Below are 86,229 nucleotides of genomic sequence, written 5' to 3'. Positions count from 1 at the left end.
CTCTCAAGAAACCCAACCAGGTTTCTTAGCCGCGCCTGCCCGCCTGCGGGCTAATACTGCTCACGAGGAGGGGTGCCCGCGCAGCGGGCGGGGTGGTGTGGTTGGGCGGGGTAGTGTGGTTCTCAGTGCCAAGCGCCAGGGTAGTGTGGTGCTCGCCTCGGCGGTCAAAGCCGAGCGAAGACAAGCGGAATCAGCATCTCGTCCTCGGTGATGCCGCCGTGGTTGCCGATCAGCGTATGGCGCTTCTCGCCCGGCAAATGATCCTTGATGATGGCATGGCGCTTCATCACCAGCGCCACGTCGCCGACGCGCTCGGCGAGACATCGATGCGCCACACCCGGTCCGAACCATCCTTCTTCGACCAGCCGGCTGCTCGGCAGCACGTCCATGTACTCGTTCAGCATGTCGCGCGCTTTCGCCATAAAGGACCCAGCGAGGCCCGGGCGCACATGGCAGAACGCCACGCGCGGTTCGCCGCTCAGCGGCCGCACGAGCATCCCGGCGAGCTCGGGGTAGCGCTCGAGCTCGAGCGCCTCGTGCGCCGGCGTATCGATGAAGCCGTGATCGGCGCTCACGACGAGCGCAGTATCGGTGCCCGACAGCCGCCGCAACAACTCCGCAAACGCCGCATCGATTGCCTGCAACCGCATCGCGGCCTGGGCGCTTCCCACGCCGTGCTTGTGCGCGACCGAATCGAATTCGGGATAGTAGGCGTAGATGTATTTGCGCTCGGGACCGGAGCGCACCGCCGCCACCACCGCGCCCACCAGCTCGGTGAGATGGTCGTAGCCGCGCCGTTCGGAACCACCGCCGAAGTGGCGACTGTAGTCCGAATCGACGATCCGCCGCTGCGAGACGACGATGCGGCGGCAATCCATCGCGTCGAGGATGCTCGGCGTATCGTCGAACAGTTGCGCCGGTCGGATGCCCAGGTCGGTGAGCCGCTTGTCGTCCCCGCGACGCCGGAACGGCAGTGGCGCCGCGATCGTGTCCACCGCGGAGAACCAGGTGAACCAACCGGTCAGGCCGTGCTCGTGCGGGCTGCGTCCGGTGAACGAGGTGGTGATGGCGCTCGCCGTCGTCGACGGAAAGACGGAAGTCAGCTTGCCGGCCAGGTGCTCGCACAGCGCACCGCCGCGCCCGACATCGGTGAGATAGTTGTAGCCGAGGCCGTCGACGAGCAGGAAGACGAGGTTGCGCGCGGATACGAGCCGGTCCGGCGGCAGCGCCGACAGCGTCGGATGGCGAGCGCGGGCGCCACGTGCAGCGGCAAGCGATGCGATCAGATTGAGCAGGCTGCCGCCGTTGTAATCGGGTAAGCGCATTGGTTACTACGATGCTATCGCGGATTCAGCGTGGCGAGAAAACTCCCTCACCCCCTGCCCCTCTCCCGGAGGGAGAGGGGAGCTCCCCGGCCTCTCTCCCGAAGGCAGAGGGGAGGCAACGACGAGCTCGAACACCGCGTGCTCAAGCGAGAAAACCGAGCGCGGGTGCAAGCGCATGGCGCCGAATCAGCGCATTGCGTGCTGCATTCTGCTCGGATGCATCGAGCTCGGGCGCGAACGCGATCGTGCCGCCCGCGGACCACGCGATCGGCACCCCGTCGCGATACAGAATGCGATTGCCGGTGAGCGCCGCGATCTTCGGCCCCGGGGTGAGGATGCCGCAGAGATTCAGCGGGTCCGCCGCCGATACGGCAACGAACTCGCCCTTGCGCGGCGCGCGCCGTGCTTCGCGCAGGTTCGTTACCGCTTCGGGCAGCGCGAACTGCTCGCCGGAGAAGCCGGCGACGAAGCGGCCACCCCGGATATCGCCGCGCGCCTCGAGGCGCCGATACGCGCGCAGCAGATCGCGCCACGGCGGCAGCCAGGTCGATTCGCGCTCGATGAGCTTCCAGAACACGACGCCGTAGCGCTTGAGCAGCAGGCGTGCGACCTGCTCCACCGGATCGGCGCTGTCGCCCGAAGCGGCCGTGCGGGTCGAGCGTCGTGTCAGCGTCCAGCGCCCGGCGTCTTCGACGCCGAAGAGCGCCGAGCGCCGGCGCCGGCGCCCGCCCGCGATGGGTTTGCGCCGGTCGAGCGGCAGCAGCAATGCACGCAATCCGATGAAGCTGTCGGAGGTGACGAGCCCAGCCGAGACCAGCTCGGCGATCGATTCTTCCGCCTGCGTGCGCAGCAAACCCGATCCGCCCACGATTTCGTCGAAGAACGAAGCGCCATGCGAATCCAGATAGTCATAGACCGCGCGCGCGCCCGAGCGAAGCGGCGGCAATTCCGTCTGCTGAATGAGGCTCGCGAGCGTCGGCAAATTGCGCCGCGTCAGCAGCGCGATCGGCGTGACCCGAACCGGCCAGCCGCCCGCGGGGCCGCTATCGGGCTCGGGACGCGGTCGCGACATCCGCATCCACGCCGCACGCCCCTTGAGGCACAGCTCGTCCAGCCATTCCGGCTCGTAGTCGCCGACTCGCGCCGGCAGCAGCTCGGTCTCCCACGCCGCCGCGGGTGCCTCAAAGCCTTCCAGCAAGCCCACCATGACGGCCACGGCGTCGGGCCCGCTCATGCGCGACTCGACCGACAAGTGCTGCCAGTGCAGCAGGAAGCGCATGCAGTCGGCCGAGCTCACCGGCTCGATCTCGGCGCGCAGGCGCTTCACCGTGTAGCGGTGAATGCGCGCGAGCAGCCGTCGCTCGCACCATTCGGTGTCTGCGTCCGTGCCGGTGAACGAGCCGCGCATGGCGAACCCTTCGACTTCCAGGCGCAGCAGCGCGGCATCGATCGCGGTGATCTCGATACCGAGCGAATCGGCGAGCTCAGCCGCGGTGACGGGTCCGAGCCCTTGCAACCGCCCGCGCACGATCTCGACCAGCGCCGTTTCGCGTTCCCAGGCGACGCGGGCGAATTCGTCGGGCACGTCGATGAAAGGATCGGCGGTAACACCGGGGAGCGCGGCCTGCCAGACGGGCAGGCGTTCGGCTGCGATCCAGAGGCGGAAATCCCTCACCCCCAACCCCTCTCCCGGAGGGAGAGGGGGGTCCGCCCGCCTTCCCTCTCCCTCAGAGGGGAACGCCCGCCTTCCCTCTCCCTCAGAGGGGAACGCCTGCCTTCCCTCTCCCTCCGGGAGAGGGATCGAGGGTGAGGGAAGGATCGACCAGTCCCTCACCCCCAGCCCCTCTCCCGAAGGGAGAGGGGCGTCTGTCGACGCGCGCACCAGGAGGCGTGTCACCCGCCGTTGCGCCCGCAACGCATCCAGCAGCGCATCCCACCCCGGCGTCGCATCGATCTCGGCCTGCGTCAACGCGTGCATCCAGAGCAGCGCGTCGTGCAGCTCGTCGGCGCTCTCGGCGCCGGGCCAGGCTTCTTCGCGCACGCGCGCAATCGCGTCCGCATCGAGCTTGCCCAGGTCCGACGCGCGTTCCGGATCGAGCCAGCGCCGGCCGATCACGGCTTGCGTGCGCCGCTCCTCCAGCGGTGCGTCGTCGAGATACGCATACGGGCGCGCGGTGAGAATCTCGCCGGCGAGCGGCGACGGTTCGGTCACGTCCTTCGCGATCACGCGAATGTTTCCCGCCTCGCGCGCGGCGAGCAGGCGCTCCAGTCCGTCGACATCCATCGCGACCGTGAGGCAGTCATCCATCGTCTGCTTCACCAGCGGATCGTCCGGAATCTCGCGCTCGCCGACGATGTTCTCGGCGCAGGCGAGCTGATCGGGGAAGACCGCGGCGAGCAGATCCTCGGCGATCATGCGTTGCAGCTGGGCCGGCACTTTCTTGCCGCCACGTGCACGCGGCAGCGCGAGCGCGATGGTCGCGTTCCAGCGCCAGCGCGTGGTGAACATGGGCGCGGCCAGCAGCGCCTGCACCAGCACGGGCCGCACCGACGCCGAATGCAGGTAGCTCGCAACATCCTCCAGCGGAAAGCTGTGGCTGGTGCCGAGCGAGAGCACGATCGCATCCTCGGTGGCCGCGGCCTGCAGCTCGAAGTTGAACTGGCGGCAGAAACGCTTGCGCAGCGCCAGGCCCCATGCGCGGTTGATGCGGCTGCCCCAGAGGGAATGGATGACGAGCTGCATGCCGCCCGACTCATCGAAGAAGCGCTCCATGATGATGGTATCGAGCGTGGGCAGCACGCCCAACGCCGTGCGTGCGGCGGTGAGATAGTCGACCGCCTGCTCGGCCGCCGAAGCCCCGATCCCCACGTCGGCCGTCAGCCAGTGTAAGGCCGCCTCGCGCCCGCCGCGCTCGATCAGGCCGCCGATCGTTTCGATCAGGCGCGATACCGATTGCGACAGCTCGTCGGAACGCGCCGGCGCCTCACCCAGCCAGAACGGAATGGTAGGCGGCTGCCCGGCCGCGTCCTCCACCCGCACGCGGCCCGCCTCGATGCGCAGCAACCGGTACGAGGTATTGCCGAGCTGGAAGATGTCGCCCGGCAGGCTCTCGACGGCGAAGTCCTCGTTCACCGTGCCGACGCGATGCTCTTCGGGCTCCAGGATGACGTCGTAGTCGGCCGTGTCGGGTATGGTGCCCGCACTCGTGATCGCGGTGAGCCGCGCCCCGCGCCGCGCCGTGAGCCGCCGGTTGACGGCGTCGCGGTGGATGTAAGCGCTGCTCCGCCCGCGCCGAGTGGTGTAGCCCTGCGCGAGCATCTGCACGACCTCGTTGAACGACTCGCGTGCGAGAGTGCGAAACGGATGCGCCCTGCGCACCAGCGCATAGAGCTCGTCCTCGCCGATCTCGCCGCACGCCACTTCGGCCACGATCTGCTGCGCCAGCACGTCGAGCGGGTTCTCGGGGATCGACAGGCGGTCGAGCTCGCCGCGGCGCACCGAATCGATGAGCGCAATCGAGGCCAGCAAATCGTCGCGCGAGCTGGGGAACAATCTTCCCTTCGGTGTGCCCGACACGGAGTGCCCGGCGCGGCCGACACGCTGCAGGAAGGCCGAGATCGTGCGCGTCGATCCGAGCTGGCACACGAGATCCACGTCGCCGATATCGATGCCGAGCTCCAGCGATGCGGTGGCAACCAACGCCTTCAACTCGCCGCGCTTCAAGCGCTGCTCGGCGTCGAGCCGCTTTTCGCGCGCCATGCTGCCGTGATGCGCGGTGACGTTCTCGGAACCCAGGCGTTCGGACAAATGCCGCGCGGCGCGTTCGGCCAGCCGCCGCGTGTTGACGAACACGAGCGTGGTGCGATGCGCCTCGATCAGCGCCGCCAGCCGGTCGTAGACTTGCGACCAGGCGTCGGTCGACATCACCGCTTCCAGCGGCGTGGGCGGCAGCTCGATGGCGAGATCGCGCCCGCGCACGTGGCCGGCATCGACGATCGTCGCGGGCTCGGTGGCGGTTGCGCCAACCAGGAATTCGGCCATGAGCTCGATCGGCTTCTGCGTGGCCGAAAGCCCGATGCGATTCAATCGCCGTCCGGCCAGGCGCTCCAGCCGGGCGAGCGTGAGCGCGAGATGCGAACCGCGCTTGTCCGGCGCCAGCGCATGAATCTCGTCCACGATCACGCTGCGGGTGCTGGCGAGCATCTTGCGCCCGGACTCGGCGCCCAACAGGATGTAGAGTGATTCGGGCGTGGTCACCACGATGTGCGGCGGCTGGCGGCGCATGCGATCGCGATCGGCCTGCGGCGTGTCGCCGGTGCGCACCATCGCCCGGATCGGAACCCGCGGCAGCCCCAGGCGGCCGAGCTCGGCCTCGATCCCGGCCAGCGGCCATTCGAGGTTGCGCTGAATGTCGTTCGACAGCGCCTTGAGCGGCGAGACGTACACGATGCGCGTCTCGTCCGGCAGGTTGCCTTCGAGCCCATCGCGCACCAGCTCGTCGATCGCGGCCAAAAATGCGGCGAGCGTCTTGCCCGAGCCGGTCGGGGCGGCAATCAGGACGTGGCGGCCGGAACGGATCGCGGGCCAGGCTTCGATCTGCGGGGCGGTCGGAGCCGGAAACGTGGTGCGGAACCAGGCGGCGACCGCGGGATGGAACGCGGCCAGCGGATCGAACGGGAGGTCGGGTGAATTCACGAGCGGCTGAAGTAGCGCCGACCAGTATCCGGCGCGAGCAAAATAGTGAGTCTACCGGATCGGACCCGATGCGCCGCGCCCTCGGACCATTCGAGAACGTCGGCCGGGATTCGCGCCTGCAGGCAGAACATCCAACGCGTCGCTCGCCTGACAACGGGGCCGCAGGATCAAAACCCCTGGATTCCCGTTTTCACGGGAATGACGAAAACACGGTGGCGGCAATTTGAACGAAAACACGGTGGCGGCAATCTTGGACTACGTCGCCCCCGTGAAAACGGGGGCCCAGGATCTAAACGGGGGCCCAGGATCAAAAAGGACCGGGTTCCCGCTATCACGCGAATGGCTACCGCCTGGCTTACACATGAATCAATCACAGCAGCGGGCTGCGAGTGGGCGCCCAGGTTACGTCCTCCTCGGCGCGATCGGCGGCTTCGAGCAGCCCGATCAGCGGATACGCGCGCTGGCGCAGGCTCACCGGCGGCGGCGCTTCCTCGTCGTGCCTTTCTTCCGCCGCTCCGGGAGCGGCCGGTCCGGGCTGCGAGCCCGACTCGGCAACCGCGGTTTTCAATCGGGCAAGCGCAGGGAGGATATCGGCGGCCAGGATCGCTCCGGGCACCGCGCCGCTTTGCCCCATCAAGCGCAGCAGCGCTTCGGCCACGTGGTCGAACATGGTGATGTCCGCGTGCGACTTGGTACTGAACGTGACCAGCATGACGACGCCTCCTGTCGCAGCGAAATCGGATCCGGATCGTGCCGATGATAGCAGGCACTCCTCGTTCGACGCCGCTCGAGCACGCGTTGTTCCCGCGCCGTTCCCGTACTACGCTGCGAGCGCCGGCGCCAGCACCCGGCGCAGCGCCGCCCGCGTGCGGCAGCGCATGACCCAGAGCGACCCGGGCGACATGCCGAAGCGTTCGCACACCTCGTCGCTGTCCGCTAGAGTGAACTCGGATGCCATGAAAGCCTCCGCCGTTCGCTCTGGCATGCGGCCGAGCTCGCGCTGGAAGGCCTCGCAGAAGCGCTTGTGCTCCAGCTGCTTGTGCGGATCGCCGCCGAAGTCGAAGTGCTCGCCGTTGGCCGCGATTCCGAGCTCGATCGGTTCATCATCGGCCGCGCGCAACGCCTCCAGGCTCAACGGCAAACGCACGCGCGCCCGGAACACGTCGGCGATCTTGTGCTTGAGTATCCCCGTAAGCCAGGTGCGCAGGCTGCTGCGGCCTTCGAAATCCACCTCAGCCGACAGGGCGGCGAGGAAGGTGTCCTGCACCAGGTCTTCGGCAAGGCTCCGGTCGGAAACCCGACGCAGCGCATAGGCGGTCAGGTAGCGGGTGTGGTCCTTCAACAGTTCGGAGTCCAGGGCTCGCATCGTCGTCTCCTTCGCTTGCGGATGTCATGTCGCGATGGAACGCATGGTGCCGGTCATGCGGCGATGGGAACATTCGCAGCGCTACGAAAAGCGCCTGTGGCGAATACGTATCCCCGGCTCGGCGCTAGGTACTTCTACGTAGTGCCGGTCGCAGCGATTGCTGCTAACGTGGTGTCATGCTCGGGATATCCTGGATAGCGACCCTCGTCATTGCAGCCGCCTACGTGGCCGCAGCGGAAGGCGCGATGCTGCTGTTGCGGGTGGCCGCCGACGCGCCCATGGTGTCGGCTGCCTCGGCCGTGGGGCTCGCGGCCTGCCTGCACAGCGGCATCCGAGCCGCGGCCGGCGTATGGCTCGGTGCGCTTGGCTACGAGCTGCTGGGCGGCCGCGAGCTCGTTCCGGCGTTCGGGTCCTCGATCGTCACCACGGCGCAGATCGCGCTGGCATGGTGGCTGCTGCAACGCGTGCTGCGGGTGAGCCCGAAGCTCGAACGCCTGCGCGACGTGCTGATGCTGATCCTGATCGGCGCGACGGTCATTCCGCTCGCCAATGTGGCGCGAGCGGCGCTCACCGGCGAGTGGTCGCCCGAAATCGATCCGGCCGTGCGCGTGGCACTGCTGCAGGTGAGCGCGCTCGGCGAGGCGATCGGCATCGTGCTGCTCGTGCCGGCGGTGCTCACCTGGATGGCCGCGCAGTCGCGCCCGCAAGCCGGCTCGATCGCCGAGCGCGCGATCGTCTACGCCGGCACCCTGGTCGTTTCGGTGCTCGTCTTCAGCGGCCGGCTCGCGCCGGCGATGAGCGCGGAGACGCTGCCCTACGCGCTTTTTCCATTCACGTTCTGGGCGGCGCTGCGCTTAGGGCTGCGCGATACGAGTACGGTGCTGCTCATCTGCGGCGGCATCGCGATCTGGTTCCATGCGATGGGGATGGGCCCATTCATCATGCCGAGCATCGCGCCCGAGCAGACGTTCGCCCAGTTCGGCAGCCTTTATCTGTTTCTCGGCGTGCTGTGCGTCACCTCGTTGCTCGCCGCGGCGGCGCAAGGCGAGCGCGAAGGCGCGCAGACGCAGGTGCGCGAGAGCGAGCAGCGCTATCGCATGCTGATCGAGGGCATGAACGAAGGGGTCAACATCACCGATGCCGCTGCGCGCATGGCGTTCGTCTCGGATCGCTTCTGCGAAATGACCGGGTATGCGCGCGCGGAGCTCATCGGACGCACCGGCGAGGTGTTGGCCGTGCCCGAGATGCAGGAGTCCTGGCGCGAATCGCATCGTTCGCGCGAGTCCGGCCGGGCCGAGCCGCATGCGCTCGTGCTCAAGCGCAGGGACGGCCAACTGCTGCACGTGTGGATCTCGCCCAAGCCGCAGTTCGATCATGCCGGCCACTACATCGGCAGCCTCAACGTCGTGCTCGACGTAACCGACCGGCGCCGCGCTGAGGACAAGGCGCGCAGCCATCTCGAGCAGCTGGCGCACGTCGCACGCGTGGCGTCGATGGGCGAGATGGCGAGCGCGATCGCACACGAGATCAACCAGCCGCTCACCGCGATCGCGAACTATGCGAACGCAAGCCTGCGGCTGCTCAGGGCCGGCAATCTTTCGGCTGAGGAAACCGCGGATACGATGCAGCGCCTGGCCACCGAAGCCGAGCGCGCCGGTGCCGTTGTGCGCAAGATGCGCGGGTTCGTACGCTCGGAAGAAGGCCACCTGCAGGCGATCGGCGTCGACGAGCTGTTCGCCGACGTGCTGCGACTCACGCGCGGAGAGGCCGCGCAATACGAGGCCGACGTGTCCGCAGCCGGTGCGGGCGAGCTGCCCAAAGTGCTCGCCGATGCCATCCAGATCGAACAGGTGCTGCTCAATCTCGTGCGCAATGCGCTCGAGGCAATCGATGCCGCGGGCGCGAACGAGCGCCGTGTGGTGCTATCGGCAGGCCGCGCGTCCGACGACATGATCGAGATTCAGGTAAGCGACACCGGCCCGGGCCTTTCGGCCGCTGCCGCCGAGAAGGTCTTCGAGCCGTTCTACACCACCAAGAACGAAGGCATCGGCATCGGGCTCGCCTTGAGCCGCTCGATCGTCGATGCGCACGGCGGGCGCCTGTGGGCCGACGCGAGCCAGCCCGGTGCCGTGTTCCGATTGACCTTGCCGATTGCGTGAGCGTCCCATGACGAATTCCGAGCCCCTCGTCTACGTGGTCGACGACGAAGCCTCCATCCGCGACTCGCTCGCCATGCTGCTGCGATCGGTGGGACTCGCCTCGCGCACGTTCGGCGATGCGAAGGGCTTTCTCGCCGCGTACGAACCCCGCCCCGACACCTGCCTCATCGCCGACGTGCGCATGCCCGGCATGAGCGGGATCGAACTGCAGGAAGCACTGCGCAGCCGTGGCGCGGAGCTCCCGATCGTCATCATCACCGGCCACGGCGATATCGCGATGGCGGTGCGGGCGATGAAGGCGGGCGCCGCCGACTTCATCGAGAAGCCCTTCCACGATCAGACGCTGCTCGACGCCGTGCACCGCGCGCTCGCGCGCTCGGCCGATCCGCGCGTGGAGGCCGCGGCGCTGGATGGCGACGAGCTGATCAAACGCCTCGCAACCTTGACACCGCGCGAGCGCGAAGTGATGGCGCTGGTGGTCGAGGGGCGACCGAACAAGGCCATCGCGACTCGGCTGGGGCTATCCACGCGCACGGTGGAAGTACATCGCGCCAAGGCGATGGAGAAGATGCAGGCTCAGTCGCTCGCCGATCTCGTGCGGATGGCTATTGCTTGCGGGATGACCAAGGCTTATTGACGGCCGGAAAGTGGCTGACGAGCCGCTTTCCATGATGCGCGTCCCTCTCTTTCGGGGAGGGGCCCATGACGCATGCTTGCCCGGACCTTGCCGTCTCACTACACTTTGACGCATGCGCATCGTCGGCAGCCAGAACCGCACCGAAATCGAGCTCGACCCGGTCAAGGCCTACTGGTGGCGGTTCGAGTCCGATGCTCTCGCGCATTCGAAACGGACCGCCTTACCCGATTCCGGGTCCGAACGCACGCGGTAGGCGAGGAGGCAACAAGAAGCTCTCGGTCCGCGAAAGGATGGGATTCGCGCCGATCGCTGGCACGTTGGGTGAGTGAACAATCGGAGGAGGCGAGGATGACGGTCAAGCGGGGCAGTGCAAGAGCAGGCGCCGGTCCGATGCGATCCGGCGCCGTCAAGACCTGTGCCGTCGCGGCAACGCTCGCCACGGCGGGATGGTCGATGCCGGCGGCCGCGCAGGCCGAACGCTACCCCGTGAGACCGGTACGCATGATCGTGCCGCTCGCCCCCGGAGGTTCGACGGACATCGTCGCGCGCCTCGTGGCGCAAAAGCTCACCGGTGGCCTGGGACAAACGGTCCTGGTCGACAATCGGCCGGGCGGCGGCACCACCTTGGGCACCAACCTGGTGGCGAAAGCCCAGCCCGATGGCTATACCTTGTTGTTCACCAGTGCGTCGCTCGCCACCAACGCGGTGCTCTATCCCAAGCTGCCGTTCGATACGGTCAAGGATTTCGCGCCGATCGCCACCGTCGGGCAGTCGTTCTACGTGCTGATCGTGCAGCCGTCGTTGGGCGCCAACTCCGTGCCGGAGCTCATCGCCATGGCCAAGGCGAAGCCCAAGCACATTCAGTACGCTTCGGCTGGACAAGGCACCATCACCCACCTGACCGCAGAGCTGTTCCTGATGAACGCGGGCATCCGGATGCAGGATGTGCCGTTCAAGGGCGGCGCGCCGGCGCTGGTCGCCTTCCTGGGCGGGCAGATGCCCGTGATCTTCAGTCCCATCGCCGAATGCCTGCCGCACCTTCGCGGCGGCGCCAAGATACGTCCGCTGGCAGTGACCGCCGCGAAGCGGGTACCCGAGCTGCCCGACTTGCCCACGCTGGCCGAGGCGGGCGTGCCGAGCTCCGACGTTCAACCGCGCTCCGGCCTCTATGCGCCGGCACGCACGCCCCGACCCGTCGTCGCGCGGATCAACGCCGAGGTCAATCGCATGCTGCAGCAGGCCGATATGCGCGAGCGCCTGGCAGGCCACGGTCTCGTGCCCGTGGGTGGCACGCCGGAGGACCTCGGCAATTACGTCAAGTCGGAAATCGCGCGTTGGACCAAGGTGGTCAAGACCGCGGGCATCTCGCTCAATTGATCGCCTGAGCGGGTGCGGCGATTCTCAACTGCCCTCATCTTGCAGCACGCGTCTCCAAGTGCACTGAACATTGGGTCAGGTGTTGCTCCTTGCATCTGCAAAATGCAAAACCTGACCCCTTACGCCTGTGTGGGAAGGGTTACGACTACTTCAGCGCCTCGGCAAAGCCGGGCAGCTTCACATACCCCTCCCACTTCGCCACCTCGGCTTCGAAGACCTTGCGAAATGCCGCGGGCGAGGCGGAGCCGGTCGCATCGGCGCCATCCTTGTCGAACATGGCCTGCACGTCGGGGGAGCGCAGGATCGTCACGATCTCGCGATTCAATGCGGCGACGACCGCAGGCGGCGCTTTCGCCGGCGCGAACATCCCGTACCAGTTGACGAGCTCGAAGCCCGGGAGTCCCGCTTCGGCCAGCGTCGGGGTGTCTGGAAAGGCCTTCGACCGAGCCGGGCTCGTCACGGCAAGTCCGCGTAGCCGCCCGGCTCGCACGTGCGGCATGCCGGAGATCGTGGCGGTGAAGCCGAGCTGAATCTGGCCGCTGATCATGTCGAGCAGCGCCGGTCCGCCGCCCTTGTACGGCACGTGCACCATCCTCACGCCCGCATTGGCGGCGAACAGCTCGCCCGCGAGATGACCGATGCCGCCCACGCCGGACGAACCGAAGTGCAGCGCGTTCGGCTTGGCCTTGGCGTAAGCGATCAATTCCTTGACGCTCTTCACCGGCAATGCCGGGTTCACCATCAGCACGTAGGACAACGTCGTGAGCTGGGTAATGGGCGCCACTGCCGTGCGGGGATCGAACGGCAGCTTCTTCCGCACGGTCGCACTGCAGATGAGGCTGCCTGAAGTGACCAGCAGGGTATATAGCCGTCCGGGTTCGCGTTCGCGGTCAGATCGATGGCGATGAGACCCGTGCCGCCGGGCCGGTTGTCTACCACGAACGATCGGCCCCAGCGCTCGGTCAGCTTCTGCGCGATGGCGCGTGCGGTCAGATCGATGCCGCCGCCGGGCGCGTTGCCGACCAGCAAGCGTACCGGCTTGGCCGGGTATGCGCCGGGCGATTCGGGCTTCTGCTGCGCGGATGCGACAAGCGCCGTCGTGGCGAGCAGCAAGGCCGCCATGGAGATCGTTCCTTTCGTCATGCCCCCGCCCTCCTCCATGGCGCGCCGGTTGGCGTGCGCCTTCTTCGAATCGCCCGGACCCGCGCGTGCGCGGGAGCAACGAACCCGCTGCTGAAGCAGCGCGCTCACAGCCCCGCTGCCACCGTGAGTCGCCTGCGCCATGGCCTGCCGCGTGCCGACCACGAGTCCTGGAGCGAGACCCAATCCGCCCCCCAGGCCCGCGCCCTGGTCGGTGAAGATGTCGCCGAAGAGGTTGGTCGTCACGACCACGTCGTACTGCTGCGGCTTCATCACGAGCTTCATGGCGAAGCTGTCGATCAGCACTTCCTCGAACACGACCTGCGGATACTCGGTCGCCACCTTGCCGCATTCCTCGGAAAACAGCCCGCAGCAGAGCTTGAAGCTCGGCGCCTTGTGCACCGCGGTGACCTTGCGCCGCGGACGCGTGCGCGCGATCTCGAATGCTTCGCGCGCGACCCGGTTGGCGCCCTGGCGCGTGATGACGCGCATGCCGATGGCGGTGTCGTCGTTGGGTTTGAGCTCGCCCGAGCCCGCGACCAGCGTGCCGGAGCGCATCAGGTCCTCGGTAGTCTCGCGCAGGAAGACGATGTCGACATCCTTGTGCAGCGACGGCAGCGTCGGGTACGAGCGCACCGGCGGCAACGAATGCCATTCGATGTCCGCGCAAGCCCTGGCCGCAGCGGCCTGCATCACTTTCACTGCCTCGGGCACGACCTCGGGTCCGATGTCGTCGCCCAGGAGGATGCCGATCTCGAGCGTCATGCGCAGTGCGTTGACACGTCGGGACGACGATAGCCGGCGAGCGCTTCGGCAACACGAAACCTGGCCGTGGTGTTGCTCGATCCCGATTGCAGGAAGATGCGCGCGTCGTGCAGGTACTTGTGCAGCGGCATGTCGCGCATGACACCCATGGCGCCGAAGCATTCGGCGGCAAGCTCGACGGCTTCGTGCACCGCTTGCGCGGTGTAGACTCTGGCGATCGTTTCCAGCGGCATGTCGGGCAGGCTGCGTTCGGTATAGGCATCGGCATGGTCGGCAGCCCAGGCCGCTTGCCAGACGATGCTGCGCGCAACATGCAGACGGACCGCGACATCGGCGAGGATGCTTCCGATCGCCTGGTGCTCGATGATCGGCCGTCCGCCCTGGACCCGCAGCTTGGCGTAAGCCACTGCCGCTTCGCACGCCGCGCGGCCGACGCCGAGGTTGATTGCCTGCGTGAGCGGCGCGCCGCGACCGTCGCTATGCGCGTCGTGCAACCGTGCGGCGGGTTGCGATTCGAGCACTTGATCGGCGGGAATGCGGCAATGGGTGAATTCGAGATGACCGCGCACGCCGTGATACCAGGCGAGCTTCGGCGTCCCCTGCGCTTCGCCGCGCGCCTGAGCATCCCGGATCACGAGCCCGGCGCACTCCCGGGGCACCAGCAGCCCGATCGTTCGATCCGCCTCATCCTTTACCGCCGCCGCCACGACGAAGAGCTTCGCCAGCGGCGCATTGACCACGAACCGAGCCGTACCCTCGAGCAGCCAGTCGCCGTTCGACTGTCGCGTCGCGGTGAGCGTCACGCCCGCAGCGACGGATGCCGGCCGGTGGTAGCCCCAACCCACGTCGGCCTCGGGATCGCGCCCGGCGCAGGCGAGGTGAAAATCGTCGTCGTCGAGAAAGCGCGGCAGGTAGCGATCACGCTGGCGCGGTGTCATCGCGCCTTCGAAGAGCCCGCCCCCAAGGCGCGCCGTTTCACCCAGGGTGGCTGCGATGTGCGCGTCGCCGGCCGCCAACTCTTCGAGGACGATGCAGCAGGTGAGTGCGTCGGCATTGGCGCCTCCTGCCTCTTCGGATAGCCGCAGGGCACGCAGTCCGAGGGCGGACGCTTTGCGTACGAGCTCGAGCGGCAGCGGGTGCTCCAGCGCCTGCAGGCGATCTGCGTTGAGTATCACGGGTTTCACTTCGTGCTCGACGAAATCGCGCACGGTGTCGCGGATCTCGAGCTGCTCGGGCGTCAGTCGCAGGTCGTACATCGTGCCGATTCCTTCAGCGTTCTATCGGGAGCAACCACACCACCCCGGCGCTTTGCGCCACCCCTCCTCGTGAGAGGAGGGGAGAATCTACGTTCCCCTCCTTTTCAAGGAGGGGCGGGATGCGACTCGCGGACGGGGTGGTTTCCACTTCAATTCCACTTCAGCCGCCGCACGGATTTCATACGCTGCACCGAATCGCCCGCGAGATGGGTCCAGATGACCGCATCACGGGCGAGCTTGTCGGCGGCCGCATCCATCTCCATCGCGCCCGCGCCGCCGTGGATGTCGAGATTGAGCGCGGTCACACGCTGCACCGCTTCGGTGGCGAAGTTCTGCAGCAGCAGGTGGTTGATCGAGCCGTGATGCGCGCTCTTGTCGTCCGCCTCCATCGCCACCCGCAGCACGAACGAGCGCAACGCCTCGGCCAGCATGTGCATCTCCGAGAGCTTCAACTGGATCGCCTGGTTGTTCTTGAAGTACGCCGATCCGGGCCAGCGCGTGCGCGCCTCTCGCGTTGCCTGCTCGATGGCGCAGTCGCAGATGCCGAGCGCATTGGCTCCGAGCTCCAGGTCGCCGAAGGGCGCCGAGGTTCCCGTGCGCAGATCGAAGCCGCCGTTCACCTTACCGACGATATTCGCGTGCGGCACGCGTGCGTCTTCGAAGATCAGCTCGCCGTTCTGGTAGAAGCGCCAGCCGCTCTTGTTGAAGATCGTGCCGATGCGAAGGCCCGGCGTATCGATGGGAACGAGGAATTCCGTGCTGCCTTCGCGCTGGCTCACGTGCGGGTTGGTGCGCGTGCTGACGAAGTAGAGCTTCGCCACGCCGCCATTGGCGATGAAACACTTCTCGCCATTCAGGATCCATTCGTCGCCGTGCGGCTCGGCCTTCAACTTCCAGCCCCAGCGCGGATCGTCGTCGGGCGGAAGACGGTGATCGGAGCCGGCATTGGGCTCGGTGCCCGCATGGCCCAGCAGGTAGGTGTCGTCCTCGACGAATGCCGCCAGAAAGCGTTGCTGCTGATCCGGCGTGCATACCGCAGCCATCATGTGGCTCCACTTCCAGCATTGGCTGAAAGTCTTGGCGATAGCGCTGTCGCCCTTGGCGAGCTCGGTGATGACCAGCGCCTGGGTGACGAAGTCGATGCCGTGGCCGCCCCATGCCTTCGCGACCACGGCCGTGCGCAAGCCGAGCTTCGAGCCCTGGCGGATGATGTCCCAGTCGAACGGTTCGTGCCCGCCAGGAACGCGATCACGGGCGAGCGATATGGGCGCGATGACCTCGCGCGCGAATTCGCGCGCTTTCGCTTGCCAGGCGCGTTGCTCCTCGGTCAGCGTCAGATTCATCGGTTCTCCTCCGGTCGCGTGCGCCCCTGTGCAGCACGCGCATCGCGGACTTTGCACCGCAATCCCGGCGCGGGCCGCATGCATGAACCATATACCGTGGTCGCAGCGCTGCGCAATTGCTTTTTGCGTCGAACGATCAAACTCGCGCCATGGCGATCAACCGACGTCTGCTGCTCGCATCGCGCCCCGCCGGTATTCCGGGGCCGCACGACTTTCAAGCCGACACCGTGCCGGCGCGCGCGCCGAGGGCCGGGGAAGCGTTGCTGGAGACAGTCTATCTCTCGATCGATCCGGCGATGCGCTCGTGGATGAGCGAGGGCACGGGCTACCAGCGGGGCATACCGCTCGGCGAGGTGATGCGCGGCGGCGGCATCGCACGCGTGCTCGAGAGCCGCGCCGATGGGCTCGCTGCCGGCGATTTCGTGCAGGCGCGGCTCGGCTGGCAGACGCACCCGACCATCGCCGCGCGCTACCTGCAGAAGCTCGATCTTGCGCTCGGTACGGTGGAAGACTGGATCGGCCCGCTGGGATTGAGCGCCGTGACCGCCTATTTCGGCCTGCGCGATGTCGGCGGGCTGCGGCCCAACGACCGGGTGCTCGTCTCCGCGGCGGCCGGCGGCGTCGGTCAGATCGCCGTGCAGATCGCGCGTATCGAAGGCTGCCGCGTGGCCGGCATCGCCGGCGGTGCAGCCAAGTGCGCGTTCGTCGCGAACGATCTTCGAGCCCATGTCGTGATCGACTACAAAGCGGAAGCGGACCTGTCCGCGGCGATCGGCCGCGCGTGTCCGGAAGGCATCGATCTGTACTTCGACAATGTCGGCGGGCCTACGCTGGATGCGGCGCTGGAGCATTTGCGCCCGGGTGCCCGCATCGTGCTATGCGGGCGCATCTCGCAGGCCACGGCTTCGCAGCCCTACGGCATTCGCAACCTCGGCAAGCTCGCCGCCGCGCACGGTCGAATGCAGGGCTTCCTCGTGTTCAACTACCACGCGCGCTACGAGGAGGCGCGAACCTGGCTGGCCGCCCGGCTGCGCGAAGGCAGCCTCACGCAGCGCCTGCACGTCCTCGACGGCCTGGAGCAGGCGCCGGTCGGGCTCGGGATGCTGTTTCGAGGCGAGAACGCGGGGAAGCTGGTCGTTCGCGTCGGGGATACGTCCGCCTGAACGACGTCACTTCCGCGGAGGCGTAAGTCCAGGACGATCTTGCTTGCCTTCATGGATTGCCGTTTACACGGCGATGACGCCGCCTTACACGATTACACTATCGACGATCCAGAATACCGAATTCAGGGATGTCATCATGCGAACCAGAGTCACCGAGCTGCTCGGCATCGAGTACCCGATCATCCAGGGCGGCATGCAATGGGTCGGCACGGCCGAGCTTGCTTCCGCTGTATCCAATGCCGGCGGGCTGGGCATCCTGACCGCGCTCACCCAGCCCACCCCGGACGACCTGCGCAAGGAGATCGCCCGCTGCCGCACGCTGACCGACAAGCCGTTCGGCGTGAACCTCACCATCCTGCCGACCATCACACCGCCGCCCTATGACGAGTACATGCGCGCCATCGTCGAAAGCGGCATCAGGATCGTCGAAACCGCCGGCAACAATCCCAAGGACTTCGCGCCCAAGCTGAAAGCGCACGGCATCACCATCGTGCACAAGTGCACCTCGGTGCGGCACGCGCTATCCGCCGAGCGCCACGGCGTCGACATCGTCAGCATCGACGGCTTCGAGTGCGCCGGCCATCCGGGCGAAGACGACGTGCCGAACCTGGTCCTCGTCCCTGCCGCGGCCGATGCGCTGAAGATCCCGATCGTCGCCTCCGGCGGCATCGGCGACGGCCGCGCCATGGCTGCGGTCATGACGCTCGGCGCGCAGGGCATCAACATGGGCACGCGCTTCATGTGTACGGTCGAAGCACCGATTCACGACAAGGTGAAGCAGGCGCTACTGAACGCCAGCGAGCGCGACACGAATCTCATCTTCCGTACCATGCGCAACACCTCGCGGGTGCTTAAGAACGCGGTCTCCGATCAGGTGGTCGCGATGGAAAAATCGGGCGCGAAGTTCGAGGAAGTGCGCCATCTGGTCGCCGGCGCACGCGGGCGGGTTGCGGTGCGAACCGGAGACATCGATGCCGGCATCGTTAGTGCCGGCATGGTCGTCGGGCTCATCCGCGACATTCCGACCTGCACCGAGCTGCTGCAGCGGATCGTGCGCGAGTGCCGGGAGTGTCTGCGGGCCGCGAGCGCGATGGCGAGTTGAAGGCCTCAGTGTTTCCCGCCGCGCGAGAGGCTCGACTCCATGAGGTCGATCTCGTGCACGAGGTGCCTGAACACGGTGTCGTCGATGGTATTCGAGCGGCGCAGGTCGTACAGTTCGTCGCGCTCGGCCTTGAGCGCCTCCCGGCGCAGGCGACGCTCGGCGTCGAGCAACCGTTGCATGTCGGTCGCGTCTTCACCGCTGAGATCACCGTATTGCAGGCGCCGGCGGTAGACGTCGAGCAGATGCGCGGCCGCCTCGGCGCGCACGCTAGTCTCGTCCTTCGATCCGGTGGGCTGTTCCGAGAGCGCCTCGATGCGGCGAATGGCGGCCTCGGCGGACGCAATGCGCGCATGGATCTCGCCACCGGTGCGCGCCTTGCGCGGCAGATCCGCGGTGAGGCCGCGGGTCAGCAACGGCATGCCGACGCTCGCGATCAGCAGCGAGAACAGGATCACACCCATCGCAATCGAGATGGCCGCATCGCGCGCGGGAAACGGCGAGCCGTCCGGCATGAGCAGCGGCAGGGTGAGAACGCCGGCCAGCGTGATCGCACCGCGCACGCCCGCAGCCGCCGTCACGGCCAGAAGGCGCGTGGCAGGCGCGGTCCGGGTTTCGCCGCGCCAGGCCGCGCGGAATACCGTCGCCATGATCGCTATCCACACCCAGAAGAAGCGCAGCGCGCCAAGCCCGAGCGTGATCAACGCCATGTAGCCCAGAAGATGCCAGCCGCTGCCGGCTCCGACCTCGGCGGCGACACGCGGCAGGCTCGCCAGCATCGCCGGAAGCTGCTCGCCCAGCAACACGAAGATGACACCGTTGAGCGCGACCTGCACCGTGTCCCAGACGGCGGTTCGCTGCATGCGCGTGATGGCGAGCGCAGGCCCGGACAGCTCGTTGTAGTGCATCGCGATGCCCGCAACCGCGGCGGCGAGGATGCCGGAGACGTGCAAGTGCTCGGCCGCCATGTAGGCGGCAAACGGAATCAGCAGGCTGATGAGCACCTGTGATGCCGGCTCCTCGCCGGCATAGCGCACCAGCCCGCGATTGAGCATGCCGATGATCCAGATGACGGCGATGCCGACCAGCACGCCGCCGCCGGCGACCGCCAGGAAGCTCACGGACGCGCTGCCCACCGAGAATTCCCCGGTCAGCGCGGCGGCGACCGCGAAGCTGAAGCACACCAGCCCGGTCGCGTCGTTCAGCAGCGATTCGCCTTCCAGGATGTGCATCAGGCGCGAGGGCAGCGGCGTGGCGGCGGTCATCGCGCTCACCGCAACCGGATCGGTGGGCGAGAGGATCGCGGCGAGCGCGAAGGCAACCGCGAGCGGCACCGCCGGGACCAGCCAATGGATGAAATAGCCCATGCCGATCACGGTAAACACCACCAGTCCGATGGCCAGCGCGAGGATCGGCTTCCAGTCGCGGAAGAAGGCGCCTTTTGGAATGCGCCAGCCGTCCAGGAAGAGCAGCGGCGGAATGAAGACCAGCAGGAACAGATGCGGTTCGAGCCGCACCCCGAGTCCAAGCCATGCAAGGCAGGCGCCCAACGCGATCTGCAGCAAAGGCAGCGGGAGCTTGATCGGCAACAGCCGCACGAGGAACGTGCTCGCGACCACCGCGAGAAGAAAAATCAGGACGTTCCCGACGGCTTCCATGCGCTTCTCCCTTGTTCTTCGATCAGCTGGATTATCGGTGCAACGACGCGAGGCCCTGGCCTGCATTCAGCCCGCGCCGCCGCTCGACGCGCCGCGCCACGGATAGCTATCCCGGGTCAAGCACGACTAGCGACCAGCGAGCCGCTACTGCGGACAACGGTCACACAACGCGTCGAAGGTGGCTGCCAACCCCGGGTGCGCATCCCGCGCGCCAGCCACAACCTGCGCGGCCCAATGGAAGTACGCTCGCTTGCGCTCGAGCGACCAGTTCGCGGGCGGCGCATGCAGCAGGTCGCGCAAGTTGCAGATCTTGTCGGCAAGCTTCACCAGCTTGGCCTGGTGCGAGGCGTGCGGCGCATGCTCGACCTGCAAGCGCTTGCGCTCGGGCCCGGAGAGCGACTTGTCGTCCGTCACCTCCAGCACGATGTCCGTGATGACCTCGCCGAATTTCGCGCGCAACTCCTCGGCTGTCGTCTCGGTATCCTCGATCGTGTCGTGCAGGAGTGCCGCGCAGAGCACATCGGCGTCGGAGATGCCGCCTTCATTGGCCAGCAGCTTGGCCAATGCGATCGGATGATTGATGTAGGGGGAAGCGTGAGCATCCTTGCGCCGCTGGTGACGGTGCTTTTCGGCCGCGAACTCGGCGGCTTTCAATACGAGAGCAATGGTCATGACATTCCTTGCCTGCAGCGGTCAACGCAGTTCCGGAGCAATCAACCGTACCTTGGAAAAATACGAGCTCGCACGGCAGTTCACCGCCGCGAAACAAAAACCTCCATCTTGCCGTTGGAGCCGATCATGCTGGTTGCGACCCACGAAACGAGACTGACGATCAGCGCCGCACCGACCGCGGTCCAGAAGCCGGAGAGCTGGAACCCCGGCACGATGAGCGCTACGAGCCCCAGCATGGCGGCGTTCAATATCAGCAGGAACAATCCCAGCGTCACCAACGTGATCGGCAACGTCAGGATGAAGGCCAACGGTCGCACGAGCCCGTTCACGATGCCGAGAAGGATGGCCGCGACGATCAGCTGCGAGGCCGAATCGAAGCGCATGCCCGCGAAGATCTCGTCGGCGACCCACAACGCCAGAGCGCTGATCGCAGTGCGTAAGAGGAATCCCAGCATCGTTCGTCTCCCAGGTTGCCGGCGCCGCCCGCCTTGTGATCGCAACTCGCTATCCTATCGAGCGTTCCTATTTCATGTCACGCCCGACCCTCACTTGCAGTGCGCGCATCGGCATGCAGGCCGATGCCGTTCGGCCGGCGCGAACCATGGTTCGCGAATTCCCGGCCTCACCCCCCAACCCCTCTCCCGGGGGGAGAGGGGAGCGTCCTGTCCGTATTGGACCCGTCGTCCAATACGGAACGATCAATAATAGGCTGCGGCACGTTCGGATAGCAGCCGGATTCGGTAAAGCTTCCGGAGCGGATTGAATCCCGTCCGCACGGCGCGTGCGGCAGCGTGGTCGCGAAAGGTGCGTTTACACGCTGGCCACTTGGTCGGAGAATCGAACGCACTCTCGCACGAACGCCCCGGTCCGCAGCCGGATGCAATACCTCAACCATCGCAAGAGGCATCGAAGTGACCACGACAGCGCATCTGTATAGTGCCGTAGACGAAGAGATCACGCATTACGAAGTCGATGTCGAGGCGGCGACGCTCACGCAACGCGGTTCGATCCGGGTGCCGTCCCTCGTTCAGTATGCCTGGCCGCATCCGTCCCGGCGTTATCTCTACGTCACGACCAGCAATCGCGGAGCGGGGTTGAAGGCCGACTGCAACCATGTGAGCGCCTGCCGCATCGATCCGGCCACCGGCGCGCTCACAGCGCATGGCGAGCCGGCACCGCTGCGTCAGCGCGCGGTTCACATGTGCCTCGACCATGCCGGAAACTACGCCGTCAACATTCACAACATCCCCGTACCGGGCATCACGATCCATCGCATCGATGCCGATGGCACGATCGGCGCCGAAGTAAAACAGCCCGACGGGCTCGATTTCGGCATCTATCCCCACCAGGTGCGCGTGATGTCTTCGGGCTGCACGGTGGTGGACGTCGATCGTGGCAACAGCGCGGCGCACGGCAAGGCCGAAGATCCCGGTGCACTGCGCTCGTTCGCATTCGACAACGGCGTCCTGTCGAGCCCGCACGTCGTAGCGCCCAACGGCGGCTACGGCTTCGGACCGCGCCACATCGATTTTCATCCGGAAAGGCCCTGGCTGTATGTTTCCGACGAACGGCGCAGCCAGCTTTACATGTTCCGCTATCCGGACGACCGCATCGAACCGGCGGCAGCGTTTACCTGCGATATGCTGGCCGATCGCGCTAACGCAAGACCGCGCCAGCTCGCCGGCGCCATCCACGTGCATCCCAACGGCCGCTTCGTCTACGTCGCCAACCGCGCCGACTACACCGTGGAGCACGAGGGGCAGAAGGTATTCGGCGGCGGCGAGAACAGCATTGCGGTGTTCGCGATCGATCCCGCGAGCGGCGAGCCCAAGCTCATCCAGCACGCCGACACGCGCTCCTACCACGTGCGCACGTTCGCGTTCGATCCGAGCGGACGACTCATGGTTGCAGCAAGCATCAAGCCCACCAAGGTTCGCGAGGGCTCGGCGGTGAAAACCGTGCCGGCCTCGCTCAGCGTGTTTCGCGTCCGCGCGGATGGCAAGCTCGATCACGCACGTACCTACGACGTGGAGTCGAACACGAGGACGCAATACTGGATGGGCATCGTCGGCCGCCCGTAGATGTCGCCACGCGCTGGTTTGGGCCGCACTCCGCGGATGACGATGAACGAAGGCGCACACTCATCTGCCGCGACCAAGCGGGCGGACTCCGTGAGCGGCAAGGGCAGGGCTTTCGTGCTCCTCGTGCACGGCGGCGCGGGCGTCATCGAGCGCTCGGACATGACGCCGGCAACGGAGCGTGCCTACCGCGACGGCATGACGACCGCGCTGGCGGCGGGCCGCGAGATCCTGGCTCGCGGCGGGAGCAGCCTCGACGCCGTGGCCGCGGCCGTGTGCGTGCTCGAGGACGATCCGCTCTTCAACGCCGGGCGCGGAGCGGTCTTCACGGCCGAGGGCAGCAACGAGCTGGAGGCCGCGGTCATGGACGGCGCAATGCTGCGCGCAGGCGCCGCGACGCTCGTCACGACGGTCAAGAATCCGGTGCTGCTGGCGCGGCTCGTCATGGAGCAAACCCGGCATGTCATGCTGGCCGGGCACGGCGCAGAGGCGCTCGCGCGCGCACATGGCCTCGCGATCGTCGAGCCCGATTACTTTTACACCGAGCGCCGCTTCGATGCGCTGCAACGCGTGCGGCACGCGGCCGCCGCGCAGCAGCGCGATCCGGCCACCGAGTCCGACAAGCATGGAACGGTCGGCGCGGTGGCACTGGACGCAAACGGCAATCTCGCCGCGGCCACCTCGACCGGCGGGCGCAACGACAAGATGAGCGGACGCGTGGGCGACACGCCGACGATCGGCGCCGGAACTTATGCGAACAATGCGACGGTCGCCGTTTCCGGCACGGGCGAAGGTGAGTACTTCATGCGCACGCTGGCCGCTTTCTCTGTCTCGGCGCTCATCGAGCATCGGCGCTGGACGGTCGAGCGCGCCGCGAAGCACGTGGTGCACGAGCAGCTCGCATCGCTCGGCGGTACCGGGGGCGTGATCGCGCTCGATCGCAACGGCCGCTTTGCCATGCCGTTCAATACCGCGGGCATGTACCGAGGGCATGTCGGGCCGGATGGCGACCCGATCGTAAAGATCTACGCTGACGAGTAGCCATCGATTCCCGCCGACGCGACAACCCGGGCGCTCAGCGCGTGTGCGGCCGCAGAACCAGGCCATTCGAGGACAACGCATACCGCCACGGCCGTTCGGGCCACATGCCCACCGTCGCATCGAGCGGCCGGTCGTGCGCCAAGTGCTCCAGCGAGAACAGCGTGGCCGCGTGGCCGATGAGCATGAGGCTGTGGCCGCCGTGGCGCTCGGCGACGTCGGTTAGAAAGCTTCGCATCCGTTGCACGACCTGGTCGTAGCTCTCGCCGTTGGGATACGGCGCATGGATCGCGGCCATGCGGGCGGCCTCCATCTCCTGTCTCGGGCGGCCCTCGTAGATGCCGTAATCGCATTCGCGTAGCCGCGCGTCCTGGAGCAACGAAATCGGCCGATCCGCGAACATGAGGTAGGCCGTGTCGTACGCGCGCTGAGTGTTCGATGCATAAGCCGCATCGAAGTTCTGCTGCGCATAGCGCTGGCGCAAGAGCGTTTGCGCCTGCTCGCGCCCATAGGGCGTGAGCGCCACATCGTAGTGGCCGGACGCAATGCCCTGCGCGTTGTGATGCGTCTGGGCGTGCATTTCCAGCCAGAGGTCGATCATCGAAGTCTTGTTCGCGGATGTGCGTAGGTCGTCGGGAGCGTATCGCGGGAAGCGGCTTGTCAGCCGCATTTCCATCCGTCAATGCGTGGGCCGAGGCCGCGCACGGCGTCGGACCGGAGCCTTCTCGCGCTCGATCCGGGGCGTCGGCGTTCCCGACCAGGTGAGCCGCCAGGTGTCGCTCCGCCTCACGTTGCCGACCAGCGCCGGCCGGAAGCACGCGAGGTTGGTGCCCTTCGCTTGGCGGACGCTCGGGTACACGACGCCGAGCGAACCGGCCTCCAGCAAGCGCGTGGCGAGGCGCTGGGAGGCGACGTAGCGCTTCGGATCGAGGCACGAGGTAAAGCGCGAATCGCCGCGCAGTTCGTGAAACTCGCTGCTGAAATCCGCCAGCATCGCTTCGTACGTGACACTGTCGTCGAAGCGTCCGATCTCCTGGTATTCGACCGATTTGTGGAAGGCCACTTCGGCCAGCGCCGTCTCGGCTTCGATCGAGCAGTACCATGCGCCTCGGTCTGAGCCGCTGAAGCGCGCGCCCTCCGGGCGAGCGTAAGTGAATGCCGCGTTGACGATGCGGAAGTTGGGCACGCCGAACACGAGCTCCTCCACGCCGATGCCCGGCAGCAGCCCGCGTTCGCCGCGCAGGCGCTCGTTGGTTGCGTTGTCCAGATCGAACAGGTCGGCGAGGTGCGCCTCGCTCTCGGCGATGCCGGCAAGCACCGAATCCTCGCGCGGTGCGAATCGCGATGGAATGAGACGGCAGGTATCGAACCGGCGCAGCAGCGTCGTTTTCGGCAGCGGCGAGCTCACGCACCGCCTCGGCGCGCATCGAGGAGCTTGCGCACGGTCTGCATTGCCAGCAGGCCGCCGGCCATGGTGTAGTCGAGCGGCGTTCTGCCGCCGAAGATCGCGTTCCTGTTGGGAAGCTTCATCCACTCGTCGGCCAGTTTGTCGCCGTACAGAATGTGCAGCGCCTTGTAGATGCCGACGAGGTAAGAGATGCGGGTGATGCGGTCGACTTCCAGAACCCGCTGCGGGTTCTTCTTCCATTCGTAGTAGGCACTGCTGGAGAGGCCGCCGAGGAGCTCGCGCGCGTCCTCGTCGCGCAGCTTCCAGCGCTCGACCAGCTTGAAGAACCCTTGCAGCGCCGAGCGCGACAAGCGCTCCCGCTCGGCTTTCGAATTGAGGTCGACCAGCGGGGTTCGGTCGAAGCTGCTGGCGGGATAGGCAAGGGGCCTGGCGCTCATCATGGACTCCGGTTACGGCATTTATACGCTCCGGATTCGGAGAATGCAAGAATGCCGCCACGGAAGCCGGGGCAGACCGCCCGGCAGCCCGTTCGACCCGACTGTTCCCTCCACCGGGGCAAATTCATCCTGCGCCGAACATTCTGCGCGCGAGCAACGTCTGCAGGTCTCGCCGCCCATCTGCAATCAGGTACACGTAGACGCGCGAGCCGTCGACACGATAGACGATCCGATAGGGTTTGAAGTAGGTCTGACGAAACTCCCGGATACCGAGCGCCAGGAGTTCCTTGGGATGCGGGCCGCGTGCCGGAAACGCCGCGAGATCTGCCAACGCTGCTTCGATCCCGTCCAGGACGTGCTCCGCGCGCTCGGGACTGTCGCGCTCGGCAATGTACTCGTGAAGCTCCTCGAGATCGTTCTGCGCATCCTGGGTCAGCAGGACTTCATAGCGCACGGGCTACGCCTTCCGTTTACGGATGCGCTCGATGACCTTCGCCGCCGGCGCCAGGTTTCCTTGTTCGATCTGTCGATTTCCGAGCGCCAGGATCTTCAGCAATGCAAGCGTTTCCTGAATCGACTCATAACTCGCAACGTCCTGCATTACGGCCTTGGCCTCCCCGTTCTGGGTAATTACGAGCGGTGTGCGTTCCTCTGCCAGCCTATGCAGAACTTCGGCTGCATGGGCCTTCAGGTAGCTGATGGGTTTGATATGGGTCGAGTACTTCATCGTCGATTCCTCACAATGAGGACTGAATATAGTCCTTATATGGACCTGACACAATGGCCCCGTGCGCGCCTGCCGGCATGATGCTGCCTCCAATCGGAGATAATCGGACCGAGCCCCGAGAAGCGCATCAAGGCATTCCCGCAGGCCCCGACCATCGGCGCCATGCTACCGTTTTGAACCGAAGCAAGAGGACACACATCGATCATGACACCGAACGACGGTTATTACGAAGTGCTCTGGCCGCGCGCGCCGCGCCAGATGCAACAGCGCGCATTGGCGCCACGACTCGACCGCCTCGAAGGCAAGACCATCGCGGAGCTCTGGGACCAGCTCTTCAAGGGCGACGTGGTGTTCGATCTGCTGGAGAAGGGCATCCGGTCGCGCTTTCCGGAAGTGCGCTTCGTCAGCTGGCGCGAGTTCGGCAGCACGCACGGCGGGGATGAAAAGGCGGCGCTCGCGGCCTTGCCGCAGCGTTTCAAAGAGCTCGGGGTCGATGCCGTCATCTCCGGGATGGCGTGTTGAGGCAGCTGCACGCCCGCCGTGTTGCGGGCGAGTGCGGTATGCGAAGCGGCCGGCATTCCTTCCTCGTCGCTTGTATGCGAAGGATTCATGCGCCAGGCCGGTGCGACCTCCGTGGGGCTGGGCATGCCCAACATCCCGCTCGCGCTGGTGCCCGGTCATATCGGCACGCAGAGCCGGGAAGAAATCGAACGCAATATCCTCGACGTGACGCTCGACGGCGTCATCCAGAACCTGACCGCTGCCAGCGCCGCCAGGGGCGATCCTGCCGAGCCCGGCCCGCACGACGTCGTCTTTCGTGGCGGACTCAATGCGGTGAACCAGTTCTTCGTCGAGAACGACTACTCCGACGGGCTTCCGGTCATTCCGCCGACGCACGAGGCGGTCGAAACTTTCCTGCGCCACAGCGACCACAAGCCCGACGAGATGCTCGGCGTGCTGCTGCCCGACAACCGCGCGGCCACCGTATGGAGCATCGCCGTCAACGGCGTCATGGCCGGCTGCCGCCCCGAGCACATGCCGATCCTGGTCGCGCTGATCGAAGCGATGTGCGATTCGCGCTATGGCGTCGAGCACAGCGGCAACACACCAGGCGGCGACACGCTCATCATTCTCAATGGTCCCATCATCAAGCAGCTCGGCTTCAATTACACGCAAGGCGCGCTGCGTGATGGCTTCCTGCCGAACACCTCCATCGGGCGCTTCTGGCGGCTGTACCTGCGCAATGTCGCCGGCTTCCTGCCGCATCGCACCGACAAGGCGACCTTTGGCAACACCTGGCGCGTGGTGCTGGCCGAGAACGAGGACGTTCTGCGGGAGATCGGCTGGGAGCCCAACAGCGTCGAGATGGGATACGTCGCCGGCGACAACACCGTCACGGTGGCGCGCTACACCGGCGGCGGGTCGCTCTCCTCGGTCTCCGGCAGCACGCCGGAAGAGCTCCTGCCCTACGTCGCCGATTCGGTGCAGCGCTTCAACAACTGGCAGGTCACCTTCACCACCAGCCATGGCATGGGGACGCTACGCCCGCTGGTCGTGTTGAGCCCGATCCTCGCCCGCACGCTCGCCAAGGCCGGCTGGTCGAAGCTCGACGTGAAGCGTTATCTCTTCGAGCATGCGCGCAGGCCGGCGTGGGATTTCGAGCGCCAGCTGCGCGACTGGAACATCCGCGGTGTCTGGAATCTCACCGATGATGTGAAGGAAGGCCGCATCCCCAAGCACTTCCTGGAATCGGAGGATCCGAACCGGATGGTGCCGATCGTATGGAAGCCCGAGGACTACATGATCGCAGTCAGCGGCGACGAGCTGCGCAACAACGCCTACGTTTTCGCGCACAACGCATTTCTCGGCTATCCCGTTGGCAAGAAGATCCGGGTGCCGAGTAATGATCGGCCTCCTTCCTGAAGAGACTCGACGATGACGGCAGAGGTCATGCCGACGTACCGTACATGTTCGCGCAACGCAAAGGGAGGCTATCGATGTCTGACCGTGAACCGACCCGCTTGTCGACACTACTCGGCGACTATCCGGGCACGCTTGCGCTGAAGCGCGGCGAGGTGCGCTCGCCCGGCCTCGTGCTCGATTTCGCCGACGTGAAGGCGCCGCACACCGCGTTCAAGCGCGTCGTGCGCCAACTCGAGTTCGATGTTGCCGAGCTCGCCCTCGTGACCTACATCATGGCCAAGGCATACGGAAAGCCGCTCGTGCTGTTGCCCGCCGTATTGTTTTCGCGCTGCCAGCATCCCTACCTCGTGTACAACGCCGAACGCGGCCCACTTCGTCCGGGCGATCTGGCCGGACGGCGGGTGGGCATACGCGCCTACTCGGTGACGACGGTCACCTGGGTCCGCGGCGTCCTGGCCGACGACTACGGACTGGATCTCGATCGTGTGCGCTGGGTGAGCTTCGAAGAGCCGCATGTCGCCGAGTACCGCGACCCGCCCACGGTCGAGCGGGCCGCGGAAGGCAAGGACGCGACGGCGATGCTGCTCGCCGGCGAGCTGGACGCTGCAATTCTCGCCAGCGTGCCGCACGATCCTCGCCTCCAACCCGTGATTCCCGATCCGCTCGCCGCCGGCGCGGACTGGCAGAAGCGAAACCGTGCGCTGCAGTTGAACCACATGGTGGTGATCAAGGAATCGCTGTCGAAATCTAACCCGCAGGCGGTTGGGGAAGTGTTCCGACTGTTGGCGCAGAGCAAGCGGGCCGCCGGAGCACCCGCGCCGGGCGAGATCGATCCCATCCCGCTCGGCGTCGAAGCGCTGCGGCGCAGTCTCGACGTCGCCCTGGCCTATACCTATCGGCAAGGGCTTATTCCGCGCCGGCTGGCCGTGGACGAGCTGTTCGACGACGTAACCCGGGCGCTCGAACCCTGAGGATCGGTGCGGGCGATCGGGATGTTCCGGACGCCCTGCCTGTTCGCTGCCATCACGCCAATCGAACGATCCCAGCCACGTTGGCGAGATTGCGGCCGCCCTTCACCGTCTTGTTGTTGCGATTTCCCTCGGCGGTCGTGAGCGTTACGCCGTTGCCCGAGCCTTCGAGCACGACGCCGATGTGATCCAGCGTCCTGTCGTCGTCGAACCATTCGAAGCAGACGATATCGCCGCGTTGAGGAGGCGCCAAGTCGGGCGTGAACCAGCGTCGTTCCGACTTCGCCCAGGCCTTCCATGTTTCCACCAATGCCATGGTCGCACTTCGTCCGTCGGGCCGATCGGGAATCGCGTAGCCTGCCTGGCGTGCGCAGAACGTTACGAAGGCCGCACACCAATTGTAGAAGACGGGCGCCGCACCGATGTGACCGAGCCGGCGCATCGGCTCGCGCAGCGGCTGCAGATACTTCTCGGCCGCGGAGTCAGGCCCGGTCCACATCAGTCCGAGCTGCGCCTCGGCGTCGGCGATACTCGCAAGCCGTTCCCGCGATGCGCTTGCGAAGTCCGGCGGGACATTCGAGGTCGGCGGCAGCGTGCCGCCGAGGGCCACCCAGGTTTTGGGACCGACAGCGCCATCCGGCGTGAGCGCATTGACGATCTGGAAGCGCCGAACCGCGCTTTCCGTATCCTGACCGAACTCGCCATCGATCGGCCCTGGGTCGAAACCCCGCGCCGCAAGCGCACGCTGAACGAGCTTCACCCGCTCGACGCGACTCGGCGGACCTTTCGGGCCGCGTCTGAGCTCCTCGGTGAACCGGGGCAGAACGAGCGCCGCCGGATCGAACGTGGTGCCGTCTTCGGGAAAGTGAGGCAGCGGGCTACCACCGGCGTAATCCAGGCTCCACGCCTCGCCCTTCTGGCCGACGTTCGGCACGCGAAAGATCGAAGAGCCCGGAAAGCGGGTGAGATAGCTCTGCAGCCGGGCCGCCGGGGCCGGCTGCGCTGCGTCCTCCTCGCTGCCCCAGATGGGCAAGACAGGCGATCGAAGCTCCATGTCCCGGTGCGCCTGCAGCGCGGCTTGCACTTCGGCGTCGTCGCTCGCGCCGAACGTCCACTTCTCGAAGTAGACCTGCGGGAATGCGATGTCGCAATGCTCGTCGAGCAGCCGCCACGGCACTTCCCGGTGAAAAGCAGGATTGCCGAACGAGGTGTAGCCGACGAACTTGTCGCCGGTCGCCTCGCGCACCGACCGTAGCAGCTCGCTCAGCGGCTCTCTGGCCGAAGCCGCTTTCACTTCGGCCTCGACGTCGAAGATGTAGCCGTCGAGTCCGCAATCCATCGCCATTCCGATCGCCTCGACTTCAGCGCCGACAGGAATCGACGTACGCTCGTCGAAGTGGTAGCCCCAACCCACGACGCCAATCCCTCGTTCGAGAAACTTCTCGATGATCTCCGGCGTGCACTGGAACGCCCAGAAGAAATCGCGCGCGCCGTTGCCCGAGCGATCATCGAAGCATTTGAGATAGACGCGATGGCAGCCCACGCGAACGAGCATGTCGAGGTAATCGGGGCGGATGCGCGCAAGACGCCAGATCCATACGCCCTGCGACGTACCTCTGGCGATGGATTCGATCTTCGAAGCGGGCAGCTTGGCCATGAGGGTTCCTCGCTTCTCAACCGTTCTTGCGATACACGGTTACAACCGTGTTCCTGTCCTCGACCAGCATCACGCCGCTCCACTGCCGCACGAAGCCATCGGGCGGCGGCGCATCGCCGCGCACGACCCGGACGTCCGCCGGGAGCTCGTCCAGCTCGACGAACGTCACGACGTTGGTGATCTCACCGTCGACGGCGGCGAGCTGGCTTCGCAGAAACCTCGAGGCCAGCGCCTCTTCGGATGCGATGCCGTTTTCGATCTGTGCCAGTGTTTTCGAACCGCTGACCTTCATCAGGTATTCGGACATGACAAGTCTCCTGTCGGGAATCGGGCATCGAACGGACTGCAGAATCAGAGCTGCGCCTTGATCTTCGCGGCGAGGGCACGATCGCGCAGGCGTTCGCGGTAGCTCTTGCGCAGCGACTCTCTGGCTTCGTCGAGATTGTCCTGCGGCACGTCGACGAGACCGAGCAAGGCCAATGCGGCTCGAGTCTTTTCCAGATCTCCATCCCGCAGCAACGCGATAATCTTCAGAGTCGCTGCCGCGCGATCCGTCACCTCCGGCTCGGATAGCACGTCCAGCTCGCGCGGCTTGCTGCGGATCTCGCCCGTTTTCGCGTCGATCGTGGATTGTGTCTGGGCAAGCGACGAGTCCAGCAGCTCGCGAATGGTGCTGAAGGTGCAGATGTCGGCATGGCGCTCGAGGCGGCTGTACGCTTCCGGGAACGGCAGCGAGCCCTCGGCGCCTTGCGTACGCAGAACGCTCGCAGATTCCTCCAGCAATGCGAACACGCGGCCCTTGATTTTCTTGGTGGTCGGGCCGGCGACGATCGAATCGTTGAAGTTCTGCAGCACGCCCTCGTAGGCCGTGTTGCCCGCGCCGTAGGCAGCCACCCAGTTCGAGTTGGCGCCCGCGATTCCCAGAATCGCGGTTCCCAACTGACGCACGATGTTCCAGTCCCTGCCTTCCAGGTCGACCTGCCGCCGTACATCGTCGATGCGATGAAACCAACGCAGGCAGTAGGCATTGACCAGGCCTATTCCCTCGTCGACGTAGTTGGCGATCGCACCGGCATCCTTTCTGGTCGCAGATGCCTCCGAGTACGTCGTGCGCGCGAGCTCGAGCGCCTTGTAGTAGCTGTCTGCCGGAATGTTTTCGGCCTTCGCAGCGTCACTGGCCGGATCCGCCGACACGTGGATCGGCCGGGGATTGAGAAGCTCGGCGCGCCCCCTGCTACCGGGGAGCGCACAGCCGGACAAGAAAGCGACCGCGATGGCGATCGCGAACACGACAAGACGATTCATCCGCTTCTCCTTTGAGCTTGCGGCCAAGCAGCCGGTCGCAAGTCTCTACCGGGGAGCGGGCGAAATCATCGGCCAAAGGATGGAGCGTCTCGGGGGGTCAGGTCTTGCTTGTTGCATCCAGCCCGAGTGCAACGTCGTTCATGCAACAAGCAAGACCTGACCCCCGCTGTTTAATCGTTTTCGTGCACGAGCCTTTCGAGCGCAGCGCTCATCCAGGCGAACCCGACCCGCTCCTGCTCCAGGCGCAAGCCTTTGCGGATACGGTTGTCGCGCAACTCGTCGTAGAGCGCGCGCTCGGCTTCGGTGAGCCGTGCGAGATCGTGCACGACCGGATCGTTTTCCTCGCCCCACGACGCTTCGTGCGCGAGAAGCGTGGCGCGGTCCATCAGAAACGATTCGACGCGAGGAAAGTGTTCGCGCAACCGGTCGAGGATGGCGAAGCCGTGCGTGTCGATGTCGCCCCAGTAGTGCAGAGCGCAGCGTTCCAGCCAGCGCGCCTTGCCGAGCGCCTCCCAGCCGTAACCCGCGCCGAAGACGACGATCGCCTCTGCCACCGGCGGGAAGGCCAGAAAATTGATCTCGTTCTCGGTGATGAAGGCGCGCCTTATCGGCGCCTGCAGCCGGGCGAAGCTATCGGCATCCAGCGTCACGTCCGGACACGTCGGCCCGGCAAGCAGGGCGAGGCGCGAGTCGAGCACCCGAAAACGGATACGGACGGGCTTGCCGAGGAAACCGTAGCGCTCGGAAAACTGCGCGCTGCCCGAGCGTTCGGCGCGGATCGCCGCGGCTGGCAGGACGAGATCGAGCCACTCCGAAAGCACGCCACGGTTCTGCTCGATGAGCTTGCTGTGCACGCCGCGGACATCGACCTGGCGCAGATACACGCCGGGCTGCGGATGCCGAACGATCCACGCAACCACGCCCAGCAGCCGCTCGAAGTCCTCGGCCAGGGCGAGCGCCTGCAGCGGACGGCGAGCGAGCCAGGGCAGCAGCTCCTCTTGTCGCCCGCGCGCCAACTCGAGCAGCGCGTCGTAGCGCGCAGCTTCGGCGCGTTTGCCGATGAAAGCGAGCGCCGTGTCTCGGTCGTCGACCCAGACCGACAGCGGCACGCGCTGCGGGCCCAGTACGCGATGGTTAAGCTCGCGCCATTCGATCCGGATCTGCGCGAGCGCGGTGAGCTCCGCGATCCAGGCCCGCACGGCCTCGAACTGCGTCGCGAGCTCCGCCGACCCGGGCGTTTTCAACGTGAGCCGCAGCGGAAAGCGCGGCCGCGCCGCATCATCGTCACGCAGCAGCTCGCCACGCTCCCACAGGCGCCGCAGCTGGGCCTTGAGATCGCCCGGTGTCGTCCAGCTCATGCGGCGAACTCGGCGCGGCGGGCGCGATACTCCTCGATGGTGAGGTTGCGCAGCATCGACGCCTGCCCGCCCTCGTTGTGGACGAAGCCCACGGCGGCGACGAAGGGCTCGATGATGTGGATCTTCTGCAGCGGCGTGACGATCAGGAGCTGCAAATTCATCTTCTGGAACAGCGTCAGCCCGTATTGCGCCGAATCGTCCGAACCGCGGCCGAACGCCTCGTCGATCACGACGAAGCGAAACGAGCGCGAGCGCACCGCGCCCCATTCGAGCCCGAACTGATAGGCGAGGCTCGCGGCGAGAATCGTGTACGCGAGCTTCTCCTTCTGCCCACCCGACTTGCCGCCCGAGTCGGAGTAGTGCTCGTACTCGCTCCTGTCTTCCCGCCAGCGCTCGCTCGCGGCGAACAGGAACCAGTTGCGCACGTCGGTCACCTTGGCGCTCCAGCGCTTGTCCAGCTCCGAGAGCCCTTCGCGCCCGCGGAAGCGATCGATGATCGCTTTCACCTGCAGGAACTTCACTTCCGAGTACTGCGCATCGTCGGAGCCGGTCAGCGCGCCTTCGGTGCATGCCCGCAGATCCGCCTGGAAGTCACGGGTCTCCGCATCCAGGCTCGGCTGCGATTCGAGCACGATGAAGCGCCCGGGGTTGTAATCGATCTGATCGAGCGACTGGTTGATGCGCCCGATGCGTTCTCGAATCGTTTCGCGCTCGCGCGCGAGCACCGCATTGAAATTGGCGATCTCGTTGATGGTGTTGACGTTGAGCAGCTCCTTGAAGCGGGCCTCGAAGCGCGGCAGGTCGTCGGCATCAAGGCGCGCGAGGAGCCCGCGATATTCGAAAGCCGCTTCGAGGGCCGCATCGAACTCGGCCGTCTCCAGCTTGTAGGCCTCCTTGAAGGCTGCCATCGCCTTGATGATGCGCTCCGCGAGGCGCTCCAGCCGTTTCGCCTCGGCGTCCATGCGCGTCTGCAAGCCGTCGCGCAAGTCGCGCTCGCGGTTGTCGCAGGATTCGACCGAGAGCTGATGCTCGCCGAGCGCTTGCGCGCGCAGCGCTTCGAGTCGCGTACGCAGCTCGTCTGCGATTTCCGTCACCAGCAGCGCGGTATCCACGCGCAGCATCTGCGCGGCTTCGGCCTTGGCTTCGACACTGCCCAGTTCCTTGTCGATCGCCGACAGCGCCTGTTCGGTCGCTGCGAGCGTGGCGCGCGCCGAATCGAGCTGGGCAGTGAGCTCGCGCAGTGCATCGCTGGCCGCTTCGAGACGCGCCTTTTCGTCTTGCAGGTGAGCGATCGTCGTCGCGCAGACCTGCCAATCCATCTCGTGGAAATCCTGAAACTGCGCCGCCGCAACCAGCGCTTCGAGCTGCTGGCGCAGCTTCGATTGTTCGGCTTGCGCCTGGGCGATCTCGTGAGCGATATCGCCCAGGCGCCGCTCCAGCGCTCGGCGCTGCGAATCCAGCGCGGCGATCTTGGCCGTGTTGCTCCAGCCCAGCACGTAGCGGCTGCGATCTTCGAGCCGGTGCCGGTCGTCCTTCTCGTGCCGCTCGCCCGGCGCTTTGACCTGGCCGGCGCGGGTAAGCGCGCGCACCTCGCGCCGGAACTGCTCCTGCGTCTGGCAGCAGGCGTAGTCGAAGCGATGGCCGAGCTCGCGTTCGAGCCAGCCGTAGAACGCCGAGTCGGGTTTGACGGCGAGCCTGCGCACCAGTGAATCGGGATGCGGCTGCGGAGCATCCGCCGCACGCGGCGGGCGCACACGGAAGTAGACCAGGCGAGCGGCGAGATGCGTGCGGTCCACCCAGGCCGCCACGTCGGCGTAGTGCGCTTCGGGCACGAGCAGCGACAGGCCGAAGTTGTGCAGCACACGCTCGATCGCGCCTTCCCAGTCGGCGGCCTCGTCGCGCACCTGGATGAGCTCGCCGGCGAACGGCATCGCCTCCTCGTCGAGGTGCAAGGCAGCACACAGGGCCTCGCGCATCGCGACCTGCGCCAGGGGGATGTTGTTGCGCCGGGCCTTCAGGCTTGCGATCTCCGCCTTGAGCGCATCGTGCTCGCGCTTGCCCTCGCGCAGCGACACGCCCCATTCGGTGATCCGGTTCTGCAGCTGGCCTTCCTGGTCGCCGAGGCGCTCGCGCCGCTCGCCCAGGAGGTTCTTCTGCGCGAGAAAAACGCTCTCGTCGCCGGCCACCGTCTCGCCGAGCGCTCGCATGAGGTCCGCATAGCGATCGGCGCGCTGCCGGCGCCGATCGCGTTCGCGCTCCTGGTCACGTATCTGCCCCGCCAGTTGCTCCAGCCGATCGCCGCCCTGCTCGGCCGCGGCGCGCTGCAACCGACCCACGTCGGCGCGTTGCCGATCGCGTTCTTCCTCGCGCCGCGCTTTTTGGGCATCTAGGCGCGCGCGATCTTCGGCGAGGAGCTGCAGCCGCCGGTCGAGCAAGGCGAGCTTCAAGCCCGCGAAGTAGGGCTTCAACGCCTCGCGGCAGGCACGCATCTGCTCGATCTCGGCCGCAAGCTCGCCGTGCCGGTCGCAATCGGCCACCAGCGGCGTCAACAGCTCGACCTGGCGCTTGGCCTTGAGCACGGCCTCGTGCGCCCGGTTGAGATCGTTGAAGTGTCCGATCAGTGCCTCGATGCGAGACCCCACGTCGAGCGCCTCGAGCATGTGGGCGCGCACGAAATCGGTCAGGTTGCCCACCGATTTCATGGAAACGGTCTGGTGGAAGAGCTCCAGGGCTTGCTCGTTTTCGATGCCGAGGCGGCGCCGGAACCACGCCGCATACTTCGGAAACGTCGTTTCGACCTCGACCTTGCGCGCACGCAATCGCCTGCGCAGCTGGGCGATATCGGTACCGAATTGGGCGAAGTCCTCGGCAATGGAAAGCTCGCGTTCCGCGCACGCGTAGAGCCGCTCGGGCTGGCCCTGGGGCTCCTTCATCCAGAAGACCTGCGCGAGCGTGACGGTCTGGTCGTAGGCAGCGTTGCGGAACACGCCCAGGATCGCCGAGTAGCTGTTGGGATCGCGCAGCGACACGGGTTTGGCCGCGCCGGTGACTTCATTGCGCTCGGATTTGTAGTGGCCGAGCACGTAGGAGCGCAGCGTGCGCTCGCGGCTTTCCGCCCCGGCCGCCTTGTTGTAGGCCACCCGGTGCGCGGGGATGAGCAGCGTGGTGATGGCATCGACCAGGGTCGACTTGCCCGAGCCGATGTCGCCGGTCAGCAGCGCATTGCGGCCGCCGAGCGCAAGGGTCCAGACGCGCTTGTCGAAGGTGCCCCAGTTGAATACTTCGAGACGCTCGAGGCGAAAGCCGACCAGGCTGTCGTCGGCGACGAAGTCGAGACCGAGCACGCGCGGCTCATTCATCGTTCGCGCCTTCGGTCTGCGTCTCGCCCCCGGCGAGCTGGCGCTGATAGACCGCCAGGCGTGCATCGAATTCGGCCAGCCACTGCGCGTCGACGAAGGCCTTGAGGATCCGGCGCACTTCGAAGCTCGGCGGACCGCTGGTGGTTTTCAGGCGGCGCAGGAATCCCAGGTCCGCCACCCGGTTGATATGGGTCTCGATCTGATCGATGAGCCTCGCCTCGTTGCTGCTCACCGGCAGGAATACGCGCACCAGCTCGACGATGTCGTCGCGCGAGAGCATCAGCCGGGTGTCGGCGCCGCCCGCATCGAACTCCGCGAGCTTCTTGCGCAGGAGCGCGAGCAGCAGGCTCACCGGAAACGAGAGCGGACGGCGGGCGACGAGCCGCGGCAGCCTCGGTGCCGCTTCGTCATCGCCGGGATCGGGGCGGCTGCGCAGGAACGCATAGCCCTCCGCCTCGTCGAGCACGAGATCCAGCCCGAGCACCGCCACGTAGTCGCGCACGCGCGCCTGCAGATCCATGAGCGCGCTCCACAGCTTCTCATCGCTTTCGCGGTACATCACGCCCTTGAGCAGCGTGACCGCGAGCGCCGACAGGTCGGGGCTCGCCGCCGGTGCCGTGCTGCTCGCAGCAATCTCGTCCATGGTCAACGCATGAAGATGATGCGCGGCAGGCGTGCTTGCCGCGTGGTCTGGACCCCGTCGCGGCCCGCGGCATGCCAGGCGATCACTTCGGTCGTGTCCTCGTCCACTGCCGTCCTGAATGCTTCGCTTCCCAGCTGCAGATAGGCCACCAGCTCGGCCAGGCCGTGCACGAGCGGCTGCGCTTGCACAAGCTCATGCAGCGTCACCTGCGATCGCGCCTGCAGCGCCTGGCGGATGTTGTGCGCAAGCTGCGCCCGGTCCACCACCACCTGCGCATAGAGCGCCGCGGGATCGAGATCGGCATCGCCCGATTCCAACGCGATATCGGCGATCACCGGCTTGACCGCCGGGCTGTACAGCGGCCGCTCCAGCGGCAGCTCGATGGCCGCGGACGACTCGGCGATCGACATGGTTTCGCCGTGCGGCGGCGTATCGCGCAAAGCCAGCGCCCTTGCCTCGATCCCGCGCAGGATGTCCATGATACGACGGTTTTCCAGCCATGCCTGATCGTCGAGAAAGCGCCGCAGCTGCTGCGAGAGCTGGGCGACGGTGCGCTGCGTATGCTCGCCGGCCTCGAGCCAGTCGTAGTGCACGCGCCGAGTGCGCGGGTCGGGATTCTGATCGGCGATCGGCGCCAACGCGAGCACGCGATCGAGCAGCGCCGAGAGCTCCTCCTGGCGCCGGCTCGACATGAGGAAATCCCAGAATGCGCGGAAGCTCTTGCCCTGATCGGAATCGGCGATGGCGTCGCGCTCGCCCATGATTCGCTCCAGCAGCGCGCCCTTGCCGCCTTCCCACAGCGCGATGCGCTCGCGCACGCGCCGGTCGAGCTGGCGGAAGTTGTCCTCGACTTCACGGAAGTCGGTCAGCAGCTCGCGCGCGAGCTGCATGAACTGCTGGAAGCGATCCTTGAGCGCCGTGTCGTCGAGCAGCGCCACCTCACCGGCTGCGACGCGCGCGATCTCCGCGTCGATCTCGTCGCGACGCCGGCGCAGCTCCTCGATGCGCTTGTCCGGGTCCGCCTCCGCGCCCGCACTCATCTGGCGCAGCAGCTCGAACAACGTCAACAGCCGGGATTCGGTGCCGACGAAGGCGCGCTCGGTGAGCATTGCGAGCCAGGCGATGGCCTTTTCGGTCGCGGGGGTAAGATCGAACAGCGGCTCGTCCGAATCCGGACCATAGTACTTGCGCAGCCACCCGCGCTCGGGGCTCGCCCACTCGTTCAGGTACTCGGCCGCCGGGCGCGGAAACGCATCGGGCCCGAGCCGCTCGCGCAGAGCGAAAAGCGTGTCTTCGAGCGCTTCGGCGAGATCCGCCGCCGCCATCACGCGCACGTTCGGGGCAACGAAGGTCCGGTGCAGGAAGCTCGCGACCAGCGCCGCGTGGTCCGAGCGTAGCAGCCGCCACGCCGGGTGGTGGCTGCGCAGCGCTTCGAGGGTGGCGTAGTCGAGGGTCACGCCAGGAAGGATACGTCAGGGTGAAAGCGGCGGGGAGTGGTCGTGCTCGATTGCGGGCGATACGCAGGCTCGGTCGCGGGCGTTTGCGCGCCATCAGGTAGTCACTCGTCCGGCTGGCTCCGTACGCCCCGCCGCGAACTTGCTTTGACGTGGCAAAAAACCGGAACCTCGCTGGGTAGGTCAAATCAAATTTTCTCGGGCAACGAAATCGTGAGCGTAAACGGAGGCTGAAGCAAATATGGAAAAGGTGAAGGCCGCATCTGCGGCAGGTTTGATTGCAACCCTCGTGATCGGTTCGATGCTGCTCATGAACAATGCCGTTCATGGCCTGCCCAACGTTGAAATCGGCAAGATGCTGGCAGCGCTGCTGGGAGAACCGAATCACGTCTTTTGCGGCTGGCTCGCTTTCCTCGTTCTCGGTATCTTCATTTGCAGCAACCTGTACGCATTTCTCGCGCCGAAGATTCCCATCCGGTCTTTTCTGGTCAGCGGGCTGTTGTTCGCGCTCGTATGCTGGCTCATCCTGATGGTCGTGCTCTGGCCGCTCGTCGGCGCCGATCCGTTCCTCCTCAATCGAGGCCACATTGCAGCGGCCGTTACGCTCGTGCTGAGTCTCGTGTACTGGCTCGTCTTCAGCATTGCCTATCGATGGCTTTGGGCGCCCGGGAGCGGTACCAACAGGCAGCAGGCCAAAGCATGAATCGGCGGTCATTGCCGAGCGCGCGCACCGACTGACGCCTGACCGCGCTAGTGCTGTTGCACGGACAATGCGCCCTATCGATGCCGAAGACTTTATGAAGCAACAGCGCCCAGCTCGTGAAGTGCTATCGCATCGAATCGACGCGCGTGATCATTGCGGCGTTATGCCCACGCTCTTGATCACCTTGTTCCACTTCTCGTACTCGACGCGAAGAAAGCGGCCGAGCTCCTCCGGGCTGCTGCCGATCGGCTCGACGTTGTAAGCCGCGAGCCGCGCGCGCAGCTCCGGTGTGGCGAGCGCGGCGACGAGCGTTTCACCGACTTCACAGGCAGTGCGGTCGAGACGAACAGGATGATCGGCGAGATTCCCACCAGCGACACCGGTGCGAGATCCCGGAACAGGTCGTAACCGAGCTTGCGGTATAGGGACGGCCCGATCGAAAGCGGGCCGAGGTTGGCGTACAGGATGGTATGACCGTCGGGTGTGGCCTTGGCGACGATCGCGGTTCCCACCGTTCCGCCCGCGCCACCGCGATTGTCGATCACGATCTGCTGCTTGAGGTTGGTCCCCCAAGGCTCGACCAGGGAGCGCCCCACCGCATCCATCGAGCCGCCCGGCTCGAACGGCACGACCATGCGGATCGGCCGATTCGGGAACGGCTGGCCGAGTGCCGCCGCACTGACAACGAGCGACAGGGCAAGCGCACAGGACGACATCAATCGCGTCATGACTTCTCCTCCGGGGTCAAAGCGAAAGGGACTACTTCAAGCGCGCTTCCAGCCAGTCCGCAACGTAGTCGATGCCGACCTGGCGGTTGTCCGCCTGGCAATGCTCGAAGCCGCCGTCCTCGCGCGAGAAAATCTTGAGCGTCTTGTCCTTCGATCCGACGGCACCGTACAACTGCTCGGCCACATCGCGCGTCACCAGCTTGTCTTCCGCGCCCATGGTGATCAGCATGGGACAGGTGATCTTGTCCGCCACGCCGTGCAAGGTGAACTTCTTCAGCTTCTACATCGCCGCATCCATGTCCGCGACCCCCATCACCCACGGCAGCTGGAAATGCGACGTCGCGACGCCCTTGCCATCCTGCTTCATCGCCGCCCAGCGCTTCTCCCAATTGGCGTGATAGTCGTAGTGCGGCCCCCAGGCAATGCAGGCCGCATAGCGCTTCTCGAACGCGGCAGCGCGCGGGGCATAGTAGCCGCCGGCGCTGTATGCGCCGATCGCGACGCGTGCAGGATCCACGTCGGCGCGACTCGCGACGTACTCGTATGCCGGCGTGCCCGCCGCCTCGTAGTCATAGCGCGAGGGAATATTTCGCAGCCGCAACGATTCGCCTTGTCCCGGTCCGTCGATGGCGAGGGTATGCATTCCGCGAAACGCGAGCTCGACACCGGCGAAGAGCACGCTCATCTCCTTGCAGTTGTCGAGTCCGTCGAACAAGACCAGCGTGGGCGCGCGTCCCTTGGCATGCGGCGACTTCATGAAATAGGCGGCGAGCGACCTGTCTTCATAGGGGACGTCGACCCGCTCCACGTTGGGGTAACGGCGCTCGAGGCCTTCGTGCGCGCAGCGCAGGCTCTTGCGATAGGTGTCGAGCTTCTTCTCGCCCGGAGCCACCATGCGCTCGGCCGTGTAGTAGTAGTTGGCTGCGCGCAGATAGCAGTTGCCCGCCGTGGCGTGCCTGCCTGCAGCCGCCGCGGTGTCGGCGAAGGCTTCGATCCGGGCCGCGAGGGCGCACCACTCTTCCCACCAGGCGTCGTCGGAATGCGTGCGCTGGTGCAGGCGCTGCACGACCTCGTCGATCTCGCCCAGCGCCACGGCATTCCATGGCGCCATGCCCTTGGTAATGAGGGTTGCATTCGAATACTGGTGGTTGTCGGCGAAGCTGTCGGTCCAGTTGCCCGGGTAGAACATGACGCCTCCCGTTCTTTTGCTTGGTGAGATCCTGATTATTGCATCGACTCGGCATACCGGGTCCCTCCTGCACGCAAATAGCAATGCCTCTTCTTCGAGCTCATCCGGTTTTCGATAAGCGCCTGGCCGCGAGGCAGCGGGCGTGTCGACGCGCGGCCGAGGCCACGGCTGCTTCGATGCTAGACTTCCCACCGGATTCATGCTGGTGGAGGAAAGCGCCATGGCCACTGCTACGATCACCTTCGGTTGCTCGCTGAATCAGGCCGAGCCGCATCATGTCGCGGAGTTCGCACAACGGGCCGAAGCATTCGGCTACGATCGGCTCGTTGCCGGCGAGCACGTCCAGGACGGCAACCCGCCGATTCCGCGCATCCTGTCGCTGCCGGTGCTGGCGGCGGCAGCCGCGGCGACCCGGCAAGTGCGGGTCATGAGCGGAATCGTGATCGCGCCGCTCTACCATCCGGTGATGCTGGCGAAGCTCGTCGCCACGGTCGACCGCATCGCCAATGGCCGGCTCGATTTCGGCATCGGCATCAGCGGCCAGCGCAGCACGCGCATCGAATACGACATCCTCAACGTGCCGGTGGAAACGCGCGGGCGGCGCACCAACGAGATGCTGCCGCTGCTGCGCCGGCTATGGACCGAGCAGCACGTGACGCACAAGGGCGAGTTCTATCAGTTCGAGGATGCAACCCTGCTGCCGCAGCCGGTGCAGAAGCCCTGTCCGCCGATCTGGATCGCAGGTCGAAGCGACGCCGCCATGAAGCGCGCCGCGACGCTGGGCGACGGCTGGTATCCCTATCTCTTCACCGTGCGGCGCCTGAAAGAAAGCAACGAGACGATACGCACGGAGGCCCAGGCTGCGGGACGCGACTTGGCGAATTTCCGCTTCGGCGTCGCGCAGCCGACCTCGATCTCGGAGGATCGCAGGGAAGCTCTGGCAGTGGCGGTGAAGAATCTCGGCAAGTACGCCACGGCCCAGCGCAGCGCCGAGGACGTCGCCAAGGGATTGTGCCTTACCGGCACCGTTCAGGACTGCATCAAGGGAATCCAGGATCGCATCGACGCCGGCGTACGGCACATCAACCTCGCGTTCCTCGCCAAGGACGAGCAGGATGCGTACCGTCAGATGGAGCTGGTGGCAACGCAGGTCATTCCGAGCTTCCGCTGACAGGCGGTTTATCGAGCGTTCCCTATTTCATGTCACGCTCGTCCCTCACCCCCAACCCCTCTCCCGGGGGGAGAGGGGAGCGTCGCGTCCGTATTGGACTGTCGTCCAATACGGAACGATCAATAGGGATGCTCTGAAAAACGTCATTCCCGTGGAAACGGGAATCCAGGATGCACTTGAATTCGCTGGACTCCCGCGTGCGCGGGAGTGACGTCAGAATAGGATAATCAGCGGTTCCTTTAGGGCTTCATGATGAGCTTGCCCATGACCTCGCCGGACTCGAACACGCGATGCGCGCGTGCGGCCTCCGCCAAGGGAATGCGGTCGTAGATCGGCACCTTGATCGTGCCGTCCTGCAGCATGCGAATCAGCGCGTTGGTGGCGCGCGCGCGCAGCTCGGGCCAATCGTCCAGGGTATGAATGGAGAAGTATCGATAGGCCAGGCTGCGCACGGGGGCCTTCTCGACGGCGGCGGCGAGATCGCCTTGCGGCGGGCCTCCCATGCGCCCGTAGAGCATCAGCATGCCGAAGCGATCGAGACAATCGAACAGCGAGATCATCCCGCTGCCGCCCGCGATCGTCAGGATCAGGTCCACGCCGCACCCACTGGTCAGTTGCCGGACCTGCGGCACGATGTCGCCTTGCGTTCGGTCGACGATTGCGTCGGCGCCTTGCGCGCGAGCGAAAGCGCCTCGCGCCTCGGTGCTGACCACGCCGATGACGTGTTTGCCGGCGGCCTTGGCGAGCTGCACCAGCGCCGTACCGACACCACCTGCAGCCGCCATCACCAGAACGGACTCGTACTCAAAGCCCTTCAGCGCGCTGTTCAGCAGATGCCATGCGACCTGATAGTTCGCGAGCCCCGCCACCTGGTCGAGATCGACGTTCTCCGGCACGGGATAGATCTTGTGCTCCGGCGCCTTCACGTACTCGGCATAGCAGCCGGCGCGCTCCTCGAACTCGCGCGCGGAGACGAACACCGGCTGACCGACGCGGAGTGTGCGCACCCCGGCACCGGTCTTCACGATCGTCCCGCTCATCTCGATGCCGGGGATCGCGGGGAGCTTCGGCATCCAGCGATAGGTGCCCTTGCGCACGTATGTCTCGGGCATGCAGACGCCGATCGCGTGCGCCTTCACCAGAACCTCGTCCGCGCCGGGCTCCGGCGTCGGCAACTCGACGTACTCCAGGACTTCCGGTCCCCCGGTATGGGTGATGCGGATGGCCTTCATTCGGTCTCCTCCCGCTCGCAGCGTCCGATGATTATAGGCGCGACCCCTCCATGTTCTCACACGCAAGATGCAAGACCCGCCCTTGTGATTATTGATCGTTCCGTATTGGACGACAGTCCAATACGGACGCGACGCTCCCCTCTCCCCCCGGGAGAGGGGTTGGGGGTGAGGGACGAGCGTGACATGAAATAGGGAACGCTCGATAGAATGCGCTGATCGCCCAAACGGTGCCCGTTCATGTCGAGCTTGGATAACCGCCCCGTAGCTGCCCTCACGATCGCCGGTTCCGACTCCGGCGGAGGCGCCGGCATCCAGGCCGACCTCAAGACCTTCGCCGCGCACGACGTGCACGGCTTGTCCGCGTTCGCCGCCCTGACCGCTCAGAACACGCGGGTCGTGACTGCGGTACACGTGCCGCCGGTGTCGTTCCTGCGCGCCCAGATCGACGCCTGCTTCGACGATTTCCGGATCGGCGCGGTGAAGCTCGGCATGCTGGCCAACGCGGCGATCATCGGCGCGGTTGCCGATGCGCTGGAGCATCATGTGCCGTCGCATATCGTGCTCGACCCGGTCATGGTGGCGACCAGCGGTGCGCGGCTGCTGGAGCCGGATGCGCTCGATGCGTTGCGTGCGCGGCTGCTGCCGTTGGCGACGATCGTGACGCCGAACATTCCCGAGGCCGAGCTGCTGCTCGGCCATCCGATCGAGCACGCTGCGGCCGCCGATGCCGCCCTGGACGAGCTGCTGGTGCTGGGCGCGCGGGCGACGTTGCTGAAGGGCGGCCATTTGAAGGGCTCCGGCAGGATGGTCGATCGATTTCACGACGGTCGGGACTCGGCCGCATTCACGCACGACCGCCTCGATGTCGAGGGTCATGGCACCGGCTGCACGCTCGCGTCGGCGATCGCCGCCAACCTGTGTCGGGGTGCTTCGCTCCCCGACGCGTGCACCGCGGCGACCGACTACGTGCACGGTGCGTTGCGGCACGCGACTCGTCCGGGCCGCAGCCACGTGGCGGTGCTCGATCACTTCTGGAGGCAACACCCATAGGATGCGGCGCACGGCGCCGAGACGATCGAAAGTTTGCGAGGGCGAAGCATCGGCGCGGCTGTTGTCGAATGGAACGCACGGGGGTTACTTTGGCTGAGCGTATAGAAACGAAGCTGTTCACGGACGAGCTCTGGCACTCGATCGAGCCGATCTACGCTGCGATCCTGCGCCACCCGTTCATCGCCGGGCTAACCGACGGATCGCTGGAGCGCGAGCGCTTCGAGTTCTACGCCGTGCAGGATGCGCTCTACCTGCGCGAGTTCGCCCGCGCGCTCGCGATCGCCGCGGCGCGCGCGCCCAAGGACGACTGGATCGTCATGCTGGCCGAACACGCCGCGGGCGCGCTTCGGGTCGAGCGGACACTGCACGAGGGCTTCTTCCAGGAGTTTGGTCTCACGACCGAAGCCGTGATCGCTACCCCGCTGGCACCCACCAACCTGGCGTACACCCACTATTTGCTTGCGATTGCATACGGAGCGCCATTTCACGAAGCGCTCGCTGCACTCCTGCCGTGCTACTGGATCTACTGGGAAGTCGGCAAGCAGCTGACGCGTGCGGGGTCGCCGAATCCGCTTTATGCGCGCTGGATAGCGACCTACGGATCGGAGGAATTCGGCACTATCGTGGCCGCGGTGCTGGCGACGACCAACGAGGTTGCTGCCGGGCTTGGCGAAGCCGAGCGCAACGCCATGCGCCGGCATTTCCGAGCGACGAGCCGCTACGAGTGGATGTTCTGGGACATGGGTTACCGGTGCGAGCAATGGCCGTTCGAGCCCACGCCGGCTGCTCCCTGAACGATCATGAGACTCACGACACGCACCGGCGCTTGCGTGCCGACGCGGTCGGCGCCGAATTCAACGCAGTGGTGGGAACGGCCGGACTCGTAGCTAACCCTAGGATACCGAGTCCTTGACCTGCTTGCGCCGCATCCAGGCCATGAGCCCGAGACCGAGTAGTGCGAGCGATGTGGTGCCCGATACCGGCACCTGCGCCGTCTGCGCAAGCACGTTGACGTCTCCGGTGGTCGGCGGAATCGCGTAATCGAGCGACATTGCCCCGGTAAAAGGATCCAACGGCCGGCAAAGGCTGTTGGCGGAATCCTGATCGGTCACCGCTCCCACATCTATTAGAGGATCAAAGGGCACACAGCGGAAACTGACCGGCGTCGGTCCGAACGGTGCGTCGCCCAGAATTTCGAAGCTCACATCGAGCAATGTACCGCTATTCGGATCCTGCTCGATGCCACTCGAAAAGATACCCAGCGTCGCGCTGCCAAGTACTTGATTGACGTCGATCTCGAAAATATCCCCCAACAACTGAAGATCGCCATAGCTCGATGAAACATACTTCAGCCGATCGGGCTGGAACGTAACGAACACCGTTGCTCCGATCAGCCCGTCGGTGGATCCATCAGTGGTCAGGTCTTTCAGCGAAACCACAATGGGATCGCCGCGAAACCCACTGCCAGCGGATACACTGAAGATCGGCGACGCCGCTACCGTCGCGCTTATGACCGTGAGCCCAATGCCGATTGCATAGCGCAGTTTTGCTTTCACTTCATCTCCCTCGGGGCATCCATCGATACTCGCGCATCGATCGCGGCGCAGATTGCCTGCTGCGCGCTTGCGTTCCGCCAGTATGCAACTGGCCTAAAGGCTCTGCAACCACTTGTTGCAGTGTAAAAATTCCCGACGCCAAGCTCATTCTCGAAGCGTGAACAAGTGCTCAGATCACGGCCGTCGCAGCCGGCGCCACCGGCAGCGTCACCTTGAGCATGCTGTTCGGATTCTTCCCGCTCGCCCCCTCGGTGACGAAAACGCGCTTCCATTGCGCGCTTTCGGGCAACGAGGCGCCCAAAGGACCGGCTGCACGGAAGTCGATGAACGGCACATCGAGCGTCTTGACCTTGTCGGCCTCCTCGCCGCCCATGCGCACAGCGGAAAACGGCTCGGCATCCAGGACGAGCTGCGCCGCACGAGCGGCCTCGACCAGGGCGCGATCCGGCAGCGGCGGAATCTCCGGCCGATCCATCCCCGATCGCTCCAGATTGACGCGCGCCGCATCGGCCGCTGTGATGAAGCGGTTTTCGTCGATATCGGCCACCATCAGCGGATTGATGTCGGCCCAGGCCGGGAAGCCGTTCGCGGCTCGCCCCGGAATCTTCAGGATGAGCTGCACGTCCTCGATCTCGTATGCTTCGCTCGCGTTTGCATCCCCCAGGTACCCGACCAGGTGGAACGCATCGTCGTCGGCGCATTCGACCAGCTGGCCGTTGATCTCGACCGCTCCTATGTCGATGTAATGGCGCGCCTCGTAGGTTGCCGCGAGCGGCACGTGCGCTTCCAGGCTGAGCAGCGTCACCGTGCCTGCGGCGATCGTCGTCGATGTTTCGATACGGATGCGTGCAAGCCCGGGCTGGGTAGTATCGAAGACGACAGTGCTGCCTGCGGGCAGGCCCGCCGCTGCTTCGGCCCCGACGATCTCCAGATACGCCGGGTCGTATGCGATCTCCAGCACCACCGAGGTGACCTCGCCCGCGCTGGTGAGCGTGAGCGGTAAGCCCTGCCCGAGCGCCGCGGGGACGTCCACGTCCTGCCCCGGCCCGCGCATGAAATCGGGTAGACCGACCTTGATCGCGGTCGGCGGCGCCACCGAGAACGTCGTGATGTAGTCGCCGCCCGCCGCATCGTCAACGTCGCCGTCGAGATCGCCGCGGGTGGTATGGGTGAAGGCGGATGGGCCGCTCTCGAGCGTCACCGTGTAGGCATCCGACGCGAATGGGCTGCCGTTCTTCAGGAACCGGAAGCCTTTGCCGTCGGCGTCGTGGATGAGCGAGCCCGCGATTACTCCGGAGGCCGCTCCGCGCACGATCACGTCGGGTGCGCTGACGTACAGACTTATTACGCTCGGATCGAAACTGTCGTTGAAGCGCACGGCAAAGCTGTTGCAGTCCGGATCGAACGAGACGACCTGCAGCGGTCCCTCGACCGGCTGCACCTCGAGCGCGACCGTGCCGACCGCCTCGCCGCCGAAACCGTCCATGACGCGGTAGCTGAAGCCGTCGCTGCCCTGGAAGCCGGCCTGCGGCGTGTAGATGAACGAACCGTCGTCGAACACCTGCACCGTGCCATGCTGCGGATCGGTGAAGAACGAGACGCTCAGCGCATCGCCGTCCGGATCGATGTCGCCGGCGAGCACGCCTTCGCTCGCGGCCACGTTGAGCGCCTGGCCTTCGAACAGCACGTAGCTTTCGTCATCGGCCACGGGCGCATCGTTGACGGGTGCGACCGATACTCCGACGCTCGCCACGTCGGACGCGAGGCTGCCATCGCTCGCCCGGTAGGTGAAAGCGTCCGACCCGAAGTAGTTCACATCCGGCGTATACGTGAACGTGCCGTCCGCGTTTGCCGAGAGCGCGCCGTGCGCGGGCGCGGTGACGATCTCGATCGAAAGCGCTGCCGCACCCGTATCGATGTCGTTCACCGCCGCGGCCAGGTCAATGACGGCGCTCGTATCTTCGTCGGTCTCGACGCTCAGCGGCTCCGCGCTCGGCGCATCGTTCACCGCGCTTACATCGATCGCCACCGTGGCGACGTTGCTCGACGCCTGGTCGTCGAACAGTCGGTACGCGAACGTATCGGCGCCGAAGAAGTTCGCTTGTGGCGTGTAAGTCACCGTCCCGTCGTCTTCGATGATCGCACTGCCGTACTCGGGCCCGGTGACGATCTCCACCGTCAGCGCATCCCCCTCGGCATCCGCGTCGTTCGCCAGCACGTCGATCGCGACACTGCCGTCTTCGGCGACATCGGCCGTGTCGTCTTCCGCGACCGGAGCGGTGTTGCCGCCTTCGGTCAGAAAGCGGACGTTGTCGATCGTCACCGCGCTGCCGGTACTGCCGAAGCCGAGCAGGTCGAAGTACAACGTCAAAGCCTGCCCCGCATCCAGACCGGCGAGATCGAGGGTAACGGTGATGGGGGAAGCGATCGCGGCAGACAGCGTATCGCCGGCAATCCCGATCAAGCTGACTCCGGTCGAGCGATAGATGCGGCCGTCGGCCTGAATGTTGAGCGCCGCATCGCTATGCGTGAGCCCGACCTCGCCGGAAACCGAAGCCATGGTTGCCGCATCGAGCAACGCAAACTCGAACGCGTCGACCGGTCCGCCGCCGAGAGCATCGAAATCGGCATCGAGCAGATCAAAGGCGAGCCCGACCGCACCGGTCGGGACGATCACGGTCTGCGTCAGGCGCGAAACGAGCCGCGGATCTTCGCGCAGCACGCCGGTGCCGTTGCTCACCTCCGCGCTGCCGCGGACCGACCAGCCGAAGCCGGATTGATCCGGGCTTGCGACCGAGAAGGTGCCGTTCTGTACGCCGGTCGCGGTCGCCGTCATCGAAACGGTGCTGTCCAGGGCGTCGCTTAACAGCAATGCACCCGGCAAGGAACCGCGGTCGACAAGGTCTTCGCCGGTGGCGGCGATCACGTCGTCGACCGGCTGCAGCGCGAGTGCGGGGGTTTCGAATTCACCTGCAATGGCAGCGCTGGATGTCACACCCGCCGGCGGATCAGCGCTCGACACCTCTTGCGGCAGCAACGACGCCGCAGCCGGCAAGCGGCGTATGCCGGGCGCGAGGTCTGCCGTCATGATCGATTCCCGGCCGCCGATCCGTGGCTCGTCGGCGTAGCCGAACACATGCCCAAGCTCGTGCGCCAGCACCGTCAGCAGGTCGTAGCGCCCGTCGGCGACGCTGCCAGCAGCCGCGTCGAGCGTCGTGCCGGCGGCTGGCGCGAACTCCTCGTTCAAACCTGGCGTGGAATCGACGAACCAGCCCAGGCCTGCGGCATCGCGATCGACCAGTATGCTCCACGGCCCGGCACTCTGAGTGGCCATGGTCATCGCCAGGACGCCGCTGTCCAGATCCGAGATCGCGACATGGATGCCAGAGGCCGCGGCGATGCCGGCATCCACGATGCCGCCCCAGGCGTCCATCGCCTGATCGAGCAGATCGTCGGGGACGGCTTGCAAGTTCTCGGCGGGGTTTAACGCGCTGCCGGACAACCCATCGGCGAGCAGCGGCGCCGGCGCCGGAACCGGCATATAGGTGGCGTCCCTGAACACGTAGGCGTGAAAGTGATTCCGATGTCCGCCTTCGTTGTTCACTGCCTGGCCGGCAATTTCCTCGACGATGCGTTCGATCGTTGTGTACGAAATGCCCAGATAGACTTGGAGCCCGAGAGCAGTTGCCGCCTGCTCGAAATCGACCATGTCCTCGACCAGTCTGCGCTCGTCGTCGTGCAGGCGAACGATGCTCGCCTCTCCGATCTCGGCGATGAGATCGATCACATTCTGATCCGTGATTGCCGAGAACTCGGCTGTGTAGAACTGCTTCTTCGCTTCGATGCTTGCGTCGACGGCGATGGCAAGCGCGTTAATGGTGGCATCCGGACTGTTCGTGAGCGTGGAGATGCGCGTCAGGCTGGCGAGAGTGCTGTCAATGTCGATGACGCGCAACCCCGTCCAGTTCTCCGCCTCATTGCCGTCGACCATGAAGTCGATGTCCAAGCCACCCTTGTGCGTGGAGTGAAACATCGTCCCGATCGTATCGCCGTAGAAATTGCTCACAGCGATCACCCGATGCCCCGAGCGGTTCGACTGCCCGGAGGTGGCACGTTCGATCAGATCGATCGCCCATGTCGTTCCGTAGGCCTCGTTGTCGCCGAGCGGCGTGAAGGCAGCACTGTTTGCGAACCAGCCGGCAAACCTGTAGTACGGGCTCGCGAGGTCGATATTGCGCCACTGCGGCGCGTTCGTCGCATTGAGCCACGAGCGCGTCTGGGCGTCGACGAGTCCGCCCGCGAGCGCGCCCCCGTAGCCGAGATTCTCGCGGTAGGGATTGCCGCGATCGGACCGGTTGGCGCCAGTCGTGAATATTGCGGCCTGGAACAGTTTGATCGCCTCGACGAACGGGTCGTCGTACTGGCGCGTACCGACCGTCCTGTCCGGCTGCGCGCGTCCGGTCAGCTTGAAATCGATCTGTCCGGCCGACCGGCCCGGATACGGCGGCGAGCCCAAGCTGCCGGTGCGAGTGGCGATCGCCGCGGCCGACGGGTTCTCCACTTGGCCGCCCCAGCCCGGATAGCCGAAATAACGCAACCGCTGCTGAACGCGGTAGACGTCGAGCGGCCGGTTGGCGGGATTTTCGTCCGGATCGCCGACGCTCGAAGACAACGTCATCGACGTGAAGCCGGGCGTCGCCGCGGAGCCCTCGCTCAGCGGGACTTCGATCAGGCCGCGCTCGAACGTAGTGCCATCCGCGGACACCCAGCCGACGACACCACGCGCCACGCTGGGCGCGAGCCGCTCGCCGGGACGCAGCCCGCGGACCTGCGCGGGATCGACCGTGGGTAGCAGGTAGAACGTGCCGCTCGTCTCGAACGTGGCCGAGCCGGGGAACAATCTGCCGTCGAGCGACTGCATCACGCGCTCGCGCTGATCGGCCAGCGTGAGTCCCGCGTACCGGACGGTCGCCACGGTGCCATTGAGGAAGGTATCCGGGAGAAGAAAGAAGGTTGCGCCCGCGGGCGCGCCGAGCAAACTGGCGAGATCCACTTCGACGACGTCGCCGAAGAGCTTCGTCGGGGTGGCGGCGAGAACCGTCGAGCCGCCCGGAATTCCGGCCGTCGCGAGACCTGTCACCCCTGGCAGAATCACGCCCGGACGATTGATGTTGTAATCGGCAATGCCGTCCAGGTTCACATCCAGGCGGTCCAGAGGATTGCGCTCGCGAATGAATTCCGACGTGGAGGTCGCCGCGAGCACGAGCTGCTCCACGTCGAAGGTCAGCTCGGTGTTCACGCCGCGATACGCCGCGTAGAGCAGCTTGCCGTCGATGCTCAGGGCGAGCCGGTCCGCAAATCCGTAGGGCACGGGCGTGGTTGCGCCCAGGTACTCCGGGCTCGGCCCGAAGGGATCCTTGATCACGCCGACCTTCGCGCCCCACTCCCTCGTGTCGAGGTCCGCCGTCGAAGTGGCATTGAAGGAAAGCGGGAACACCGGCTGCCCGTAGTCCAGCACGAAGGCGAAGGAAAAGTCCGGCAGCACCGCGATCGCCCGCGGATTGTGGATGGAAAGGTCGATGCGCCGCGGGTGATCGATGATGGTCTCTATGGCTTCGACGGTCGCGCTGAACGATGCCGGGTTGTCGTCCTCGATGACAAGGCGCATCACGCCGTTGGTGTTGTCCAGCATGTTCGCGAACATCAGCCGATGCGGATTGGGCGTCGCGACGATGCCGGTCGGGTACACACCCGACTCCGAACTGCCGCTCGGAGCAGGATCGATCTCGGCAATCTGCTGGCGCCAGCCGCGTGCGTCTGGCGGCTCGCCAGAGACCGGGCGGTCGAGCGGATCGACGTTGATCACGAGGATGCTGCCGGCCGTCCGGCCGCCCTCGTACCAGCCGGGTTCGGCGCCAGCGCGATAAAGCTGCGTGCGCGCTGCCGTGACGTACATTCGCCGTCCATCGGCGCTGATCGCGAGTCCGGTGATGCCGCTGAACGGATCGCTCGAGGTGAGCGTGATGACCTGCTCTGCCGCATTGAATGGATCGCTCATCGCCCTGACGATGTCGATGACGTAGATCTGGTCGGCACCGGCGGCAGCATAGAGATAGCGGCCGGCCGGATCGACCGTCATCGCGTCGAACACCGGAAGACTGGAGAAGCCGGCGAGTACCTTGACGTGGTGGATGTCCCGATACGTCAGCAGGTCGATTACCGCGACTCCGCCGGACTTCAGGGCGGCATAAGCGCGGGTGCCGTCCGCCGTCACGACCACGCTGCCGCGACGCTCCACCTGGGCCCCGTTGTTCAGGGGAATCGAAAACAGTCGCTGGCCGCCCTCTGGAGAGAGGATCTCCACGGCTGCCGCCGAGGCGCCCACGACCACACTCGAGCTCGCCTGCGTGATCTTGAACGGCTGGCTGCGAAACACCTGCGAGCTCGAATTGAGCACCCCGCCCGGACCGACTCCCGCCACGGTTATCTTGCGTACCAGCGTGAGCTCCGCAAGCGCGAGCGGCACATTGGCGGGCAGGTTGACGGTAAGGCTGTTGGCGACGACGTTGGAGCCGGGCACCGGGACGACGAGCGGCGTCGTCTGCCCCGCCTGCTTGATCTCCAGAGTCACCTCCGGAACGACGATTCCCGCCATTCCGGGAACGGCGAAGTTCTCGCCACTGATGAGCAGCGTCGTCCCACTGGCGCCGGGATCGACCTGGACGCTGCTGATCCGCGGCGTGTGCGTAGTGTAGTTAACCGCCGGTGGCGCGAGATCGATGCTGATGGCATCCAGGTCGGAGTTCGCCGCAACCGCCGTGACCTGCTCCGAATAGCCGCCACTGCCGTAGACGCGCACCACGACGGTAAAGGCATCGCTTTGTGGCACTGGCATGGGTAGCGAACCGGCGGCGACGCCGTAGGCAGAACCCGCAGACTGGATGAAGATCGCCGCCGTATCTATGCCGGGAGACGCGATCAGGCGACGCGTCGACTGCGCCTGAACGATCGAGTAAGTTCCCGACACGTGAATGCCAGGGTAAGGCGGCGAGCTGGTCCGCACCATGCCATGATCGTCGACCACCCCGCTTTCGACCAGCAGCCACAGGTCGCGGAAACTGCCGTCGGCCTCCGGCAGCTTGGTGAGGAGCATGATTTCGACGGGCGTGCCGGGTGCCGCGGCGGCAGCAGGACGAAGGGCAAGCTGTGCGGGTGTGTCGAGCGTTTGTCCTGCGAGATCGAGCTCGAACGCGCCGAGCCCGGTGAACAGATCCGGCAATGCGACGGGCAGCGCGTCCAGCGCCAAGCGTTGCACGGTGACGGGCACTTCGTGATCGAGATCGCCCGGCGCGATGGCGATGCTGACTTCGTCGTTGCCGACGACCCCACCTTGCGCGCCGACCGCCGAACCGCTGGGATCCGGCGCGTCTACGGCGACCATCACCACTTCGCTCGCACCGCCGTTGATGACCGTGATCTCGCTGAAGCCCGGTAGGAGTCCCGTCACCAAACCTGAATCGCTCACCGATACCACATCGGGATTGGCGACGATGTAGATGGTTCCGGCACTCGGAACCGCAAGGTCGACACCGTCGCTTGTCTTGATCAGCAGTTGCCGAGTGCCCCTACCGGCCGCCACGGTGACTGCATGCGGAAACAGAGCGAGTTGCGGCAGGGTCGGGAGCGCTTCGCCTGCATCCTGCTCCCCTGTATCGGGGAAGCGCGGGAAGGCGTTCACCGCCGCGATCCGCGACCGGCCCTGCGCCGAGATCTCGACGATGGAGTACCCCTCTGCGAAAGCACGCAGCGCACCGTCTGCCGTGATACCGATGATTCCCGGGTTTGTCGAAGTGATCGACAGATACGATACGGGCAGGAGGACGCCCACTTCGTCCGAGAAATCGCCGGTAACGTCGAACACGAGCTCGTCGCCTATCCAGAGAAAGTTTGGAAGCTCGACGTGAATGCGCTCCAGCGGCGCATCGCTGATGTTCACGCTGATGATGCCAGGCTGCGAAGCGCCGTAGCCGTCGTCGGCAACCAGCGTGAAGCTCGCAATCCCGCTGAAACCCGCTTCCGGAATGAATTGCACGGACCTGCCGTCACTCGCAAGCTGGGCGCTGCCATGACTCGTGCCGATAACGCGTACGAACACGCTATCGCCCTCAGGGTCGTTCAGCAGCCCATCGAGGCGCCCCGTGGCGGGGAGGCCGACGTGGGTCTTGACGTTCGGGGTTGTGATCGTCGGCGGACGATTCGGCGAGTAGCCGAGCGCCTGGAACAGCAGCTGCCGGTCGACCGCGTCGACGCTGCCATCGAAATTGAAATCGGCCGCCTCGACGTAGCCGGGATCGCCTTCGGTGGTGTCCGAAGCCGCGGCAAGAATGTCAACGTCCAGCGCATCGACAATGGCATCCCGATTCGCATCGCCGATGGCGAAGATCTTCAAGCTGTAGCCACCGTCGGTGCTGGCGTTGGCGCCGGCGAGGGAAACAAGCTTCAAGCCCGCCGTGTCGATCCGAAACAGCGCAAAGGCGCGCGTGGCGTCCACCCCGGATGCAATTGGGTCGAGCCCCTCGATTCGAGGAATCGCCGGGGCGAGCGTGCTGCCCGGCTCGGCTTCGAGCACCACTCCGATCAGCGCGGCGCCCCCCGCCGCCGCAGCAATCTCGCTCTCGCGCACGACCAAGCTAAAGTGCGCGCTTTCTCGGGCACCCATGCTACCGGTATGAGGCGTCGCCAGGTAGCGGAGCGCCGTCCCGAGGTCGGCCGTTACCGTCGACACCGCCGCCCCCGCCGCGTAGTCGATCACCGCGCCGCCGCTGGGCCCGCTCGCCAGCATGAGCCGTCCCTTACCTCCCGCCTCGTATGCGTAGCGAGACGACTCGCCCGATTGGAGGTTGCGCGCCCCTACGAGATGACCCGCGGCATCGTAGCTATAGACGAACTGCGTGCCGTCGGGCGCGATCGCGCGCGCGATTCGGCCCGTGGCGTCCAGCCTGAAGCGCAACGCCTCCCCGCCTTGCGCCACGATCCCGCTATCGCTCACCTGCAGCACCATTCCGTCGGCGAACTCGATCTGGGTAATCCCATCCGCCGCGTTCAGCCGATAGCGGGTGCCGTCGGGCGCCGTGAGCATGAACTGCGCGCGCGCCGGTTCCATGCCGACCGGGTTGTAGGGCGCGCCGGTCTCGAGATCGTAGAAGCGATCGCCCGCGCGTAGCAGCTTGGCGCCGATCGACTCCAGCGTCCAGCCGATGCCGGGATCCGCGACCCACGTGGGCGCATGCCACTTGTAGCCCTGCCCCTCGTGCAGCACCGGCGCGAAGGTGAAGCCACCGCGCTGACCGTCGGGAAGCGTCAGATACACACGCGAATCGACACGAATCGGACTGATCGCGCTCGCCACGTCGGTCGCAAAATCGACGTCGCGCAGCGCGAGCTGCCAACCGTTGCCGAACGATCCTGCCACGTCGGCGCTCAGCGAGTCGTAGCGGCGCACGAAATCGATGGTGTGACCCGCGAGCACGGCAGAGAAATCGGTTTCGGTGCGCGCATAGCGACCGACCTTGTCGGCCGAGGCGATTTCCACCAGCAGCTCGAACACCGCAGAGCGTCCGGCGATGTCCGTGGCGGAGAGGCGCAGCCGATAGAAACCGTTGGCGAAGGTGCACGGATCGAGCTCTGCCAACACGGCGTCTGCCCCGGGCGCGCTGCTGCCTCCCGCGAGCGGCATGAACGCGTTGCTTCCGGCGCGCGCGATCTCGAGCGACCAGGCATCGAGATTCTGGTCGGCCACGGTGCCGATGACATCGACCGCCGTGCGGATCAAGGCCGCAGTCAGTGCAGTGGACAGCGACACGGTCGGCGCCGTGGTATCCGCCGGGTCGCGCACCTTGATCAATCGCTCGACCGTTGCCGTGAAGCCGTCGACATCGGTCGCCTGTGCGATCAGCACGATCTGCCCGGGCGCGCTCGGCGTAACGACCGCGCGACCGCGCTCGTCGAGCGCAACGGCCTGCCCATCGACCGTGAGCGAGCGCGTCGCAATGGCCGAGAAGCTGTCGGCGAGCACCGTGACCGTCACCGACTGTCCCGGGAAGGCAGGGAAGCTCGGCGTCAGCTCGATCGTCACATCCGGTGCAACCGGCTCCACGCTGGCACGAATCACCAGCGGCTTGACGGTCGTGGTCTTGCCGTCGCTCAGATTGACGAGAACGAGGTGATCCCCCGCCTGGCCCGGACCCGGTCTCCAGAAGAACACACCTGTCTGCGCATGCAGGCTCGCACCCTCGGGCAGGCCGTCCGCCGCGAACGTCAACGTTTCGCTTTTGTCCGGATCGGAGCCGCCAATGGTGAACCTCAACTCCTCGCCGAGCAGGACGCGATGATCGGCCAGTGTCACCACCGGCGCGCGATTGACGTCGTCGATGCGAACGGCGACGGCGAGGGCATCCTTCGCGCCCGCCGCATCGGCCGCCTCGAACGTCAGCACGTACTCGCCCGCCTGATCGAAGTTGGGCTTCCACTCGAAATGCCCGTTGGAGACGTCGAAGTGCACCCCCTGCGGCAGCGGGCTGGTCGCGCGGAAGACGATCGCGTCGCCGTCGAAGTCGCTGGCTACCAGGAAAAAGCCGAGCAGTTGGTCCTCCTGGCCTCCCAACGGCGGAATGCCGGCGAGGATCGGCGCCTGGTTGGTGCGGGAAACGTCGATGCGGATCGTCTCCTGGCTGCTTGCCTGGCCGTCGGACGCGGTGAGGATGACGTCGAGGTAGCTGCCCTCGGCAAGCAGATTCGGCGCGTAGCGCAGCAGCCCGGTGATCGGATCCAGCGTTGCCGCCGGCGGCAGATTCGCGGCCGAAAAGGTGATCGGATCGCCGTCGGTATCGAGCACCTCCAGCTGCACTTCGAGCAGCGACCCTTCGGCGACGGTCAAATTGCCGACCGGCAGCAGGATCGGGGCTGCGTTGGTATCGCGCACGACGATGTCGATCGTCTGCGTGTCCTCTGCGGGCGTGCCCGCGCCCGCGTTGCCGTCGTCGTGCACTTTGAAGGTCAGGGTGTGCGTGCCGTGGTCGGCGGCCGTCGGCGTCCATTCGAAACGGGCCGTGCCGTATTGAACCGCGGGGACCAACGTGGCCCCGGCGGGCAGGTTCTCGGCCGCGAAGGTCAGTAGATCCTGATCGAGATCGGTCGCACGGACGAAGAACTCGAGCTTCTGTCCGACGAGTGCGACCTTGTCGCCGGTGTACTGCAGACGCGGGGCCTCGGCGGGGGAGTTCGCGGTGATGACGAACTGTCGAGAGGCCGACAGCTGCGCCTTTGGCCCGTCTCCGTCGTCGGTCGCCGTGATGGTGACGACATAGTCGCCCCGATCGTCCGCCTCCGGCGCAATATGGAGCAGCCCGGTGCCGTCGCCGTTGCTCGTCAGCGCGGCAAAGCGCGGCAAGCCAGCCGCACTCAACACGACCGGGTTGCCGTCCGGATCCGGGAAGGCAAGCTCGAGATCGACGACGGCGCCGCGGTCGACGGCAATGTTGTCGATGACCTGCGCCACCGGCGCGCGATTGGCATTGCGCACGTGGATCGGCACGTCGATCGTGGCTGAGCGCGGCGTACCCGTGCCGTTCCCGTCGTCGGTGGCGACGAATCGCACCACGTAATCGTCCGCGGCATCGAAGTCGGGCGTCCAGCGGAAGCTGATCGTTTCCGCGTCGAACGTGGCACCCGGCGGCAGGCCGCTCACCGCATAGGTCACGCTGGGGTCGGTGCCTTCTTGCGGGGTGAGCTGCGTGCCCACGCGATCGCGCGGCGCGAACCCCGGGTTGTCCGGATCGAAAGCGAACGGCCGGAAAGCGAGGGTTTCGCCTTCGAACAAGCTCCAGTCGCCGAGCGCATCGAACACGGGCGGCGCGTTGACGTTGGTTACAGTGAGCGTCACCACCTTCTGCGTGACGTTCACCTCATCGGTAACGCCGAATGAAATCGCATAGGTGCCCGCTTGCGTGAATCCCGGCACCCATTCGAATTCGCCCGTATTCGGGTCGAGGAAGGAACCGGCAATCGGGTAGTTGGTGAAGAACCGCAGCACGTCGTTGTCGAGATCCTGGGCACCCAGCTGGAACCGCACCGGGTCGCCCTCGCGAATGGTGCGGTCCGCCGGCCCCGTGAGCGTGGGCGGTGCGTTGCGCGGCTCGATGACGAGCGTGAAGGAGCGCGTGACGGTGTTGATCCCATCCGTCACCAGCAACTGCACATCGCTATAGATGCCGGCCGCATCGTATCCCGGCGTCCAATCGATCACCCGGGCCTCGTGATCGAAGATCGCGCCGGGCGGGAGATGGTCGGCGAAGTAGGTCAGTGCATCGCCGTCCGGATCCGAGGCTGTGAGGCCGATCTGGATACGCTGCGATTCGGCGCCGATCACTTCGGCCGGAATCTCGTTCACCACCGGTGCACGATTGCCGCCGGCGACGTCGATGGCGAAGGCCTGCGTCGCATGGCCGCCGCGTGTATCGTAGGCCCGCAGCACCACGCTGACTTGCGCTGTGATCCCCGCGGGCGGCGTCCATACCAGCAGGCCCGTTCCGGGATCGAGGGCCATCCCTTGCGGCCCCTCGAGCAGCAGATGCGAAACCGCGACGCCGTCCGGATCAGAGGCGTTCGCGTCGTAGCGATACTCGGCGCCGAGGGTTGCTTGAGTGATGGGATTCGAATCGAACACCGGCGCCGTGTTCGGATAGGGCAATGCGTAGATGCCGTGCCCGATTGCTGCGCGCTGGCTGCCCGGGTTGGAGAACGTGACCGTCTGCGTGACTGTCGATTCGCCGGGCTGCAGGCGAGCGTTCGGCAGCCCTGCGTCCAGGTCGATCAGCCACAGGCCATCCGCGGCGGTGTCGAAGGTGCCGGCCGGCAGCCCCTGGAAATAGCGCGCGGGATCGAGCACCAGTTTGAGCGGCGTCAGCAGATCGAAGTCGCCGACATTGGTGACCCGCAAATCATAGGATACCGTGCCGTCGAGACGATCCGAGCGCGTGCGCTCGAAATCGATCTGCACGAACGCCGAGAAATCCTCGACCGCGACGAACTGCGTCACATAGGGCTCCGCCAGCTCGAGCCCTACGCGGCTGCGCACCGTCGGCTCCACCGTGAGCGTGTAGATTCCGCCGCCCAGCGGATCGAACAGCAGCGTCGCGGTCCGCGCAGCGATGTCGTAGCGGACCTCCTTGATCGCCACTTCCGCGCCGCCCTCGACCGTGAGGCGGTAGTTCGCGGGGTTGACCACGGACTCCGGACGCGACGCTTCTACGGCCGCCATGTCCTGGTCGAACGTCACGCGCACCGACGCGAGCGGCAACGGCACGATCGCTTCGTCGGGCGGATTCACCTGGATGACCATCGGCGCAATCACCGGCGCCAGCACATCGATCTGGTGCGAGTTCGCAATCAGCAGCCGCCCGTCCGGCATCGCCGCGAGCGTCTCGGCCTGCGGGCCGCCGACGGCGACGTCGACCGTCCGCAGAGTCGTGAGGTCGACCATCACCAGAGCGGCGAGATGCGGCCTGCCGATCTCGGTGTGGTTGGAGATGAAGAGCAGGTTCTCGAGGGCGCTGCCCGCGGCGCCGAAGGCGATCGAATCGACCGGCGTATCCAGGCGCAGCATGGCGTGCGGCTGGCCGAGCTGGTCGAACTTCACCACGTCGCCACGTTTCGGCCAGGTCGTGCCCCAGAGCTCGCCGGTCGGGGCGAAGGCAAGGTCGTCCACGCGCAGGTCGCTGAAGTGCGTGAAGCTGTTGTTCGATGGATCGAAGATCTCGACCCCGTCGCCCGAGGACACATAGAGCTTGCCGGTCGCAGGATCGGCAGCGATGGCCTGCGTGATGCTCTCGCCGTGACGGCCCAGGATCTCGCCCGTGGTCGCATCGAGCTCCACCAACTCGCCGCCGCCGGTGCTCGCCCATAGCCGGCCGGTTTTGTCGAGCGCGAGATCGAAGATCGGTTCGTCCAGCTGCGCGAACGGATTGCCCGCCTCACCCCCGTCCTGATCGAACAGATAGAGCTGACCGCGATTGAACCCGCCGCTCGCGATCACCGTGCCATCGGGACGCACCAACAATGCAAGCGGGCCGATGTCGGCATGGCTTTGCGGGATGCCGGTACCGAATGCCGTTGTCGTGAACGGCTTTAGCGTATCGGCAAACTCGGAGGCATTGAGCGGATCCGGCGACGGAACGCCCTGTTCGGCTTCGACGAACAAGGGATTGGTCGAGGGATCAGCGCTCGGCGGCGGCGGATCGCCGATGTCCTGTGTCGTCGAACCGACCTGGAACAGCGTGCCGAGATTCGGGCGCGAGCCGTCGTCCGGCGCGGCCGTATCGGCCGGAGGACGTTCCCGATTACCGGCGTTATCGGTCGACAGCGCGAGGAATTCGTAGCTGTGTCCTTCGCGTCCTTCGTAGATGCCGAAGGTCTCGTTTGTTTGCCGCAGCCAGATCTTCCAATCCCCGCCGTCTTCGGCGACGTACACCGTGGTGTGCTTGACCCCGGAGCCGAAGGGATCGTCGGCTGCCTGCCAGCGCACCTCGTAATCCGCACGCCCGGTGGCGACGGGCGTCGCGGTGAGGCTCGTCTCCGGCGCTTCGGCATCGAGCAGATGCACGATCTCATGCGTTTCGACCGGCGCCGCCGTATCGAAGAAGATACTTGCCTGCGCCCGCAGCTCGTTGCTCGTCTGCGCGCCGAATGCGGCTGCGGCCGAATAACTCACCGATGCCGCGCCCCGGCCCTGCGCGTTGTTCGGGCCCAGCAACCCGCGCGTGGGATCGGCGAGCACTTCGCCGGTCAGCGGATCGATCGCCTGCAGCAGCCACGTGGCGGTCGCGGTCGCCGTGTCGATGCCGGCGCTCACGCGCAGGACGAAGCCCTTGCTGTTCCTCAGATCGAAATCGCCCTGGAAGCTCGCGCGATCGGTCGGGACCGAGACGTTGATGTCCCCGATCTTGATACCGCCCAGGCGGAACGAGCGCGGATTCAATCCCTCGTCCAGCTGCGTCACGATCCGGATCTCGTTCGCCCAGGTGGAGGAATCGGCGGCATTCTCGAAGCTGATGGTGTAGGGCAAGGACTCGAGCGCGGGCACGAACTGGCTCTCGCCGAAACCCTGCGGTCCGGTGATGCTCGCAGCCTGCGCACCGGCGATCGCCTGGTTGAGCAACTCGGAGAAGGTCAGCGCCGAGAGCTCGTTGCTGGCGGCTACGGAAGCGAACTCCGGCAATGCGCCCGTCGCAGGCAATCCCATCCACGGAGAGAAGACGTTGAAGGCCTGGAAATACGTGCCATGCGACAGGCCGAGGTCGTAGTCCTCGAACAACGGCGATGCGGGAACCGGGATCTCGTAGGGCGGGCACTCCTCGGATTCGCGCAAATCGTAGTGATCGATGATCGCCATCTTGCCCGGCTCGTCGCCGTACCAGGCGTGCAGCTTCTCGAAAAAGGCGATCAGGCTGGAGTTGGTGACGAACTGCTCGCCGCCCGCGCCGACGAGCACACCGGAGGCAAGCACACCGAGACGGCTCACGACTTTCGGATCGAGCCGGATGGGCGGGGCCTCGTTCTCCGGGCGCAGCAGTCCGGAATCCTCCAGCGCGGCGAGGTAGCTCGCGACCCACGTGTCCGCGTCCGCGGCGAGATTCACGAGCACTGCATTCGCGGTTGGATCCGCGAGGATCGCTTCGCGCAGCCGCAGCGCTTCGCCGCTCTGGCGCTCGACGAACTCCGCGCGCGTCATCGGCGTGGCCGCCGCCATCACGTTGAAGCGGAACGGGATGTAGAGCGGGTCGCAATCGTCGAGGATCTCTTCCGCAGTGGTGATGTGATCTTCCAGATGGGTCATCAGCGCTTCGAATGGCGTGAGACCGGTTTGCGGATCGACCTCGAAATACGGCTTGGGCAATGCGTCGGTGAGCGTGCGCCGCAAAGCGACCGGGTCGCGGTCCAACATCTCCTTCAAGCCGGCGTACGTCAGCACCGAGAAGCTCATCCCGACATAGCCGTCGGCGACCACGTCGAGGGCATAACCGGGGGCCATCATGAATCCGGTGGTATTCACCTCCGAATCGAGGCTTGCCCACGGCACGTCTTCACGCTGCCCATCCGGCGCACCGCGCACGTTGGAGTTGAAGCTCACGAACGGCAACCCGAAAATCTCCGCGTTGACGCCGATCTCGGGCGCACCGAACTCGAAGTACACGTAAGGCGTGTCGACGTTGGTGAGGCTTTGCAGCGAGACCCCGTACAAGCCGCTGCTGCCGGCCGGCAGCACACGCGGGCCGCCGAGACCGATGGTGACGTCGATCGGCAACGCCCGCTCGACCAGATAGCGGTACGGAACGATCGCCTCGGCCCCGTCCGGATTGATGACTTTCACGTCGTAGAGCGCGCGATCGCGGCCGGTGAAATCGAAGGTCGCGATGATGGTGGTGGCGTCGATCACCTCGTATCGCGACGGCTCGATCTCTTCGACGCCGGGGCGCACCAGCTTCACGATCGCATCTTGCTGGAAGCGCGCGCCGTGGATGCGCATGGTGACCCATTTGCTGTCGCCGCCCTGGTCCGGCGTCACACCGGTGATCGAGAAGGGCAGCGTGCGCGCGGTGAGTGTGATCGGCGCGTTCGGCGTGGGGCCCGACTGCCCGCGCACGAAGACGTAGTAAACGCCGGCCTGGGTCGAGGGAATCGTGGCGACCTGATCGGCTTGCAGTGGGTTCTCGAACGCCGCATCGAAGACGAAGCCGTCCGGCACCTCGCCATAGCGAATGAATATTTCGTTCGATGCCAACTGCTGCGTGGTCGTGAGGCTCACCTGCAGCGTTTCGTTCTGCCCGACTTCGATCTTGTAGAGCCGCACCTGGCCTGGCGAGAGCGTCGCCGCGAGCGGCACGCCCAGGTGCAACTCGGGAACCTGCACGGTGATCGGATCGGGCGATGGGGTGGTGTTATTGAGCTCGTCGAGCGCGGCGGCCGCGCCTTCGTACACCTCGTTGAGGACATCGGTGCGCACGATGAGCCGATACTGCCCCTCCCTCAGCGGCGGCAGCGCGGCCGAGAGCTGCGCGGTGTAGCTCATCTGCGGTGCGAGCCCACCGCTATGTTCCACCTTGCCGATCAGCCGGTCGCCGATGTCCCATTCGCTGTCGGCCGAGATGTACACCGCATCGACCCACGTCCCTTCGGCCGCGAAGTCCGAGCTATTGACGACCGTGAACGCCACGTTCACCGTTTCGCCCGCGGTGAGGACGCCGGCGACGTCGATGTCGCTCACTTCCAGGTCAGACGGCGGCGGCAACTCGATCAACACCGGCTGCACAGAGGGCGTCGCGTTGTTCGTCTCGCTCGTGCCTTCGTACACCGCACCCCGCAGTGCACCGCTGCGCGTCGGATCGGTCACCACGAACACGTAGTAATCGCCGATGATGTCGCGCGGCAGGCGGATCGCGTGCTGCACCTGGTAGGACGCACCGTTCGCCAGCGCACCCGTGTGGCGCACGCGATCGAGATACCGATCGGCGTTGAGATCGAGGAATGGATCCGCAGACAGATAAATGCGGTCTTCCCAATTGGTCTGGTCCGGTGGCGTCGGGCCCGGGCCGGCATTGGTAACGGTATAGCTCACGTCGAGCGTCTGACCGACGAGCACGCGCTGCGGCGCGATGACCGTGCTCACGCGCAAGTCGGCCGCCGGCCGCAGCACGATGTCGATCGCACGCACCGAGATGTTGTTGCCCTCGTCGCGGAATTCCGGCACGGCGTCGTGGCGCAGCCTCACGCCGGATACTTCCGTGGGAGCCGGGGCGCCGGCGCCGGTGCTGCCCTCGACGTCCGAGTCGGCATAGGCGATCAGGTAAAAAGGCCCGCTCGCCCCTTCGGGCATCCGCACCGTTGTGTTCAGGTTGTAGCTCGCGCCGGCCTCCAACGGAGCGAAACGCTTGAACTCCCCGAGCGCGAGGTCGGTCGGATCGAGCGACGGATCTTCCGACAGATAGAGCCGATCCAGCCAGCTGAACTGGCGCGTTGCGCGCGTGCCGAGATTGGAGATCGTCACCGTCACCGGAACCGTGTCGCCGGAGCCGATCTCGCCGTCGGCAACGGTGATCGCCGTCACTTGCAGATCCGGCTCGCGGTAGATCACCGGGATCTCGCTGCGCAGGGCGTTGGCTCCGTTCAGTTCCTCCCAGACGTGCACGCCGTAATAACCGAGTGAGAACGTATTGATGCCGCCGCTCAGGTCTTCGCCGCTGCTGCCATCCGCGAACACGTAGAGGAAGAAATCGCCGCCGATGCCCGCCGGCAGCGTGACCTCGACATCCTGCGTGTACGATTCGCCGTGCGCGAGCCCGTCGCCGAGCGCGTGCACGAACGTGCCGAGCGGGGTCGCGCGGCTGGGAATGAAGGTCGGATCGGGCGAGATGAACACGGTGTCGGTCCACAGCCGCGAGCCGCCCCAGACTGCGCCGCCTTCGTTGACGACGGTCCACGTGATGCGCGTTTTCTCGCCGGAATAGTTGACCGGCTGCGATGTGATCGACGTGACGCGCAGGTCGGCCGGGGGGGTGGCCACGGCTGCGCTTACGACCGTCGTGTTGTTGTTTTCGTCGGTCTCCTGCACGGAGGGTATGAAGGCAGTGTCGGCCTTGACGATGACATACTGCCCTTTGGCGGCGGGCGATAGCTCGAAGGTCTGGGTGTTCGTGTACGCTTCGAGCGAGCCGAGCGCGCTGACCCGCTGAAAACTGCCCAGCGCCCAGGTCTTCGCATTCGGTGCGTTCATATCCGACTGATCGGATAGCCACACCGTATCGATCCAATCCGCCGCATCGCCTTCGCCAGTGTTCTCGACCACCCAGGTGACGATCAACGGGACATCCGCGCTCGCGGGTCCGTCGGTGGTGACCGAGGCGACGACGAGATCGGGCAGCGGCGGGATCGGGTTGCCGATGATGTCGATCGCCCGCGCCTTGTAGTTGTTGTTGTCGAACTCGTTCGGATCGTCCGGATTGATGTTGGATGCGAGCGTGTCTTCGAACACCGCGTCGTAGGCGTCGGTCCATGGTGTGATGTAGTACAGACCCGACTCGATCACGCTTGGAACGCGCACGCGCGTGGTGACCAGGTAGCTCTCGTCGCGCTCGAGCCTGCCTTCGTGCGTCACCGAGCCGAGCAGGATGGCGCCGTTGCCCCCGGGGTTGGGGCGGGTCTTGTCGCGCGCAAGCCAGATGGTGTCGGTCCAGGTCGCCTTGTCGGTCTGCGCGGAGCCCTCGTTGGTGACGCGATAGCGGACTTCGATCTCCTGGCCGTAGAGACCCTGGACCGGCGCGACCACCTCGCTGGTCAGCAGGTCGGCGAGCGGCACGGGCTCCACGTGGATCGCGACCGCGCGCGTGTTGTTCGCTTCGAACTGGCTCGGATACTCCTCGATCGATGCGGACGCGTCGGCCTGCACGATGATGAAGCCGTCGCCGCGAAAGCGAAGCGGCACGACCGCGGTTCCGGTCTGCGAGCTGTATCCTTGCCCGGACTCGAGTGCCGATCCATTCTGGATGCTGCCGATCAGAATATCGTCGCCGCCGATCTTGTCGTCGAGCGACAGATAGGCGTTGTCCTGCCAGCGCGGATTGGTGGTGGCGACGCTGCCGCGGTTGAACACGGTGAACGACACTTGCACGGTGCCGCCGGAAGAGACGCTGGCGGGCGCCGTGATCGTTGCGACTTGCAGATCGGGACGCGGCTTCAGATCGACCGCGAGCGCGGCGTCGTCGAGCAGGATGTTGTTGTTCGCAGCGGCTGCGTGCTCGTAGACCACATTCGCCACGTCGGTCGTCACTTCGACCTGCCACGCGCCTTCGAGCTTCGAAGGCAGCCGCAAGCGTTCCGTGCGCGTGTAGCTCTTGCCGGGCTCGAGGCCGCGGTCGTAGACGAACGATCCGAGGATCACCGGCAGGGCAGCGCCGCCGGCGCGGCGCAGGATGATGCTGTCGCTCCAGCGCTCGAGCGCCGTCACTTCGCCGTCGTTGACCACCGTCCAGCTGATCTCGATCTCGTCGCCCTCGAAGGCGGCTGCCGGCGCAACGATGTCGTTGACGCGCAGGTCGACGCTCGGCGCGAGCGTGACGGTCACCGGCCCGGCGAGGCCGCGGTTGTTGTCGGTATAGAGGAATTCGAACGGGCCGGCGGTCGAGACGGTGACATACACCGTGCCGGTGATGCCTTCGGGCAGGTCGATGTCGATGTCGCGTTCGTACCGCTCGCCATCGCCCAATACACCGAGGTGCTCGAACGCCTCGCTGGTCACGATTTGCGTTCCGGCGGGATCCCGCGAGACGATGACCTGGTCGTACCATCGGCTCGCGTCGGTGCGCCCGATGCCTTCGTTGGTAACCTTCCAGGAAACCGACAAGGGCCCACCCGACTTGGCGGTGGCAGCGGCAGTCACGTCGCTGATGGCCAGGTCGGCGTAGGCAATCGGCATGATGTCGAGCGGCGCGGCGGCCGCCGGCGCGTGGTTCGCTTCCAAACCGTTCTCGAACACTTCTTCCGCCGCATCGGTGCGCACGAACAGCGTATAGCGCCCCGTGAACCCGGGCGGCAGAAAGAAGGTTTCCGAGCGCTCGTACTCGACGCCGGCCGCGAGCCCTCCCGAGTGCCGGAATTGCCCGAGCATGATGTCATCGGCGTTGCCCAGGACGGCATCCGCGGAGGCGACGACGGTATCGTTCCACTCCGCTGCGAAGCCCGCTCCGGTGCCTTCGTTGGCAACGGTCCACGTCACCGTGATCCGCGCCGGATCCGCGATCAGCTCGCCGGATGGGCCGGTAGCCTGCACGATCTGCAGGTCCGCATAAGGCGCTAGCGCGATCTCCAGGGCAGCCGCGCGGTGGTTGTTCTGCTCGAAGCCGAATTCGTGGACCGCGTTGGCCACGTCGGAGACCACGACGATCTGATACGAGCCGGACAAATCCACCGGCAGCGTGACCTGCAGCGCGCCATCGTATGTCGCACCCGCAGCCAACGGCCCTGCGTGCTCGACCGTGCCGAACTCGCGCGCTTGGCTGTCGACCTGGCCGTTCAACGTGAGATAGACGCGGTCGAGCCACGTCCCCTCTGCGGCATCGGTGCCCGCATTCTCGATGCGCCAGCCGATTTCGATGGCATCGCCGCTCGTGGGAGCAGGCGGAACCGAAACGGACGCCACGGTGAGGTCGGAATGCCGGATCGCGATCGCAGCACTCGAGCGGTTGTTCGTCTCCCGGCCCTGCTCGAACACCTGGTTCGCCGCGTCGGAGACGACGATCAGGCGATAGCTGCCGTCGGGACGGTCGGGCAGGGTGACGTTCAAGGTTCGGGTATACGAACCGGTGTCCGCGAGCGGCTCCGTGATGGTCAGCGCACCGATCTGCACCGCGCCGGTCAACGTCTCGTCGGCACTGAGATAGATGCGATCGGTCCACGGCGATTGCGCCTGCGCCTCGCCCGTATTGCCCACGGTCCAGGTCACGGCCACTTGCGCGCCTGTCACGGCTTCGAGGGGACCTTCGACCGATTGCACCTCGAGATCGGGGGCCGGCGTTATGCGGATCTGCGTCGGGTTCAGTGTGGCGCCGGCGTTGTTGCCTTCGAACGCGCCTTCGTAGACCTGACCCACCGAATCGATGAGCATCAGGAACCGGTAGGTGCCCGGCATACCGGTGGGCGCCGTGATGGTCGCGCTCGTCGTATAGGAGGCGCCGAGCGCGAGCACGCCGTCGTGCTGGAACTGGCCGAGCAACAGGTCGGATGCGTCGATCACCTCATCGGCCGACAGATAGAGCGCGTCCTTCCACTGGCTCATGTCCGTCGCGCTGTCGCCGCGATTGACCACGCGCCACAACACCGTGGCCGACGCGCCTTCGATGATCTCGGCCGGCGCTGTCGCCACTTCGAGCTGCAAGTCGGCGAACGGCGCCGACAGTGCGATCGGCACGGGTGGCGTGAGCGTGTTGTCCGCACGCGTATCCGGTTCGGCCACCTGCCCGAGCGCATCGGCGACGACGGACAGGAACCACGCCCCGGCGATCCGGTCGGGAATCTCCACCGAGTGACTCGTGGTGTAGGCTGTGCCCGGCGCCAATCCGTTCGGGCGGAGGAAGGTGCCGAGGGTGATGTCGTCGGCATCGCCGATGGTCGCATCGTCGCTCAGGATGATTCGATCCGACCAGCCCTGCGCCGCGGCAACCGCACCCGCGTTGGTCACCGTCCAGGTGAGCAGAACGTCGTCGCCGCCGCGTGCGGATACGGGGGACTGCAAATCGCTCACCCGCAAATCGGGGTAGGCGACAGCGGCGGAAGTGAGCGTCAGGATGGCCGTGTTGTTGCCCTCGGCGCCCGCACCGCTTGCGTCGACTTCCGGCACGAGGGCGCCGGCATCGGTTGTCACCTGAATTTCGATCTGGCCGGTGCCGCGGGTTCCGTCGGGCAGCGTCAGCGAAAAGCTGCGCGGCCGCGATTCGCCGGCGCCCGGAGCGCTGCCGTTGCTCCCGGCGAACGGCACGAACGGCAGCAACGCTTCGACGAGCGTTTCGTTCGTCGTCAGGTTCTGCACGACGATGCGATCCGACCAGCCACCGCTCGGCGCCGCATTCCCCGCATTGAGATCGTTCCAGCTCAGGACGATGGTGCCGCCCGCCTGCGGAGCCGGAGCCTGCGCCGAGAGATTCACGACTTGAAGATCGGGTGCGGATACCAGCGAGCGCTGAGCGGTATTGTTGGTCTCCCCGGTCCCGGAGGCGTTGTGCTCGAAGACTTGCGCGTTGCTATCGGTCGTGACCGTGAATTCGAACAGCCCGAGGGCATGGGTCCCGTCGGGCCAGATCAGCGTGGTATCGCGATCGCGCGATGCGCCGGGATCGATCGCCCCTGACACCGCGGCGTCATAAGGAACCGCCATCGTAAACAGGGTCTGTCCGGTGGCGAGATTTCGCACCCGCAACGTCTCGGTCCACGAACCGCTCGTCGCCTTGCCGCCTTGGTTGTGGGTCTTCCAGCTCACCGTCACGGCGTCCCCGGGCTGCCAGCCGAGCTCGGGATTGACTGCCACGTCGCTCACCGTGAGATCGGAATACGAGGCGAGCGTCGCGACGACGTCGATGTCCGCGCTGTTGTTGGTCTCTGCGTTTCCGGCGGCGTTGGCTTCCACGACGGCGCCCGCTCCCGAGGCGTTCTGATCCGCCGTGACCTGGATCTGCAGATTGCCCACGCCCGCGCTCCCATCGCTGAGACGGAAGCTGTAGGTGCGTGCGAGCGCCCGCCCGGGCGCGAGCGTCGTACCTGCGGGCAGATCGAAGCGCACGTGCTCGTCGTGCAAGGCCGTATTCGTCGTCTGATTGACGACGCGGATGCGGTCGAACCAGCCCCCCGCCAACGGCGTGTTCCCGGTGTTGACGTCGTCCCACGTGATCGTGATCAGATCGCCGGTCACCGGCGCCGTGGTGCTGGCTGCAAGCTCGTCGACGATGAGATCGGGCGCGGAGAGGACCACGGATGCCGCGGCATTGTTGGTCTCCGCCGTATCGGCGGGATTGTTCTCGAAGAGTTGGGAGGCCGAATCCGCGCTGACCGTGAATTCGATGCGCCCGCTCGCACCGGCGGGAAGCACGAGACTCACGGTCCGATCGCGGACCTCGCCTGCGCCGATGTCCCCCGAGGCTGCGGCGTCGTAGGGAACGTCGAGCGTGAGCAGCGTTTGTCCCGTGGTGAGATTGCGCACGCGCACGGTCTCTGTCCAGGAGCCGGTGGTCGGCGCATCGCCGTCGTTGCGCGTCTTCCAGGTGAGACTTACGGTGTCGCCGGGAAGCCAACCGGCCGCCGGTGTCGGAGTCACGTCGGTGACGACCAGATCGGGATACGGTGCGAGCGCAGAGGCGAGATTTGCCGCGAGCGCGTTGTTGATTTCGGCGAGCCCTTGCGGGTTTGTTTCCGTCACGCTGTTGGCGACGTCCAGCGTGAGCGTGAAGCTCAAATTGCCCGCGCCGCGATTGCCCGGTGGCAGCGTAAACGTTGCCTGGCGCTGAATGCTGCCGCCGCCCGGGAGCGCGCCTTCGATGGCGACGTCGTAAGGGACCTGCAGGTCGGCAAGGACTTCATTCGTCCCGAGATTGCGAACGACCAGCCGGTCGGTCCAGGCCGTGGCGGCTGCCACGCTTCCTGCATTGCCTATTGTCCATTGCACGGTGACCGTGTTTCCGGATTGCAGCTCCGATCCCGCAGCGACGCCAAAATCGGAGGGTACGAGGTCGGTTCCCGGCTGCACGGTGCTGACGGTGACGTTCGTCACCTTCAGGACGCCTGGATCGGTGGCCGTGTCGACGCTGAAGTCCACCTGTGCGTCAGGGCTCTCGCCGCGCAGGACACTGAAGGCGCCGGTGCGGCTCGCGTAGGTCAACACGTCGAAGATCTCGCCCAGGAGCGGCTGGTAACCGCCCTCGAGGGACACCGCCAGGGTTCCGGCAAGACTGGCGGAGCCGGTCGCAGCTACCACGCCGAAGGTCGAGGCATTGGCGAGACCGACGCGGATCGTGCTTTGCTCGCTCGTCATCAGGTTGCCGACGACGCTCAAGCGTGCACCCGCTGCGACACTCACGGTGCCGGCGTTCGCCAGAGAGTTCGCGTAACTCAGCGTGCCCGCGTCGACGTTCACCGTGCCGGTGTGGTGGAAAGTGATGCTGCCGGCAATCGCGTGCGTGCCGGGCACCGTGAGGTTGAGGGTGCCTGCGTTGTTCAGAACCGCCGTGCCGGTATAGAAGTTCAGCGGCGTCGCGGTCGTGCTCGACAGATTGAGCGTCGCGCCCGCTGCATTGGTCAACGTGTTCGTCCCGCCGCTGGAATAGCCGAAGTAGATCGCGTCGTCGCCCGCAACCGTCAGCTCGCCTTCGTTCACCCAGGTCTTGCCGGCGTTGAGGCTCAGGAATGTCTGCCCGCCGCTCAGGTTCACCGTGCTCACCCCTTCGGTGGCGAACACGCCCGGACCGCTCAAAAAGCTATGCCCGGTGACATCGAACGTGCCGGTCACCGTGATGTCACCGGTGCCGCCCAGCGTCCCGCCGCTCATGACCACGTTCGGCAAGATAACCGGGTCGGCCGTGTCGAAATTGAGCGCGCCGCCACTGATCGTCGCCGCCACCAACTGTCCCGACAGGACGCCGGCGCCGATGTTCAAGGCCCCGCTGCCGACATGCAGGCCGGTGCCGGTTTTCGCGATCTCGAGCAGATTATTCGCGTTGACGGTCGCTCCGGTGACGGCCAACATACCCGAGCCCGTGACGTTGGTGCCTGCACCCAGGTTGCGCGTGCCGCCGCCGAAACCCAGCGTCGCCTCGGAGGCGACTGCATACTGCCCGCTGTCCGTGCCGCCGCCGTCGATCGAGAGCGTGCCCGCGTCGACGTTCACCGTGCCGGTGTGGTGGAAAGTGATGCTGCCGGCAATCGCGTGCGTGCCGGGCACCGTGAGGTTGAGGGTGCCTGCGTTGTTCAGAACCGCCGTGCCGGTATAGAAGTTCAGCGGCGTCGCGGTCGTGCTCGACAGATTGAGCGTCGCGCCCGCTGCATTGGTCAACGTGTTCGTCCCGCCGCTGGAATAGCCGAAGTAGATCGCGTCGTCGCCCGCAACCGTCAGCTCGCCTTCGTTCACCCAGGTCTTGCCGGCGTTGAGGCTCAGGAATGTCTGCCCGCCGCTCAGGTTCACCGTGCTCACCCCTTCGGTGGCGAACACGCCCGGACCGCTCAAAAAGCTATGCCCGGTGACATCGAACGTGCCGGTCACGCTGAGCGCAGCGCTGCCGCCGACCGTTCCACCGCTCAAGTCCAGATTCGTGATGCTCTGCGCCGTGTTGACACTAAGCATCCCGGAACTCACGTGGACCGCGGCGCCGGTCGTGCCGATGTCCAACTCGGTGTTGACGTTCAGCGTCGCCCCGGTGACGGCCAACGTGCCCAGGCCGGTGATGTTCGTGCCCGCATTCAAGTTGCGCGTGCCGCCGCCGAAGTCCAGCGTCGCGCCCGAGGCGACCAAGTAGTGCCCGCTGTCGGTGCCACCGCCGTCGATCGAGAGCGTGCCCGTATCGACGTTCACCGTGCCGGTGTTGTGGAAAGCGATGCTGCCGGAGATCGCGTGCGTGCCGGGCACCGTGAGATTGAGCGTGCCAGCGTTGTTCAGAACCGCCGTGCCGGTATAGAAGTTCAGCGGCGTAGCGTTCGTGCTCGACAAATTCAGCGTCGCACCCGCCGCGTTGGTCAGCGTGTTCGTGCCGCCCGAGGTGTAGCCGAAGTAGATCGAGTCGTCGCCCGCAACCGTCAGCTCACCTTCGTTCACCCAGGTCTTGCCGGCGTTGATGCTCAGAAACGTCTGCCCGCCGGCCAGGTTCACCGTGGCTGTGCCCTGCGTCCTGAACGTTCCCGGCCCGCTCAGAAAACCGTGTCCGGTGGCATCGAAGACTTCCGTTACGATCAACTCGCCATTGCCGCTCAGCGTTCCACCGCTCAGATTCAGCGTAGGGATCGCGAGGGTGCTGTTGACGTTCACCGTCCCTCCGGTGACGGCCAGCGTTCCCAAGCCGGTTACGCTCGTGTTCTCATTCAGATTGCGCGTGCCACTCCTGAAGGCCAGGATCATCCCCAGGTCGATGGCATACTGGCCGCTATCCGTGCCGCTGCCGTCGATCGAGAGCGTGCCCGCATCGACGTTCACGGTGCCGGTGTTGTGAAAAGCGATGCTGCCGGAGATCGCGTGCGTGCCGGGCACCGTGAGGTTGAGCGTGCCCGCGTTGTTCAGAACCGCGGTGCCGGTATAGAAGTTCAGCGGCGTAGCGTTCGTGCTCGACAGATTGAGCGTCGCACCCGCCGCGTTGGTCAGCGTGTTTGTGCCGCCCGAGGTGTAGCCGAAGTAGATCCAATCGTCGCCCGCGACCGTCAGCTCACCTTCGTTCACCCAGGTCCTGCCGGCGTTGAGGCTCAGGAACGTCTGCCCGCCGCTCAGGTTCACCGTGCTCACCCCTTCGGTGGTGAACACGCCCGGACCGCTCAAAAAGCTATGCCCGGTGACATCGAACGTGCCGGTCACGCTGAGCGCAGCGCTGCCGCCGACGGTTCCACCGCTCAGGTCCAGATTCGTGATGCTCTGCGCCGTGTTCACGTTCAGCGTCCCGGAGCTCACGTGCACCGCGGCGCCCGTCGTGCCGATGTCCAGCTCGGTGTTGACGTTCAGCGTCGCGCCGCTCACGGCCAACGTGCCAAGGCCGGTGATGTTCGTGCCTGCATTCAAGTTGCGCGTGCCGCCGCCGAAGTCCAGCGTCGCCCCGGAGGCGACTGCATACTGCCCGCTGTCCGTGCCGTCGCCGTCGATCGACAGCGTGCCCGCGTCGACGTTCACCGTGCCGGTGTTGTGGAAAGCGATGCTGCTCTGGATCGCGTGCGATCCCGGCACCGTCAGGTTGAGCACGCCCTCGTTATTCAGCACCGCCGTGCCAGTATAGAAGTTCAGCGGCGCAGCGTTCGTGCTCGACAGATTGAGCGTCGCACCCGCCGCGTTGGTCAGCGTGTTCGTGCCGCCCGAGGTGTAGCCGAAGTAGATCCAATCGTCGCCCGCGACCGTCAGCTCGCCTTCGTTCACCCAGGTCCTGCCGGCGTTGATGCTCAGAAACGTCTGCCCGCCGGCCAGGTTCACCGTGGCTGTCCCCTGCGTCCTGAGCGTTCCCGGCCCGCTCAGGGAGCTCTGTCCGGTTACGTTGAACGTTCCGGTCAGGACCACCGCACCGGCTCCTCCGAGCGTCCCCCCGTTCAGCGTCAGCGCGCCGTTGACCTCGGCTTCTGCACCGATCGTGAGGCTTCCCGATTGCAGTACGATATTCTCGTTGCTGAGCAGAGTACGTGCAGCGGCGCCGCTCTGAATCGAGATGGTGTGTGTCGTTCCGGCGGTATCGATCAGAACATCGTCGTTGGCGGTCGGTACGAGCCCGGTGCTCCAGTTGGAAGCCGTTTCCCAACTGCCGCTCGTCCCGGTCCAGGTGACGGTCGGCGTGATCGTCAGCGCTTCGACTTCGGCGTGGCTCATCGGCATCGATAACGTGCGAGTTGCCGTGTCCCCGTTCCGAGCGATCGGGTCGAACCCCCCCTCATGAAATCCGCGCAATCCCGGCCCGAGGTACGCTTGCATCACATCGCCTGTTGGCGCATGCGAAGTCGCGTGCTGCTCTCCGCGCAGATGGCCGATTTCGTGCATGAGAGTCGAAAGCAGATCGACCTTGCCCGCAGCGGCCCCGTCGGCGCGCGCAATCCATTGGTCACGCGCTGCGTCATACGCGAATTCGTCATCGTCCGCCGGGGTCGGATCGATGAACCAGCCGTAGCCTGTTGCATCGATGTCCAAGCGAATGCAGTCGCCGGCGGATTGCGCGAGGTACGGGCCTGCGAGATCGGCGATCTCGATCCGAGGCGAGCTTTCGTACTTCATGCGGGCAGCCGCTTCGGTGAGCAACGCATCGAGCTCCGCAACGTTGCGGAGCACTGCGTCGCCTGCAGGTGCCGCACCGTGATCTGTCGCCATGGGGCCCTGGTCGAGCGCCAAGCGGATCGCCGGTTCGTCGTAAGAAACGCTCAATCCGCCTGCGTCGTTCTCCGTGAGCGAGGACGTCAGCGCCGCGTCGCCCGTCTCTTGCAGAGGGTCCGCCGAAAGCAGAATGCGCGGCTCGAGTGTCTCGAACACGGCTCTGCGCGGTTGAGTTTTTCCCAGCGTGCGGATTGCATGGGAAACGAGCCGATCGAGCAGACGCACGCTCGAAGGGAAGGGATTACGCCACCACCCACGTTGCCGTTCGAGTCTATTATTGCCGTGCGCTCGTCGGTTCATCGCTCGACCTCCCCGGCGGTGAAATCAATGCGGGCCAATAGAGCTCACCCTATCGGCTCGCACGACCTGCAATCAATAGCCAGCCTGCATACCAGACGCGATGTCAAATGTTGGATCGACGGTTGTTCAGTCGACGATCAGCGCTCCTCGACTCACGAGGAGTATGCGACCCTCCCTATGATGGCGCAATAATGCTGTTCGAATGTGTAAAGTATCTCGACGTCAAGGTGTTTTTCGAGCTCGCACGATGCCGAACGCGAAAACGCTCATGCGCGGCCGGCTCCGGCATTCTTCAGCCTCGCTGCGCGGCCGCATGCCTTTTCCATACTTGGGGCGCGCGAAGTCTTCGTCGGCTCGACGTCTATCGAGCTTTCCGTAGTCCATGACATCGCTCGACCCTCGCTTGCAGGGCGCTCATCGGCATGCATGCCGATGTCGTTGCCGTCGCGTACGGGGCGCTTTTCCACGAGGCACCAGCCGTCCTGCTTCCGGGCTACTGGATCTGCTGGAAAGTCGACAAGGAGCCGACGCGTGCGGGCTCGCCGAACCCTCTGAATGCGCACCCGATAGAGAACGTACGGTGCCGGGGAATTCGAGGCCATCGTCCGCGCCCTCCTGACAAGGCCACCCCGTCCGCGACGCAGTCGCGTTCCGCCCCTCCTTGTCAAGGAGGGGAAGTCGCGGGCTGGTGCTTTCCCCTCTTCCTACGAGAACGGTTGCGCGTTGACAAGGTGTAGCTTTCCCCTCCTGTCACGAGGGTCACAAGGAGGGGGTGGCGAGGGCCGGAAGCGACAAGGCCGCGGACGGCGGGTATCTCGCCCGCCGCAAACGTCTGCAGCGAGGCACCGACGCTGGCCGCGGCGGTCTGACATAATGACTTCAAACAGGCCTTCCAAAGTTGCACCTTCTTCCGCCCGAGTACTCGATAGACGCCGGAACGGCGGCCTTTTCGCCGCGTCGCGATACCGTGGCTGTCCCTGTGTTGTGGATCACGGTATTGCTGTCCGTGCTCCTTCATATTGCGGTCCTGTACTTTCTGCCGCCGCTGCGACTTGCGCCGCGCCTCGCGGATCCGGAGCCGCTCGCCGTGGAGCTGGAGCCCAGACGGCCGGCACTCGAGGCGCCGGTGTCGGTGCCCAAGCCCGCATTCGTTCCGCCGTCCGCGCCGCGCACGCCGCCATCGCGTCCCGCGATCTCCGCGCCTCGGGCAGCGAAGCCACCGCCGCCTAAGTCCATTCCGGCGCCTGCGCCTTCCAAGCGACCCGCGCCGCCCCCGATCATGACCGCCCCGCCGGCCCCGGAGGCGACGTTACCGGCTGTGCCCGCTGTGCCGGCTATGCCGCCCGAGCCGGTCGCGCCGGAACCAGCCGAACCGCCCCGCGCCGGCGATCTTTCCTCGTACATCGAAGCGCGACGGCGTGCGCGCGGCGAATCGGCCTCGCCGCCAACGCCATCGAGCGTGCAATCGACCCAGTCCGACGAGGAGGCGAGGCGCAACCAGATCGTGGCTCGGAATCTCGGTCTCGGGCGAACGCCGGTTTTCGGCGGCTCGCGCAACCCGGGCGGCGGCATCTTCCAGATCACGCGCCTGCACTACAGCAACGCCGAATTTCTCTTCTTCGGCTGGAACAAGGAGATCCGCCGCAACACGAGTCAGCGGATCGAAGTGCGCAAGGGCGAGTACCGCGACATCGAGCACGCCGTCATCCGCCGCATGATCGCGATCATCCGCGAACACGAGTCGGGCGAATTCCTCTGGGAATCGGATCGCCTCGGGCGCGATGTCGTGCTTTCCGCGCGCCCGGCCGATGACGCCGGACTGGAAGATTTCCTGATGCGGGAATTCTTCGGCGAGCCGCGCCGGGAGGTCGGTGCGGCTGGCGGGCGTTCCGCGCTGCCTACCCCGTAAGACGGGTTCGTGTGCGAGGCGCTCGATGCGTTTCTTTGCCCTCCATGGTCGCTCGCCGAAGGCGGACAGGGATTCAGTCAACCTTCAAGCCGAGAGCCTTCACCACTTTCGCCCACTTGGCAACTTCGGCATGAATCTTCGCATTAAGCTCTTCCGGGCTGCTGGTCTGGGGAACCATCCCGGTGGCATCGAGCCGCGCTCGCACATCCGACAGCGTCAGGACCTTGGCCGTTTTCGCATTCACTTGGCTGACGATTTCCTTGGACGTGCCGGTCGGCATCACCAGCCCGTACCAGGCGCTGGTCTCGTAGCCCGGAACGCCGGCTTCCGCGACTGTCGGCAGATCCGGCAGGAAAGGCGAGCGCTGTGCCGTGCTGACCGCAAGCCCGCGCAATCGACCCGCCTTGAGCTGGGTGATGCATGAAGGTGTGGTTGTGAACCCGACCTTGGCCTCGCCCCCGACCAGCGCCAGCACCGAGGGTCCGCCACCCTTGTAGGGCACGTGCAGCATGTGGACGCCCGTCATGTTCTTGAAGAGCTCGCCGGCGAGATGCGGGCCGCTGCCGATGCCCGATGACGAATGGCGGAGCTCACCCGGCTGCGCCTTCGCGAGCGCGACCAGTTCCTTCACCGACTTCGCCGGTATCGAAGGATGCACGACCACGACGTAGGCCGTACCGCCGAGGTGCGTTACCGGCACGAAATCCTTGACGAGGTCGTAGCCGAGCTTGCGATAGAGGGTGGCGTTGACCGTATGCGTACCGGTCATGAGGAACCAGGTATGGCCATCGGGTTGCGATGCCGCCGCGAGCGCCGCACCGATGTTGGCGCCGCCCCCTCCGCGGTTGTCGATCACGATCTGTTGCCCCAACGCTTCACCGAGGCGGGTGCCGATCGCCCGCGCCATCGTGTCGGTGCCGCCCCCGGGCGGGAACGGTACGACGAAGCGAATCGGACGGTTGGGATATTGCGCCGCGGCCGGCGCGAGCCACGTCAAGCCGCAGATCAGACAAAGGAGCCAGGTACGATAGCCAGCTTTCATTTCTGATCCTCCTCCGGTTGTTCGCCCCATAGGGCGCTAAACCTGTTTCATCTCATCTCGATCGTGTTTCCTCCGCATCCAACGTCGATGTTTGGTGTGTGTACTTCGGCGCCACGGCAACACGCATCACGAATCACATGCTATTCCATTGTGCTGCGGCGGCTATGACATTCGCAGTATCTGCCGTTTTCAGCAGCAGTCAAGCAACTCGAACGCTTTCAGGGCGACAGTGGCATGGCTCCGCCTATCCGGGTCGAATGAACCGGGACAGGCGATATCTCGCGCGCCTGAATCAGGCAACCATTGCAGGCGACCCGACGAGCGGCCGGCCGATTAGGTGGCAGCGGCGCCGGTACGGAGGGCTTTGAACGGCTCGCTGGCCGTGGTGACCTTCACGTACTTTCCAGGCGCGGCTCGAACGGCTCTATTCGGGGCGTTGCCGGGGATGGAGCGCAGCGCTTGTGGTGGACTTCAAAACAATTCACCTCTTTGCCAAGGAGGCGCGCAACACGCTATGCGGGGAGTCGGTGGTCCAAAGCCGCTACGGCTTCTCGGCGACGACCTTCCCGTTCTTCATGACGTAGATCGGCGTCCCGTGCATCTTCGCGATCTTGCGCGCCTGCTTGGCCGCACGGCGGAGCGAACGGGCGACAGCTTTCGATAATTCGTTCGGCTTCGGCTTGGCATTCCGACTCACGGAAACTGCTCCACCAGAGATGGGGACGAAGCCGAATTATCGTACACCGACCACCGGTCTGCGAGCGGACGATAAACGCGTTCGAAGTTCCGCCAACCGCGCGCGAAACGCCGGATCACGTCTGCCTTCGGGACATTGTGGCCGCCTTGCCTGACACGCGTTCTTATGCGTCCCATCGCCAGGCGAGGCGAGCGCAGCTTCAAGTAGACGATTTCGATACGATATCCAACTCGCTTCATCTTCCGCAGGCGGCTAGCGTAACCAATACCACTCAACGTGCTCTCGAACGCGAAACTCTCGCGTGCCCTCACCAGGCGATCGATCTCGGCCAGGACCAGCCTTCCTGCAGCCAATGCGGCTGCGCGAGGCGCGAGCGGCGAAAGACCGCTTGCGATCAGATCGGCGTTCACGAAGTGAATGAGGCTGGCTTCCTTCGGCAGAAAATCCCGAGCGAACGTCGTTTTCCCCGCACCGTTCGGGCCGGCAATGACAATGCAGCGCGGTCGACGACCGGACCTTCGCTTCGCCTTAGCCATCATGCGCCTTGCGATGGGTCATCCATGTTCTGCACTTTCCCGACCCTGTAGGACGGCATCCAACGCCTCGAGCATCCATGCGCGGGCCCTTGGCGCCGACTCGGCTTTTCGCAGTCTTTGAAGCGGCGTAGCCATGCCGGCTCTTCGGACCGTTACCCAAAAGGCACGGTCAATGTCTCTCGACCGGCACCGTCGCCTGGAACGACGGCCTTGCTGCAATCGGCCCGTACCACGCGCACAGCTTCGGCCGCCCGTCGCGCCAGCGGAAATCCGCAATCCTCGCTTCGAGCCCGAGCGCGCAACCCAGCGTAGTCTGCGCCAGGTCGAGGGGACCGTGCATCCATGGACGATCGATCTCGCGCTCCCACAAGTCCGCCATGCGTTCGCTGCGCGCGCGCTCGTGTGCGATCACGGTCGGCGATTGCTCGTCACGCGGGCGCCCGAGCTCGCGGCTCCAGACCGCCAGCCCGTCCATCATGCTGCGGGCGAGCGCTTCCAGACGTCGCGCCTCCCAATCCTGCCCGTGCCCGCGAAAGTCCGGGCCCGAAGAACCGGATAGGCGATCCAGATAGTCGCAGATGAACGCCGACTCTTCCATGCCGACGCCGTCGTCGCGCACGAGGTAAGGAACGCGTCCGGAAGGATTGACCTGGTAGTAGGGGCTGTCCGCGAGGCGCGTCCGCGCGAATACGATCTCCACGCGGTCCTGCAAGCCCTTCTCCAGGATTACGATCCGCACGATGCGGGCATACGGTGAGCCCGGGGTGATGTAGAGCTTCATGGCACGTCGCGTCTCTCGTGAAGCGTCGCGCGAAGTATGCGGCTTTCGCGCGCCGGGCGTCCATTGGCTTAGAGTGGCGCGGCAACGTTGGACGTCTCGGTTCTCATCAGGTCGAACCGCTTCGTCGCGGCCGTGTCTCGCCCTTCTTCCGCGACAGCAGACGCGTTTGCATCGCACATAGTTCGACCTTCCCCCGCCAGTCCACGCCCAGAGTACGATGTCGTCTCCACCTGTCGGGAGCACCGTATGAAGCTATCGCCCGAAACGCTCAAAGCCATGATCAAGGACTACAACGGCATCCCGCTCTCCGACGTGGAGCTCGAGCTCGTATGGCCCGAACTGGAGAACTACATCGCGGCCGTGGAGCAGCTCGATGAGCTCGATCTCTCGGCGCTTTTCTCCAGCCGTTTGCTGCGCGTGGCGGAGTGATGGCCATGAGCGCGGACGATTTACTACAGCTCACGTTATCCGATGCCGCTGCTGCGATCCAAAAGAAGCAAGTTTCGCCGGTCGAGCTGACCGAAGCGGCGCTCGCTAGAGCCGAGCGGCTGCAGCCCCTGCTCTACTCCTTCATCACCATCCTCTACGACGGGGCGAGGCGTCAGGCGAAGGAGGCCGAGGCTGCCCTGATGCGCGGCGAGTATCGCGGCCCTCTCCATGGAATTCCGATCGGCATCAAGGATAATCTCGCTACCGCCGGCATTCGATCGACGGTCGGCTCGAAGGTGTTGGCGGATTACGTTCCGGACGAAGACGCCGAGGTGGTGCGGCGCTGCAAGCAGGCGGGTGCGGTCATCGTCGGCAAGGAGAACCTGGAGGAATTCGCCGCCGGCATGACCTCCAACAACATGCACTACGGGGCAGTGCACAATCCGTGGAACCTCGATCACGTACCCGGCGGATCGAGCGGCGGCGGCGGCGCCAACGTGGCCTCCGGCGTCACCTTCGCATCGCTCGGCACGGACTTCGGCGGCTCGGTGCGCCTGCCCGGAACGTTCTGCGGGATCGTGGGGCTGAAGCAGACGTTCGGCCGCGTGAGCCAACGCGGGCTCATGGTGACGAGCTACAACGGCGATCACATCGGCCCCATGACCCGAACGGTGCGCGACTGCGCGCTGATGTTGCAGGTGATGGCCGGCTACGACCCGCTCGATCCGAGCACCGTGCCGGTTCCCGTTCCGGACTACACCGAGCACCTGGGGAAGGACGTCCGCGGACTCCGGATCGGGGTGCCCGCCAATCATTATTTCGAGATGCTCGATCCCGAGGTCGAGGCCGCCGTCCGGCAAGCCATCGTCGCGCTGGAAGCGCTCGGCATGACATCACGGAAAGTGTCGCTTCCGATGATGAAGTACGCGGGCGCCATGCGCCTTCCTACCATGGCAGACACTGTGGTCACGCACGAACTGCTGATCAAGAAGGGCCGCGCGGACTACGGCCCCCATGTTCTCTATCGCACTCTGGCGGGTCAGTTCGTTTTGGGAACGGATTATGCGAAAGGGATGAAGGTCCAGCGCCTCATCAAGGAAGAACACGCCCGCGTGCTGCAGGAGGTCGACGTTCTGGTGACGCCCACGGCCCCGATTCCCGCCCCGCGCATCGCCGACAACAACGTCGTCGTGGGCGGCAAGACGCACCCCGTGCGCGGTCCCGGCTCGGGGAGCGTATCGAGAAACACGAGCCCCAGTAACGGGACCGGCTTGCCGGCAATCAGCGTTCCCTGCGGCTTCACGAAGTCCGGCCTGCCGATCGGCATGCAATTGATCGGGCGGCCGTTCGAGGAGGCGCTTCTGCTGCAGATTGCGCACGCCTACGAAGCGGTGTCGCCCGCTCGGGGGCGGCGGCCTCCGGTTGTGGAACGGAGATAACGCCGACGGCAGTGCCGGCGATGGCGTGCAGCATTCGAGGTAGCGAAAGATTCCCCTTCTCGACGAGGAGGGGCTCGACACGCTACGCGTGGAGGGGGTGGTCGTCGCGCTAACCCTTCGACAATCCGCTCGGCTTCACGTGCTCAGACTGGCAGACACCGCCGAAGCAAAAGCGATCAGCGGAAGAACTCCACTTTCGCCTCGCGGAACCAGAGAAAGTTGGCCGGCGCAGCCGAGATCGGCCCGTTGATGGCAAACACGGCGATCTCGAACCTGTCGCCAGGCGACACGAGATTGCTGCCGAGCACCAGGCGGTTGGGCATGTTGAATCCCTGGATGGTCGCCGGGCTCGGGCGGCCAGCAGCGCGTGGCATTTCGCCGTTGACCCATACTTCCGCGTAGTCGTCGACGTTGACGCGCAAGACCGCTTTCGCGCCGGCGGTCTCGAAGCCCAAAGCGCTTGCTGGAATCGTCAGCGCCGTGCGAAACCAGAAGAACGATACGATGCCGCCGCCGCGCTTGCCGCCGAGATCGGAAGGCGGGACCACCTCCCATTCCGAATCGTCGAAGCCGAGCAATTCAGCGTGGGGCTCCACATCGTACGTGGTCTTGAATTCCGGCCGCGAATCGGTGAACGCGGGACACTCGACGAGCTTCGCTTCCCGGCCCCGCCATATTGCGCCGAAGGCCGCCGACCCGGCTTCGGTCATGAGATCGACGACATGCACCGGCGGCACCAACGGTGCGATCGGCGGCTGCGGCTGCAGCAGCGGCGGGATCGGGGGCGGCAGCGAATGCGTGGGGCGGGTGTACTTGTTCGACGGCATCTGTCAGCCCTTTCGGTTGGAGGAGTCGGCCAAGCGGTTCGCGACGAGAAACTGAATGTAACCGTAATCTTTGCCTGCCTTGTACGCGGCAACGAGGCGCGTTTCAGCGCTGATGCGTGTGACAGCGCTCTTGCAGTTGGAGCAGCAGCGCATTTCAGAACGTCGGAACGCGTCTGCCCAAAGAGATGATGGGCCAGGGATCTCACGTAGCGCATTTTGCTACATTTTTAGCCCATTTACTCAGGAGTCAGTAAGTGGGGCGACACATTCAGCTATGGCTACAGGAAGCAATTCTAGGGAATCTGTCGACTAAGCAAGCGACTGGTGAGTAAGAACAACGATCTCTGTGCCAGTCGGGACAGGTGGACGATGCGCAAGATCGAGCAGGCTGGTTGAATCGATCGGACGATCCCCTCGCGAGACCTGGTCCGTGGCGTTCGGTGATCGTTTGTGCTCGTGGCATCATGCGAATCTGCGATGAAACCATCACTGCTCAATGGATCGATCCATTGGCCGCTAATGTTCTTGGCAAGTGGGCACACGGCGACCACGAAAGAGGCCGAGAGAGCTCAATACATGGCAAGACGGGCCAGGAACGGCACGGCATACGCGTTGTTGGATCTTGCGGCGTCGGTCCCGTGGTGGGTTGCTTTAACGCTGGCGCCCATCCTCTACTTGCTTCTGCACAGCTTCGCCTCGCAGCCGATTGCTCCACCGACCCAACCTGGGCAGATCGGGACGTTCGCGACGAGCGCTGTGTTGCGCGGTTTAGCCTCCGCCAGTCAATACGTCTTGCCGCTTATTTGCTTGGCCGGGGCCTTGGTTTCAGCTGTGCGCCGGAAGAAGCGACAAGACCTGGCCAGTGACGCCGCACGTGCCGAAGCGACGCGTGTGGCGAATGGAATGACTTGGGCCGAGTTCGAGATGCTGGTGGGCGAAGCGTTTCGGCTTCAGGGCTACAAGGTGGAAGAGACCGGGGGTGGTGGAGCGGACGGAGGAATCGATCTGGTTCTCACCAGGGACCGCGAAAGATTCCTCGTCCAATGCAAGCAGTGGCGGGCGTTCAGCGTCGGTGTGGAAGTCGTGCGAGAACTCTATGGCGTGATGGCGGCGAGCGGAGCGACGGGCGGTTTCGTCGTGACTTCGGGGCGATTCACAAAATCCGCGCACGGGTTTGCCGATGGCCGCAACATCCACCTGCTCGACGCGCCGAAGCTTCACACGCTGCTCGAACCGGCGAGGTCCGTCTCCATGCGGAAGTCCGCTGCATCTTCGAGCGTCGTTCAAACACCATCGATTCCGGAGCTCAGCTCAGTCTCCCAGCCGCACTGTCCCGCCTGCGGAAAACCGATGGTCCGGCGCACCGCGAAGCGCGGAGCGAAGGCCGGCAATGAGTTCTGGGGTTGCTCGGGCTATCCAGGATGCCGGGCGACACGGCCCATTTCATAGAGATGAAAATGAACGGGGCCGTGCGGCTCTCTTAGAGCAGGCGCTCGCCGCACTTTGCCTACACTGTCGATAGCGATTACGCAGCGATCGCCGTCGCCCGCACAGCCTCCAATACACGCACCAGGTCATCAATCTGCGCCGAGCTGAAGAGACCATCTGGTCACGCCTCGGAGTTCCGGTACTTCTCGATCAGCTTGCGACGAGGTCGGACAACGAAATTGTCGAGGTTCATCGCGGCAACTTCGGTTCGCAGCAGCGCGGCAACTTGCGCCCGCACTTCCGGCTCGGACTCGGGATGACCGAGCCCCGCATCTCTGATCTCCGCGGCTTTGAGCGGCGATTCAGTCGCTTGCCGCTGGTCCAGCTCCGCGATCAGTTCGAGCCGCGTTTTGAACAGGCGCTTACCGAGCGATTCGGTCAACGCTCCGTCGGTGGCCGGAATGTCCTGGCTGAAGTATTCGAGGTTCTGGCAGTAGTCGAAGAGGTAGAACTGTTCCTTGTGCTGCCCCGGCGCGAACAGATCTGGTAGTGGCGTTCGACGATCTTGCCGTCAATGGTCGCTTCACCCAGCGGCCGGCGCGTGCCGCGGCGCTGGATCATGAGTTCCAGCTCGGCCTTTTTGAAGAATCCCTGCACACGGCGCGGCGGATAGTGCGTGTCGTCCCAGCGCCAGTGTTCATAGCCGTTGGTATAGAAGATGATCGGCCGTTGCCCGAACTGGTGCTCCAGGCAGTCGGCGTAGAGCTTCGCCTGCTGCTGGCCGACCCGTGCGTCGCGGCGAGTGCGCTTGGCCTCCACCAGGCCCAGCGGCTTGCCGTCGTCGCCCCACAGAACGTAGTCGACGAAGCCCTGTTCCTTCTGGTTGGGCATGCCGCTGACTTCGAACTCGCGATCGCGAGCCTGAGCGAGCGGCCAGCCGGCCTCCTTGAGCAGGAGATCGATGAAATAGTCGCGCGTCTCAGTTTCGGAGTAGTCGTGCGTGTCGGGCTGTGCAGCGGCGGCCTTCTTCGCCGCAGCCACCTCGGCGCGCAGGCGCTGCAGCTCCTCATCGAGCACCGCCTTGTTTGAGAGCAGCGCCGCGAGCTTCTCGTCGCGCTCGTGCAGACTCGCTTCCAGCCGCTGCAATTGCTCTGCTGTTTGCACCGCGGCGGGCGCCGGCTTCGGCAGCAGCGCCGCATTGAACGCGAGTCCCGGCGGCGGCCGGTCCGCGCGGCCATAGGTGCGCGCGAGCCAGTAGCAGACATGGAACAGCTCGCGCAGCGCGACGAGCGCATCGTTGGACACAATCGCGCGATGGCCGTGCACGGCCTGGTTGCCGAGCGTGTTGATCACGCGCGCCTTGCTGAACACCGCCTCGCCGGCGGCCTGCTTGAAGCTCGGCTCGTGAATCAACGCCGAAAGACTGTCCTGGTAGGGCAGCTTGAGTGCCGGATCGAACGTGTACGCCCAGCGCACCGCGAGTTCGAGCGTGCGCCGCGCATAGAAACAGGCCGTACGCGGATCGGCATGGACCGCTGCCTCCGCCCGCGCCGCCGCATCGAAGACCGCGG

Annotated in this window: 51 protein-coding genes and 2 pseudogenes; 18 read left to right on the top strand and 35 right to left on the bottom strand. The window is 65.6% G+C overall.

The window, feature by feature from the left end:
* Positions 1–164: 164 nt before the first annotated feature.
* The 4 genes and pseudogenes from GEV05_07750 to GEV05_07735 all read right to left on the bottom strand — a co-directional run bounded on the left by GEV05_07750 (position 165) and on the right by GEV05_07735 (position 7,387).
* Positions 165–1,325 carry a phosphodiesterase gene (locus GEV05_07750; GenBank protein MPZ43277.1) on the bottom strand — a complete coding sequence of 387 codons (1,161 nt, stop codon included), beginning with the start codon at positions 1,323–1,325 and terminating at the stop codon, positions 165–167.
* 1,780 nt (positions 1,326–3,105) lie between these two features.
* Positions 3,106–6,021: pseudogene (locus tag GEV05_07745) on the bottom strand (DEAD/DEAH box helicase).
* 370 nt (positions 6,022–6,391) lie between these two features.
* The gene (locus tag GEV05_07740) at positions 6,392–6,733 is read right to left on the bottom strand and encodes a DUF1840 family protein (GenBank protein MPZ43276.1); all 342 of its coding nucleotides are present in this window, start codon (positions 6,731–6,733) and stop codon (positions 6,392–6,394) included.
* A 108-nt stretch (positions 6,734–6,841) separates the two neighbouring features.
* Positions 6,842–7,387, bottom strand: coding sequence for a sigma-70 family RNA polymerase sigma factor (locus GEV05_07735; GenBank protein MPZ43275.1), 546 nt, complete (start codon positions 7,385–7,387; stop codon positions 6,842–6,844).
* Between the two features lie 176 nt (positions 7,388–7,563).
* Here GEV05_07735 and GEV05_07730 point away from each other — a divergent pair, with 176 nt between their 5' ends.
* The 3 genes from GEV05_07730 (at position 7,564) to GEV05_07720 (ending at position 11,560) form a co-directional block, all read left to right on the top strand.
* Entirely contained in the window at positions 7,564–9,546 is a 1,983-nt protein-coding gene (locus GEV05_07730) for a PAS domain S-box protein (GenBank protein ID MPZ43274.1), read from the top strand.
* 7 nt (positions 9,547–9,553) lie between these two features.
* Entirely contained in the window at positions 9,554–10,183 is a 630-nt protein-coding gene (locus GEV05_07725) for a response regulator (protein ID MPZ43273.1), read from the top strand.
* A 72-nt stretch (positions 10,184–10,255) separates the two neighbouring features.
* Entirely contained in the window at positions 10,256–11,560 is a 1,305-nt protein-coding gene (locus GEV05_07720; protein MPZ43272.1) for a tripartite tricarboxylate transporter substrate binding protein, read from the top strand.
* 145 nt (positions 11,561–11,705) lie between these two features.
* Here GEV05_07720 and GEV05_07715 read toward each other — a convergent pair whose 3' ends face one another.
* From GEV05_07715 to GEV05_07700, 4 genes and pseudogenes are all read right to left on the bottom strand, one after another.
* Positions 11,706–12,419, bottom strand: coding sequence for a tripartite tricarboxylate transporter substrate binding protein (locus tag GEV05_07715; GenBank protein ID MPZ43271.1), 714 nt, complete (start codon positions 12,417–12,419; stop codon positions 11,706–11,708).
* 404 nt (positions 12,420–12,823) lie between these two features.
* Positions 12,824–13,465, bottom strand: a pseudogene (locus GEV05_07710) (isocitrate/isopropylmalate dehydrogenase family protein).
* Positions 13,462–14,721 carry a hypothetical protein gene (locus GEV05_07705; protein MPZ43270.1) on the bottom strand — a complete coding sequence of 420 codons (1,260 nt, stop codon included), beginning with the start codon at positions 14,719–14,721 and terminating at the stop codon, positions 13,462–13,464. The pseudogene GEV05_07710 and the gene GEV05_07705 overlap by 4 nt, the downstream one beginning before the upstream one ends.
* 149 nt (positions 14,722–14,870) lie before the next feature.
* A complete protein-coding gene (locus tag GEV05_07700) occupies positions 14,871–16,148 on the bottom strand; it encodes a hypothetical protein (protein MPZ43269.1) in 1,278 nt (425 codons plus the stop codon).
* Between the two features lie 65 nt (positions 16,149–16,213).
* On the opposite strand from GEV05_07700, the gene GEV05_07695 reads away from it, so the two are divergent.
* Entirely contained in the window at positions 16,214–17,227 is a 1,014-nt protein-coding gene (locus GEV05_07695; GenBank protein MPZ43268.1) for a zinc-binding dehydrogenase, read from the top strand.
* A 136-nt stretch (positions 17,228–17,363) separates the two neighbouring features.
* Positions 17,364–18,329, top strand: coding sequence for a nitronate monooxygenase (locus tag GEV05_07690; protein ID MPZ43267.1), 966 nt, complete (start codon positions 17,364–17,366; stop codon positions 18,327–18,329).
* Between the two features lie 5 nt (positions 18,330–18,334).
* Here the strand turns inward: GEV05_07690 and GEV05_07685 are convergent, their stop codons facing one another.
* The 3 genes from GEV05_07685 to GEV05_07675 all read right to left on the bottom strand — a co-directional run bounded on the left by GEV05_07685 (position 18,335) and on the right by GEV05_07675 (position 21,111).
* Positions 18,335–19,984 carry a Na+/H+ antiporter gene (locus GEV05_07685; GenBank protein MPZ43266.1) on the bottom strand — a complete coding sequence of 550 codons (1,650 nt, stop codon included), beginning with the start codon at positions 19,982–19,984 and terminating at the stop codon, positions 18,335–18,337.
* A 144-nt stretch (positions 19,985–20,128) separates the two neighbouring features.
* On the bottom strand, positions 20,129–20,650 hold the full coding sequence (locus GEV05_07680) for an HD domain-containing protein (GenBank protein MPZ43265.1): 522 nt from the start codon (positions 20,648–20,650) through the stop codon (positions 20,129–20,131).
* A gap of 86 nt (positions 20,651–20,736) precedes the next feature.
* On the bottom strand, positions 20,737–21,111 hold the full coding sequence (locus GEV05_07675; protein ID MPZ43264.1) for a phage holin family protein: 375 nt from the start codon (positions 21,109–21,111) through the stop codon (positions 20,737–20,739).
* Positions 21,112–21,567: 456 nt separating this feature from the next.
* On the opposite strand from GEV05_07675, the gene GEV05_07670 reads away from it, so the two are divergent.
* Both GEV05_07670 and GEV05_07665 read left to right on the top strand, forming a co-directional pair.
* Entirely contained in the window at positions 21,568–22,737 is a 1,170-nt protein-coding gene (locus tag GEV05_07670; GenBank protein MPZ43263.1) for a beta-propeller fold lactonase family protein, read from the top strand.
* A gap of 42 nt (positions 22,738–22,779) precedes the next feature.
* Entirely contained in the window at positions 22,780–23,775 is a 996-nt protein-coding gene (locus GEV05_07665; GenBank protein MPZ43262.1) for a hypothetical protein, read from the top strand.
* 34 nt (positions 23,776–23,809) lie between these two features.
* Here GEV05_07665 and GEV05_07660 read toward each other — a convergent pair whose 3' ends face one another.
* The 5 genes from GEV05_07660 to GEV05_07640 form a co-directional block, all read right to left on the bottom strand.
* Positions 23,810–24,448, bottom strand: a complete 639-nt coding sequence (locus GEV05_07660; GenBank protein MPZ43261.1) for a hypothetical protein — start codon at positions 24,446–24,448, stop codon at positions 23,810–23,812.
* 3 nt (positions 24,449–24,451) lie between these two features.
* Positions 24,452–25,180, bottom strand: a complete 729-nt coding sequence (locus GEV05_07655; protein MPZ43260.1) for an RES domain-containing protein — start codon at positions 25,178–25,180, stop codon at positions 24,452–24,454.
* The gene (locus GEV05_07650; protein ID MPZ43259.1) at positions 25,177–25,617 is read right to left on the bottom strand and encodes a DUF2384 domain-containing protein; all 441 of its coding nucleotides are present in this window, start codon (positions 25,615–25,617) and stop codon (positions 25,177–25,179) included. The genes GEV05_07655 and GEV05_07650 overlap by 4 nt, the downstream gene beginning before the upstream one ends.
* Before the next feature lie 124 nt (positions 25,618–25,741).
* Positions 25,742–26,071 (bottom strand): type II toxin-antitoxin system RelE/ParE family toxin, encoded by a 330-nt coding sequence (locus tag GEV05_07645; GenBank protein ID MPZ43258.1) that lies wholly within the window; start codon positions 26,069–26,071, stop codon positions 25,742–25,744.
* 3 nt (positions 26,072–26,074) lie between these two features.
* Positions 26,075–26,344, bottom strand: coding sequence for a type II toxin-antitoxin system prevent-host-death family antitoxin (locus GEV05_07640; GenBank protein MPZ43257.1), 270 nt, complete (start codon positions 26,342–26,344; stop codon positions 26,075–26,077).
* 204 nt (positions 26,345–26,548) lie between these two features.
* Between GEV05_07640 and GEV05_07635 the strand changes: the two genes are divergently transcribed.
* From GEV05_07635 to GEV05_07625, 3 genes are all read left to right on the top strand, one after another.
* Entirely contained in the window at positions 26,549–26,866 is a 318-nt protein-coding gene (locus GEV05_07635) for a hypothetical protein (GenBank protein MPZ43256.1), read from the top strand.
* An 87-nt stretch (positions 26,867–26,953) separates the two neighbouring features.
* Positions 26,954–28,267 carry a hypothetical protein gene (locus GEV05_07630; protein ID MPZ43255.1) on the top strand — a complete coding sequence of 438 codons (1,314 nt, stop codon included), beginning with the start codon at positions 26,954–26,956 and terminating at the stop codon, positions 28,265–28,267.
* Between the two features lie 74 nt (positions 28,268–28,341).
* Complete coding sequence (locus GEV05_07625; protein MPZ43254.1) at positions 28,342–29,238, top strand: hypothetical protein; 897 nt, start codon at positions 28,342–28,344, stop codon at positions 29,236–29,238.
* Positions 29,239–29,290: 52 nt separating this feature from the next.
* Here GEV05_07625 and GEV05_07620 read toward each other — a convergent pair whose 3' ends face one another.
* The 7 genes from GEV05_07620 to GEV05_07590 all read right to left on the bottom strand — a co-directional run bounded on the left by GEV05_07620 (position 29,291) and on the right by GEV05_07590 (position 39,014).
* Positions 29,291–30,892 (bottom strand): CHAP domain-containing protein, encoded by a 1,602-nt coding sequence (locus GEV05_07620; protein MPZ43253.1) that lies wholly within the window; start codon positions 30,890–30,892, stop codon positions 29,291–29,293.
* A gap of 16 nt (positions 30,893–30,908) precedes the next feature.
* The gene (locus GEV05_07615) at positions 30,909–31,199 is read right to left on the bottom strand and encodes a hypothetical protein (GenBank protein MPZ43252.1); all 291 of its coding nucleotides are present in this window, start codon (positions 31,197–31,199) and stop codon (positions 30,909–30,911) included.
* A gap of 44 nt (positions 31,200–31,243) precedes the next feature.
* Entirely contained in the window at positions 31,244–32,197 is a 954-nt protein-coding gene (locus GEV05_07610; protein MPZ43251.1) for a hypothetical protein, read from the bottom strand.
* A gap of 170 nt (positions 32,198–32,367) precedes the next feature.
* Positions 32,368–33,555, bottom strand: coding sequence for a hypothetical protein (locus GEV05_07605; GenBank protein ID MPZ43250.1), 1,188 nt, complete (start codon positions 33,553–33,555; stop codon positions 32,368–32,370).
* Positions 33,552–36,914 carry an ATP-dependent exonuclease SbcCD, C subunit-like protein gene (locus GEV05_07600; GenBank protein ID MPZ43249.1) on the bottom strand — a complete coding sequence of 1,121 codons (3,363 nt, stop codon included), beginning with the start codon at positions 36,912–36,914 and terminating at the stop codon, positions 33,552–33,554. Before GEV05_07600 ends, GEV05_07605 begins: the two co-directional genes overlap by 4 nt.
* Positions 36,907–37,557: a DUF4194 domain-containing protein gene (locus GEV05_07595; protein MPZ43248.1), complete on the bottom strand. Its 651-nt coding sequence runs from the start codon at positions 37,555–37,557 to the stop codon at positions 36,907–36,909. The genes GEV05_07600 and GEV05_07595 overlap by 8 nt, the downstream gene beginning before the upstream one ends.
* Before the next feature lie 2 nt (positions 37,558–37,559).
* The gene (locus tag GEV05_07590; GenBank protein ID MPZ43247.1) at positions 37,560–39,014 is read right to left on the bottom strand and encodes a DUF3375 family protein; all 1,455 of its coding nucleotides are present in this window, start codon (positions 39,012–39,014) and stop codon (positions 37,560–37,562) included.
* Positions 39,015–39,252: 238 nt separating this feature from the next.
* Between GEV05_07590 and GEV05_07585 the strand changes: the two genes are divergently transcribed.
* Positions 39,253–39,714, top strand: a complete 462-nt coding sequence (locus GEV05_07585; GenBank protein ID MPZ43246.1) for a hypothetical protein — start codon at positions 39,253–39,255, stop codon at positions 39,712–39,714.
* Between the two features lie 179 nt (positions 39,715–39,893).
* On the opposite strand, the gene GEV05_07580 is transcribed toward GEV05_07585, so the two are convergent.
* The 3 genes from GEV05_07580 to GEV05_07570 are packed head-to-tail and all read right to left on the bottom strand — an operon-like array spanning position 39,894 to position 41,853.
* A complete protein-coding gene (locus GEV05_07580; GenBank protein ID MPZ43245.1) occupies positions 39,894–40,442 on the bottom strand; it encodes a hypothetical protein in 549 nt (182 codons plus the stop codon).
* Between the two features lie 31 nt (positions 40,443–40,473).
* Positions 40,474–40,704 (bottom strand): hypothetical protein, encoded by a 231-nt coding sequence (locus tag GEV05_07575; GenBank protein MPZ43244.1) that lies wholly within the window; start codon positions 40,702–40,704, stop codon positions 40,474–40,476.
* 18 nt (positions 40,705–40,722) lie between these two features.
* Positions 40,723–41,853 carry an alpha/beta hydrolase gene (locus GEV05_07570; protein ID MPZ43243.1) on the bottom strand — a complete coding sequence of 377 codons (1,131 nt, stop codon included), beginning with the start codon at positions 41,851–41,853 and terminating at the stop codon, positions 40,723–40,725.
* On the opposite strand from GEV05_07570, the gene GEV05_07565 reads away from it, so the two are divergent.
* Positions 41,831–42,802 (top strand): LLM class flavin-dependent oxidoreductase, encoded by a 972-nt coding sequence (locus GEV05_07565; protein ID MPZ43242.1) that lies wholly within the window; start codon positions 41,831–41,833, stop codon positions 42,800–42,802. The genes GEV05_07570 and GEV05_07565 overlap by 23 nt on opposite strands.
* Before the next feature lie 239 nt (positions 42,803–43,041).
* On the opposite strand, the gene GEV05_07560 is transcribed toward GEV05_07565, so the two are convergent.
* Entirely contained in the window at positions 43,042–44,034 is a 993-nt protein-coding gene (locus GEV05_07560; GenBank protein MPZ43241.1) for a zinc-binding dehydrogenase, read from the bottom strand.
* Between the two features lie 237 nt (positions 44,035–44,271).
* Between GEV05_07560 and thiD the strand changes: the two genes are divergently transcribed.
* Positions 44,272–45,084, top strand: coding sequence for a bifunctional hydroxymethylpyrimidine kinase/phosphomethylpyrimidine kinase (gene thiD / locus GEV05_07555; protein ID MPZ43240.1), 813 nt, complete (start codon positions 44,272–44,274; stop codon positions 45,082–45,084).
* A 68-nt stretch (positions 45,085–45,152) separates the two neighbouring features.
* A complete protein-coding gene (tenA, locus tag GEV05_07550; GenBank protein ID MPZ43239.1) occupies positions 45,153–45,878 on the top strand; it encodes a thiaminase II in 726 nt (241 codons plus the stop codon).
* A 99-nt stretch (positions 45,879–45,977) separates the two neighbouring features.
* On the opposite strand, the gene GEV05_07545 is transcribed toward tenA, so the two are convergent.
* A complete protein-coding gene (locus GEV05_07545) occupies positions 45,978–46,640 on the bottom strand; it encodes a hypothetical protein (protein ID MPZ43238.1) in 663 nt (220 codons plus the stop codon).
* A 169-nt stretch (positions 46,641–46,809) separates the two neighbouring features.
* The gene (locus GEV05_07540) at positions 46,810–75,570 is read right to left on the bottom strand and encodes a tandem-95 repeat protein (protein ID MPZ43237.1); all 28,761 of its coding nucleotides are present in this window, start codon (positions 75,568–75,570) and stop codon (positions 46,810–46,812) included.
* Between the two features lie 967 nt (positions 75,571–76,537).
* On the opposite strand from GEV05_07540, the gene GEV05_07535 reads away from it, so the two are divergent.
* Entirely contained in the window at positions 76,538–77,479 is a 942-nt protein-coding gene (locus GEV05_07535; protein MPZ43236.1) for a hypothetical protein, read from the top strand.
* 73 nt (positions 77,480–77,552) lie between these two features.
* On the opposite strand, the gene GEV05_07530 is transcribed toward GEV05_07535, so the two are convergent.
* The 3 genes from GEV05_07530 to GEV05_07520 form a co-directional block, all read right to left on the bottom strand.
* Positions 77,553–78,521, bottom strand: a complete 969-nt coding sequence (locus GEV05_07530; GenBank protein ID MPZ43235.1) for a tripartite tricarboxylate transporter substrate binding protein — start codon at positions 78,519–78,521, stop codon at positions 77,553–77,555.
* A gap of 693 nt (positions 78,522–79,214) precedes the next feature.
* Complete coding sequence (locus GEV05_07525) at positions 79,215–79,754, bottom strand: AAA family ATPase (protein ID MPZ43234.1); 540 nt, start codon at positions 79,752–79,754, stop codon at positions 79,215–79,217.
* Between the two features lie 169 nt (positions 79,755–79,923).
* Positions 79,924–80,535 (bottom strand): glutathione S-transferase, encoded by a 612-nt coding sequence (locus GEV05_07520; GenBank protein ID MPZ43233.1) that lies wholly within the window; start codon positions 80,533–80,535, stop codon positions 79,924–79,926.
* 246 nt (positions 80,536–80,781) lie between these two features.
* On the opposite strand from GEV05_07520, the gene GEV05_07515 reads away from it, so the two are divergent.
* Both GEV05_07515 and GEV05_07510 read left to right on the top strand, forming a co-directional pair.
* Positions 80,782–80,964 carry a hypothetical protein gene (locus GEV05_07515; GenBank protein MPZ43232.1) on the top strand — a complete coding sequence of 61 codons (183 nt, stop codon included), beginning with the start codon at positions 80,782–80,784 and terminating at the stop codon, positions 80,962–80,964.
* Positions 80,964–82,403 (top strand): Asp-tRNA(Asn)/Glu-tRNA(Gln) amidotransferase GatCAB subunit A, encoded by a 1,440-nt coding sequence (locus GEV05_07510; protein ID MPZ43231.1) that lies wholly within the window; start codon positions 80,964–80,966, stop codon positions 82,401–82,403. Before GEV05_07515 ends, GEV05_07510 begins: the two co-directional genes overlap by 1 nt.
* Before the next feature lie 176 nt (positions 82,404–82,579).
* Here GEV05_07510 and GEV05_07505 read toward each other — a convergent pair whose 3' ends face one another.
* Positions 82,580–83,230, bottom strand: a complete 651-nt coding sequence (locus GEV05_07505; GenBank protein MPZ43230.1) for a hypothetical protein — start codon at positions 83,228–83,230, stop codon at positions 82,580–82,582.
* 576 nt (positions 83,231–83,806) lie between these two features.
* On the opposite strand from GEV05_07505, the gene GEV05_07500 reads away from it, so the two are divergent.
* The gene (locus GEV05_07500) at positions 83,807–84,679 is read left to right on the top strand and encodes a restriction endonuclease (GenBank protein ID MPZ43229.1); all 873 of its coding nucleotides are present in this window, start codon (positions 83,807–83,809) and stop codon (positions 84,677–84,679) included.
* Positions 84,680–84,839: 160 nt separating this feature from the next.
* Here GEV05_07500 and GEV05_07495 read toward each other — a convergent pair whose 3' ends face one another.
* Positions 84,840–85,100, bottom strand: a complete 261-nt coding sequence (locus GEV05_07495; protein MPZ43228.1) for a hypothetical protein — start codon at positions 85,098–85,100, stop codon at positions 84,840–84,842.
* The coding region (locus tag GEV05_07490) for a DUF4145 domain-containing protein (GenBank protein ID MPZ43227.1) at positions 85,097–86,229 on the bottom strand (1,133 nt) is incomplete at its 5' end. The genes GEV05_07490 and GEV05_07495, both read right to left, overlap by 4 nt.

The organism is Betaproteobacteria bacterium, from assembly GCA_009377585.1.
Lineage (GTDB): Bacteria > Pseudomonadota > Gammaproteobacteria > Burkholderiales > WYBJ01 > WYBJ01.
This window is presented reverse-complemented; position numbering and strand designations above follow the sequence as displayed.

Coding starts and splice junctions, on each gene's coding strand:
- GEV05_07750 (MPZ43277.1), bottom strand. CDS start 1,325: ATGCGCTTACCCGATTACAACGGCGGCAGCCTGCTCAATCTGATCGCA.
- GEV05_07740 (MPZ43276.1), bottom strand. CDS start 6,733: ATGCTGGTCACGTTCAGTACCAAGTCGCACGCGGACATCACCATGTTC.
- GEV05_07735 (MPZ43275.1), bottom strand. CDS start 7,387: ATGCGAGCCCTGGACTCCGAACTGTTGAAGGACCACACCCGCTACCTG.
- GEV05_07730 (MPZ43274.1), top strand. CDS start 7,564: ATGCTCGGGATATCCTGGATAGCGACCCTCGTCATTGCAGCCGCCTAC.
- GEV05_07725 (MPZ43273.1), top strand. CDS start 9,554: ATGACGAATTCCGAGCCCCTCGTCTACGTGGTCGACGACGAAGCCTCC.
- GEV05_07720 (MPZ43272.1), top strand. CDS start 10,256: ATGCTTGCCCGGACCTTGCCGTCTCACTACACTTTGACGCATGCGCAT.
- GEV05_07705 (MPZ43270.1), bottom strand. CDS start 14,721: ATGTACGACCTGCGACTGACGCCCGAGCAGCTCGAGATCCGCGACACC.
- GEV05_07700 (MPZ43269.1), bottom strand. CDS start 16,148: ATGCATGCGGCCCGCGCCGGGATTGCGGTGCAAAGTCCGCGATGCGCG.
- GEV05_07695 (MPZ43268.1), top strand. CDS start 16,214: ATGGCGATCAACCGACGTCTGCTGCTCGCATCGCGCCCCGCCGGTATT.
- GEV05_07690 (MPZ43267.1), top strand. CDS start 17,364: ATGCGAACCAGAGTCACCGAGCTGCTCGGCATCGAGTACCCGATCATC.
- GEV05_07685 (MPZ43266.1), bottom strand. CDS start 19,984: ATGGAAGCCGTCGGGAACGTCCTGATTTTTCTTCTCGCGGTGGTCGCG.
- GEV05_07675 (MPZ43264.1), bottom strand. CDS start 21,111: ATGCTGGGATTCCTCTTACGCACTGCGATCAGCGCTCTGGCGTTGTGG.
- GEV05_07665 (MPZ43262.1), top strand. CDS start 22,780: ATGAACGAAGGCGCACACTCATCTGCCGCGACCAAGCGGGCGGACTCC.
- GEV05_07660 (MPZ43261.1), bottom strand. CDS start 24,448: ATGGAAATGCGGCTGACAAGCCGCTTCCCGCGATACGCTCCCGACGAC.
- GEV05_07650 (MPZ43259.1), bottom strand. CDS start 25,617: ATGAGCGCCAGGCCCCTTGCCTATCCCGCCAGCAGCTTCGACCGAACC.
- GEV05_07640 (MPZ43257.1), bottom strand. CDS start 26,344: ATGAAGTACTCGACCCATATCAAACCCATCAGCTACCTGAAGGCCCAT.
- GEV05_07635 (MPZ43256.1), top strand. CDS start 26,549: ATGACACCGAACGACGGTTATTACGAAGTGCTCTGGCCGCGCGCGCCG.
- GEV05_07630 (MPZ43255.1), top strand. CDS start 26,954: ATGCGCCAGGCCGGTGCGACCTCCGTGGGGCTGGGCATGCCCAACATC.
- GEV05_07625 (MPZ43254.1), top strand. CDS start 28,342: ATGTCTGACCGTGAACCGACCCGCTTGTCGACACTACTCGGCGACTAT.
- GEV05_07620 (MPZ43253.1), bottom strand. CDS start 30,892: ATGGCCAAGCTGCCCGCTTCGAAGATCGAATCCATCGCCAGAGGTACG.
- GEV05_07615 (MPZ43252.1), bottom strand. CDS start 31,199: ATGTCCGAATACCTGATGAAGGTCAGCGGTTCGAAAACACTGGCACAG.
- GEV05_07610 (MPZ43251.1), bottom strand. CDS start 32,197: ATGAATCGTCTTGTCGTGTTCGCGATCGCCATCGCGGTCGCTTTCTTG.
- GEV05_07605 (MPZ43250.1), bottom strand. CDS start 33,555: ATGAGCTGGACGACACCGGGCGATCTCAAGGCCCAGCTGCGGCGCCTG.
- GEV05_07600 (MPZ43249.1), bottom strand. CDS start 36,914: ATGAATGAGCCGCGCGTGCTCGGTCTCGACTTCGTCGCCGACGACAGC.
- GEV05_07595 (MPZ43248.1), bottom strand. CDS start 37,557: ATGGACGAGATTGCTGCGAGCAGCACGGCACCGGCGGCGAGCCCCGAC.
- GEV05_07585 (MPZ43246.1), top strand. CDS start 39,253: ATGGAAAAGGTGAAGGCCGCATCTGCGGCAGGTTTGATTGCAACCCTC.
- GEV05_07580 (MPZ43245.1), bottom strand. CDS start 40,442: ATGACGCGATTGATGTCGTCCTGTGCGCTTGCCCTGTCGCTCGTTGTC.
- GEV05_07565 (MPZ43242.1), top strand. CDS start 41,831: ATGCTGGTGGAGGAAAGCGCCATGGCCACTGCTACGATCACCTTCGGT.
- GEV05_07570 (MPZ43243.1), bottom strand. CDS start 41,853: ATGGCGCTTTCCTCCACCAGCATGAATCCGGTGGGAAGTCTAGCATCG.
- GEV05_07560 (MPZ43241.1), bottom strand. CDS start 44,034: ATGAAGGCCATCCGCATCACCCATACCGGGGGACCGGAAGTCCTGGAG.
- thiD (MPZ43240.1), top strand. CDS start 44,272: ATGTCGAGCTTGGATAACCGCCCCGTAGCTGCCCTCACGATCGCCGGT.
- tenA (MPZ43239.1), top strand. CDS start 45,153: ATGGAACGCACGGGGGTTACTTTGGCTGAGCGTATAGAAACGAAGCTG.
- GEV05_07540 (MPZ43237.1), bottom strand. CDS start 75,570: ATGAACCGACGAGCGCACGGCAATAATAGACTCGAACGGCAACGTGGG.
- GEV05_07530 (MPZ43235.1), bottom strand. CDS start 78,521: ATGAAAGCTGGCTATCGTACCTGGCTCCTTTGTCTGATCTGCGGCTTG.
- GEV05_07525 (MPZ43234.1), bottom strand. CDS start 79,754: ATGGCTAAGGCGAAGCGAAGGTCCGGTCGTCGACCGCGCTGCATTGTC.
- GEV05_07520 (MPZ43233.1), bottom strand. CDS start 80,535: ATGAAGCTCTACATCACCCCGGGCTCACCGTATGCCCGCATCGTGCGG.
- GEV05_07515 (MPZ43232.1), top strand. CDS start 80,782: ATGAAGCTATCGCCCGAAACGCTCAAAGCCATGATCAAGGACTACAAC.
- GEV05_07510 (MPZ43231.1), top strand. CDS start 80,964: ATGGCCATGAGCGCGGACGATTTACTACAGCTCACGTTATCCGATGCC.
- GEV05_07505 (MPZ43230.1), bottom strand. CDS start 83,230: ATGCCGTCGAACAAGTACACCCGCCCCACGCATTCGCTGCCGCCCCCG.
- GEV05_07500 (MPZ43229.1), top strand. CDS start 83,807: ATGGCAAGACGGGCCAGGAACGGCACGGCATACGCGTTGTTGGATCTT.